The sequence below is a fragment of the Oscillibacter sp. MSJ-31 genome (assembly GCF_018918025.1).
In the GTDB taxonomy this organism is placed as follows: domain Bacteria; phylum Bacillota; class Clostridia; order Oscillospirales; family Oscillospiraceae; genus Hominicoprocola.
In genome coordinates this window covers 167,178-266,357 of the sequence record NZ_JAHLPT010000002.1, presented here as the reverse complement: position 1 = coordinate 266,357, position 99,180 = coordinate 167,178, and the positions used below count along the sequence as shown (strand labels likewise).

98 protein-coding genes, 9 tRNA genes and 1 pseudogene (1 of these 108 cut by a window edge) are annotated in these 99,180 nt (G+C 50.5%); 37 read left to right on the top strand and 71 right to left on the bottom strand.

Going from position 1 to position 99,180, the window contains the following annotated elements:
* From KQI17_RS03190 to KQI17_RS03145, 10 genes are all read left to right on the top strand, one after another.
* Window positions 1-1,074 (top strand): SPFH domain-containing protein (locus tag KQI17_RS03190; RefSeq protein WP_216494772.1); only part of this gene is annotated, 1,074 nt, incomplete at its 5' end.
* A gap of 8 nt (window positions 1,075-1,082) precedes the next feature.
* Window positions 1,083-1,586: a hypothetical protein gene (locus KQI17_RS03185; protein ID WP_216494771.1), complete on the top strand. Its 504-nt coding sequence runs from the start codon at window positions 1,083-1,085 to the stop codon at window positions 1,584-1,586.
* 3 nt (window positions 1,587-1,589) lie between these two features.
* Window positions 1,590-2,483 carry a DUF4428 domain-containing protein gene (locus tag KQI17_RS03180; RefSeq protein WP_216494770.1) on the top strand — a complete coding sequence of 298 codons (894 nt, stop codon included), beginning with the start codon at window positions 1,590-1,592 and terminating at the stop codon, window positions 2,481-2,483.
* 113 nt (window positions 2,484-2,596) lie between these two features.
* Window positions 2,597-3,253, top strand: coding sequence for a TM2 domain-containing protein (locus KQI17_RS03175; RefSeq protein WP_253285657.1), 657 nt, complete (start codon window positions 2,597-2,599; stop codon window positions 3,251-3,253).
* Between the two features lie 57 nt (window positions 3,254-3,310).
* Entirely contained in the window at window positions 3,311-5,056 is a 1,746-nt protein-coding gene (locus KQI17_RS03170; RefSeq protein WP_216494769.1) for a hypothetical protein, read from the top strand.
* Window positions 5,057-5,158: 102 nt separating this feature from the next.
* Entirely contained in the window at window positions 5,159-6,298 is a 1,140-nt protein-coding gene (locus KQI17_RS03165) for a hypothetical protein (protein WP_216494768.1), read from the top strand.
* Between the two features lie 16 nt (window positions 6,299-6,314).
* Entirely contained in the window at window positions 6,315-7,631 is a 1,317-nt protein-coding gene (locus tag KQI17_RS03160; RefSeq protein WP_216494767.1) for a TPM domain-containing protein, read from the top strand.
* Between the two features lie 14 nt (window positions 7,632-7,645).
* Entirely contained in the window at window positions 7,646-8,758 is a 1,113-nt protein-coding gene (locus tag KQI17_RS03155) for a hypothetical protein (protein WP_216494766.1), read from the top strand.
* 465 nt (window positions 8,759-9,223) lie between these two features.
* Entirely contained in the window at window positions 9,224-9,409 is a 186-nt protein-coding gene (locus KQI17_RS03150) for a hypothetical protein (protein ID WP_216494765.1), read from the top strand.
* The gene (locus KQI17_RS03145; protein WP_216494764.1) at window positions 9,396-11,060 is read left to right on the top strand and encodes a recombinase family protein; all 1,665 of its coding nucleotides are present in this window, start codon (window positions 9,396-9,398) and stop codon (window positions 11,058-11,060) included. The genes KQI17_RS03150 and KQI17_RS03145 overlap by 14 nt, the downstream gene beginning before the upstream one ends.
* On the opposite strand, the gene KQI17_RS03140 is transcribed toward KQI17_RS03145, so the two are convergent.
* The 4 genes from KQI17_RS03140 to KQI17_RS03125 all read right to left on the bottom strand — a co-directional run bounded on the left by KQI17_RS03140 (window position 10,978) and on the right by KQI17_RS03125 (window position 14,822).
* Window positions 10,978-11,223, bottom strand: coding sequence for a sporulation sigma factor SigK (locus tag KQI17_RS03140; protein ID WP_253285656.1), 246 nt, complete (start codon window positions 11,221-11,223; stop codon window positions 10,978-10,980). The two genes, KQI17_RS03145 and KQI17_RS03140, sit on opposite strands and share 83 nt — an antisense overlap.
* 180 nt (window positions 11,224-11,403) lie before the next feature.
* Window positions 11,404-12,288, bottom strand: coding sequence for an L-serine ammonia-lyase, iron-sulfur-dependent, subunit alpha (sdaAA, locus tag KQI17_RS03135; RefSeq protein WP_216494763.1), 885 nt, complete (start codon window positions 12,286-12,288; stop codon window positions 11,404-11,406).
* Window positions 12,257-12,955 (bottom strand): L-serine ammonia-lyase, iron-sulfur-dependent subunit beta, encoded by a 699-nt coding sequence (sdaAB, locus tag KQI17_RS03130; protein WP_216494762.1) that lies wholly within the window; start codon window positions 12,953-12,955, stop codon window positions 12,257-12,259. Before sdaAB ends, sdaAA begins: the two co-directional genes overlap by 32 nt.
* 67 nt (window positions 12,956-13,022) lie before the next feature.
* Window positions 13,023-14,822, bottom strand: a complete 1,800-nt coding sequence (locus tag KQI17_RS03125; RefSeq protein WP_371821941.1) for an aminopeptidase P family protein — start codon at window positions 14,820-14,822, stop codon at window positions 13,023-13,025.
* Between the two features lie 185 nt (window positions 14,823-15,007).
* On the opposite strand from KQI17_RS03125, the gene greA reads away from it, so the two are divergent.
* Both greA and lysS read left to right on the top strand, forming a co-directional pair.
* Window positions 15,008-15,484 carry a transcription elongation factor GreA gene (gene greA / locus KQI17_RS03120; RefSeq protein ID WP_022018141.1) on the top strand — a complete coding sequence of 159 codons (477 nt, stop codon included), beginning with the start codon at window positions 15,008-15,010 and terminating at the stop codon, window positions 15,482-15,484.
* A 31-nt stretch (window positions 15,485-15,515) separates the two neighbouring features.
* Window positions 15,516-17,015: a lysine--tRNA ligase gene (lysS, locus tag KQI17_RS03115; protein ID WP_216494761.1), complete on the top strand. Its 1,500-nt coding sequence runs from the start codon at window positions 15,516-15,518 to the stop codon at window positions 17,013-17,015.
* Window positions 17,016-17,064: 49 nt separating this feature from the next.
* On the opposite strand, the gene KQI17_RS03110 is transcribed toward lysS, so the two are convergent.
* The gene (locus tag KQI17_RS03110) at window positions 17,065-17,502 is read right to left on the bottom strand and encodes an Rrf2 family transcriptional regulator (protein ID WP_216494760.1); all 438 of its coding nucleotides are present in this window, start codon (window positions 17,500-17,502) and stop codon (window positions 17,065-17,067) included.
* Window positions 17,503-17,633: 131 nt separating this feature from the next.
* Here KQI17_RS03110 and KQI17_RS03105 point away from each other — a divergent pair, with 131 nt between their 5' ends.
* The 4 genes from KQI17_RS03105 (at window position 17,634) to KQI17_RS03090 (ending at window position 21,457) form a co-directional block, all read left to right on the top strand.
* Window positions 17,634-18,569 carry a LysR family transcriptional regulator gene (locus KQI17_RS03105; RefSeq protein WP_216494759.1) on the top strand — a complete coding sequence of 312 codons (936 nt, stop codon included), beginning with the start codon at window positions 17,634-17,636 and terminating at the stop codon, window positions 18,567-18,569.
* Window positions 18,570-18,879: 310 nt separating this feature from the next.
* Entirely contained in the window at window positions 18,880-19,728 is an 849-nt protein-coding gene (locus KQI17_RS03100) for a MetQ/NlpA family ABC transporter substrate-binding protein (protein ID WP_216494758.1), read from the top strand.
* 24 nt (window positions 19,729-19,752) lie between these two features.
* Window positions 19,753-20,760 carry a methionine ABC transporter ATP-binding protein gene (locus KQI17_RS03095; protein ID WP_216494757.1) on the top strand — a complete coding sequence of 336 codons (1,008 nt, stop codon included), beginning with the start codon at window positions 19,753-19,755 and terminating at the stop codon, window positions 20,758-20,760.
* 40 nt (window positions 20,761-20,800) lie between these two features.
* On the top strand, window positions 20,801-21,457 hold the full coding sequence (locus KQI17_RS03090) for a methionine ABC transporter permease (RefSeq protein ID WP_253285665.1): 657 nt from the start codon (window positions 20,801-20,803) through the stop codon (window positions 21,455-21,457).
* Window positions 21,458-21,536: 79 nt separating this feature from the next.
* On the opposite strand, the gene KQI17_RS03085 is transcribed toward KQI17_RS03090, so the two are convergent.
* From KQI17_RS03085 to KQI17_RS03075, 3 genes are all read right to left on the bottom strand, one after another.
* Complete coding sequence (locus tag KQI17_RS03085; protein ID WP_216494756.1) at window positions 21,537-23,135, bottom strand: CTP synthase; 1,599 nt, start codon at window positions 23,133-23,135, stop codon at window positions 21,537-21,539.
* 74 nt (window positions 23,136-23,209) lie between these two features.
* Entirely contained in the window at window positions 23,210-25,312 is a 2,103-nt protein-coding gene (locus KQI17_RS03080) for a glutamine synthetase III (RefSeq protein ID WP_216494755.1), read from the bottom strand.
* Between the two features lie 259 nt (window positions 25,313-25,571).
* Window positions 25,572-26,345 carry a formate/nitrite transporter family protein gene (locus KQI17_RS03075; RefSeq protein ID WP_022019283.1) on the bottom strand — a complete coding sequence of 258 codons (774 nt, stop codon included), beginning with the start codon at window positions 26,343-26,345 and terminating at the stop codon, window positions 25,572-25,574.
* 212 nt (window positions 26,346-26,557) lie between these two features.
* Here KQI17_RS03075 and KQI17_RS03070 point away from each other — a divergent pair.
* Window positions 26,558-26,645: transfer RNA gene (locus KQI17_RS03070), tRNA-Ser, on the top strand.
* Window positions 26,646-26,677: 32 nt separating this feature from the next.
* Window positions 26,678-26,771 (top strand) — tRNA-Ser (locus tag KQI17_RS03065).
* Window positions 26,772-26,913: 142 nt separating this feature from the next.
* Here the strand turns inward: KQI17_RS03065 and KQI17_RS13530 are convergent.
* The 5 genes and pseudogenes from KQI17_RS13530 to KQI17_RS03045 all read right to left on the bottom strand — a co-directional run bounded on the left by KQI17_RS13530 (window position 26,914) and on the right by KQI17_RS03045 (window position 28,674).
* Window positions 26,914-27,342: a CHAP domain-containing protein gene (locus tag KQI17_RS13530; RefSeq protein ID WP_253285667.1), complete on the bottom strand. Its 429-nt coding sequence runs from the start codon at window positions 27,340-27,342 to the stop codon at window positions 26,914-26,916.
* Between the two features lie 16 nt (window positions 27,343-27,358).
* Window positions 27,359-27,547, bottom strand: a pseudogene (locus tag KQI17_RS13525) (phage holin); the annotation flags it as partial.
* A 55-nt stretch (window positions 27,548-27,602) separates the two neighbouring features.
* A complete protein-coding gene (locus KQI17_RS03055) occupies window positions 27,603-27,833 on the bottom strand; it encodes a hypothetical protein (RefSeq protein ID WP_216494754.1) in 231 nt (76 codons plus the stop codon).
* Window positions 27,830-28,132: a hypothetical protein gene (locus tag KQI17_RS03050; protein ID WP_216494753.1), complete on the bottom strand. Its 303-nt coding sequence runs from the start codon at window positions 28,130-28,132 to the stop codon at window positions 27,830-27,832. The genes KQI17_RS03055 and KQI17_RS03050 overlap by 4 nt, the downstream gene beginning before the upstream one ends.
* Before the next feature lie 392 nt (window positions 28,133-28,524).
* Complete coding sequence (locus tag KQI17_RS03045; RefSeq protein ID WP_216494752.1) at window positions 28,525-28,674, bottom strand: hypothetical protein; 150 nt, start codon at window positions 28,672-28,674, stop codon at window positions 28,525-28,527.
* Window positions 28,675-28,794: 120 nt separating this feature from the next.
* Between KQI17_RS03045 and KQI17_RS03040 the strand changes: the two genes are divergently transcribed.
* The 3 genes from KQI17_RS03040 to KQI17_RS03030 all read left to right on the top strand — a co-directional run bounded on the left by KQI17_RS03040 (window position 28,795) and on the right by KQI17_RS03030 (window position 34,041).
* On the top strand, window positions 28,795-30,372 hold the full coding sequence (locus KQI17_RS03040; protein ID WP_216494751.1) for a site-specific integrase: 1,578 nt from the start codon (window positions 28,795-28,797) through the stop codon (window positions 30,370-30,372).
* Window positions 30,373-30,653: 281 nt separating this feature from the next.
* Complete coding sequence (locus KQI17_RS03035; RefSeq protein WP_216494750.1) at window positions 30,654-32,750, top strand: McrB family protein; 2,097 nt, start codon at window positions 30,654-30,656, stop codon at window positions 32,748-32,750.
* Window positions 32,725-34,041, top strand: coding sequence for a hypothetical protein (locus KQI17_RS03030; RefSeq protein WP_216494749.1), 1,317 nt, complete (start codon window positions 32,725-32,727; stop codon window positions 34,039-34,041). The genes KQI17_RS03035 and KQI17_RS03030 overlap by 26 nt, the downstream gene beginning before the upstream one ends.
* 445 nt (window positions 34,042-34,486) lie before the next feature.
* On the opposite strand, the gene KQI17_RS03025 is transcribed toward KQI17_RS03030, so the two are convergent.
* Window positions 34,487-35,302, bottom strand: a complete 816-nt coding sequence (locus tag KQI17_RS03025; RefSeq protein WP_216494748.1) for a helix-turn-helix domain-containing protein — start codon at window positions 35,300-35,302, stop codon at window positions 34,487-34,489.
* Entirely contained in the window at window positions 35,277-36,095 is an 819-nt protein-coding gene (locus KQI17_RS03020) for a hypothetical protein (RefSeq protein ID WP_216494747.1), read from the bottom strand. Before KQI17_RS03020 ends, KQI17_RS03025 begins: the two co-directional genes overlap by 26 nt.
* A 635-nt stretch (window positions 36,096-36,730) precedes the next feature.
* Between KQI17_RS03020 and KQI17_RS03015 the strand changes: the two genes are divergently transcribed.
* Window positions 36,731-36,913 carry a hypothetical protein gene (locus KQI17_RS03015; RefSeq protein ID WP_216494746.1) on the top strand — a complete coding sequence of 61 codons (183 nt, stop codon included), beginning with the start codon at window positions 36,731-36,733 and terminating at the stop codon, window positions 36,911-36,913.
* A 185-nt stretch (window positions 36,914-37,098) separates the two neighbouring features.
* On the opposite strand, the gene KQI17_RS03010 is transcribed toward KQI17_RS03015, so the two are convergent.
* The 19 genes from KQI17_RS03010 to KQI17_RS02920 form a co-directional block, all read right to left on the bottom strand.
* On the bottom strand, window positions 37,099-37,353 hold the full coding sequence (locus tag KQI17_RS03010) for a hypothetical protein (RefSeq protein ID WP_216494745.1): 255 nt from the start codon (window positions 37,351-37,353) through the stop codon (window positions 37,099-37,101).
* 140 nt (window positions 37,354-37,493) lie between these two features.
* Window positions 37,494-37,718, bottom strand: coding sequence for a hypothetical protein (locus tag KQI17_RS03005; protein ID WP_216494744.1), 225 nt, complete (start codon window positions 37,716-37,718; stop codon window positions 37,494-37,496).
* Window positions 37,719-37,746: 28 nt separating this feature from the next.
* Window positions 37,747-39,018, bottom strand: a complete 1,272-nt coding sequence (locus tag KQI17_RS03000) for a hypothetical protein (RefSeq protein WP_216494743.1) — start codon at window positions 39,016-39,018, stop codon at window positions 37,747-37,749.
* Between the two features lie 255 nt (window positions 39,019-39,273).
* On the bottom strand, window positions 39,274-39,591 hold the full coding sequence (locus KQI17_RS02995; protein ID WP_216494742.1) for a hypothetical protein: 318 nt from the start codon (window positions 39,589-39,591) through the stop codon (window positions 39,274-39,276).
* 134 nt (window positions 39,592-39,725) lie between these two features.
* The gene (locus KQI17_RS02990; RefSeq protein WP_216494741.1) at window positions 39,726-39,950 is read right to left on the bottom strand and encodes a hypothetical protein; all 225 of its coding nucleotides are present in this window, start codon (window positions 39,948-39,950) and stop codon (window positions 39,726-39,728) included.
* Window positions 39,943-40,104, bottom strand: a complete 162-nt coding sequence (locus tag KQI17_RS02985; RefSeq protein ID WP_216494740.1) for a hypothetical protein — start codon at window positions 40,102-40,104, stop codon at window positions 39,943-39,945. Before KQI17_RS02985 ends, KQI17_RS02990 begins: the two co-directional genes overlap by 8 nt.
* On the bottom strand, window positions 40,094-41,221 hold the full coding sequence (locus KQI17_RS02980) for a CHC2 zinc finger domain-containing protein (protein WP_216494739.1): 1,128 nt from the start codon (window positions 41,219-41,221) through the stop codon (window positions 40,094-40,096). The genes KQI17_RS02985 and KQI17_RS02980 overlap by 11 nt, the downstream gene beginning before the upstream one ends.
* 33 nt (window positions 41,222-41,254) lie before the next feature.
* On the bottom strand, window positions 41,255-42,043 hold the full coding sequence (locus KQI17_RS02975; protein ID WP_216494738.1) for a hypothetical protein: 789 nt from the start codon (window positions 42,041-42,043) through the stop codon (window positions 41,255-41,257).
* 58 nt (window positions 42,044-42,101) lie between these two features.
* The gene (locus KQI17_RS02970) at window positions 42,102-44,312 is read right to left on the bottom strand and encodes an ATP-dependent RecD-like DNA helicase (RefSeq protein WP_216494737.1); all 2,211 of its coding nucleotides are present in this window, start codon (window positions 44,310-44,312) and stop codon (window positions 42,102-42,104) included.
* Window positions 44,302-44,664: a DUF4406 domain-containing protein gene (locus KQI17_RS02965; RefSeq protein ID WP_216494736.1), complete on the bottom strand. Its 363-nt coding sequence runs from the start codon at window positions 44,662-44,664 to the stop codon at window positions 44,302-44,304. The genes KQI17_RS02970 and KQI17_RS02965 overlap by 11 nt, the downstream gene beginning before the upstream one ends.
* Window positions 44,665-44,679: 15 nt before the next feature.
* Window positions 44,680-45,714 (bottom strand): YqaJ viral recombinase family protein, encoded by a 1,035-nt coding sequence (locus tag KQI17_RS02960; RefSeq protein WP_216494735.1) that lies wholly within the window; start codon window positions 45,712-45,714, stop codon window positions 44,680-44,682.
* A gap of 193 nt (window positions 45,715-45,907) precedes the next feature.
* Window positions 45,908-46,345, bottom strand: coding sequence for a hypothetical protein (locus KQI17_RS02955; RefSeq protein WP_216494734.1), 438 nt, complete (start codon window positions 46,343-46,345; stop codon window positions 45,908-45,910).
* A 1-nt stretch (window position 46,346) separates the two neighbouring features.
* Window positions 46,347-47,102, bottom strand: a complete 756-nt coding sequence (locus KQI17_RS02950; protein ID WP_216494733.1) for an N-6 DNA methylase — start codon at window positions 47,100-47,102, stop codon at window positions 46,347-46,349.
* A 5-nt stretch (window positions 47,103-47,107) separates the two neighbouring features.
* Window positions 47,108-48,262 (bottom strand): transposase, encoded by a 1,155-nt coding sequence (locus KQI17_RS02945; protein ID WP_216494732.1) that lies wholly within the window; start codon window positions 48,260-48,262, stop codon window positions 47,108-47,110.
* A 371-nt stretch (window positions 48,263-48,633) separates the two neighbouring features.
* Window positions 48,634-49,743 (bottom strand): hypothetical protein, encoded by a 1,110-nt coding sequence (locus KQI17_RS02940; RefSeq protein ID WP_216494731.1) that lies wholly within the window; start codon window positions 49,741-49,743, stop codon window positions 48,634-48,636.
* A gap of 2 nt (window positions 49,744-49,745) precedes the next feature.
* Window positions 49,746-51,167: a hypothetical protein gene (locus KQI17_RS02935; protein WP_253285655.1), complete on the bottom strand. Its 1,422-nt coding sequence runs from the start codon at window positions 51,165-51,167 to the stop codon at window positions 49,746-49,748.
* Window positions 51,168-51,169: 2 nt separating this feature from the next.
* Window positions 51,170-51,460, bottom strand: a complete 291-nt coding sequence (locus tag KQI17_RS02930; RefSeq protein ID WP_216494729.1) for a hypothetical protein — start codon at window positions 51,458-51,460, stop codon at window positions 51,170-51,172.
* Between the two features lie 7 nt (window positions 51,461-51,467).
* A complete protein-coding gene (locus tag KQI17_RS02925; protein WP_371821942.1) occupies window positions 51,468-52,016 on the bottom strand; it encodes an ImmA/IrrE family metallo-endopeptidase in 549 nt (182 codons plus the stop codon).
* 96 nt (window positions 52,017-52,112) lie between these two features.
* Entirely contained in the window at window positions 52,113-52,553 is a 441-nt protein-coding gene (locus KQI17_RS02920) for a helix-turn-helix domain-containing protein (protein WP_216494728.1), read from the bottom strand.
* A 218-nt stretch (window positions 52,554-52,771) separates the two neighbouring features.
* On the opposite strand from KQI17_RS02920, the gene KQI17_RS02915 reads away from it, so the two are divergent.
* From KQI17_RS02915 to KQI17_RS02880, 8 genes are all read left to right on the top strand, one after another.
* Complete coding sequence (locus tag KQI17_RS02915; protein WP_216494727.1) at window positions 52,772-54,016, top strand: DNA polymerase IV; 1,245 nt, start codon at window positions 52,772-52,774, stop codon at window positions 54,014-54,016.
* A 16-nt stretch (window positions 54,017-54,032) separates the two neighbouring features.
* A complete protein-coding gene (locus KQI17_RS02910) occupies window positions 54,033-54,377 on the top strand; it encodes a hypothetical protein (RefSeq protein ID WP_216494726.1) in 345 nt (114 codons plus the stop codon).
* 25 nt (window positions 54,378-54,402) lie between these two features.
* Window positions 54,403-54,960 (top strand): hypothetical protein, encoded by a 558-nt coding sequence (locus KQI17_RS02905; RefSeq protein ID WP_216494725.1) that lies wholly within the window; start codon window positions 54,403-54,405, stop codon window positions 54,958-54,960.
* A 336-nt stretch (window positions 54,961-55,296) separates the two neighbouring features.
* Entirely contained in the window at window positions 55,297-55,695 is a 399-nt protein-coding gene (locus tag KQI17_RS02900; RefSeq protein ID WP_216494724.1) for a sigma factor-like helix-turn-helix DNA-binding protein, read from the top strand.
* Window positions 55,696-55,814: 119 nt separating this feature from the next.
* A complete protein-coding gene (locus KQI17_RS02895; RefSeq protein WP_216494723.1) occupies window positions 55,815-56,744 on the top strand; it encodes a ParM/StbA family protein in 930 nt (309 codons plus the stop codon).
* An 88-nt stretch (window positions 56,745-56,832) separates the two neighbouring features.
* Window positions 56,833-57,060, top strand: a complete 228-nt coding sequence (locus KQI17_RS02890; protein WP_216494722.1) for a hypothetical protein — start codon at window positions 56,833-56,835, stop codon at window positions 57,058-57,060.
* Between the two features lie 13 nt (window positions 57,061-57,073).
* Window positions 57,074-57,478 (top strand): hypothetical protein, encoded by a 405-nt coding sequence (locus tag KQI17_RS02885; protein WP_216494721.1) that lies wholly within the window; start codon window positions 57,074-57,076, stop codon window positions 57,476-57,478.
* 11 nt (window positions 57,479-57,489) lie between these two features.
* Window positions 57,490-57,816 (top strand): hypothetical protein, encoded by a 327-nt coding sequence (locus tag KQI17_RS02880; RefSeq protein WP_216494720.1) that lies wholly within the window; start codon window positions 57,490-57,492, stop codon window positions 57,814-57,816.
* Between the two features lie 70 nt (window positions 57,817-57,886).
* On the opposite strand, the gene KQI17_RS02875 is transcribed toward KQI17_RS02880, so the two are convergent.
* From KQI17_RS02875 to KQI17_RS02865, 3 genes are read right to left on the bottom strand one after another with little or no spacing between them, the layout of a single operon-like run.
* Complete coding sequence (locus tag KQI17_RS02875; RefSeq protein WP_216494719.1) at window positions 57,887-58,102, bottom strand: DUF4926 domain-containing protein; 216 nt, start codon at window positions 58,100-58,102, stop codon at window positions 57,887-57,889.
* Between the two features lie 31 nt (window positions 58,103-58,133).
* The gene (locus KQI17_RS02870; protein WP_216494718.1) at window positions 58,134-59,057 is read right to left on the bottom strand and encodes a WYL domain-containing protein; all 924 of its coding nucleotides are present in this window, start codon (window positions 59,055-59,057) and stop codon (window positions 58,134-58,136) included.
* A complete protein-coding gene (locus KQI17_RS02865; RefSeq protein ID WP_216494717.1) occupies window positions 59,047-60,291 on the bottom strand; it encodes a WYL domain-containing protein in 1,245 nt (414 codons plus the stop codon). Before KQI17_RS02865 ends, KQI17_RS02870 begins: the two co-directional genes overlap by 11 nt.
* A 1,071-nt stretch (window positions 60,292-61,362) precedes the next feature.
* On the opposite strand from KQI17_RS02865, the gene KQI17_RS02860 reads away from it, so the two are divergent.
* From KQI17_RS02860 to KQI17_RS02845, 4 genes are all read left to right on the top strand, one after another.
* Window positions 61,363-62,820 carry a DUF2828 family protein gene (locus tag KQI17_RS02860; protein WP_216494716.1) on the top strand — a complete coding sequence of 486 codons (1,458 nt, stop codon included), beginning with the start codon at window positions 61,363-61,365 and terminating at the stop codon, window positions 62,818-62,820.
* A gap of 120 nt (window positions 62,821-62,940) precedes the next feature.
* A complete protein-coding gene (locus tag KQI17_RS02855; protein WP_216494715.1) occupies window positions 62,941-64,143 on the top strand; it encodes an RtcB family protein in 1,203 nt (400 codons plus the stop codon).
* Between the two features lie 22 nt (window positions 64,144-64,165).
* The gene (locus tag KQI17_RS02850; RefSeq protein WP_216494714.1) at window positions 64,166-64,921 is read left to right on the top strand and encodes a nucleotidyltransferase domain-containing protein; all 756 of its coding nucleotides are present in this window, start codon (window positions 64,166-64,168) and stop codon (window positions 64,919-64,921) included.
* Between the two features lie 3 nt (window positions 64,922-64,924).
* Window positions 64,925-66,259, top strand: a complete 1,335-nt coding sequence (locus KQI17_RS02845; protein ID WP_253285653.1) for a CCA tRNA nucleotidyltransferase — start codon at window positions 64,925-64,927, stop codon at window positions 66,257-66,259.
* Window positions 66,260-66,335: 76 nt separating this feature from the next.
* On the opposite strand, the gene KQI17_RS02840 is transcribed toward KQI17_RS02845, so the two are convergent.
* The 9 genes from KQI17_RS02840 to KQI17_RS02800 form a co-directional block, all read right to left on the bottom strand.
* Complete coding sequence (locus KQI17_RS02840; protein WP_216494713.1) at window positions 66,336-66,647, bottom strand: DNA-binding transcriptional regulator; 312 nt, start codon at window positions 66,645-66,647, stop codon at window positions 66,336-66,338.
* Between the two features lie 167 nt (window positions 66,648-66,814).
* A tRNA-Tyr gene (locus KQI17_RS02835) sits at window positions 66,815-66,902 on the bottom strand.
* A gap of 94 nt (window positions 66,903-66,996) precedes the next feature.
* Window positions 66,997-67,072 (bottom strand) — tRNA-Gln (locus KQI17_RS02830).
* Window positions 67,073-67,076: 4 nt separating this feature from the next.
* Window positions 67,077-67,151: transfer RNA gene (locus KQI17_RS02825), tRNA-Trp, on the bottom strand.
* 9 nt (window positions 67,152-67,160) lie between these two features.
* Window positions 67,161-67,237, bottom strand: a tRNA-Glu gene (locus KQI17_RS02820).
* 3 nt (window positions 67,238-67,240) lie between these two features.
* A tRNA-Cys gene (locus KQI17_RS02815) sits at window positions 67,241-67,317 on the bottom strand.
* 1 nt (window position 67,318) lies between these two features.
* A tRNA-Gln gene (locus KQI17_RS02810) sits at window positions 67,319-67,392 on the bottom strand.
* A 6-nt stretch (window positions 67,393-67,398) separates the two neighbouring features.
* Window positions 67,399-67,475 (bottom strand) — tRNA-Glu (locus KQI17_RS02805).
* Window positions 67,476-67,502: 27 nt separating this feature from the next.
* A complete protein-coding gene (locus tag KQI17_RS02800; protein ID WP_216494712.1) occupies window positions 67,503-67,739 on the bottom strand; it encodes a helix-turn-helix transcriptional regulator in 237 nt (78 codons plus the stop codon).
* An 849-nt stretch (window positions 67,740-68,588) separates the two neighbouring features.
* Between KQI17_RS02800 and KQI17_RS02795 the strand changes: the two genes are divergently transcribed.
* Entirely contained in the window at window positions 68,589-69,287 is a 699-nt protein-coding gene (locus KQI17_RS02795) for a recombinase family protein (RefSeq protein ID WP_216494787.1), read from the top strand.
* Between the two features lie 43 nt (window positions 69,288-69,330).
* Here the strand turns inward: KQI17_RS02795 and KQI17_RS02790 are convergent, their stop codons facing one another.
* From KQI17_RS02790 to KQI17_RS02725, 14 genes are all read right to left on the bottom strand, one after another.
* The gene (locus tag KQI17_RS02790; RefSeq protein WP_216494711.1) at window positions 69,331-70,344 is read right to left on the bottom strand and encodes a hypothetical protein; all 1,014 of its coding nucleotides are present in this window, start codon (window positions 70,342-70,344) and stop codon (window positions 69,331-69,333) included.
* 62 nt (window positions 70,345-70,406) lie between these two features.
* Complete coding sequence (locus KQI17_RS02785) at window positions 70,407-70,796, bottom strand: (deoxy)nucleoside triphosphate pyrophosphohydrolase (protein ID WP_216494710.1); 390 nt, start codon at window positions 70,794-70,796, stop codon at window positions 70,407-70,409.
* 12 nt (window positions 70,797-70,808) lie between these two features.
* Window positions 70,809-73,952 (bottom strand): DEAD/DEAH box helicase, encoded by a 3,144-nt coding sequence (locus tag KQI17_RS02780; protein ID WP_216494709.1) that lies wholly within the window; start codon window positions 73,950-73,952, stop codon window positions 70,809-70,811.
* 87 nt (window positions 73,953-74,039) lie between these two features.
* Window positions 74,040-76,283, bottom strand: coding sequence for a DEAD/DEAH box helicase family protein (locus KQI17_RS02775; RefSeq protein ID WP_216494708.1), 2,244 nt, complete (start codon window positions 76,281-76,283; stop codon window positions 74,040-74,042).
* Between the two features lie 96 nt (window positions 76,284-76,379).
* Window positions 76,380-79,478, bottom strand: a complete 3,099-nt coding sequence (locus KQI17_RS02770) for a type I restriction endonuclease subunit R (protein WP_216494707.1) — start codon at window positions 79,476-79,478, stop codon at window positions 76,380-76,382.
* 2 nt (window positions 79,479-79,480) lie between these two features.
* Window positions 79,481-81,598 carry a DUF262 domain-containing protein gene (locus KQI17_RS02765; RefSeq protein ID WP_216494706.1) on the bottom strand — a complete coding sequence of 706 codons (2,118 nt, stop codon included), beginning with the start codon at window positions 81,596-81,598 and terminating at the stop codon, window positions 79,481-79,483.
* A gap of 37 nt (window positions 81,599-81,635) precedes the next feature.
* Window positions 81,636-82,553, bottom strand: a complete 918-nt coding sequence (locus tag KQI17_RS02760; RefSeq protein ID WP_216494705.1) for a DUF4238 domain-containing protein — start codon at window positions 82,551-82,553, stop codon at window positions 81,636-81,638.
* Window positions 82,546-83,820: a restriction endonuclease subunit S gene (locus KQI17_RS02755; RefSeq protein ID WP_216494704.1), complete on the bottom strand. Its 1,275-nt coding sequence runs from the start codon at window positions 83,818-83,820 to the stop codon at window positions 82,546-82,548. The genes KQI17_RS02760 and KQI17_RS02755 overlap by 8 nt, the downstream gene beginning before the upstream one ends.
* On the bottom strand, window positions 83,813-84,184 hold the full coding sequence (locus KQI17_RS02750; protein WP_216494703.1) for a hypothetical protein: 372 nt from the start codon (window positions 84,182-84,184) through the stop codon (window positions 83,813-83,815). Before KQI17_RS02750 ends, KQI17_RS02755 begins: the two co-directional genes overlap by 8 nt.
* A gap of 3 nt (window positions 84,185-84,187) precedes the next feature.
* The gene (locus KQI17_RS02745; RefSeq protein ID WP_216494702.1) at window positions 84,188-85,993 is read right to left on the bottom strand and encodes a class I SAM-dependent DNA methyltransferase; all 1,806 of its coding nucleotides are present in this window, start codon (window positions 85,991-85,993) and stop codon (window positions 84,188-84,190) included.
* A gap of 404 nt (window positions 85,994-86,397) precedes the next feature.
* Window positions 86,398-87,597 carry a hypothetical protein gene (locus KQI17_RS02740; protein ID WP_216494701.1) on the bottom strand — a complete coding sequence of 400 codons (1,200 nt, stop codon included), beginning with the start codon at window positions 87,595-87,597 and terminating at the stop codon, window positions 86,398-86,400.
* An 88-nt stretch (window positions 87,598-87,685) separates the two neighbouring features.
* On the bottom strand, window positions 87,686-88,492 hold the full coding sequence (locus tag KQI17_RS02735) for an ADP-ribosylglycohydrolase family protein (RefSeq protein ID WP_216494700.1): 807 nt from the start codon (window positions 88,490-88,492) through the stop codon (window positions 87,686-87,688).
* Window positions 88,493-88,521: 29 nt separating this feature from the next.
* The gene (locus KQI17_RS02730) at window positions 88,522-89,535 is read right to left on the bottom strand and encodes a hypothetical protein (protein ID WP_216494699.1); all 1,014 of its coding nucleotides are present in this window, start codon (window positions 89,533-89,535) and stop codon (window positions 88,522-88,524) included.
* Window positions 89,536-89,556: 21 nt separating this feature from the next.
* Window positions 89,557-90,735 (bottom strand): ComEC/Rec2 family competence protein, encoded by a 1,179-nt coding sequence (locus tag KQI17_RS02725; RefSeq protein WP_216494698.1) that lies wholly within the window; start codon window positions 90,733-90,735, stop codon window positions 89,557-89,559.
* Window positions 90,736-90,955: 220 nt separating this feature from the next.
* Here KQI17_RS02725 and KQI17_RS02720 point away from each other — a divergent pair, with 220 nt between their 5' ends.
* Together KQI17_RS02720 and KQI17_RS02715 are read left to right on the top strand one after the other, a co-directional pair.
* Window positions 90,956-91,288, top strand: coding sequence for a helix-turn-helix domain-containing protein (locus tag KQI17_RS02720; protein ID WP_216494697.1), 333 nt, complete (start codon window positions 90,956-90,958; stop codon window positions 91,286-91,288).
* Window positions 91,289-91,429: 141 nt separating this feature from the next.
* Window positions 91,430-92,092 (top strand): hypothetical protein, encoded by a 663-nt coding sequence (locus KQI17_RS02715; protein WP_216494696.1) that lies wholly within the window; start codon window positions 91,430-91,432, stop codon window positions 92,090-92,092.
* Between the two features lie 64 nt (window positions 92,093-92,156).
* Here KQI17_RS02715 and KQI17_RS02710 read toward each other — a convergent pair whose 3' ends face one another.
* From KQI17_RS02710 to KQI17_RS02660, 11 genes are all read right to left on the bottom strand, one after another.
* Window positions 92,157-92,612 carry a type II toxin-antitoxin system PemK/MazF family toxin gene (locus KQI17_RS02710; RefSeq protein WP_216494695.1) on the bottom strand — a complete coding sequence of 152 codons (456 nt, stop codon included), beginning with the start codon at window positions 92,610-92,612 and terminating at the stop codon, window positions 92,157-92,159.
* A gap of 69 nt (window positions 92,613-92,681) precedes the next feature.
* The gene (locus KQI17_RS02705; protein WP_216494694.1) at window positions 92,682-93,689 is read right to left on the bottom strand and encodes a hypothetical protein; all 1,008 of its coding nucleotides are present in this window, start codon (window positions 93,687-93,689) and stop codon (window positions 92,682-92,684) included.
* Window positions 93,690-93,691: 2 nt separating this feature from the next.
* On the bottom strand, window positions 93,692-94,174 hold the full coding sequence (locus KQI17_RS02700) for an RNA polymerase sigma factor (protein ID WP_216494693.1): 483 nt from the start codon (window positions 94,172-94,174) through the stop codon (window positions 93,692-93,694).
* A gap of 12 nt (window positions 94,175-94,186) precedes the next feature.
* Window positions 94,187-94,720, bottom strand: coding sequence for a hypothetical protein (locus KQI17_RS02695; RefSeq protein ID WP_216494692.1), 534 nt, complete (start codon window positions 94,718-94,720; stop codon window positions 94,187-94,189).
* A gap of 62 nt (window positions 94,721-94,782) precedes the next feature.
* Window positions 94,783-95,418: a hypothetical protein gene (locus KQI17_RS02690; RefSeq protein ID WP_216494691.1), complete on the bottom strand. Its 636-nt coding sequence runs from the start codon at window positions 95,416-95,418 to the stop codon at window positions 94,783-94,785.
* Between the two features lie 19 nt (window positions 95,419-95,437).
* Complete coding sequence (locus KQI17_RS02685) at window positions 95,438-95,923, bottom strand: hypothetical protein (RefSeq protein WP_216494690.1); 486 nt, start codon at window positions 95,921-95,923, stop codon at window positions 95,438-95,440.
* Window positions 95,924-95,938: 15 nt separating this feature from the next.
* The gene (locus KQI17_RS02680) at window positions 95,939-96,106 is read right to left on the bottom strand and encodes a hypothetical protein (RefSeq protein ID WP_216494689.1); all 168 of its coding nucleotides are present in this window, start codon (window positions 96,104-96,106) and stop codon (window positions 95,939-95,941) included.
* Window positions 96,103-96,441 carry a hypothetical protein gene (locus KQI17_RS02675; protein WP_216494688.1) on the bottom strand — a complete coding sequence of 113 codons (339 nt, stop codon included), beginning with the start codon at window positions 96,439-96,441 and terminating at the stop codon, window positions 96,103-96,105. The genes KQI17_RS02680 and KQI17_RS02675 overlap by 4 nt, the downstream gene beginning before the upstream one ends.
* Before the next feature lie 11 nt (window positions 96,442-96,452).
* Window positions 96,453-98,600 (bottom strand): nitric oxide reductase activation protein NorD, encoded by a 2,148-nt coding sequence (locus KQI17_RS02670; RefSeq protein WP_216494687.1) that lies wholly within the window; start codon window positions 98,598-98,600, stop codon window positions 96,453-96,455.
* A gap of 15 nt (window positions 98,601-98,615) precedes the next feature.
* Window positions 98,616-98,942: a hypothetical protein gene (locus tag KQI17_RS02665; RefSeq protein WP_216494686.1), complete on the bottom strand. Its 327-nt coding sequence runs from the start codon at window positions 98,940-98,942 to the stop codon at window positions 98,616-98,618.
* Window positions 98,943-98,966: 24 nt separating this feature from the next.
* Window positions 98,967-99,180, bottom strand: partial view of an AAA family ATPase gene (locus tag KQI17_RS02660; protein WP_216494685.1) — the final stretch only. The gene runs 1,601 nt beyond the window's last position; 214 of the gene's 1,815 nt are visible here — the last part of the coding sequence; its start codon lies off the right edge, out of view — the gene reads right to left on this strand; the stop codon is at window positions 98,967-98,969.

The following is a 99,180-nucleotide window of genomic DNA, read 5'->3' as shown; positions in this document are numbered from 1 at the left end:
GTTTTCCGCAACATCGGCAAGCGTTTCACCTTCGGCGGCGAAGCGCCCAAGGACCAGCGCGTTTACTACTTCAACACGAAGGAGCTCGTCGGCAACAAGTACGGCACGGCGTCTCCCGTCCCGTTCCGCGTCGTGGATCAGCGCGCGGCGATCGACATCGACGTGGGCATCCGCTGCTTCGGCGAGTACAGCTATCATATCGCCAACCCACTCCTGTTCTACACGAATGTCTGCGGCAACGTGAGCGAGGACTATGACCGCTCGAATCTCGACAGCCAGCTCAAGACCGAGCTGCTCACCGCGCTCCAGCCCGCGTTCGCGAAGATCAGCGAAATGGGCATCCGCTACTCCGCGCTGCCCGGCCACACGGTCGAGCTGGCGGACGCGCTCAACGAGGCGCTGAGCGCCAAGTGGCGCGACCTGCGCGGCATCGAGGTCGTCTCCTTCGGCGTTTCCTCCGTCACGGCGAACGAGGAAGACGAGAAGATGATCAAGGAGATGCAGCGCAACGCGGCGTTTATGGACCCGACCCGCGCAGCGGCGCACCTTGCGGGCGCGACCGGCGACGCGATGAAGACGGCGGCGGGCAACCCGAACGGCGCGGTCGGCGCGTTCATGGGCATGGGCATGGCAGGCGGCATGGCAGGCGCGCAGATGGGCACCCTCTATCAGCAGGGCGCGCAGCAGCAGGCGGCGCAGGCGGCGGCAGGCTGGACCTGCGCGTGCGGACAGACGGGCAACACAGGCAAGTTCTGCGCGAACTGCGGCAGCAAGAAGCCTGAGCCCAAGCCCGCGGGCGACAGCTGGAAATGTGCCTGCGGTGCCACCGCCACCGGCAAGTTCTGCCCTGAGTGCGGCAGCCCCAAGCCCGCTGTCGCGGACGATGGATGGACGTGCGCCTGCGGCGCGGTGAACAAGGGCAAGTTCTGCTCTGTGTGCGGCGCGAAAAAGCCCGCCGGCGTCCCCCAGTATAAATGTGACAAGTGCGGTTGGGAGCCTGCCGACCCCCAGCATCCCCCCAAGTTCTGCCCCGAGTGCGGTGATCCCTTTGACGATGGGGACATCGTTGGATGAAGCGCCGGATGATCTGGATCCTTCTGGCGGGGATACTCGTGGGTTTAGCCCTTTCCGGGTTATATAAGCACTTTGTCACAGATCAGATCATGGACGGGGGCGACGGCATGGAAAATCCGGATGCCGCGTTCCTGCTGGACGGCGACCACACCTATGCGGACAATTCCGCCCTCTGGCCCGTGCTGGAGGGAGCGTGGGAAAGCGCGGATGGCCGCTGGCAGGCCGACATCGGCGAAGAGAGCGGCATCGTTCTCCGCGCGGACGGCGAGACCGTTCTGACATCCCCACTGCATTTTACCTATCTCCGGCCGGGCAAGGTCGTCTGGACGGAGCTGGAAGTGGAGGAGCGCGAGCTTGTGACGCCGGACGGTGCTTCACTTGGCAGGATCAAGGAATTTGGCTATGAGGCAGCGGACGGCGAGGGCAGCGGAATGCTGGAGCTGACGCTGGAACGGCCGGACGAGAGCGAAGAAACGGTGACATTCCAAAAAATACAGGAACAGGAGCAATAGATTATGGGCTTATTTGATAAAAAGTACTGCGACATCTGCGGCGAGAAGATCGGCCTTCTCGGCAACCGCAAGTTAGAGGACGGCAATCTCTGCAAGGACTGCGCGAAAAAGCTTTCGCCGTGGTTCAGCGACCGCCGCCGCTCCACGGTGGAGGACATCAAAGGGCAGCTTGCTTACCGGGAAGAGAACCGGGGCAGAGCCGCCCAGTTCCGCATCACCCGCACCTACGGCGAGAGTTGGAAGGTGCTGATAGACGAGGAGCATCGGTGGTTTACCGTTACCCGCGCCCGGGATTTGGCGGAGGCCAATCCGGATATTCTGGACTTTGACGCAATCACCGGCTGCCGCGTGGATATTGATGAGGACCGCAGGGAGCAGATGCGGGAGGATTCGGATGGCAAGGACGTGAGCTACGTTCCGCCCCGCTACGAGTATTCCTACGATTTTGACGTGATTATCTCGGTGCGGCACCCCTATTTCGATGAAATGCGGTTCCGGCTGAATGACAGCTCTGTGTACTATGAGCCGGCTGCCATGCAGCAGCGCCCCATGATGGGACAGATGGGTCAAATGCAGCGGCCCATGCCCGGCCGGCCCCAGAATATGCAGCGGCCCATGATGGGTCAGCCCATGGGCATGAACCGAATGGCCAACGAAGTCAACCCGGAAAATTGTATGGAGTACCGCAAGTATCGTCAGATGGGCGACGAGATCTGCCAAGCGCTCGATGAGGCGCGCAGCGGCGGCAAGCAGCCTGCCGGCGCTGCACCGGAAGAGAACATCATCATGCGCGAAGCTGCGCAGGACATTCCTGCGGCAGGCCCCTGGACGTGTCCCGCCTGCGGCGGCGCCAACACGGGCAGATTCTGCGAATACTGCGGTTCTCCCCGCCCCTGACAGCTGCCCGCGCGGCATGAATGCTGCTGCGGCAGAAATGACACAACCACATGAGAGAAACCTGCAAGGGATCAACAATATATAAAATATAAAAGTTTTAGGAGGAAACGATTATGGCTAACCTGACCGAAAATTTGAAGGACTCTATGACCGCAACCTTCCCCCGCGAATTCGATATCCCCAACGCAATGACGATCCAGGAGATCTATGACAAGCTGAACGCCCGCGCTACGGCGTTCCAGATGCCGTTTTCCGTCAAGGGCGGTATTCCCGGCGAGCGCGTCGTCTTTGAAAAGGAACCGAACCTTGATGTTACCATCTGGCTCCACGTCAAGGACGGTACGCACATCAAGATCACGCCGGTCACGCAGGATAGCAGCGCCAAGATCAACGGCATCGACGTTGGCAAGAACAGCGTGATGCGCAAGGGCGTCAAGGGCGTTGCCAGCAGACCGCTGCTGCAGGGCCAGTACATCGACGGTGTGACCGACACCATCAAGAAGATTCTTGCCGACGAGACGGTTCCCGATTATGTAGCGCCTGCGGTAATGCCCGGCGCAGATAAGCCTCTAAACTGGCTGACGCTCCTGCTGCTGTGCATCTTTGTCGGCGGCGCGGGCATCCACCGCTTCTATGCGGGCAAGATCGGCACGGGCATTCTCTATCTCTTCACCGGCGGCCTCTTCGGTATCGGCTGGCTCATCGACCTCGTCAAGATCGCCACCGGGAAATTCACGGATAAGAACGGCAATGTCGTTCAAAAGGCATAATGCCGCCGCTGCAAGCGCAGATCACGGCACCACAGGATCGATGATAAGGAGTTCACTATGAAAAAAATCATTTCTCTTGCACTGGCATTGGTGCTGGTGCTCTCCCTTACCGCCTGCGGCGGTAAGGACGGCGGGAAATCCGCCGACCCCAACCTCGGCAAATACATCGGCACAGAGTTCTCCAGCGACGGCGACACCTGGTATTCCTTAGCCGACCTCTATGACAGCGAGAGCTACATCGAGCTCAAGAGCGGCGGCAAGGGCGTGTTCTGCCTCGGCGGCGAGGCGACCGACATCAAATGGACGCTCGAGAGCGACGGTTCTTTGACGCTCGAGCGCGACGGTCTGGAAAGCAAATGCGTTTTGCAGGACGGCTGCATCAAACTCGGTGATCTCTGGGGCAACGAGGTCTACATCCTCTACGAGAAGGAAGGCGCCTCCTCATCGCCGGAAAAGACCGGCGATGATCTGCTCGACTGGTGGAACGGCGACTGGTACGGCTGGTGGAAGATGACCGGCTGCTCGGGCTATTACGAAGCCATGGAGGGCGACTGGTGGGATATCTGCGGCAATATTGACATCGGCGCAGACAAGACCGGCGTCGTCCGCCTCTGGGATGAGGACTACTCGCGAGACAGCCTCATGGCCAAAGTAAACGTCACCCTGAGCACCGCCGGTACCGGCGAGCACGGCACGATGACCTCCGAGGACGGCCAGTTCACGGATATCGCTATCGAGCACGCGGACTGGATCGTTGACCCCGGCCTGGCGGATTGGGATGATCTCATCTGCATCGACGGCTACTACGAAAACGGCGAGGATGAGTTCTACTACGAGATCTATCTGCGCCCGTGGGGAATCTACTGGGATGACGCGGATGAGGATTCTCGCCCCAAGTCCTACGACGACTGGTATCTGCCCCTCATCAAGGCGGGCAAATCCATGCCGGACGCCATCGGCGCGGACGCCCCGGCAAGCAGCGGCGATACGAAGACCACAACGCCGGGTACCGATTCGAACGCGCCCAGCGGCACCGGCCTTGTGAGCGAGGAAGCGGTGCAGAAGGGCTACGTGTGGATGAACGAGGTCAATAACAATGTTTTTGACACCACCTACGAAGACCTCGTCGACTACTTCGGCGTGGAGGGTGAGTTCGTCAAGGAAGAGTACAGCGACCACATGAAGCAGAACTACCGCTACTATAAGTGGATCTCGAAGGACAATTCCAGCCACTACGTCTACGTCAACTTCGCCGAGGAGGCGCCGGGCGTTTATAAGATCAGTGCCTTCAACACCAGCGGTTTCTCCGGCAAGGAGGCCATCGAGAAGTATCTTGATACCGTGAAGGCTGAGGCGGCTGAGGCGGATAAGGCCGCCACCGCAAACACCAAGATGAAGGACTTCGCCGTAACCGTCACGCAGTTCGCGCACGATGATGTCGCGGTCAAGATCACGACGAAGATCCCCGAGTCCGGCTGGTCGTATGACGAGGGAAAGAAATGCCTTGTGGAAAACGACGATCCCACAGCCTTCGGCGCGGGCGCCATCAGATTCGAGGTAAGAGCCAATGTGGAGGACTTCGACTACTACAAGGACAGCTTTAAAGATTATCAGGAGATCGCTGACCGTGAGATCAGCGGCATCACCTTCAAGGGCCGCACCTACAAGTACATTGGCTACGACTGGATCGAGTACGTCGCGCAGATCGACGATGGGCGCGCGCTGTCCATCGGACTGACGAAATTGGACTGCGTCCCCGGCACGATGCCCGACGTCATCCTCAGCGGCATGACGATCAAGTAAGGTCATCAGCATATTTTGCCTGACCACAGCGTATCAAACGGCGCCCGCCCGCAGCGCGGGCGGGCGCTTCCTTGTGAGAAAAAGAAAGAGGTGGAACCATCTATGCCAGCACAGGTAACCAACTATCAATGCCCCGGCTGCACCGGCCCGCTGCACTTCGTAGGCGCTTCCGGTAAGCTGGAGTGCGAATACTGCGGCGCGAGTTACGACGTTGCGGAGATCGAGGCGCTCTACGCGGAGAAAGAAGAGAAGGCCGCGGCGGCGCAGCAGGCGGCTGAAGAAAAGGCCGCGGAGCAGAAGAAAGCGTCCGCCGACGGCGGCGATTGGGATACCTCCGGCTTCAGCGACGACTGGGGCGAGGAGGGCGCGCACATGAAGGCGTACAGCTGTCCCAGCTGCGGCGCGGAGCTCATCTGCGACGAGAGCACGGCGGCAACATCCTGCCCCTATTGCGGCAACCCCACGGTGGTGCCGGGGCAGTTTTCCGGAGAGCTGAAGCCGGACTTCATCCTCCCCTTCAAGCTCAGCCGGGAGGACGCCATCAAGGCGCTCAGAGAGCACTACAAGGGGAAGATTCTTCTGCCTAAGACCTTTACCAACGAAAACCACGTGCAGGAGATCCGCGGCGTTTACGTCCCCTTCTGGATGTTTGACGGCAAGGCGATGGGCGACGCCCGTTATCAGGCAACCCGCTCCCGCACCTACACCTCCGGGGATTATGAAATCACGGAGACAAGACATTTTGACGTTTACCGCGCCGGCAGAGTGACTTTTGAAAAGGTTCCGGTGGATGCGTCCAGTAAAATGCCGGACGATCACATGGATTCCATCGAACCCTACGATTATAAGGGCTTGAAAAGTTTTTCCACAGCCTACCTTCCCGGCTTTCTTGCCGACAAGTACGATGTGAGCGTGGAGGAGAGCCGCGAGCGTGCGGATCAGCGCTGCGAGGGCACGCTGGACGCCGCGCTGCGCGGCAGCGTGAAGGGCTACGATACCTGCACCCGTCTGACCGGCAGCACGGATCTGGCGCGGGGCAAGGTACATTACGCCCTCATGCCCGTGTGGATGCTCAATACCAAGTGGCAGGGGAAGGACTTCCTCTTTGCCATGAACGGGCAGACCGGAAAGCTGGTCGGCGACCTGCCGGTCAGCTGGGGAAAATTCTGGGGCATGTTTGCCGGCATTGCGGCGCTCCTTTCAATCGTCGGCTCCATCGGAGTCACGCTGCTGATGCTGTAACAAGGGGGGGACGGACATGAAAAAAAGAATGACAGCTTTGCTGACCACGCTTTTGCTGGCGCTGGCTTTGTGCGTCCCCGCCATGGCGGCGGTGGAGTACGGTGCGATCTACGATGAGACCGAGGAGCTCGGCTCCGTGGAACTGACCTATCAGGGGGAGCAGACGCTCCCGCAGCTTACGGAAGCGCTCGGCATTGACCTGCGGGTGGATGCCTTCACCGACGAGGGCGTGGAGGACAGCAGTGTCTCGGATATCGCGGTATATGTCTATGAGAATTCCGGCTACGGCTGCGGCGAGAAAAGGGACGGCGTTTCGCTGACGCTGCTGCTGCGCGGCACGGAGGACGGCGCTTACACGCTCTCGGAGACGGATTGGTGCGTGTACACCCTTCTTGATGCGGCGCGAGGCAGCGCACAGGAACTGTCCGACGTTGTGCGCGACGCGGTGTCGCCCTACATGGTCCAGCGCGCATGGAATGGCGAGGACATGACCATGAGCGCCACTGCGCTCTCACAGGCGGTGGACGCGATGGCGGAGAGCGTGGAGAACTACCTCCAGGCAGACGCCTCGCCGGACGTCACCGGCGGTGATGCCGAGGCGCAGACGCCGGAGCAGACCGGCGCCGATATGAACTATATCTTCGATCTCAGCGACCAGCTTTCCTTCGAGGAGTGGGCGGAACTGGAAGCACGGGCTTCGGACATTTCCCAGCGCCACGGCTGCGGTGTCTATGTTGCTTTTGTGGATGACTTCACAGAGTACGGCGGCGGGAACGATGTTTACAAGACCACCTACCAGCTCTATCACGCCAATGAGCTGGGCATGGGCGAGAACCGGGACGGCATTATCATCCTGCTGAGCATGGACGAGCGCGACTACGCCATGTTCGTCTACGGCAAAAACGCGGAGTATGCGTTCAATAAGTACGGTCAGGAGCAGCTGGAGGATGCCTTCCTCGGCTATTTCGGAGACAACGACTGGTACGGCGGTGCTTCCCATTATCTGGATACCTGCGATGAGTATCTGACTCTCGCGGAAGAGGGAGATCCCGTGCGGAAGAATCCCCTTCCGATGTACCTCATTGTTGTGGCGGCCTCCTGCGCGATCTCCGGCTTTATCTGCATCATGCTCAAGTGGAAGATGCAGACCGTCCATAAGAAGGTAGAGGCCAACGAGTATGTCGCCGCGGGCGGCCTGACGCTGACAAAGCAGTACGACCGCTACACCCACACCACCGAAACACGGCGCAAGATACGCGATGACTCTGACAGCGGCGGTAGTACCAGCAGCTGCAGCGGTGGAGGCGGCAGTGGCCGCAGCGGATCGTTTTAAGAAGGAGGCGGACGATGAAGCATTTGTTCCTGCGCAGGTTCCTTCCGGCGCTTCTCTGCCTGGTATTTGCGCTGAGCCTGACTGCCTGCGGCGGAGAGACCGAGCGGCCCGAGACAGAAGGCGGCAGCGACATGACAGGGGCGCTTTCCGGCGGCAAGGGCAATGTGTCTGAACCAAAGGACGATCCAGACGATCCAGAGAAAGCGGAGGCGGGACTTGTCCTGCTGCGGGCGTGTATGGTAGAGGATGACCAGCTGGCCGGCGCGGTGGCCTACCTCGGTCAGCGCGAGCCAAACGACAGATCGTCGATGACGGACTGGCTGCTCGAAAACAGCGGTGATCTTGTTTCCGAGCTGCCGTTTCTGCTGGAGATCCCGGCGGAGCGCGTACTCGGCGGAGAGAGCGGCAAGCTCTACTGCATCGTCCCCCGGGACGAGAGCACCAGTCTCGCTGTAAATCATGTGACCTGGGAGTCGCAGGGCAACGGAGTGTGGCCGGTGGCGGACGAGGTCCTCTATCGGGAAGAATACGCGCAGCCTGTGCTGGTATTCGTGAATTATGAGGAGTGGCCAGATGAGCCGGACACGGAGGTCAACCTTGTGACCAACAACGGCCTGGAGGTGAAATGGTATCCGCTGACCGATGAGTCCGGCTGCCCCGTCGTGCCCACCGGTGTGAACTACGCCCCCATGCTGATGGATTTTGGAATCTTTGGTGCTATCACAGGCCTTGACTATCCCGAGGATTGGGAGCCGGCGGGCGACGACTGGTGGCTGCCGCCTACGGATATGGGCCTGGCAGACACCACCTGGGTCTGTGATGACTGGCTGATGAGCCTGCACTACGGCGATTGCGACCCTGACTATGCCGGGATCGCCGAGCTCTACCACCGCTTTGAAGACAATACAGAGCTGACACGGGTCTTTTCCGGCGTGTGGCGCATGGAGGATGACTGCCTGCGGCTGGATCTCTCCGCCGGCGTCGGCAGCTCCCTCAGCGGCAGTTTCCCGATCCTCATCTCCCCCTCCGGCGAGGAGATGCATTTCCAGCGTTCGCGCAGCGGCGAAGGGGTGCCCTTCCTGCCGGACGATATGGACTCCATTGATCTGACACGGAGCTATGGCTGAGTCCCCTTTCATTTTTCTGAACACTCGCAGTTTGCCCCACATCTATTCTATCGAGAGACGCTGAAACAAAAATGCTCGTAAGGCAGTGTGAAGTGATCCTCCGGGCATAACGCACAAGCAAAGCACCGAAAGGCGCGGCGGCATGGCCGCCGCGCCTTTTCCCAGTTTGGAGAAAAATCGGCGGCAGGAAAACCGTCCCGCCTGGGCATTCAGGAACCGGACGCGGGCTTGGACGCCTGCTGATGAAATGTGGTCCCTACTCACCACCCAACAGGATCAACGAGAAGTAAGGCGGCGATGAGCGTCGGAAATCATGCTCATCACCGCCTTGTTTCATAGTATATATTGCCGTGTAGATTGGAGAATTTCTGTTGAAAATGAAACACAAGGAAGAATATCTGCGATGACCGTCCATCATTTTTTCGGCTCATATCCCATAGCATATAAGGAAGGGGGGCTAAGACAGTGACGGAGGTTGATCGCGAGATTGCTTTGGCGTTATTAAAACAACTATGGAAGCGGGAGTTGATTTCGGAAGAAACGTATGTTTCTGCCAGCAGCTCCCGTTTTTTTGACAAACGGCAATTTACATCTGATACTGAAACCGTCAACAAAATAACTGAGGAGGTCAGTACGGATGGTAACAATTAGATGGCTTCGAGAGCAGATTCGGCAGGGAAAAACCATTTACGATCTGCCGCTCCGGGTTACGTTCTATGCGCGTGTTTCTACGGAAAAGGTGGAGCAGCAGGGTAGTTTGGAAAACCAGATTCAATACTACACAGAGTTCATTCAAAAGAACCCGAATTGGACGTATGTTCCTGGCTACATTGATGAAGGTATTTCTGGAACGAGCACTTATAAGCGTGACAGTTTTCTGCGCATGATCGAGGATGCCAAACGAGGGATGTTTGACTTCATTATCACAAAAGAAATATCCCGTTTTTCCCGCAACACACTGGACAGTATCCAATATACACAAGAGCTGCTGGACAACAATGTGGGTGTACTGTTCCAAAATGATAATATCAACACACTGGACAGCGATAGTGAGTTTCGGCTGATCGTCATGGCTGGTGTGGCACAGGACGAAGTTCGAAAACTATCCGAGCGGTTAAAATTTGGCTTTCGGCAGTCTATCAAGAACGGCCATGTTTTGGGAAATAATCGCTTATGGGGTTACGATAAGAAAGATTGCAAGCTGACAATCATCCCGGAGCAGGCGGAAGCGGTCAAGCTGATTTTTCAGCTTTATGCCACCGGAAACTATGGCCTGCGCAAGCTGTCACAGGAGTTGACTCGCCGTGGATACACAAGCCTTTTGGGAAACAAATTCAATTCCGTCACCATCGGCCATATTCTGCAAAACCCAAAGTACAAGGGGTGGTACTGTGGTAATAAGACACAATCCTTGGATTATCGGAAGAAAAAAACGGCATTTCTTGATGAAAGTGAGTGGGTAACATACCCAGATCCCAATATCCCGGCGATTGTCTCAGAAGAACTCTGGAATCAGGCAAATGAGATATTTAAGAAACGCAGCGCCAGAACGAAAGCCTATGGCGTAGGCTATCAGAGTAGGTATCCATACAGCGGGAAAATCATTTGCGGAAAGCATGGAACCGCCTTTCATCGGCAGAGCTTCAAAACCATGGAGGGGCACACAGAATACTGGCAGTGCAGGATGTACCGTGAGCATGGAAAAGCTGGATGCGATTTGCCGACCCTCCGGACAAAGGAGCTGGACGCAATTTTGGCAGACCAATTCCAAAAGCTGGTGAAAAATCAAAAGCAGATTGTCCGACTTGTGATGGACAGCGTTTCCAGCGCTCAGCAGAAGCGTGATTACTCCGGACAACTCACCCAGTTAAACACACAGATCAGCCAACTGGAGGAAAAAAAGGATAAACTGCTGGAGCTTAGTATCGCCAACGCAATCACAATTCAGGAATTCAAAAAGCGCAACAACCGCTTCAACGAGCAGATTGCGGATATGCAGGAGCAGATGATTTCTTTACAAAAGCTGGAGGAAAATGGCTCAGCTGCGAGTGTTGACTTGTCCGCAATCGAAAAAGCGCTTTGGCAGGAGCTTTCCTTTCAGGATACCATCTCGACGGAGGTTGTTGCGGCGATCCTCGACCATGTGGTGGTCTGCGAGGGCAGCACGAAACAGCGAATTGATCTGGAACTCTATTTAAGGCTGGGGCAGACCGCTTCAGTCACTTTTTCGCGAGAGAGATTTGCATTTTGGAACACATCTTCTTCACGATGTGCGCCACAAGACGCAGGTTGTGCTCGATGAGCACGTTGCGCGTCTCAAGGTCGCCCGCAGCGAAGCGTTCGAGATACTCCTTTTCCTCGGCGGCGGAGAGCGGGCGCGGGAATGAGCCGGGATTGCCGGCAAGGCGCAGGGAGAAAAACAGGCTGTTGCACAAAAGCCAAACGGCGGCGGAAAGCATATACATCAACTCCTCCCCTCACCCTATGTCGGGGCAGGAAGTCCCTATGCGTATGCTTTGCGCCGCCGTCCGTTGCTCTCTTTTCCGATTATTTCCTGCGCGTATGGCGAATGACAAAAAATGTGATGACCCAGACCGTAAAGCCGACGAGCAGATATTGCATGGCAGCGTTCTCCTTTTTGCGGTTCATTGCTTTTCGCGTTTGGCCGTCAGCTCGCGCTTGAGCCGCTCGCCGGTCGGCGTGGCGGCAAGGCCGCCGAGCGCCGTTTCGCGGAACTCGACCGGCATACGCCGCCCGACCTCGCCCATCGCGTCGATGACCTCATCGACGGGGATGCGGCTCTCGATGCCCGCGAGCGCCATATCCGCCGCGCTCACGGCGTTGACCGCGCCGATGACATTGCGCTTGACGCAGGGCACCTCGACCAGTCCCGCGACGGGGTCGCAGACAAGACCCATGAGATTCTTGAGCGCCATCGCCACCGCGTGACCGATCTGCTCGCCCTCGCCGCCGCGCAGGGCAACCAGCGCGCCCGCCGCCATGGCGGACGCCGTGCCGATCTCCGCCTGACAGCCGCCGGACGCGCCCGCGATGCTCGCCTTGTAGGCGATGATCGAGCCGATGCCTGCGGCGACGTAGAGCGCCTCGAGCAGCTGGTGCTGCGTCAGCTCCTCATATTTGCACAGCGGCAGCAGCACCGCCGGCAGCACGCCGCAGGCGCCCGCCGTGGGAGCCGCGACGATGCGGCGCATACAGGCGTTGGACTCCGCCATGGAAAGCGCCTCGGCGATGACCTCGCTGACGTAGCCACCGGTCATGGCGCAGCCACGGAAGGTGTACTGGCGCATCTTCATGCCGTCGCCGCCGACCAGTCCGCTCACCGAGCGTTTGCGGCCCGTGTAGCTGTCCGCCGCGTCCTGCATGGCCTGCCAGGTCGTGAGCATCTTCGCCATGCTCGCCTCGCGGCTGACCTGCCGCTCGTCCATGTCGTCGGCAAGGACGACCTCCCAGAACTCCTGCCCGTTCCGCGCCATGCGCTCAAAGATTTCGCTCATCGAAGCCAGAGCCATCCTCGTCGTCCTCCTTATCGTAGTATGTCACGCCCAGAATACCGGGCAGCTCGGAGATGAACTCCACCTGCTTTGGCTTGATGTGCTGGTCGGTCTCGATGACCATGAGCGCGTCGCCGCCGCGCTTGTGGCGGTGGACGCTCATATTCGCCACGTTCACGCGCAGCTGGTTCAAAATGCTCGTCACCGCGGCGACGGAGCCGAACTCGTCCTGGTTGCGCACGACGAGCGTGTTGCTCTCGCCGGTGAAGTTGACCTCGATGCCGTCGAGTTTGTTGACCATGATGCGTCCGCCGCCGAGCGAGCTTGCCTGCACGGTCAGCGCGCGGCCGCCTTTGCCCGTCAGCTCCAGCACAGCGGTGTTCGGGTGCGCATCGCGCAGGTCGATCTCGTCGATGGTATAGCGCAGCCCCGCCTTCTTCGCCTCCTCAAAGGCGTTGGGGATGCGCAGATCGTCCGGCTTCATGCCGAGCAGTCCCGCGACGAGCGCACGGTCGGTGCCGTGGCCCTTTCCCGTTTCAGCAAACGAGCCGTAAAGGTGGAGCTTCGCGTCCGCGACCTCCTCACCGAGCAGGGTGCGCGCCATCGCGCCGACGCGGGCTGCGCCCGCCGTGTGCGAGCTGGACGGCCCGACCATCACGGGGCCTAAAATATCAAAAATGTCCATACCGTTTTTCTCCTTTTCGGTAATGGTAGTCTGTGCCATTATAGCAGACACGGCGCAGATTGCAAGCTCACTTCCCGAGGGGCGCGGTCACGCCAAGCAGCCACGCGCGGGTCTCTGCGTCGAGATGCGGCGCGAGCGCTTCGTAAACACGCGCGTGGTAGGCGTTGAGCTGCGCGAGCTCGCGGTCGCTCAGGAGCGACGGGTCGATGGTATCGCGGTCGAAGGGCGCAAGCGTCAGCGGCTCGAGCGAAAGGAAGCGCCCGTAGGCGTTGGTCTCCGCCTCGCACACGAGCAGAAGATTTTCCAGCCGCACGCCGAATTTTCCCGCAAGGTACAGCCCCGGCTCGTCCGAGAAGATCATACCCGGCTCCAGCGCGGTGTGCCGCGCGTTGGAGGCGATGCTCCAATGGATGCGCTGCGGTCCCTCGTGGACGCTGAGCAGATAGCCGACGCCGTGGCCGGTGCCGTGGTTGTAGTCCAATCCCTCGTCCCAGAGCGGGCCGCGGGCGAGAATGTCAAGGTTCTCCCCCGTCACGCCCGCGCGGAAGCGCGCGGCGGCGAGAGCGAGGTGTCCGCGCAGGACGAGCGTGCAGGCACGCTTCTCCTCCCCAGCGACCGGGCCGAGCGCGACGGTGCGCGTCACGTCGGTCGTGCCGGTGCGGTAATGACCGCCGGTGTCGGCGAGGAGCAGGCCGTGCGCTTCGAGGGGCACATCGGTCTCCTCCGTCGCCTCGTAGTGGACGATGGCGCCGTGGGGGCCATAGGCGAGAATGGGGTCGAAGCTCGGTTCAAGATAGTCCGCGCTTTCGCGGCGGTATTCCTCCAATTTCGCGGCGGCGGAAAGCTCGGTGGCTCCCTCCCGCACGGCGTCACACTTGAGCCAGCGGAGAAAGCGCGTGAGCGCGATGCCGTCGGCAAGGTGCGCGCGGCGGAGGTTCTCCTGCTCCACGGCATTCTTGACCGCCTTCATGGGCACAATGGGACTGGGTCGGTCGAGCGTCTCCGCGCCGTCCGGCACGCTCTGCGTCAGGCGATAGTTCGCCGTCGCGCCGTCGAGCAGCACGCGCGTGCCGCGCGGCAGCGCACGGACAAGGCCGTAGATGCTTTCATAGTCCGCAAGGCGCACGCCGTCGGCGGCGAGCGACGCTTTCACTTCCTCGCCGACCGCGCCCGCGCGGGCGCAGAACACGGCATCCTCCTTTGTCAGCAGCAGAAAGCCGAGGAACACCGGCGTGCAGGCCACGTCGTTCCCGCGCAGATCCAGCAGCCACGCAAGCTCGTCGAGCGCCGTGACAACGAAGGCGTCCGCGCCCTCGTCCGCCATCGCCGCGCGCACGCGCGCGAGCTTGTCCGCGCGCGCTTCGCCCGCGTATTCGATCCCCAGCTCCCACACCGGCGCGGCGGAGAGCGGCGGTCGGTCGGGCCAGAGTGCGCCGACAAGGTCTTCGTCCCCTGCAAAGCGGATATGCTTTGTGCGCAGCTTATTCCCGAGCCGCCGCGCAAGCGCGGTGTTGACCGTGCGGGCATCGAAGCCGAGCAGGCTCCCGTCCTCCAGCTCCGCGAGCAGGAAGCGCTCGAGCGTCGGGACGTCCGGCTCGCCGGAGCGCATCAGCTCGATGCCGCTGCCGGCCAGCTGGCTCTCCGCCTGCAAAAAGTAGCGCCCGTCCGTCCAGAGGAGAGCGCGGCTCGGCAGGATGAGCAGCGTCCCCGCGCTGCCGGTGAAGCCGGAGAGGTATTCGCGCGCCTTGAAGTAGTCGCCGACATACTCCGAGGCGTGAAAATCATCGGTCAGGACAAGGTGGGCGGCAAGTCCGCGCTGCGCCATCGCGCGGCGCAGCGCCGTGAGCTTTTCTGCGGTGGTCATCATGGTTTCCTCCTGCTGTGCTGTCATTATTGTTCTGCCTTTATAGTATACCGCGGCGCGGGATTTGTAAAGCCGAGCCTTGACAAGCGGCGGGGCAGCGTCTATAATATTTTTACTTATAATGTGTTGGTATGCGCCGCCGTCGGTCCCGAAGGACGCCGAAGGGCGGCGCATAGAAAGGAAACGACATGAAAAAAGAGTACAAAATGAGCGCTGCCCGTCAGCAGGAGCTGCAGGACGAGCTGACCTACCTCAAGACCGTGCGCGAAAAGGAAGTGGCGGAGCTGATCAAAGAGGCCCGCGGCTTCGGCGACCTGAGTGAAAACAGCGAGTACGACGAGGCGAAGAACGAGCAGGGCAAGCTCTACTCCCGCATCGCGGAGCTGGAGGACATTCTGCTTCATGTCGTCATCATCGACGAGAGCGAGGGCGCGTCCAACGCCGTGAGCATCGGCTGCACCGTCACCGTCGTGGACCTCAAGACCGGCCGCGAGATGCCGCCCTACAAGGTCGTGGGCAGCCAGGAGGCTGATCCCATGCACCGCGCCATCAGCGAGGAATCCCCCTTCGGCAAGGCCCTCATGGGCGCGAAGGAGGGCGACGAGATCAGCGTCGAGGCCCCCGTCGGCATCATTCATTACCGTGTGGAAAAGATCGAGCGATAAGGCTCGAGGACGATCATAAGGAGAAAACGTTATGGCAGAGAACAATCAGGCAAACGCTCCCGCGCAGGAGCAGGACCTTTCCGAGATCCTCAAGGTCCGCCGCGAAAAGCTGGCGGCGCTGCGCGCCGAGGGACGCGATCCCTTCCAGCAGACGCGCTTTGACGTCAGCCACCACGCGCAGGACATCAAGGACCATTTTGACGAGCTTGAGGGCACCGAGGTCACCGTCGGCGGCCGACTGATGAGCAAGCGCGGCATGGGCAAGGTCAGCTTCTGCGACTTACAGGACAAGTCCGGCCGCATCCAGATCTACGCCCGCAAGGACGAGATGGACGAGGCGGAATACAACCGCTTCAAGAAGTACGACATCGGCGACATCGTCGGCGTGCGCGGTGAGGTGTTCCGCACCCAGCGCGGCGAGATGAGCGTCCGCGCCAAGGAGATCACGCTGCTCTCGAAGTCTCTGCGGCCGCTGCCCGAAAAATTCCACGGTCTGCAGGACAAGGAGCTGCGCTACCGTCAGCGTTACGTCGACCTCATCGTCAATCCCGAGAGCAAGCGGAATTTTGAGATCCGCTCGAAATTTGTGGCGTTCCTGCGCCGCTACCTCGACGACCTCGGCTTCATGGAGGTCGAGACGCCCGTGCTCAGCCCCATCGCGGGCGGCGCGAACGCGCGGCCGTTCATCACGCATCACAATACGCTCGACATTGATATGTATATGCGCATCGCCACCGAGCTGCATCTCAAGCGCCTGATCGTCGGCGGTCTGGAGCGCGTGTACGAGGTCGGCCGCATTTTCCGCAACGAGGGCATGGACACCAAGCACAACCCCGAGTTCACCACCTGCGAGCTCTACCAGGCGTTCACGAACCTTGACGGCATGATGGACATTCTGGAGGGCATTCTCGCGGGCGCCGCGAAGGAAATCCTCGGCACCTATCAGCTCCAGTGGCTCGGCCACGATATTGACCTCACCCCGTCGTGGAAGCGCGTCACGATGGCCGACGCCGTCAAGGAAGTGACCGGCGCGGACTTCATGGCGATCGAGGGCGACAACGACGCCGCCGTCGCGCTCGCCAAGAGCGTCGGCGTTGATATGGACGGTGTGGACAAGACCTGGGGCAACGCCCTCTACGAGACCTTCGACCAGAAGGTCGAGGAGACGCTCATCCAGCCGACGTTCATCACCATGTATCCCGTCGAGGTCAGCCCGCTTGCCAAGCGCAGCCCGTCCGACCCGCACCTGACCGAGCGCTACGAGATGTTCGTGTGCGGCTGCGAGATGGGCAACGCCTTCACCGAGCTCAACGACCCGATGGATCAGTATGAGCGCTTCAAGGCGCAGGTCGAAAAGCGCGCCAACGGCGACGACGAGGCGGAGATGATGGACGAGGACTACGTTATGGCTCTCGAATACGGTCTGCCCCCGACGGGCGGTCTGGGCTTCGGCATCGACCGCTGCGCGATGATGCTCTGCGGCACGGATTCCATCCGCGATGTGATCCTGTTCCCGACCATGCGCCCGTAACGGCTTGACTATAAAGTAGGCGGCTGCCGATGGCAGCCGCCTACTTTTTTCAGATCACATAGTCGTCGCCGCTGTGCTCGCGCTGGCGGTCGATCAGATCCTGCAGCGTGACGCCCGCGAGATAATCCTCGATCACACGGTCCAGGCCCTGCCAGAGCGGGAGAGTCGGGCAATTCGCGCTGCGCGGGCAGGTGTTGACCTCGCAGTCCAGACAGGCCACGGGGGCAAGACTTCCCTCGGTCAGGCGCAGAATGTCCCGCGCGGTGTAGTCCTCCGGCCGGCGGGCCAGCCGGTAGCCGCCCTGATAGCCGCGGTTCGTGAGCAGGAAGCCGGCGCGGCTGAGCGTCGGAACGATCTGCTCGAGGTATTTTTTGGAGATATCCTGCCGTTGGGCAACGTCCTTGAGCGATACGCAGCCGTCTCCCTGATGCTCCGCAAGGTCGAGCATCAGGCGCAGCGCGTAGCGTCCCTTGGTCGAGATACGCATAGGCTCACCTTCCGTTTTTTATCTATAATACCATATACTTTGTAGGAATTCAAGCGCAGCGCCCGCCGCGCTTGAATTTTGTCCGCCCGTATGCTATACTTTCTTCATTCTGTACACGGAGGAATACGCCCATGACGCTCCAACAGCTCCACTATGCCATCGTCATTTCCGAGACCGGCTCGATGAACAAGGCGGCGGAACGGCTCTACATCGCCCAGCCCTCGCTCACCGGCGCGATGCAGGAGCTGGAGCGTGAGCTCGGCATCACCATCTTCCACCGTAGCGGACGCGGCGTGACGCTGACGAACGACGGGCAGGAGTTCATCGACTATGCCCGTCAGGTCTACCACCAGTATGAGACGCTGGCGGAGAAATACGCGCATCCCAACGAGCTGAAAAAGAAGTTCGGCGTGACGACGCAGCACTATTCCTTCGCGGTCAAGGCTTTCGTGGAGATGGCCAAGAGCTTCGATACCGCCAAATACGATTTCGCCATCCGCGAGAGCAAGACGCGCGAGGTCATCGACGACGTCGCAAGCCTGCGCAGCGAGATCGGCATCCTCTACCTCAGCGACTTCAACCGCAACGTCATCACGAAGATCCTCCGCGCGAACGACATCGAGTTCCACGAGCTGATGGACTGCAAGTCCTATGTCTTTCTGTGGAAAAACCACCCGCTCGCCGACCGCGCAGAGATCCACGGCGAGGAGCTGAGCGATTACCCCTTCCTCTCCTTTGAGCAGGGCGGCAACGACTCCTTCTACTTTTCCGAGGAGCTGTCGTCCATGAACGACTACTCTCAGACCGTCAAGGTCAACGACCGCGCTACGATGGTCAACCTGATGGTCGGGCTCTACGGCTACACGCTCTGCTCGGGCATCGTGTGCGAGGAGCTCAACGGCGGGGACTACCGCGTCATTCCCCTTTCGGACGACAGCCCCATCAACGGCGTGATGAAGGTCGGCTATATCGTGAAGAAAAACCAGATCCTCAGCAGCGTCGGCAAACTGTATATCGAGAAAATACAGGAATTTCTTCACGCGGCACAGGGTGGTTTGTCCAACTGACACCCTCCTGTTTTGTTCATATCGTCAATATATGTCTCGACATTATGCCATTGAAGTATATGAAACGCACTATGCTATAGTTTGCACCTATAACTCATTATCCTTATAGCGTATTGGACAAATGGCGAAGCATCGTGTATAACTAACAGCGTCCCAAGCAAAGGAGGTCAAACACGATGCTCAAGCTGTTGAAAGAGCGAATGTGTCCGCACGGTTCGTGTTCCCGCATGAGCGGTCGAATGTGACCGCGGATCGTCGCATCAAAAATCATTCAAATAATATCAAAATCAAGAAAAGGAAGAATAAAATTATGAAAAAGCTCATTTCTCTTGCCCTCGCGGCAGTTCTCGCCCTCGGTATTCTCTCCGGCTGCGGCAAAAAGGCCGACGCCGCCATTCAGATCGCAGTCCCCAACGACACCACCAACGAAGCCCGCGCCCTGCTGCTGCTCGAAGCCAACGGCATCATCAAGCTCAAGGACGGCGCCGGCATCACCGCCACCAAGAACGACATCGCCGAGAATCCTCACAACGTCGAGATCGTTGAGACCGAAGCCGCGCAGATCCCCAACATCCTCAAGGATGTGGACTACGCCGTCATCAACTCCAACTACGCCATCAACGCCGGGCTGAATCCTGTCAAGGATTCTCTGGTCATTGAAGGCTCCGCCTCCGCTTACGCCAACATCCTCGCTGTCAAGGAAGGCAACGAGTCCAGCGACAAGGTCAAGGCTCTGGTCGCCGCGCTCGAGAGCCAGCAGGTCGCCGATTACATCGCCGAGAAGTATGACGGTGCGGTCGTGAGCACCGTCGAGAATCCGGGCGACGGCTACGACGCCAGCGTTGACTACGCCGCGCTCGCGGGTCAGACCATCTCCGTCGCCGCATCCCCCACGCCCCACGCCGAGATCCTCGAGGTCGCCAAGGAGATCCTTGCCGAAAAGGACATCACCCTCGACATTCAGACCTACAACGACTACGTTGTGCCCAACACCGTCGTGGAGGACGGCACCGTGGACGCCAACTACTTCCAGCACACCCCCTATCTTGATGACTTCAACAAGGAAAACGGCACACACATCGTCTCCGTCGCTGCCATTCACGTCGAGCCCATGGGTCTCTACGGCGGCAAGCAGACCACGCTGGACGCCCTGAAGTAAGATAAAAGAAAGGAGGAGAATTCCTTGATCGAACTCAAGCACGTCAGCAAAGTCTTTGAGACCGCCGGTGGGCGGGTGGAAGCCCTCAAGGATATCTCCCTGACCATTCCGGACGGTGACGTTTACGGCATCATCGGCATGAGCGGCGCCGGCAAGAGCACGCTGGTGCGCTGCATCAATATGCTCGAGCGCCCCACCTCCGGCGAGGTCATCGTCAACGGAAAACGTTTGGATACCATGTCGCCCGCGCAGCTCCGTGCTGCGCGGCGCGACATTACCATGATCTTCCAGCGCTTCAATCTGCTCATGCAGCGGAACTGCATGGATAATGTCTGCTTCCCAATGGAGCTTGCCGGAGTCAGCCGCCGTGAGGCGGCTTCTCGCGCGCAGGAGCTTCTGGAGACGGTCGGCCTGCCCGACAAGGCGAAGGCCTATCCCGCGCAGCTCTCCGGCGGTCAGCAGCAGCGCGTCGCCATTGCCCGCGCGCTGGCGACGAACCCCAAGGTCCTGCTGTGCGACGAAGCGACCAGCGCGCTCGACCCCAAGACGACGCGCCAGATCCTTGAGCTGATTGGCGACATCAACAAAAAGCTCGGCATCACGGTCGTCATCATCACGCACCAGATGAGCGTGGTGAAGAGCGTGTGCAACCATGTCGCCATTCTGGACGACGGCGAGGTGGTGGAGGACGGTCTCGTTTCCACCGTCTTCTCCGCGCCGAAATCCGCCGCCGCGCGCCATCTTGTTTTCCCCGGCGGCGCGGACGTCACGGTGTCCGATCCCACGCAGGAGCGCCGCATCCGCCTCATCTTCCGCAGCGCAAAGACTACCTCGATCCCGCTGGTGGCCCGCCTCGCGACGGAGGAGAACATCGCGGCCAACGTCATTTCCGCCAGCACGCAGAAGCTCTCGGAGGAGATCTACGGCAGTATGCTGCTCGGCGTCCCCGCGGCGCAGTTTGACCGTGCGTGGGAATTTCTGAGCGGGATCGAAAATCTTCAGGTCGAGGAGGCGAGCGTCGGTGTACAGTAATCTTTTCTCTCCCGAGTCCATCGAGGAGCTGACCGCAGCGCTGCAAACGCAGTTCCTCTCCGCCATCTGGGAAACCTTCTATGTTACGCTCCTCTCCACGGCCTTCGCCATCGTGATCGGTCTGCCGCTGGGCGTGCTGCTCGTGGTGGGCGAAAGGGACGGCGTACTGCCGCTCCCCCGCTGGCTGATGAGCGTGCTGAACGTTCTTATCAACCTGCTGCGCTCTATTCCGTTCCTGATTTTGATGATCATGGTCTTTCCGCTCTCGCGCCTCATCATCGGCACGACCGTCGGCACGACCGCGACCATCGTTCCGCTTGTCGTCGCGGCCTTTCCGTTCGTCGCGCGTCTCGTCGAGAGCAGCCTGCGTGAGCTGGACCCCAACATCATCGAGGCCGCGCAGAGCATGGGCGCGACGCCCATGCAGATCATCTGCAAGGTGATGATCCCCGAAAGCATCCCCTCCCTGCTGCAGAACTTCACCATCGCGCTCACGACCATCCTCGGCTATTCGGCCATGAGCGGCATCATCGGCGGCGGCGGCCTCGGCAAGATCGCCATTGACTACGGCTACTACCGCTACAAATATCTCGTGATGTACGCGGCGGTCATCCTGCTCATTCTGCTCGTGCAGCTCTTCCAGAGCGTCGGCACGAAGCTCGCCGCCAAGTGCGACAAGCGTCTGAAAAACCGCTGAATACAGCAAAAGAGAACCGCGCGGCGGTTCTCTTTTTTCATGCAGGGGGCGGAGCCATACGGCTCCGCCCCCTTCACTATTATTTGCCCGCCTTGCGCAGCGCCGCGGCGACAAAGCCGGTGAAGAGTGGGTGCGGACGGTCGGGACGGCTCTTGAATTCGGGGTGGAACTGGCAGCCGACGTACCAATCCTGCTCGCTCAGCTCGGCGATCTCAACGAGCGAGCCGTCCGGCGAGGTGCCGGAGAAGGTCATGCCCGCGCGCTCAAGCTCCTCGCGGAAGAGGTTATTGAACTCGTAGCGGTGACGGTGGCGCTCGGAGATCTCGCGTGTGCCGTAGGCGGCATACGCCTTCGTGCCCTCGCCGAGCACGCAGGGGTATTTGCCGAGACGCATCGTGCCGCCCTTGGCGGTCACGCCGATCTGGTCGGGCAGCAGCGCGATGACCGGGTGCGCAGTGAGGGAGGAGAACTCCGCGCTGTGCGCGTCGGCCCAGCCGACGGCGTGGCGCGCAAACTCGATGACGGCGATCTGCATACCGAGGCAGATGCCGAGATAGGGCACGCCGTTCTCGCGCGCGTACTGCGCGGCGAGGATCATGCCCTCGATGCCGCGGTCGCCGAAGCCGCCGGGCACCAGCACGCCCGCGCAGCCGCCGAGAACGGAGGCGACATTCTCCGCCGTCAGCGTTTCGGAATCGACCCATTGGATCGTCACCTGTGCGTCGCAGGCCGTGCCCGCGTGGAAGAGCGACTCAACGACGCTCAGATAAGCGTCGTGCAGGCCGGTATACTTGCCGACGAGCGCGATGGTCACCTGTTTGTGCGCGTGCTTGATCTTCTCGACGAGCGCCGTCCATGCCTTCATATCCGGCTCGCCGCAGTCAAAGCCGAGCTTGCGGCAGACCTCGCGGCAGAGGCCGGCGTCCTCAAGCAGCAGCGGCACCTCATAGAGTGTGGAGGCCGTGACGTTCGGGATCACGCACTCCGGCTCAACGTTGCAGAACAGCGCGATTTTGTGGCGCACATCGTCGGTCAACGGGCTGTCCGTGCGGCAGACGAGGATATCCGGCTGGATGCCGAGGGAGAGCAGCTCCTTGACGGAATGCTGCGTGGGCTTGCTCTTGAGCTCGCCGCTGCCGGGGATGGAGACGATGAGCGGAACGTGGATAAAGAGGACGTTTCCTCTCCCTTTTTCCGCCGCGACCTGCCGGATCGCTTCAAGGAACGGCTGGCTCTCGATATCGCCCACCGTGCCGCCGATCTCCGTGATGCACACGTCGGTCTCGCCGTCGTCCATGGCGTAGACGCGGCTTTTGATCTCGTCGGTGACGTGCGGAATGATCTGCACCGTGCCGCCGAGGTAGCCGCCCTGCCGCTCGCGGTTGAGGACGCTCCAGTAGACCTTGCCGGAGGAGACGGAAGCGTTCGCGTTCAGCGCCTCATCCACGAAGCGCTCGTAGTGGCCGAGGTCCAGGTCGGTCTCCGCGCCGTCGTCGGTGACGAAGACCTCGCCGTGCTGGTAGGGACTCATCGTGCCGGGGTCCACATTGAGATAGGGGTCGAATTTCTGGTTCTTCACGCGCAGCCCGCACTGCTTCAACAGGCGGCCGAGCGACGCCGCGCAGATGCCCTTGCCGAGGCCGGACACCACGCCGCCGGTGACAAAAATGTACTTCATGTTCTCCTCCACAACACAAATAAATTGGAAAAATCATTTCAAAAGGAACGCTCAGAAAGCGTTCCTTTTGGGGATCAAACGGAGAAAAGCAGATCGTAGAAGGTCGGATACGGCCAGTACTTGCCGGCGGTCAGCGTCTCGAGACGGTCGACAGTATCGCGCACCGCGTCCATATCAGCGGCAACAACGTCGTGGTAATAGCGCATCTCCTCTTCGCCGGAGGCGCCGACGGGCGCAGTCTCCAGCGCGGTCTTGAGCGTCACGGTCTGCTCGAGCAGCTTGTCGTTGAGGATGCCGATGGAGTTGGCCAGCGACTTCTCGACGTGGCAGGGCAGCTCGGGTGCGGCCTCGTGCTTGCGCAGCATCGTCTCGCAGAGCTTGCTCTCATACTCGGAGGCGGCGTTGAGGATCTCATGCTGGACCATATCGACCATGGTGGCCGCTTCGATGTGGATGACCTTGCGGTACTTCTCCATGTGGATCTCGTGGCGGGAGAGCATTTCCTCCTTCGTGTAAACGCCGTGCTTCATCATCAGTTCGACGTTCTTGGGCAGAACATAGGTCGGCAGGGCGTCGGCGGTGCTGCGCAGATTCGCAAGGCCGCGGCGCGCGGCCTCCTCGACCCACGCCTCCTCATAGCCGTTGCCGTTAAAGATGATGCGGCCATGCTCGATGAACGCCTTGCGCACAAGGTCGTGCAGCGCCTTGTTGAAGTCCGGCGCCTCCTTGAGCACCGCGTAGAACTGGCTGAGCTCCTCCGCCATGATGGTGTTGAGCACCGTGACGGGGCCGGCGATGGACTGGCTGGAGCCGGGCATACGGAACTCGAACTTGTTGCCGGTGAAAGCCACGGGCGAGGTACGGTTGCGGTCGGTGGTGTCCTGCGGGATGGAGGGCAGCACGTCCACGCCGATGCGCAGCGTCTTGCGCTCGGTCTCGGTATAGTCGCTCTCACCGACGATGGCGTCGATGATGCTCTGCAGCTCGGAGCCGAGGAAGACGGAGATGATGGCCGGCGGCGCTTCCTGCGCGCCGAGACGGTGATCGTTGCCCGCGAAGGCGACGGAGCAGCGCAGCAGCTCCTGATACTCGTCCACGCCCTTGACGAAGGCGGCGAGGAAAAGCAGGAACACGGCGTTCTGGCTGGGCGTTTTGCCGGGGGAGAACAGATTCTCGCCCGTGTCGGTCGAGAGCGACCAGTTGACGTGCTTACCGGAGCCGTTGACGCCGGCAAAGGGCTTTTCATGCAGCAGGCAGACGAGACCGTGGCGCTCGGCGACCTTCTTCATCGTCTCCATGACGAGCTGGTTCTGATCGTTGGCGGTGTTGGCGTCGCAGTAGATGGGAGCCATCTCGTGCTGACCGGGGGCGACCTCGTTGTGCTTGGTCTTGGAGAGCACGCCGAGCTTCCACAGCTCCTCGTCCAACTCCTTCATAAAGGCCGCCACGCGCGGGCGGATGACGCCGAAGTAGTGGTCGTCCAGCTCCTGGCCCTTGGGCGGCTTGCTGCCGAAGAGGGCGCGGCCGCACAGTCGCAGGTCCTCACGCTTGAGGTACAGCTCGCGGTCAATGAGGAAATACTCCTGCTCGGGGCCGACCTGCGGCGTGACCTTACTGACGTCCTTCTGGCTGTCGAAAAGATGCAGCAGCTTCACCGCTTCGCGGTTGACCGCCTCGTTCGAGCGCAGCAGCGGGGTCTTCTTGTCCAGCGCCGCGCCGCCGTAGGAGCAGAACACCGTCGGGATGCAAAGGCTGCCGTCCTTGATGAAGGCAAAGGCGGTGGGGTCCCATGCGCTGTAGCCGCGCGCCTCAAAGGTCGCGCGCAGACCGCCGGAGGGGAAGCTCGAGGCGTCGGGCTCGCCGCACACCAGCTCCTTGCCTGAGAAATCCATGATGATCTTGCCGCCGCCGATGGGGTTGATAAAGCTGTCGTGCTTTTCGGCGGTGATGCCGGTCAAGGGCTGGAACCAATGGGTAAAATGCGTCGCGCCATGCTCCAGCGCCCAGGTCTTCATGGCCTCGGCGATATCGTTCGCGGCGGTCAGTGGCAGCGGCTTGCCGCTTTTCAGGCAGTCGCGCCAGACTTCCATCGCCTGATGCGGAACATACTGCTCCATCGTTCCCTCATTAAAGGACATCGAACCAAACAGCTCGGGAATACGATCTTTTTCACTCATCGTTACGAACCTCCTTATTCGTTTTTTATTTACAAAAAATATGGATAGATTCTACCTCTGCAAGTTTCCGACGTCAAGACTTCATATTGTTCAAGCTTTTTCCAATATCCGGGCAATGTGTTGGCGCTGTCCACAAAATTGCTGCAAGAGAAAAAATTTCTCTTGCATTGCATAGGGCGCCGTGCTATGATAAACATGGACTCGCCTTTGGGGTGTGTCTTTTTTCGTTTTCTGCGCAAACTATTTCAGGGGCGGCGCATCATTCTTTGAGATAAGCGAAGCGGTAGCCCACTCCGAGCGCCGCGCCGCCGACAAGATTCCCGAGCGTCACCGCCGCGAGGTTTTCAAGACAGCCGGCAAGCGTCAGCGTCGTTTCCATGCCGTACTCCGCCGCGGCAAACGCACCGGCGGGCAGGTAGTACAGGTTCGCGATGCAGTGCTCATAGCCGCAGAGGACAAAGAGCAGGATGGGAAAAAAGAGCGCGATGACCTTCCCCTCCGCGCGTTTGGAGGCTGCCGCCATCCACACCGCGAGGCAAACCAGAAAATTGCACAGGACCCCGCGCAGGAAAGCGTCTCCAAATCCGAGCGCCGCCTTGCTCTCCGCGATGGAAACCATCGAGCGCGCCAGACCATCGCCGAAAAGCGAGGCCGTGTGGCTGTAGACCGCCAGCGCGGCCACCGCCGCGCCGCCCACGGCATTGCCGAGGTAGACAGTCAGCCAGTTACGCAGCAGCTGTGCGGGCGTGATGCGGCGCTCCAGCAGGGCCATCACCATCAGGCAGTTGCCGGTGAAAAGCTCGCTGCCCGCGAGGATCACCATGGAAAGTCCCGCCGGAAACACGCAGGCCGAAAGGAGCTTTGCAAGCGAGCCGCTCTCCACCGTCACGGCGGCCGCCGTCGCACCGACGCCTGCGAGCGCGATGTAGGCTCCCGCCAATATGGCGAGCAGGAGCATCTTTCCAAGGGGCAGCCGCGCCTTGCTCTCGCCGGCGGCGAGCAGGCTCCGGGCGATCTCGGGAGGGGTGAGCATGGGCAGGTCTCCTTTCCTCTTTCATGCGGACACAATATTGATATATTGTATCGAAAAACGTCGGAACGGTCAAGCGCTGCCGAAAAGTTCTTTTCACGCGAAAGGTTTTTCTAATTTACGGCAAACATTTCGCGCTTTCTCCTTGACAAGTACCCCCACAATATGCTAAGATAACACTTGCGTTTGAGAGTGAGCCGGCTCCTCACAAGCATGGAGAGATGGCTGAGCGGTTGAAAGCACCGGTCTTGAAAACCGGCGATGTGAAAGCATCCGTGGGTTCGAATCCCACTCTCTCCGCCAAATGGAACATCGGCTGAAGAATTTCGACATTTGCGGAAGTACCCAAGTGGCCGAAGGGGCTCCCCTGCTAAGGGAGTAGGGTGTGTAAAAAGCGCCGCGGAGGTTCAAATCCTCTCTTCCGCGCCAAGAAAAACCTTGAAACTACTGTAGTTTCAAGGTTTTTTCATTTTCCCAGCACCCAAAATTTTGTCTCAGAAGATAGGGGCGAAGCGGAAACTTTTGTGATGTTTCGGAATGCTTTGGAACAGTTTTGTTGTCAAAAATGTTGTCATGGATAAGGCTGTGCCCACGCTGGACACAGCCTTTTGAAATTTGCCCGAATCGGGCAAATTATTTCATCGTTGCCAGCTTGCGGATCAGGTCGCTGCCGTACTTGTACGCCGCGAGGTAGTCCATCGTCTTGTCCTCCAACCCCCGCCCGCTTTTGGAGCTGTGCGCGATAGTCCGTGTACTTTGGGCGGTACGCGCCGAGCACGAGCGACATCTTTCGCTTGCGGCGATACACGCCGTCGCCGTTTGACTGGCTGCCGGTGTTGCCGTTGGAGGTATTGCCCTCGATGGCGGTGACATACTGCCCGCTGACGCTCTCGCAGATTCCGCAGTGGTCGGTCTTGTACGCCGTGCCGGGCAAGTCGTAGATCAGCACGTCGCCGGGCCGGTAGCCCTTGGTGACCCACTGCCCGTGTGCCTGCGCCATTGGCTTTGTTGTAGCTCGCGGTGCTGATGCCGATGAGCGCGCCCACGAAGGCCACCACGGCGTTGATGGTGGTCGCGACCTCCTGCGCGTAGGGCCAGCCCCAAACGCCCGCCAGCGCGCTGTAGAGCACGGAGAGCGCGGGCAGGGCGATGAGGCACAGCCACTTCAAAATGCCGTAGACCTTGTCGTTGAATTGCAGTTTCATTTCATTCATCCTTTCCTTTGATCTTGATATTGGCGAGCAGGGCAAGCTCTGCCGTCTACGCGGCGAACCACGCGACGGTCAGGCTGTCCGGCACAATTTTGTCGTTGGCGGTGAGCACGAGGCTCACGATGCAGTACCATGTCAGGTTAAAGATGGCTGCCAAGACGTACCGGTCGCGCTTGCGTACGCCCTCGAGCCAGTGCGCGAGGATCGCCAGCGCGGAGGCCACAACGACAACCGCGCACAGCACGCAGACCGCGATGAGGAACACCTGCCACCACGTCACGAAATCACCTCCCACTCGTCGATCTCCGACTTGATGCGGTCGATAAAACTGTTGCCGCCGAGGGCCTTGTACCCGCGGTAGAGATAGAGAAAATCCTCCAGCTCGTACTGTCGGATGGTGCGGCCCTCCCTGCGGCGGTAGTAGGTGTGCAGCATGTCATGCCGGAGCTGGCACTTGAGCGCGTCGGTCAGCTTGTCCAGCCCCAGCAGCTTGTTGCGGATGGGCTTAATGAGCATCGCCAGCGCGGCCAGAATGACCGTGATCTCCGAGCAGGTCGATGCAACGGTCGATAGGTTCATAGGCATTCTCTCTTTCCGGCGGCAAAAAAGCCGCCCTGTCGTTCTTGACAAAGCGGCTTCGGCGTGATATATTCAAGGTCAGCAGGAACGGCTCACTTTGGACGGTGCAGGTCGCTCCCCCATACAAGTTTAGAGCTTGAAGGAAAGCCGCTGCCGTTTAGGTGACGGTTATTTCTTTATGTACCCAAGGATACCGAAGATAACCGTAGCGAGGAGCAATAGAAGCGTCAATACTTCCATCGTCGTCATGCGGTCACCCCCTTGAGGGGGAACAACCTGTTTCACGCTCTTACTGGCACGCTCATCATACCACGCGCGCCGCGCCTTGTCAATTTGCCGCCCTCGAGCGGCTTTTGTTATTTCAGGGCCGGCCGGAGCTGCCCTGGCCTTGCTCACTTGTTCATCTCCGCGAGCTTCGCTGCAATATCGTCCGGGATGCGGCACTTCTCCTTCTTGACGCAGTAGCCGTTCTCATCGTAGGTGAGCTTGTACTGCGGCAGGACATAGATCTCCGTGCCGGCGCGCTCAAGATCACGGCGCATGACCGGCTGCTTGATGCTGTTCCTGATGCCCGCGCTCTCGCTCAGGCCCGAGGGGGTATCGGTGACTTCGATGGGTCTGCCGTCGGATGCGATTCTCTTGCTCGGGAAGGAGTTGAGACCTTGGCAAAGAAACGGAAAAGCGGAACCGGCACCGTAAGACAGCGCGGCGACGGCCGGTGGGAGGGCCGTGTTGTCATCGGCTATGATGACAATGGCCTTCCCAAGACGAAGAATGTTCTCGCCAAAACAAAGCGGGAATGTCAGGAGAAACTAAAAACACTTACCGAAAGCATGGTGGGGCGAAATGACCGAAAGGTCAAACCGGATATGCTGTTCGGAGACTGGCTATGCTACTGGTATGAAACCCACAGCAAGCCGACGCTCCGCGCCTCCACGCAGAACAACTACGAAAATGTCATTTACAACCATGTCCTGCCGGAGATCGGAAAAACCCCACTGAACAAATTGTCGCAGAATGATTTGCAGCAGTTCTACGGGCGGCTGAAAAAGAATGGCCGCAAGCGTCTGACGGAGCAATACGGCGCGGGACTTTCCGACCGCATGGTGCGGATGTGCCACGCGGTCTGCCGCTCCGCCTTGGAACGGGCCGTGCGGGATGACTTGCTCCGTACAAACCCAGCCATCGGCTGCAAGCTGCCGCCGAAAAAGGCAAAGGAGATGCAGGTGCTGGATCGGGAGGAATTGCAGAAATTTCTCATTCAGGCGCAGGCGGACGGGTACTACGAGCTGTTCCTGCTGGATCTCTGCACCGGTCTGCGGCGGGGTGAATTGATAGCACTTCAATGGGAGGATCTGAACTTTGAAACCGGTGTGCTGACCGTCAACAAACAGGCGTACACGGTAAACGGCGAATTGCAGATCATCCCGCCCAAAACCAAGGCATCTGTCCGAAAGCTGGTGCTGCCGCCTGCGGTGCTGGCCGTGCTGCGGGAATACCGCAAAAAGGTGGACTCCCGCTGGATTTTTCCGTCCCCGGTGAAGGCGGATCGACCGATCACGCCCGGCGTGGCGCGCAGGCGGCTTCAGACGATACTGGAGCGGGCAGACTGCAAGCGTGTCAGATTCCATGATCTGCGACATACCTTCGCAACGCTGGCACTGGAAAATGGCATGGATGTGAAAACCCTCTCCGCTATGCTGGGCCATGTGTCTGCGGTGACAACGCTGGACATCTACACCCACATCACCGGCGATATGCAGCGGGCAGCCGCCGCCAGCATCGACCGGAGCATCGGCAAGATGGAGCCGCAGGAAGAAGCGGAGCCGGAGCAGAAAGGCATCGTGGACTTCCAGCCCTATGTGGGGAAGAAAAGGAAACCGGGCACCGGCTGCGTCAGCGAACTCAATGACCACCTGTTTGAGGGGCGCTATTCTCCCATATGGCCGGACGGGACACAGCATTCCCGCAACGTCTACGCCCATACCCGCGAGGACTGCGAGGAAAAGCTCAAGGCGCTGATCACGGAGATGAACGAGGAACGCAAAAATCTCAAGGAGCAGCTTGCGGGCATCGCCCCGCCGGAAAAGCTAACAAAGAAGCAGCGCAAGCTGTGGGACTATATGCGTCTCCACCCGGAGGTCACGGAGTTCTCCACTCTCGCCAATCGAACCGGCCTGGCACGAAATACGGTGAAGAAGCATTATGAGGTGGTGGCGGCAATGCTGGGGAGAAAATAGAAGTCACGGAAGTGAAAAAACAGAGGCAAGGATTCCTATCAATCCTTGCCTCTGTTTTTCCCTGTTTTGGTATAGATGAAATGTGTAAAAAACTAAGATAATTCTGCGACAGTATTGCGTATGCATAATGCGGATTCTTGTCTTTTGCTAAAATCGATGGTACTATGATATTGATAATTGCGTACGGCCTCACGAAAGAAAACGACCACATCATCCAGCAGGCATTTGCCGAACGCTTCTACCGTGAGCCATAAGTGAACTTGAAATATCGGAGGTGCAGCATGGCTATACCGAAGCTGAAGAAGCAGAATATTATCGACGCCCTGAAATTCATCGACGAGAACGGGGTTCCCGAACATAATACGAGCGTAAAATATGTTCTTGTGTCTGAGAATGGAAAAAAATACCCGCCGAAGTATGTGATGGCCGTTGCTGACCATTTGGCGAATGGTACGGATATTTCAACAGAAGCATTTACCAGTGCCGATGCAAAGAACTATCTGGAAAGCCGGGGCTTCACTATTGAAACAAAACCGCAGGAAAAGTTCGAGTTGTCTATTACTGCTGAGAGTGTAAAGTCAACAGATGAACGCTTTACCATGGAAGATCTGAACCTTGGGGATAACTATAAGCCGCTGAATGCTTATTTCGAGAAGGCAAATGGGGATATCATCAAGCGTGCATACAACAAAGGCGAAAAAAGAAATTCTAATCAGACTATGCCGCGTATTGCCTGCCAGATATTTGAGAAGCAGCTTGCCGCATTATCCGTTGAGGACAAGGAGAGCTTTCCCGTTTGCAAATACAGCCCTAATAGTGACATGATTAGAGGTATTTATACGAGTGTCGATGAGTACAAGAAGCACCGCAACTCGTTAGAGTACTTGACCTACAGCTATGATAACGGCCGCCAGTTTGTTATTTATAGCTGGAATATATTCTCTACGATTATCTTCGTTCAGGAATGTTTGAAGCGTTTCGGTGAACCGGGAGATCAGTTCATTTTGACATACCGCGAAAAAGATGAGAAGGAAACCGCAGCGGCAGAAACGGAAGCTGCTGTTCAGGAAGAGCTTGTTCAACAGTTCAAGGGATACCGAAATCCGTTTTCTTCTATGCTGATTGAATCAAAAAATCTGATTTTCAGAGGTGCGCCCGGTACCGGAAAATCTTATCTTGCTAAAGAAATCGCTGCGGACATCATCAGCAATGGGTACTTTGACGATTACACACTTCTTACTGACGAGCAGAAGAAACAGGTTGAGTTCGTTCAGTTCCATCCGAGTTATGACTACTCTGATTTTGTTGAAGGACTAAGACCGAAAATCAATGATGATGGGACAATGGGCTTTGAATTGCAGGATGGCATTTTCAAGAAGTTTGTTGCCCGTGCCAGAAAGAACTATGAGGACTCCCAAAAATCCAGAGAAACCGTAGAAAAGGAAGTCACGGTTCAAGAATCCATGACAGAGTTTTTCTCCGGCGTTGAGTTTGGCGTTGACACATTTAAAACGATCAATGGAAATGAATTTACCATTACCGGCGTGGATGACGGGCATATCCATATTTCCATTCCCGGTAACGCATCTGTCAACAGGCTTGCTCTGAATCTGGATGAAGTTAGAAAGATGCTGGAATCCGGGCAGAAGTTTGAAAAAATAAAGGATATCACGTCCTTTTTCGGAAAGACGTTTGCTACACAAGGATACTCCTATGACTTTGCTATCTATAAAGCAATCAAAGCGAAGAAAAGTACAGTTTCAAAAGCAAAGGCAAAACAGGAGGAACTGAAAAAATACATATTCATTATAGATGAAATCAACCGCGGCGAGATTTCAAAGATTTTCGGTGAACTGTTCTTTGCGATAGATCCCGGTTATCGCGGCAAAGCCGGAGAAATCTCCACGCAATATTCTAATCTGCACTCTGACCCCGGCGAAAAGTTCTATATTCCTGAAAATGTCTATATCATCGGCACCATGAACGATATCGACCGCTCTGTGGACAGCTTTGATTTTGCCATGCGTCGTCGCTTCCGTTTTGTAGAACTCAGAGCGGATGAGCGTCTTGAAATGCTTGCCTCGCTGGAAAACGAGGAATTAGAGGCTGAAGCAATCAGAAGGATGGCTGCGCTCAATAAGGCAATCGCAGAGGTTGAGGATCTGAATGAAAATTATCAGATCGGAGCGTCTTACTTCCTAAAGTTGAAAACACTTGATTTTGACCAGCTTTGGACGGATTACTTGCAGCCGCTCCTGCAGGAGTACATTCAGGGAATGTACGATGAGGAAGGGATTATGAATCGGTTCGCGAGGGCATACGGTTATAAGAAACCCGCCAGAGGTGATGAGAATGAAGCTGCTCAGGATCAAGGATAACTCTCAGCAGAAAAAGGATGCCTTTTCTCAAGTAGCGAGGCTGACAGGCAAAATTGCAGATAAAACGTTGGAACAGCTTGAGCGTGAAGGCGTGTTCGTATTTCCTGAAACCGTAAAAGATGCAGAGGATATTACGCAAGATCAGATGATCCTCCAAAGCGTCAATGACACCTATCGCTCCGGCAATGTGATGGGCTTTCTTGGCTACGGTGATGAGCGGCTTGTGATCGCATCCCGTTTTTGCGGAGAGGGTGAGGATTACTTTTTCCAGTATCTTTTAGACAAAGTTCTGGACTTTCCCAATATAGTAGATTTGGATTCCGACGCCAATCAAGATAATCGGCTGTTCAATTTTCTGCTGTTTCTGTTTCCGTATTACCTCAAAGCAGCGATGCGGAAGGGCTTGTTCAAGAAGTATATTCGTCGTAGGTATAATGACGGAAATGTAAAAGGCACCATTGATGTTGCAAGGCATATAGAGAAGAACACCCCATTTGTAGGAAATGTTGCATACAGCCAGAGAGAATTTTCCTACGATAACAGCCTGATGGAACTGGTGCGGCATACCATAGAGTTCATCAAAAGAAAGTCTTACGGAAATAATCTTCTTATCAAAGTGAAAGACGAGGTAAAACTCGTTATAGATGCGACTTCAGAATATGAGCTGTGTGACAGGCAGAAGATCATTGAGCAAAACAAAAAGAATGCTGTCCGACACGCTTATTTCAGAGAGTATCTCGCATTGCAACGTTTGTGCCTCTTAATTCTCCGACATCAGAAACACCAAATCGGGACAGGGGCGAGACAGATATATGGCATCCTGTTCGATGGAGCATGGTTATGGGAGGAATACATCAATTCGCTGATAGAAGATGTGTTTTATCACCCAATGAATAAAGGTGGCAAAGGCGCGCAGAGATTGTTTGCTGGAAATGTGGGATTGATCTATCCTGATTTCATCAGCCGGAACAGCGAAATGAGAATTATTGCCGACGCCAAGTATAAGCCGATTGATAACATTGGCAATCGAGATTATTTACAGGTGCTTGCCTATATGTTCCGTTTTGATGCAAAGGCTGGCTACTATCTCTATCCGGAAGCGGAAGGGTCTGACGATTTGAAATTGTGGTTGAATCGTGGTTCGACCTATGAGAAAAATGTCGTGCCGCATGATGACATCAGCATTACCAAGCATGGTCTGAAAATTCCCGTGGATGTGCTAAATTACGCTGAATTTTCCGCAAGAATGAAAACCTGCGAACAAGAATTCAAAAGTGCGCTAATATTTTAACTGTTCAAAGAGGTGCGTACTTAAATAAGAAAACAGCCCCTGAAATCGAATGATTTCAGGGGCTGTGGTCCGAGATGGGAGACTCGAACTCCCGACATCTTGCTCCCAAAGGCTTAAAGTGCTGTTTTTGTTGCAAAAAATTACGTTTTTGGTAGTAAATAGGTACTAAAGAAGTATTTATGGTTATATCTAAACAGGTGGTGTTTATCTGCTTTGAGTCCAGTTGTGGTCAAAATTGTGGTATAAAACACAGACTCCCCACGACCAATTCAGGTCGTGGGGAACCGTTTTTCTAATGATATTATAGCAAAAGCTAAGATGGTTGTCAATCTTGATCAGTACAATGAATATTCATGGTATACAACTCAAGTTTCATAATACCCAAAAATCTTTTATACCCCTTTATACCCTTTTCGAAAGGGGTATAAAGGGGTATAACGCATGATCACTGCCAATTCCGTTTCAGGATCTCACTTTTGAGGTACAACGTACTCTTTTCCGAGGATTTGATCGGATGGAGCTTTCCGCGTTTTGTTAGGTCAATGATGTTCTGCCGGGAGCAGCCCAAGATCTCCGCCGCTTCCGCTGCGTTGATGACTCTGTGGGCGGCAAAGTTTCGGAAATCAGCCGCCGTCAGAGGAACACTTTTGCCAATTCGATAGAGCATCGTATCCGAAACGGTCATGTTCACATCCCACGTAACGCCGTATCCGCCCGTCTGCATCTGCACATGCTGAAAATAGTCCGGCTTCTTGAGAAGGATCTGAAACGCCTTCGTCTTTTCAAAGTGCTTCTGCAAATCGCACTTCTTCACCGCGCCATCCCGGAAAAACACCAGCAGGCAATGATCCTCCAGCGGCAGCACATCTTCAATTCTCTTGGAGAAGCGCTTCGTAATTTCTTCCGGAAGCTCCTTCTCATCAATGGGAACGAGGTAGTAATCGTCCTGCGCGCATCGCCCCATTGCCAGCATCAATAACTCATACTCATCGTATTCCTTCAGATGATTGTCGCGCAAAATCTCGCCAATGTTCTGGCGGTCGGTCGGAACGATCCGCTGCTGAACCCAGATTTTGCTCCAATAGGAATTGACTGTGGTTTCTCCGCGCTTCACAAAGGAGTCCAGCAGCAGCGGTGTCTCCCATGCGTCTGCGTTCTCCGGCAGCTCAATGTAGAACCGCTTTTCCTGCTCGTAGTACAGGAGGTACGCCAGATCCTTCTGCTCCTGTGCTGATTCATCTCGAATGGCAAAAATCTTCATACGCGCACCACCTTTTCCAAATCATTTCCCATATCTTGTCCTGAAGCGTCTGCGAAAGCACGCCGTCCAGCCCTTCCATCAGTATCCGCCTGTCGCTCTCGTGCAGCGGCGTCAGCTTTGGCATTTTATCCTTCGGAATGATACGCAGGTTATCCCATGTGGACTTTGAGCCGATAAAGTTGTTGCAGGGCTTGTCGGCCATCACATCGAATGCAGCCGCCGCAGCATCATCCGGGCAGCTGCAAAGCAGAGAGAGGCCGTGGTCAAACAGGGGAGCCAGACGAATCGTCTTCTTTCGGCTGTTGCGCAGCACCTCAATATTGGCACCGTGGCGATCCCGGTTCAGGATCAGATAGTCTACGATCAGCATCTGATAAACATAGTCTTCCCATCCCATACGGATGCAGAAATCCAAAGCGGACTCATCCGGTAGCGCTTCCAACTCTTTGTAGGCATCCAAAGCGGTCTTGGATTCGCTCTTTGCCTTGAAATCCTCCGAGGCGCAGAGATAAACCTCATGGGTTCTGCCATCCACTGAAACATCCGCATGGATCAGCTGATAGGACAGATGAGGAATCCCCAGTATGGTCAGCAGCCGGTCAACGATCAGCTCGTTCACGCACTCATGCCCAATGACCCCACGTGCCTTATCGAAGTTTGAGAGCTTGTAATAGGTCTTCTTTCCGCCGAGTTCGGAGTATGCTTTCAGAAAAGAACCGGCAGTTCCGGAAGAATTGCGATAGACTGACCAAGAAAGATAGGTCAGATCCTGTTTTTCCTTCGTCATTTGCATAAGCGCTTCACCTCGCTGCCATTGTATAATACCACTTGTCATACGTCAAGTTGTTTTTTGCAATAAACTTGTCATACGACAAGTTTGCTTCCGCTTTTGGCTCTGCACAGGCCGCAACTTGTTTATAGCATATCGGATAAACAAGTTGCGATTCAATATTTCACGGCACAGAAAAAGGCAGCCTCCGGTTGGCTTCAACCGGAGGCTGTATGAGTTCTTGTTGTATCGTTCTGGTGCAAGAGATTCCAAGGTAAGTACACTAACAACCGTTCCTCTGCACTGTATATTTGTTTGCAATCTGTTTCGCATTTGCGAACCTTTTTCTGCGGTTTCTTTCAAATTAGATCTGTGCGGTTTATGAATCTCGTGTAGAGCCTTCACGTCTGACCTAATCGTTTACTTTAATAGTGATTTCGTATGTCATATTACGACCAAAGTCAACAGCATAAAGGGCGAGGAGCTTTCCAAATCGCTGTGTACGGGCGGGAACCGTACTTGTCCTTCCGTCAAATTACGTTTCTTCTTGTGCTCACACTGTTCTTTCACTCCAGCTAAATCTGTGCTACACTGTCAGGAAATCAGCGAAGGAGGGTATATAAATTGAAACAGAAAACGCAATGTGAAGGAGAGTATCTATGGAGGTACTTATGATTTTACCAAAATCACAGCAGGCGCAGAGGGAACTTGGGCAGGAGCTGGCAAAGTTCCAGTCCGAGCAGGTACTGAAGCGTATCCGGAAGCTACCTTGTTCCACGGGGCAGAAGCTGAAACTGGTGGATGCTGCCCTAGAACATCTAAGAAATTCAGAAATAATGTGATTTAGAGTGTCCCTTCTGAAAAAACCAGTTTTGTCTCAGCTTGTCTGCTCGAAGATTACGCACTATATCCGAGCAGGAATATAAATTGAGGCTCCACATAGAGTGGAGCCTTTTTTAATTGCAAATCAGCATGAGCGCTTTTGCGGTGATTATGGACTTTATAAGGCGAAACCGATCTAACTCCGTTACGCATTGATCATTCTGGTAGTTCGCACGAGGGAGCGAGTCAATATCGACTCCATCTCATAATTGCCCCTGAAGCAGGGGAGGAAAAAGACCAGTGCCTTCTGGACACTATGGAGGTCTTTTTTCGTGAGGTGACCATCATTCAGATGTGCCTGCAATTCGTTGTACTCAGCGGCAACTTCAGGTGAAGATGCCCCGATGAGATACTGGTCAATTAGTCCCTGCAAAACAGCCATTTCGTCAAGCTCAAACACCAGAAATCCTTTCTCCGCTTACCTGTAAACACAACATATAGAAGGGTAACATATTGCTTGTCTTACTTCAATCGGCGTTGGATACAAAAAAGAACGGGGAAATTCGGCGCGTATCCCTCTTGACAAAAGGAGTTCCTTGATTACTCGTCCTGTACGGATTCAAACTGAGTCAAATCGCAATATCCCTTTGCGGCCAGCTCTTCAATAAATGAATCAGCATTGGCTTTTACAACTTTGGAAACAACATAGCAGGTCTCGCTGCTGGTGTAGAGGAAAAGCTGGTTGCTTTCCGGATCATAGACGGCTTCTTCAACTTCAAGGGCAATGCGCGTTTGATCCTGCCCATCTCTTAATAATGCTCGCATTTGACGTCCTCCATCCGTTTTGAATTGCTTATTTTTGTGAAGATATCACCTTGCAATATGCATGACGGTCTAATTTCAAATACTTGGCAAGACGCATGTATTGCAGCATATGCCATTGCCCAAATGCACGAGGGAAAAGATAGCTAACGTGTTGGGTGATCCTCTTAAGTTCCTCTGGTACCTCAGCGCTAAAGACGCAAGTGCCTTTATAGCCCCTTCCATTGCGCACGTCTTCCGCATCAAAAAACGCTTCGCCTGCATTCTTATAGATCTGCCGGAGCATGTCGAAGACATCATCGCGAGTATAAATTGGGCAAGACAAAAACAGCGGATTTTCCGAGAATTCTTGAAAAGAAACAAACGAATCGCAGCTATCTTCTGCGTGATAAGTATTATGGGTGGCAGAAAGTAGATCCATCTTTTCCCGAAATGTCTTTGGCTTCAGTTTGAATAACACGTTGTATTCGCCCTGCTCCAGAACCAATGTGTTGAGGATGTCTTGGCAGGAAACATCATAGAGTTCTTCTGGCGTTATGTCATCAGCCAGAGCGCCGGTTTCCCATTGCACTTTGTCGAGTACATCCAAGAGGTTGAGTCTTAAAAGTAAAATCTTCTTGAGGTTTTCTCTTTCAAAAAGGTGCCAATCGTAGCATAGGCACTCTTTGCCGTCCTGAGTTATGCCGACAAATTCTTGATAATCTGCAAGGCCCTTCCCAGCGGGGAGAATGACCATGCCAGATACTTCCAACTGGTCGCTGTTTTGCCAGCCGAGCAATGCCATATGCCGATGCTGCCTCGCATAATGCCGTTCAATGACTTTGCGGGCAAGGGGAATCACGCGTGAGGTCATCCGATACTCGAAAGTCATTTCAGAGGAAGCCTTCCACACGTACTCATCCCGCAGCGAAAAACCATCTCTGCGCAGGGCAGATCTGCAGTGTGGGCAATTTCTTTCGGGCAGATCCAATCCGACAACTGCCTGTGATTCTTCGTGATAATAGCCGCAGTTGGGACAGTAATAGTGTGCCGGCATAGGATTCAGTTCGTGGTCACCTAATAGATAGATCAGGATCGAATTGGTTATCGTCCCTGCAAGATATAATTTCCCGCAGGTTCGCTTGGCTGCATCGCTAAGTTCCTTAAACAGCAGAAAATCGTCATGGCAATCCGGCTTTTCTGACAAGTAATCGATTTCCCGTTCAAACCGTTGGGATACCTCATTCGGGATGCCTGCCGGATACAGTTCGCGCAGTGCGTCTTCACAGCAAGTCCTTAGATTATACAAAGGCTGATCTTTCATGTAAGTCCTCCCCTTTGATTAAAATTGATTTATGTTGATATATTTTAGTGCCTTTACATTACGAGGAAAATGATCCAAAGAGCAAAGCCGAAAACGGTCAATAGGATTCCAAGCTCTTTTGTGCTTGAATTTGGGGGCACCAGGAGGTAAAGTCCAACGAGAGGCATAGCAAAAATCAATAACAGTATCTGAACCAAACAACCGAGCGTTTCGACTTCTCCATTCCTACGATATCTACCAGCCATAATAGTTACCTCAACCTTCTATCAAATCCTCGATTTCTTCAATCTTTTCGTCGAGCAACTCGCGCTGTTCCTCCCACTCTTCATATGCTTCACTGTCGGGGTCATCGGGTTCTTCGCTATCGAGAATGTCGCGCTGTATGCGAAGATCATCCCATCGGTCTGCCAGCTCATCAGGAGACAAGCTTTCATAATCCTCATCTTCTTCAATAGACACGGAGATTTCAGCATCTGTATCTATCTCGGAAATTGCAGATAGAATTGCGCCGAGAGCAATTGCACGCTCACTTTCACTCACTATTCCGTCATGGTTAAAATCAAATAAACTCATCATTTCGCTCCTCTCTAAGATGTAGTTTAGTTTTACTATACACAGCATAATTGAAACCGAGTCCCATAAACCGGACAAGATGGTTTGGAGTCAAAAATAGCGAGGTGGAAGCACATAGCTTCCACCTCGCTTGATCACTCATTCACTGAGTTAAGAGTAAAAGATTTTTTTCCAGAAAAGCGATCTCTCAGAAAGTTGGTTTGATGCTCGATTTCTCCGAGAATCTTTTCAACTTCTTCATCGGTGTAGTCGTAAGAAAAACGAGATGCACAGTTACCCAGTTTATAGAAGTCGTTGATGAGAACTTCCATACGCTTTTCAGCAACTCGCACGAAGCGATCATGTTTTGTTTCATCCATTGTTCTGATTCCCCTCTACTTCAATATCGAGCGTAAAGAGAGGGACGATATCAAGATCGTAGTTCCCATCCTCTGCGCATGAGAGCCCTTGTGCCTCCAGCAATCGCCGCTGAGCTGTCGGGGTCAGATCAGAAAAGTAAAAATCAATCGACATATTGTTCCTCCATGGATTTTTTGTTCAGGCGGTTTTTCTTGATCATGAGCAATAGATCATCAATTCCTTTGCTGCGGGGATCCCAGGCGACCGGAGTCATATCAAAGCCAGCATCGCATCCTGTTTCCAGAACGCGATTTCTAGCTGCCCGAACATTCTCATTTACAGTGGCATCCATATCAAAGGCAACTTTAATCCTGTAGATCCCAAGTTCATGAAGTTCTGTCAGAGCTCTTTGAAACTGATTGATATTTCCGACCCCCGTTAGCCCGACAAAGGCTCTGGGGCAACCCAATTCACAAGAAAGGCAGTATGCGATATCTGACTTCATGACGCCTTCTGTAAGATAGACGGCATCAGTTTCTTGCGTGACACCAACAAAATGCGGACAGCATGTGGCAGACGTGCCGCAGTAGCGATCCACGCTTGTCAGATTGTTGAACTTTGACTTGTGAACCTTGTCAAGCCGGATCTGAATAGCCTCGATTTGTCCGCGACTGTTTCGATCCGGAAGCATGATCCCTGAGCCTCTAATATCCAATTTCCAACGGCTTGTGTCACGGTCACAGTAGAAACCAGGAACCCCTTGCAGCTCGCACCCTCGCTCAAGTAATTGCGTCACAATTTTGGGTGCTCTGACTGCCGGCGTTGTCTTATAACCAAGCCGGTTAATGTCATCATTGGAGAGTCCCCGCAGAAGCAGGGACTCTCGATGTGCGGCACCCAGCGAGAGCAGGGAAAGAAGGTTACTGTAGGTGTTGTCTCGTACCTCGATTGAAGCTATGGGCAATTCCGGTGCTACAACCTCGGCAATGCGCTTCGGGAATGCTTCCCGAGTTGAATCAACGCCAGAGTTGAAAATGCGGCATAGCTCGTCGTAGGCTGTATTCATGGTGACATCATGCATCAGTGAGTAAAGATGGAGAACACCGCCACCACGCCCACAACGATTGCAACGAAAGACGTTCTTGCTTATTTTTACATTCAGGTGAGCCTTCTTGTCATCGCAAAACGGACATTTGCAGTGCAACTGCGTGCCGGTGTTTCGCACCACTTTGATGCCTACAAGATTGATGACATCTTCAATGGAACACGGCAAATTGCCTGCTGAACCCATTTTACTTCACCTCCATTCGGTAAGAATGCCTATTTAGCTGGCTTTAGTGGTTGCGGCATTCATCAGTAGAATGGCACCTGCTTTCAGAGCCAGGTTTTTGCCGGCATAGTACTTCACATACCATTCAAGATCTCGGGGGTTGCTCATGACGATCTGCCCCAGAGAAGTGCCGGCATAGCGACCGACATCGACGATCACATTCTTGGCGTCGTCTAAAGTCATAGTATTGAGGAGCTCGTCCAAAGAGAGAGGCTTGTTCTGTTTCGAAGGTACAGACGTTGGCGTGGGTACCGGCGTAGCAGGAGCCTGGGGCGATGCAGTGGATGTAACCTGATGCATGACATGAGCGCCACTATCAGGAGTTGCGTCCTGTGCATCTTCCATCGCGGCCATATCAATGGGAGCATCGGCAATGATGTCCCCAAGCAAATCTGTGCTGCCACAAAACTGTGTCCCGTATCCTGCGGCGGCAAGCACGCGGCCCAAAGCTGCTGTTTCGGCAATCTCCAGATAGCGATCGCCGAACTTCTCGCTTGTCAGGAAGCGTTGAGCACAGGAACGGGCTACATACTGATCTGCAGGATCAGACTTATCATCATAGAGCTTGCAGCAAACGACGGCCGACTTCTCATCGACATGGATGATTTCAGTGTCGATCTTACCGTTTGGCTTGTGTAGCCGGAACCAGAGCAGTCGATATTTTACATCCAGATATAAACTCAGGCTGCCGTCTTCATTTGGCAAGCGCCGAGTAAAGTCCGCAGGATTAAACCCATCTACAGAATTGATTGTAGGCATGTTCTTCATAATAGATTCCGTCATAAAAATAATCCTCCTTGTCTTTCCGGGGCAAGGCAATTACAGCCTTGCCCCGGTTTATTCATACTGCTCGCCGTTGAGTTTCGCGCTCATAATAAGCTATGATCCGATCGGCGAGAACGGTATTTCTTTTGTCAACATCGCACTTGTGAATAGCCGTAAAAACAGCTTGCCTTTGCCCGATGATGACGACCTTGCTTTTTGCACGGGAAATTGCCGTGTATAGCAAATTTCGACGTAGCATAACATAGTGCTCTTTCAATAGCGGTATGATCACAGTTGGGAACTCCGCACCTTGCGATTTGTGGATGGAAATGCAGTAAGAAAGATCCACATATTCCATATCATCACCGGTGTAGAGAAGCTCACGCCCATCAACCAGAGTAATCTCAATTTGTGGTTCGCCGTCTTCATCAACCCGAATTGCGTCTATGACGCCAACATCACCGTTGGAGGCTGCCTCGCTGTTTCTCGTTTGGATGATACGATCACCTTCACGGAAAACCTTGGTTCCACACTTGATTTCGTTAACGCCGGCACGCTTGGGGTTAATCATTTCGCGGATGGCCTGATTGAGATTGTCTGCACAAACAGCACCTCTCCGCCTGAATGGGGAAAGAATCTGGACATTCTCCAAACCGTGCCGATCCACCTCTTCGAAAAAACACTTCATGACTTGCCCCGCTGCATCATCACCATCAATTGCGTCCTGCATGATGAAGTCATCTCCATACTGCAGGTGAGTGTCATTGTGATTGACGGCATACGCATTCAACGCAATACGGCTATTGCTTGCTTGACGGAAAACCGTATCCAACATGGCTGTTGGAACCATTTGGCTGCGGATCATCTCGCGCAGTACATTGCCGGGCCCAACAGCAGGTAACTGGTCAGGGTCGCCGACAAATAGGAGCTTTACACCTGGTTTCAATCGCTCAAATAGCGCGTAGGCCAACCGCATATCGACCATGGAACACTCATCAACAACGACAAAATCCGCAGATAAGAAGTCTGGGTTCTTTTCCTCAATATCCTCGTCACATTGGATGCCCATGGCAGAATGCAATGTGGATGCTGGGAAGCCGGTCTGCTCACTCATGCGCCGGCTTGCCTTGCCGGTTGGCGCAGTAAGGAGAATTTCGTGCTTTGGGAATAAACGGTGGTAGATATCCAGAATCACTCGAAGTGTCGAGGTCTTACCCACGCCGGGGCCGCCAGTCATAATTGCAATCGGTGCTTCTAAGCAGAGTTCAACAGCACTGCGTTGCGAAGGAGCCAACTGATAGGGCATTTGGGCCTCAGATTTTACAATCTCAGCTCGAATGTCAGGTATCGTAGGCGTGTTGTTGTTCAGAAGCATGGACACAATTCTCTTGGCTGCCTTGACTTCACATTTTCGTTCAAAAGTCAGGTAGATCCGACCTTTCTCGTTATAAATGGAATTGTGCTGAACTTCGGAGTTCAGCGCATACTCTATATCGCTCATAGGAACTACAGCAGGATCAAAATCCTTATTCAGTAACTCGTAGCACTTACTGAGCAATTCATCCTTTGGCAGATACAAGTGCCCACTGGACCTTGCTTCCTCAAGGCAATAGTGGATTGCGCCAGAATAGCGTAGAGGATTACGAAGACTCACTTTTGTCTTGCGAGCGATCGCATCGACCGTTAGGAATCCGAAACCTCGAATTCTGCATAGTTGGAAAGGATCCCTCTTAACTATTTCATAGCTGGTCTTTCCGAACTCCTCGTGAATCTTCGCAATCTTTTTCATCGTGACGCCATAGGGAGCCAGATAAGCTGTAAGATCACGCAATTCATGGGTCTCCTGATAGCTTCTCTTGATCTTCTCCAGCTTTGCTTTTGCGATACCTTTGACGGAAAGAAGTGCCTCAGGATTGTTCTCAAGGATATCCATTGTACTGGTGCCAAAGCGAGCGACGATAGCCTTTGCGGTCCCCGGCCCAATGCCTTTGATGCAGCCAGAGCTGAGATATGCGATTAGGCCGGCGTTATCCTGCGGCGCGATGGTTTCAAAATGATCCACAGCAAGCTGCAGACCATACTTTGAAGGTTGCCAGGTTCCTTGTAGTTCCACATCAACGGTATTAGTTGCCGGGAGATGATATCCAACAGCTGTGATGTGAATCTTATTGTCATGGTGGAATTTGCTTCGGGCTGCATCCGGCACGGTCACATCTTGAGTTTGATAGCAAAAGACGCAATACCCGTTTGATGACTGAAAGATGGTTTTCTCAAATTTACAAAGCATGCTTCATCCCTCCCACACTCATAGACTCGACAATTGCAGGCCGATAGAATACAGGAATACCGAGCTTTGTTGCGTGGTCAATCTCACCCTGCATTCCAGATGAGATTGCAGAACCAAATACAACCACTCGTGCGCACATAGTCAGAAGCTTCATGTCAAATTCCAACGCCAATGCACGTTGCTCTGCAATTCTATCGTCCAGTAAATACGGGAGATAGGCGTGAGGAGCAACAGCGCGGTCGCCAAATTCCTCTTCAGCTTTGACAGCGTAGGTGCAAGCTTTTGCTGCATTGGCCAGCATCTCAGCCCGCGAAGGGGCTGAGAGTGGCGAACACACATAGGTAAGAGGCATAAGAGAGGTCTCCTTTCATAGATCTTGTTTCTTGATCTTGAAGACACGACTCTCTGTTGTCTCTACAAAATCATCATAGATATCCGGATATTGGGCTTTCAAAGCATTGAGCTTTTCCTTAGAAATCCCTTCACGGTACTGCGGATTATAAGTGATTGTGACGCGCTGGCTATTGCCCTGACAAACGGCGGCGCAAGCGTTGCCGAGTTGCTCCGCAAAGGGAACATAAGCCACCTTGATTTGTTCTTCCAGCTTTCTCGCCTGAGACTCAAGGATGCTTTTTTGAGCCCTGAGATCAGCAATCTGAAGTAGTGAGGGAAGGTACGAAGAATCAATCTCAACGGTAGGCAAAGCGCAGTCTGCGGGGCCGTAATAGCGGCGCAGAGCATCGAGAACCATGTCGGGCTTCTCAGTGAATTCAGGTTCCACACGAGCCAGAACGTTATTGTTCCAGAAGTCCTGCAGGAGGAGAATGTTGTTCTCTTCCTCGTCCAAATCTCGCTCAATCTTTCGCCATACAAAGTCTTTCTCATTATTGGAAAAGAGACAGGCAATGTAGGCTACGTCGATATTCATTACGCTCATGTAGTGCCTGACCTGAAGCTCATAGTGACGAGGAACAGCGCCGTTGGCCCACTTGCACATGGTATCGAAATGAGCGGTTTTGCATTCTAAGATGGCTGTGCTGCCATCGGGAAGGTGAATGAAGCGATCTACATCTGCGAGCATGAAGGGAAATAACGGATGCTGGTACATGGTCTGATCGCGGTAGACACTGAACCCTGTCTTCTTTGCGAAGATCTGGGCGACAACGTCTTCCAGTAAATGCCCGATTTGGAACATGATCGACTTGTCTTCATCCGGAACGACAGGTTCGACGCCAATCTTGTCATAGTACAGCTCTCGCTTCGTTCGATAAGGAGAAAGGCCAAGGGCGGAAGCAACATCACTGCCACCAATTCCCTTGCGCCGATAGGCAAGCCACTCATCTTCGGTCAGGTGTTCAGTCTGAACAAACACATTAGGGGTGTAATTCAAATCCAAAGCCATTACTCACATCTCCTCTATCTCAATATCTTCGTCAACCATGACGGACTCACTCACATAGTCACCATCTGGCAGCGGACAGTCAGGGCCAAGTGCATACGCAATGGCCTCGTCCCTGGAGTCTGCTGCGACGGTTATATGGCCGTATTCTTGCCATACTAACGGAATTCTGAAAGTCGGCATAAGTTCGTTACCCTCAGTAATCGCATTTTGTGCACCAGCTCGGATTGTTGAGCAACACTGCTGCACGAGAAGCAGCAATGTCACAAACATCGAGACTCTCAATATCCTTGCTGGTGACAATGATGGCAGAAGCAATGATGTACCGGAGCTTTTCATGCCCACATTCAAGGATGATGACAGCATCATCCTCGGCAATATGCTGCTGAAGAGCCTCTAGAAACTCGTCATAGCCATAATCGCAGTCATCGTCTGCCGTCTCAGGGCTTTCAGGCTCATAGCCGCTGATTCCGTCATAGCAACCAAAGCCGAACTGGATATTGCCCGCAGTATCTTTTTCTTCCCATACTTCCAGCTCGCAGCCACCGTACACTCGGCTCATGAACTTGCGGAATGCCTCCGGATCTTTGACTCTAAAATAATTCGTTCGAGTAGCACACTCATAGTTGGCCATATCAATACTCCTTTGTCATCAGATTTTGTTGAGCGAATAGACGCCGTAGTTCCCAGATGTCTCTGAAGTACATTGGCGTATACCAGACATTAGATTCATCCTTCGGAATGAGTCCATTCTTGTCATAGCACAGTGCCGGATTCTTGATGGAATCGTCGATAACCACATACCCGGCACACCCCATGAGACTTAGCTGTATGTAACACATACAGCCTGCCAAAAAATCAATGTCTTGGGCAACGAACAGCACCGAAGTTTGATAGTTGATGCTTTTACGCCGGCACTCGTTTGCGAAGGCAATTAGGAGTGCACCGGCACCACAGGCGGGATCATTGACAGAGCACCATCCCTTTTTTGCAAAAGCGTCATTTGAGTCGGTACTCAGCATTATGGCAGCCATCATCTGACAGATGTGATAGGGCGTGAAAAACTGCCCTTTCCACTCATTTGATAGTCCCAACGCCATGAAGAGTTCTCCGAGAAGATCTTGTTCCGGATTCCGTTCAATCTCTTCGATCGCTTCCTTGAGCATTTGTGCGAAAACGCCTAATTCAGACTCGGAATACTTCTTCGCCCGATCCAGATATAGCTGTTCACGTTGCTCGCGGTGAAGAGTGTTGACGGCATTTGCAATGCTTACCGCTGACATGATAATGAAATCCTGCCATAGCTCCCATTTACTGTACTTTCCTTGGATGCTCTCTAAGAGTTGGATGATGGCTCTTTGGCAGCTTGTGTGGATCGATTTTTTTGCCATGGTCATCACCACTTGAAGTCGCCGGGGCGATCATACTCATGCCAGTTGATATTCAACGCGCGAGCGACAATCTCCTCCAACTGGGCAATGCGGCCGGTGTTGGCACCTTCGCACTGAGCCATGAAGACAACATCGCTCATGGCGAGATAGACTTCATAGGCCGTGCAAGGCTTATCTCCGCCTTGCGCGAGAAACAGATCTGAAGCTTCGTAGCTGATTTTCTTCGGCGCTCCAATGCGTTTGAGAACGCCCAACATCGTAGTGTACGGATACTGGAGTTCAATCTGCAGAAGCTTTACCTGCCGATCGATGGCTTCCTTAAAACGCGCATAGAGCAGATCAAGCTGTTCCTCAAAGTAATCGAGATCCACACCGCTGCGATGCTCAGTTTTAATGGGATAGCCCAAGGGAATGATCTTGTTTGTGCTGCCAACTAGGAGAATTGGGTAGAGATTGGCTCCACTGACACCAACATCAGAGGTCATGAACCGCACGCCTGGTTTGATGGCCATACGGCTATTGAGCCCCTTTGCAGTTAATTCTCTGCGATAGGTATCCAGCAGCTGATCAGACTGACCATCTAAGCTCCAGATTGCCAGAGCAAGCGAGTGATCAAAGCTGGCAGTCAGAAAGCGGCATCCAGGGTACTCCGTATCCAGATAGTCCTTTACTTTTTGGAAGAGTGGCAACATCTCCAGAATGGCGTAATCCTTAGGATCGCCGCCATGTACTGCAGATACTTTCTCGTCGGCAATCTTGATGAGACTGTCGCCGGAGGCCACATCCAGACAGTAGTTCAGGATCTGGGTGAATACTGCGGTAGAAACCTTATTCAGAGCGTGACCGGAGATTCGGGCTCGCTCCAGAATAGTCTTCAATGCGCAGGATCTTACGGGGTAGTCTTCTCCATGAACCTTGAGCATAATGCTGGTATTTTCCATCGTGTCAGCCAGAATCTCTGCTTTCCCGTTATGCTCATAAAGCTGCATGTACAGGTTACCAAACTGGCTGTCCTTTTCGACGGACTCAAACTGGAGACTTTTGGAGGGGGCTACCATCCATCGGCTGTTTTCCTTGCGTTCTTTTAGAAAACACAGGAAATCATCTGGTTCTTTAAATGTGCAATTGAAATCGTCTGCGAAGATTTTGCTTTCCGTCATTTTGTTTTTCCACCTTTCAAAAAATGATATTTTCAAATCCGAATCCGGAATTTGAACAAAAAAAGAGCACCTTGACTTGAACTACTCAAATCAAAGCGCTTAATTAGGGAGGCAGGGATCTGCCGGTATAAACCTGAGGGGGCGTTGCCACATCAGGATTACTACTTAGAAATCTCCCGTAGGAGAATTTGCTTCTAATAAATACACGGTCAGCTTATCATCTTTGAAAGTGTGCTTCTATGACACCCAAAACTACACAAGTGGGTGCATGATATGATCAATTGACTTCAATGCTTTTTTCTAACGGTACAAGAATTAACGCGGAGAGTAGAAGAAATATATCCTACTCTCCGCATTGGTGTTGCATTCAATTAGTATGCTCTGAGTTTGTATCGATGCCTGAGGGCCCGTTTTACCATGCTGATGTCACCAACATCAAATTCCTTTTTTGTCATACCAACGGATTCTAGGAACTTCTTGTTATGTCGAAGGGACTTGGCAAGGAGCTTGGTTTCCTTTTCATCGAGGGGGATGCAGTAGAGGAGATTTGCGAGAGAAATGACCATGCTCTTTTGCCGTTTGTAATACCCGCGAATCAGGGCATCTTCTGCGTCGCAGACGTTATCAAAATCTTCTTCCGTAAACTTTGGCTGAAGGCCCAGAATTGGATTAACAAGAAGTGCAGTGGAAGCCTCCATGAGGTTAACAACCGCACCGAGCGAATATTGTTGAGCTTCTGTCATTTCCTCGTAATTGGTGCCAAATGTGAGGATCTTTCTGGTAGCAGAAGATATTATTGATGCCTCCATCCTAACTCGTTCGCTGCGCTCACTTAGTTCAACAATGGCGAGCTCGTAAGATTTGGTGTCCCGGTTGCTGATCAGGGTGAATATATTATCCAGTAATTCCTTGTCGCTTTTGGTTTTGAAAAGCATTAACCCACTTGCAACAATGGATAGACCGGCAATTGCCCAGCCAACGGGACCGGCAAGTGCTAAGAACGCATTACCGGCAGCCATACCGCCACCGCCGGCAGCGAGAGCGCCACCGCCTAACCAAGCCAATGCTGCATTTGTGGCTGCAGCGCCGCTCAATGCAGAGATGGCTGTTCCGGTAGAGGCAACACCAAACGTAGTTGCAATACCCATGGCTGCGGTAGGGCCAAGGGCGGCAACGGCAACGCCGGCACCTACACCAGCAGCACCTTGCCCTGCAGATTTCATTTCCGCCTTTTTGTATTCCAGTTCGATGTTCTCCGCCTGTTGCTTCCAGCTTATTCTAATCGCTTTTAGATTTTCATATTTGAGCTGTTCTTCTTCAGGCACATTGCGAATTCGATCAAGCGTAGCTTGCATGTCATTTAGAGCAATGTATAAGGAATTGGTGCAGAGACCCAGCTCGTCGATTTTTTCATTGACCTTCTTGACCGCTGCTTCTGCGTGCTCCTGCGCCAACTCAAGCTTTGATAATTTCTTTACCATGATTATCGTCTCCTGAAGTAATTGTCGATATCTGCCTTAGACTTCAATATCTTACTTTCGGGAACATCACGCAGCTCCGCTAACGATACAGATTTTTCAAAAGCCTTAGCATACGCGTCGCTGTTTTCAAAGGCATCAATAAATGTTAAGAGGGTTGCGTCATTGTATTTATAAGAGAGAATTTTGAGACCCTCTAAGTAATTGGTGACGATCACTTTTTCCTTTGCGGCAAAATCGGCTGCGCTTTTTGCACGGCCATACGATATGAATCGTGCCGCCTCACCATACAAGGAAATAGCTAATCGGCCAACTCCTACGATATTGAGACATAAGAAGAATTCAACAGCATTGAAGGCTCCTGCTCCTTCAATGAAGGCTTGACCTGTTGCGGCTCCTACGTCAACTAAACAGAATGTCCCATGTGCTACGGTCAGCATTCGTTTGACTGAGGGGTTTGAAAAGGGTTCGCAAGTCTTCCACATAAGAGCGAAGGAACGTTCCGGTTTAGGCGTTTCAAGGTAGTATTTGAACAGACGCCTGGTTGCATAGATGAAGCGAACAAGCAATTCATTTATGAAGACAGGGATAGCCTGTGCGGTCTGGAATCGCGAATCGTATCCTTGCTTAAAGATATTCAGAGCCAGTTCATTCATCGCCATATCCGCATCCGTCACAGTGAGTTTTAACGATGCTTTCATGGCGATCATGTCGTTAGTCCAAGTCCATAGTGGGGAAGGAATTCCCATCCCGCGTTTCCCGCCTTTGGCGCTTGATTGAGAGCCGGAAACATCCGACATGAGATGGCCAAACCAGTTAACAAAGCCACAGAACAGCTTGGCGGGAGGATTATTCCCATGCAGCTTCCACGCTTCGTCTGCTTTCTCCAGTCTAATTAGCTCCCCGTCTGTTACAAAATGAGAAGTATTGTCGAACTGGTCCAGAATGGAAAAGAAGAGACCCAATAGGCTTGGATTATGAGCAAGTGATTTGAAGTGGTGATTCTTTGCGGTTAGATCAAAAATGAGGCTGCCGGCATCTCCGAGACCTGTCTGGTCATAAGGAACATCAAAACGACTTTCCAAAAAGCGCAGTGCTGATTCTAAACTGTCGAAAGATTTGGCGTTAGGATGGCAAAATCTGGCAAAATCCTTCGTCCGGTCTTCAAACCACTTGTCAGTAATATCGCCGAAAGGAGATTCGCCGGGTTTACCAATCAAAAATATGTCAAGTACGCCGCATAATGCTCCGGAACTTGCGGCTAGAATATAATCCAGCTTATCACAATATGGCTTTAGTTCTTTGATGGAATCGATAGTCTCATTCAGAGTAGTGAGTTTAGCGTTAGCCTGCCTTAATGCACCGTTTATGGATGTTGCAAACTCATAGCCATTATCATCAACGCCGAGATTCAGTAAAACTTCCATACTCATACCTCAATTGGAACTCGTCGTTCCACAAACCAGCGGCCGATGATATTGCCAGAAAGATTTGTGGATCGTTCAAAGAACAAATAAGTTTCTATGCCATTGACAAGAATAGTATATCGATCGCCCTGGCCACCGGCTTTTGCTGCGTAGCTGGGGCGAATGTCTTTTACACGATCAATCTGATAATGGCATCCATCTTCCCACGTGATTGATCGCGGGTGCATTTCGCCGTCGATCGTGTGCTCAACTTCAACGGCGACATAGGCTTTATAAGCAATTCCCGGTAACATAAGTACATCAACTCAAGGGTTTGCTGAGATTGCGCCGCAGGAAATTGCTTTGAGCAATATAAGGTGCGTTGATTTCCACGCCCTGCCGCTGCAGAATCCGCAGCTTGAAGTCAAGCAACTCCGGAGGTACCTGCAGATAGTTTGCGGCATGGAAGAAATCTTCTCCTTCTTCCAAGGCGGCGATAACCTCAGCGTCTTCCAGAAGAAACTCTGCGGCAAAGATGTTGGCTTCATATTCCATGCGGCCGGTGTTGTCAAAATAAGCGAAGTCATGGAAAGCACTTAGCGTAGAACTACTATGAAGCGAGGCGTGACCTAACTCGTGCACGAGGATAATTCGCTGGATTTCTTCAGGTAAATCACTGTTAAGCATGATAAGTTTGCAGCGGGAATTCACCATAAAGAAACCTTTGCAAGACAGAGGGTTTTTGCCCATTGGCCGTGCCATGACTTGGATGTTCATTGCCTTACAGATTTCATACGGATTGTCTGTCTGGTATTTAATTTTCAAACGATTTGCTTCTTGTTTAATTAAAGTCGCCAGCAAATCACTCACCTCTTTCAAGACAGGTTGATCCTATTGTGCAGCCTAAGAATAACAGAGAAGGAGTACCATAAACCGTACAACAGGTGGAATTCTTCAATGTAATGATCAATCCTTCTTGAAATCCTTTCGCGTAAACAACTCACTTGCACGCTTCTTGTTGGTAATGTACGCTTCAGTGATGGCCTGGAAGAAGAGATCCTTGTCTTCCTCAGGAACTTCGCCACCTGCAAATAGAGCCTGTGTCTCAACCAAAAGACGATTAATGTCATCAGCGCCTTTCTTACCGTAGGTTTCTCGGGCACTCTCAACATAGGGTGCTGCCTCAAGGCCATAGGAGGGGTCTTCGATTTCGTCATTGGCCAAATAGACTTCAGAAACGCCCAAAACTTCAGCGAGCTTGTGGAGATTGAGACCGCGAGGCATAACCCCTTGCTTTTCGTATTTCGTAATGGTTCGGAGGCTGACGCCAATTTTATCAGCCAATTCCTGCTGCTTCAGATTAAGGCGAATACGGCCTTCTCTGATCTTCTCTGCAGTCGTTTTCATAGTGTGCCTCTTTCTGCAGCTCAGCGCCTAACTTTTCAAAAGTTCTATTGACAAGTGTGGTGCTGACCTGCTATTTTAGTTTTAGAACTTAATAGAACTTGATGGAACGAATGGGAACTTTTGAAATCATTATATTTCCAAAACTGGAACTTGTCAATAGAACTTTAAGGAACTGATGGGAACTTTTCTGAAATTCTATGACAGGAGGCAGAAGGCGTATGGGTGATCGAGTTGTCCTGCACAGTGACCTCAACAACTGCTATGCCAGCATTGAGTGTATGTTGCATCCGGAGCTGCGAGGGAAATACATAGCAGTATGCGGGAGTACAGAGGAGCGGCATGGGATCGTTCTTGCAAAAAACCAATTGGCGAAAAGGTGTGGGGTCAAAACCGGCGATGTGATCTGGGAAGCAAAGCAAAAATGCCCGCAGCTCACAATTGTCCAGCCGCATATGGATCAGTACATTAAGTTTTCAAAGCTGGTCAGATCCATCTATCTTCGCTACTCACCGGAGGTTGAGGCATTCGGCATTGATGAAAGCTGGATTGAGCTTACCGGATCGCCGATCTTGAAGTCAAAAACACCATGCGAAGTGGCCCATGAGATTCGCGAGACTGTAAAGAATGAAACGGGGTTGACCGTTTCAATTGGCGTCAGTTTCAATAAGATCTTTGCAAAGCTCGGATCTGATATGCGGAAACCGGATGCGGTAACTGAAATTACTGCAGATTCCTTTCGCAGTCAGATCTGGCCACTGCCGGCATCAGATCTCCTGTATGTTGGAAGAGCTACCACAGAGAAGCTGAGACGCTATGGAGTTAATACGATTGGAGATATTGCAGGATGTGAGCGAGATTTCTTATCCAGAATCCTTGGAGTCAATGGAGACAAGCTCTGGCTTTATGCCAATGGGTTGGACAATTCGCGGGTGATGCCGTGTGATTATGAGCCGCCTATTAAGAGCATCGGACATGGAATTACCTGTACGGAAGATCTTTTGAATCAAGAAGAAGTATTCCACGTACTGCAGGAGTTAGCTCAGGAAGTCGGGCAGAAACTCCGTAAGAAAAATCTCTCAGCAAAAGGGGTACGAATTGCCGTAAGGGATAATTCCCTTGCACATTGGGGGTATCAGTGCAAGCTGGACATTCCAACGCAAAGTTATACCGCCATTGCTAGGGCTGGTTATGACCTCTTTTGCAGGAGATATGCATGGAATAGCAATATCCGATCTCTGACCATCAGCGCAATTGACCTCGTGCCGGCAAATGCTCCGGTACAGTTGGATCTTTGGTCAGACTATGCGAAAGATGATCGTCGCATTGCGATTGAACGCACCGTCGATGAAATCCGCCGGCGCTTTGGACTAAAGTCGATTAACTTTGCATCGCTCACAACCGGACTGAAAATTCCAACGCATCGGGAAATTGAGTACAAAATGCCATCAATCATGTATCACTAATAGGAGGCGAATTACATTGCTACCCGAAATGAGTATAAATGTTGCTCACTGGCTCAGCATCCATAATGACCATGTTCATATCAGCGGCTTTGAAGGAATTGATGAAAGGAAATGCTTTTGTATTGTCGCTAAGGGATGCCGATATTTAGAATACGGTATTTCCAACGGCAGCATTTTGCTTTGCTGCGGAGATGTGGAAGTAGAAGATGGAGACCTCGTAATGGTGCAAGAGAAAAAACGTCTTGCTATTTATCAGTACCGCACTGATCTGGCAATAAAAGCTGATGGAGAGAAGCGCATTCTCCATGACGCATCTGCGATTCATTCGAAAATCCTGTGCTCTTTCAATTTCTATCACTGAAGGAACTGGGTGGAAAGGAGTACCAATGAGTAAATTTCAGAATTATCTCGAAAAACTTGACATCACCAGCACGATTACAAAAGAAGATATTGAGAAAACGATGGCGCTTCTGAATCTTTACGTACCGACTCTTCGCCGTGCCGGGCATAACATCTATGAGATGGAAGAAGAGTGCTTTGAGAACCGTAGGCAGTCTGTGTCGGACTTTATCAATTTGGCCATCGACTATGATCGGGATACCGACCGAAAACGCATTGCGGATCGTCTATCTGAGATGGGCCACTCCATGCAACTGCTGGAAGTGATGGAAGAGGCGCTGCTGTTGGTAAAGGCAGATCCCCACCATGGCGGCATTTACTTTGATATTTTGCGTACAAGGTATTTCGATGCGTATTGCAAAACGAATGAGGATGCCTTCCTATCTCTTGGAATCTCGTCATCTACATATTATCGGCACATAAAGGCAGCTATCAAAATCTACGCCGCCAATCTCTGGTGCGTAGTAATCCCCGATTTGATTATCACGGAGCAGAGATTGACTGCGGAAGAGAGTAAAAGTGAGAGTAAAGTGAGAGTCTCTTGATAGATAAGGGTAAGTATATGTGAAAGAGCGTTTGATAGATAATCGGGATATAGAATGGAGATGAGCGAAATTGTAACATAGAGGATGACCCTCTATAATAGGTTATGCTGGAGCACGTATTGCCTCTCGGACATCGTCCGAGGGGCTTTTTTTATACCCGCTCCTGCCAATACCGGGAGCTTATAAGCCGAGTGCCTGCTTTTGCAGGTGCCCGGCTTTTTTGCTGCCCGAATTTGGAGCATGACCGATGAAGCAGCATAACAGCCGGGCCCGAAGCCCGCCCTCCGAATCGTTCTGAAAACTCACACACGATTTGAATGATTTGGAGGAAAATATATGAAAACCATTAAGGTGAAAGACTATTACGGAAATTACCTGAACATCCCTGTCGATGACAAGTTTTATGATGAATGGAAGGATATGGAGCGCGAAGAAAATCGGCTGTATAAGCGCGAGCGTTATCACTGTTTTCCTGTTGATCCTGACACCTTTGACGATCTGGCAGTCAGCACCGGCGCTGATGACTTGATTGAGGATCTGATTCGTACCGAGGAGAATCACCGCTTGTATGCGGCGATTTCCAAGCTGACTCCTATTCAGCGTCGCCGCGTTTTGATGTTCATGGATAACATGTCCTATACGGATATTGCCAGAGTTGAGAAACGTGACCTCAAGGTAGTGATGCGTTCACTCGCGAAATCCTTTGACCATTTGCGCCGACTGATGGGTGAATAAGTGAATACCTGAGTACCTGCGAATTATTTGCAGGTACTCAGGACATACTAAATAATTTGTTGTTCATTGAGAACGCTGTGCGTAAAAGGTAATAGAAAAATAAAGGGGAGGATTTTTGTATGATTATCTCTGTTGACCATGGAAACAAAAGCATTAAGACGCCCAACCTGTTATTCACATCCGGGCTGATTGTTTCGGACAATCAGTCGGGCATCAAAAGCGACTCTATCTACTGGGAGGGGAAATACTACACGCTAACTGAAAGGCGTATTTCTTACATGCGAGATAAAACGGAAGATGAGAGGTTTTTTGTCCTCACTCTGTTCGCGATTGCCTATGAGCTGGAGCGTAAAGGGATCCGCGAGGCGGAAGATCCGATTGATATTACATTGCTGGTTGGCTTACCGCCTGCACATTATGGTCAGCTCCACGGCCGGTTTGAACAGTACTTCTTTCGCAAAAGAGAAGTTATTGATTTTCTGTTCAATGACCGATGCTATTCCATTCGGTTTAATCGGGTTGTCAGTTATAGTCAGGCTTTGGCTGCTGCGGTGACGCGTTTTGGCGATTTGAAGAACCATGCTGTGTCCTACATTATCGATGTCGGTGGATTTACAGTTGACGTTCTGAAGTTGCGGCATGGCCGGCCGGATCTTGAGGTGATGGAGAGTTTTGAGCAGGGAGTAATCACGCTCTATAACTCTATTATCAGTCAGTGCAATTCACAGTTTGATCGATTGCTGGAGGACAGCGATATCGATGAAGTGATTCGAGGTGAACCGACAATCCTGCCCGGTGAGATTCAAATGCTGATTCGCACAGCCGCCAATCAATTCTTAAATGAGTTCTACAACTTCCTCCGCGAACGCGGCATTGATGTGAAGAGCAGCAAGTGTGTCTTTGCCGGTGGCGGATCAATTCTGCTGCGAAATCTGATTGAGCGTAGTGGAAAGGTTGGGTATCCCATTTTCATCGACAATATCCACGCCAACGCCATTGGGTACGAGATCCTCTACCGAAGCGAGGTGAGCGTAAATGCCGGCAAGTAATTACAAACCCAGAGTAGTTTTGCAATTCAACGAATATGATTTTCGGCATCGGAAGGTGCTGGAAATTCTGCGCTCAAACAAGCGCCACATGACAGATCTTGTTGTCAATGCTGTTCTCCATTTCATTAGTTGTCCTGAGGCGGAGAGCGAGTTTAGCAAAGAGCACATCCGGAATATCGTAAGGGAAGTAATTGCAGAAATGCAGGCGGATGGTTCTTTGGGCTTACTGCATACTGACCATAGCAATTCCAGAGCGCAAGTGTCTCCTGAAGATGCGTTTGAATTGGGAGATATGATGGCTGCGTTTAGAAAGTGAGGGGGCGTAACATATGTACTCCGGGAAAACCATCGATAGTCGTTCGGGGCTCCCTAAAGATATTGATTACGAGCTGCTTCGATTTCAGACGCATACCGGCCGTGCATTTCTTCTTAGCGATCGGGGGTTTGAAAAGAAATATGGATATCGGCATGGCGTTGAGACGCCAGTGGGCGATATTGAAGAAAACCTTTGGTGCGCACTCATGAAGGAACTGATTGAGAAGAATAACGATACGGCGCTATACGCGGCACTTTTGGATTGGTTTGGGGATTGTCCGATTGCAGGTCGGACAAAGAAAGAACGAGAGTTCTATGTACTCCAGTGCTTTTCAAATCAACTCTTTGATAACGAAGAGTGGGTTGATTATGCCCAATTCAACCAGAAGTATCGTCCCGAGATTCTAGCTGAGAAATGAAGAGGGGGAGAATGATGTTGATTTCAAGAGAACTTTTCCTAAGTACGCTTGATAAGATTCGCAGACAGGATGCCCGGATAGAGGACTTTGAGGATGCGTTGCAGAAACTGTGCGATATTCGGCCGGCATTTGATCAGGGTAATCTGTATCTTGAGGCACTGCTGGAATTGCTGCAGTATACCACGAACGATAAGTCCGATGTGATTGGTTGGTGGCTATATGAAGCTCCGAAGGATGATCCGACTATATCTTGGATCGAAGATGGTGTAGAGATCAGCAGGACATTGTCTTCCCCGGATGCGCTATACGACTATCTTTGTGCAGCAGAAAATGTATGAGAGAAGGACAAGACCTGGGCATTTTGCTCGGGCCTTGTCCTTTTAGCAATATAAGATGTTCAATAAAGAGTTACAATTGCAGTGCGGTTTCAACTTTTTGTAGTTGGGCGGGAAGATAATCCTTAAAAAGGGTCTCTTCAATCGTGTTACCCTCTTCATCAAAGAATTCTACGGTGTAAGCCTCATGATTGCCATGAACATCGACGATCGTACCCTCTGTTCCCGCCTTGATTCCGATGTCAGGATCATCGGCCTTCAGGGTTACAATATCAAGAAGTTTCAGCATAGCGGCCTCCTCATCGGTTGTTAGGCACTGGTTAGCATTCATCCTGCGAGGATATGCACATGATCTGCTTTTGAATCCGCTGCCTTATCAACTGCTTGAATTCAGCAGGAGCTGCAACTTCAAGAATTGGACCGAAGGACAGCACACGGATCAACAGTTCTGTTTCATCATCTTTATCGTATCGGAGCTTGATCTCATAAAGCTGCTCGTCCAGTTTCTGCGTCTCCTTCTCAAAATGAGAGAAGTGCAACAGGACGCGCTCCAAACCATTACGCTCGTCATGGAGGAGTAAGGTAAGTTCTTTCAGATGTCCTTTCGGAACGGTCACAGACGCAGGATCATATTCTTCCAACAGTTCACAGGATCGGATACGGGCCATGTTGACTGTATTCATCCGTCGCATCCCTGTCACTAAAATCCGGAATTTATCGTCCTTTTCGGAATACTCTAGGCGGTACGGATTACAGACAAAGGAATGCCGGGCTCCGGTGTGTCCGTGGAACCGGATTCGCATCTTTCGATTCTCATGAATTGCACGCAATACCATGCGAAAGCAATGAACATAATCGGGATCGGAATAGGGGTCTCCATCTGCATACTGGTCAAACCGGACGAAGGTATCCTGGGTATATAACGGCTCCACATCCTCAAGGCCGCTCGTGTCTGGATCGAATAAAGCGATCCTCGGATCTAAGAGAAGTGCCTTCAGCCATCGCTTTTGTAGAGTGGTTAAAGGCATTGTCGGCTTTTCTTGCAGCACGGTATGATAGTCGCTGTCCAGTAATGGCCATGCCCCGGACTGCAAGGCGGCAGGAATGGACAGTACACTTTCTGCAAACGCTTTTTCCTGCACGATAGCAGTCAGTTTGCCAGTTGTCAGTGTATTTTCCGCAGCCTCGGACAATACAGCGGCAACGACATTGAAGTAGCTGCCGTAGATCTCACTAAACAGCATCTGTCTCACCCCCATAAATGGCTTCCATGTGCCTGAGATCCTCATAGAAGGTTTTAACAACAAATTTGTTGCTGCATTGAAGGTCTACTATGCGACCGATGAAGGTTCGAATCCACGGCAGCATCTCCGAAGCGTCATAAACATCGGCGATAAAACGGCAGGTCTGATCGTCCAAGAGCTCTATGCGGCCGTGGCGCTTTTCGCGATCCAGTCGATGAAGAATAAATTCCTCACCAGGGTCGAATTGGATCGTCATCTCAATGTGATCCAGATTATAGTCTGGGCCAGTCGAAACACCCCAGAGATGCTCATCGAATTTCTGCTGAAAACCAAGATACTTTTCGTATTGTTTTTCTACATTCCCGAGAGAGACCTTTTTAATGGCATCTATGCGGAAGAAACCCATCTGTCTGCCACGATAGTGATAGCCCAGAAGGTACTGCCGTCCGGATTGTGTACTGATATAGATCTTTAAGGGGCAGACAGTTCGTTGATAATCTCTGCCGCTGCGGAGGCTGCATACGGATAGTTCAACGGCGCAGCGTTCGTCGATCGCCAGCAGCAGATCACAGAGCACATCGCTATCGAGTGCGTACAGAATATAATGGTGCTTGAAGCGGAAGGTGTCCTCTGTGTGTTTCAGCTTATCCAAAAGGAAGGAACCTACGACTCCAAGAGGATCTGCTTCTGAATAATAGGCAAGCGCATCCGCCCAGGACTCTAAGTCGATTGCAATATTGTCAGTCCTCCGGTAGATAACTTCACGCCCGATTTTCTCCGACTGCAATAAACCGATATCTTCATATTCCTTGAGCTTCTTCCGCACAGTGGACTCATCCAAGGAAAAGCTCTCGTCAAAGCGAGAGAGGTAGTCATCGGTGATCCGATCAACAATCTCCTTAGAAGATAGCGCACTGCCATCCGCAAGAATGTCCAGAACATAGAAGTGGAGCGTAATGTCCTTATCCGTGAAGCTCTTCGCTTTGAATGCCTTATAAAGCGGATTGCAGGGAATTCTCCGGCTATCCATAGAGAGAAATACTTTCTTTCCGGATGGCTCTTGATGAAAAGACATGTAGTCGCCTAGCCAGCTTTCAATTCTGCGCCGTTCGTTGTCATAGCTACGAGCGCTTTTCATCCCATACTCTTCACGGCTTTTGAAACCGTAGACATAGAACTCGCGCATATAGTTCCGAATCCGTTCAAAGCTTTTAACCAACTCGCTGTATGCCATGCAATCCACCTGCCCTTCATTGTATATACCCATATTAGGGGATGCCGTGTCCCAAAAACCGGACAGCTCCCAAGACGAAAACCTCAGGAGCTGATGGTATGAGAGATCAACCGACGGTTACCACAACGTCCTTGCCGCTAAAAGCTACGCCGCACTTGTAGATTGTATGGATGCCCTTGCTGCGCAATTTTTACAAACATAAAGTCCGCCATTTGCTTGCATCCTTGAGATGATCTATTGATTCTATTATGTCTAACATTCGGAAGAATGTCTACTTATTTCGGAAATATATCAAATTACAAAAGGCAAATTTCCGAAGCAAGGCAGGATTCCCTTTTAGTCTGTGACTACTGTGCCGTGAAAGGCACGTCTGATATGAGTTCGCAACTTTTTTTCCGTGATTTTTCCTGATCTAGAAGATATCCTTAGGTCAAGAAAAGCGCAGACAGCAACACTACGAAGCATATGACTTTTAATCATAGAGGCTACCTCCGATGAGCCTTCCGGCAAAGTTGGAACAGAAATGCGCTTTGTAAAAAGACGCCGACAGCAATACTTACTCTATCGACATTAGCTCACTTAGGAGCATCCGGCCTTGCGCCGGACTGCAAAAGGGTGAAAGCCCCTTTATGTTTGGTAAAAAAATGGCGTCTTGTGAAATGCATCGAAAGCAGTGCAGTAGACTTTGAACGCCAGGCCTTGTAGCTAAAACCGCTCATGCTTCTGCAATGCAAAATCGAAGCATTTTCCAAAATAAAAGGCACCAACAGCAATTGAACGAATAGCTAAGATGGTTATAGCAGACGGTTTGAGGCCGTCGTTCGTGGGTTCGATTCCCACTTCACATGGTGCCTTGTTTTGCAGAGAAAGATGCCAACAGCAACACAACATGTATCCGACAGTAATTGTAACTCTCTTGTGACCATGATGGCATCTTGTGAAAGGCCCGTACAGCAAAAAGCACTCTTGTCAGGGAAGTTTTGACCACGGCGTTACTACGCTGAAATTTGCAGTTCCTCTTGGAACCGGGCCTTGTCTTATTATACTGCAATCGTGTTAGGAGGGATCATTATGCTGCAGTATCTGAAGAATGAAGCGAATCTGACCCATACGGAAAATGGAGCGGTTACATATCTGTCCACTCAATCGGAATGTCTGGATCTGTTCGCAACCATCGGTGCGCTCCGTAGGGAGAGTGACGAGGAGATCACAAATCGATTCCTTCGCGCATATGCGGAAAATGCCGACCTTGCTATGAAAATGCTGTTTTTCGCGAGAGATATCCGTGGCGGCATTGGCGAACGCCGGGTCTTCCGTACCATTATCAAGTGGCTTGCGGCCAATGAGCCGCAGTCGCTGGAAAAGAACCTTTCCTATATTGCTGAGTATGGCCGTTATGATGATCTCCTGTCCCTGATGGGAACCTCCTGCGAGAATAAGGTTCTCTCTCTCATCAAAATGCAGTTGGAAAGCGACTGTGCAGCATTGGAGGCAGGGGATACGGTATCTTTGCTGGCTAAGTGGCTGCCATCGGTCAATGCCTCCAATGAGGATACGATCCGACAGGCGAAGCGCATTGCTCGTGCGCTCAATATGAACGACGCACAATATCGTAAAACGCTCAGTGCACTGCGAGCAAAGATCAGCATCATCGAAAACAAGCTTCGTGTGAAGGACTACACGTTCGATTACGCCAAGCAGCCATCCAAGGCAATGTTCAAATATCGCAAGGCATTTATGCGCAATGATGGCGAACGATACGCTGCCTTTATGGAGCGAGTTTCAGAGGGCGCTGAGCAGATCCATACCGCCACACTGACGCCTTACGAGATCATCACGCCAATTTTCAAAAGAGACTTTAGAGCGGAAGAACGGAAGGCGATCGACGTCACATGGAATGCGCAGGAGGATTTCACCGGCGGTGAAAATGCTCTGGTCGTGATCGATGGTTCCGGTTCCATGTACGGTGGAGCAGATCCTATCCCGGCCACGGTAGCGCTCTCTTTGGGCATTTATTATGCTGAGCGTAACACGGGAGCATTTCATAACCATTTCATCACCTTCTCGGAGAATCCGCGTTTGGTGGAAATCAAGGGAACTGACATTTTTGAAAAGGTGCGGTACTGCCACCAGTTCAATGAAGTAGCCAACACGAATATCCAGCGGGTGTTCGAGCTTGTTTTGAATGCTGCGGTGAAGAACCGTGTCCCGCAGGAAGAGATGCCCTCAAAGATCTTCATCATCTCGGATATGGAGTTTGATTATTGTGCAGAGGATTGCTCGCTGAGCAATTTTGAGTATGCAAAGAAGCTTTTCAACGAGCAGGGTTATCAGCTGCCGGATCTGGTTTTCTGGAATGTTGATAGCCGCAACCGGCAGCAGCCTGTAGAGATCAATGATCAGGGCGTTGCGCTGGTATCCGGCTGCAATTCCCGTATCTTCTCCATGCTGAAGAGCGGCATCCTGTCTCCCTACGCTGTGATGATGGATGTTCTGGGCTCGGAGCGATATGCACCCATCGTGGCGTGAGTACACTGTTGCAGGAGGCGGTAGCTAACAGGCTATTGCCTCCTTTTTTGCAACCAAGAGAGTTGTTGCAATTAACGGGGACTATCCGTAAAATAGGAAGTAAGACGAAAGGAAACTACTATGGTAACGATAGAAGGCTTATATAATACTGCACTTTGTTATACCCTGGAGTTGGAAGATGTGGCTCGCACTCAGATTCAGTCCGTCTGCGATCAGAAAGAATTTGCTGGCTGCAAGATTCGAATTATGCCCGATGTCCACGCAGGCAAGGGCTGCACGATTGGTACAACGATGACCATTCAGGATAAGATCGTTCCGGGCATGGTCGGCGTCGATATTGGATGCGGTATGGAGACCGTGGAGTTAGCTGAACGAGATATTGATTTTGACCGTTTGGATGCGCTGATCCGCAAAGAGATTCCTTACGGCCGCGAGGTGAGAGATTCCGCTCATGCTTTGAATCATGAGATCGACTTAGCGCAGCTGCGCTGCGCAGACCGGGTCAACCTCAACCGTGCAATGCGTAGTATTGGAACGCTTGGCGGCGGTAACCATTTCATCGAAGTGGATCGTTCGGAAGACGGGCGGCTGTTTTTAGTTGTCCACTCCGGCAGCAGACATCTGGGTACCGAAGTTGCCGGTTTCTATCAAGACGAAGGCCGGCGTGCTTTGTGGGGCGGTGCACAGTATCAGGTAGCGATGATCATTGAGCAATTGAAAAGAGAGGGCCGATTCAAGGAGATCCAGAAGACGATCAAGGCACTCAAAAAAGAGCATGAACTGAGCATCCCGAAGGACTTAGCTTATGTCGAGGGCAAGCTGTTTGATGATTATATCCATGACATGAAGCTGACGCAGAGATTTGCAGTGCTCAATCGAAAGGCAATGGTAGATGTGATCCTAACCGGTTTGGGACTTACTCCCGTCGATGTATTTACCACCATCCACAACTATATTGATACGGACGCTATGATTCTGCGTAAAGGCGCTGTTTCTGCCCGAATGGGCGAAAAGCTGCTGATCCCGATCAATATGCGAGATGGAAGCCTGATTTGCATTGGCAAGGGAAACGCGGAGTGGAACTGCTCCGCTCCGCATGGTGCCGGGCGACTGATGAGCCGCCGCACAGCATTCAACGCTCTCTCCATGGAGGAGTTTCAGAAGGAGATGGAAGGGGTATACACGACCTGCGTGCTGCCGGAGACGCTGGATGAATCCCCAATGGCTTATAAGAGTATGGACGAAATCGTAAGTCAGATAGAACCGACTGCTGAGATCGTTCAGAGGATTCGTCCTGTTTACAACTTTAAGGCGGCAGATTAAAACAGAAAGGCGGTGTTTCACCGTGGAAGCATTGATCAAAGAAAAACTACTGGAAATTGAGCAGCGTGAGAACTGCCGCATTCTGCTTGCGGTGGAGTCTGGAAGCCGTGCATGGGGCTTTGCCTCACCGGACAGCGACTATGATGTGCGATTCATTTATGTGCGCGACAAGGATAGCTATCTCAAACTGAATCGTTCACGCGATGTGATCGAGCTGCCAATCAACGATGTATTAGACATCAACGGTTGGGATGTCGATAAAACTCTGAAGCTGCTCCACAACTCCAACCCGACGGTATTTGAATGGTTTTCTTCTCCCATCATCTACAAGACCACGCCGTTTGCTGAACAGTTCAAGCCGATCATGCAACACTATTTCTCTTCCAAAAGTGGACTGTGGCACTATTTGCACATGGCAGAAGGCAACTATCGAGAATATCTCAAAGTTGATTTGGTCAAAGCGAAGAAGTACTTTTATGTGCTTCGGCCGATCCTGGCTTGCCGCTGGATCCTTGAGACGGAAACACCGCCTCCGATGAAATTTGAGGAGTTGATGGAGAGCCAGCTCCCTGCGTATCTCAAGGACACAGTCAGAGACCTGCTCGACCTCAAGATGAACTCTCCTGAGGTTAAGATGATCCCAAGAATCGATATTCTCAATGAGTATCTGGAAATGAGCATTACCGAGGTGAAGTCGCAAATTGAGCAATATCCCCGCGAAGTTGTGAAGGAGTGGGATGAACTGAACCGTCTTTTCCTCAGTGTATTGGAGTGCTGAACCATGATGAAATTGCCACCACAAGTAAATACTGTGTTCTTACTGCTCGATGCAGCCGGATATGAGGCATTCCTTGTCGGAGGCGCTGTGCGGGACTATGTTCGAGACGGTAGCCCCGCCAAGGACTGGGACATTACCACAAACGCGCTGCCGGAACAAGTTGAAGCTGTGTTTTCTGACTACCATCTTATCGAAACCGGTCTGAAGCATGGAACCGTCACAGTGGTGATCGACCATGAGCCTATTGAGATCACAACGTATCGCATTGATGGGGACTATTCGGATCATCGCCACCCTGATTCCGTCAGTTTTACGCGTAGTTTGAAGGATGACCTGGAGCGCAGGGACTTCACCATGAATGCATTGGCGTATAGTCCCAAAGACGGTGTTGTGGATCTGGTGGGAGGAAAGGCGGATATTGAGAATGGCATTGTTCGCTGCGTGGGAGATCCTGACCGCCGTTTTCAGGAGGATGGACTTCGTATGCTGCGAGCGCTACGCTTTTCGTCTGTCTATGGAATGGAAATTGATGAGGCAACGGCTTCCGCAATTCATCGCAATAAGAACCTGCTCAGAGACATTGCCGCTGAACGCATTCAGACGGAACTTACGAAAATGCTTTGCGGCCCCGGCATTGCGGCGATCTTAAGGGAATTTGCGGATGTGATCGCTGTGGCTATTCCGGAGATCCGGCCAATGTTCGGGTTTGAGCAAAGGAATCCGCATCATAATAAGGACATCTGGAATCATACGATCCTTGTGGTCGATAGTATTACTCCTGCGCCGGTACTGCGTTGGGCGGCATTACTGCATGATATTGGAAAGCCTTCCTGCTTTTCGATTGGAGCGGATGGCGTTGGACACTTCTTCGGACACGCTGAAAAGAGTACTGCCTTCGCCGAAGCGATTCTCTCCCGCCTGCGTTTTGATAATGCCGGAAGAGAACGCATCCTTCGTCTGATTCGGTATCATGATATGCCAATCACAGCAGATCGAAAGCTCATCAAGCGTCTTTTAAGCAAGCATGGAGAAGAAGCGGCCAGACAGCTAATTGAACTGCATCGGGCAGATACACTCGGCCTGTCCGAAAGCTACCATTCCCGCGTTGATATTTTTAAGGAAGCAAATGCCGTGATGGATGAGCTCTTACGGGAAGACAGTAGCTGCTTTACCCTCAGAGATCTTGCTATCAATGGAAATGATGTAATGGCGATGGGTTTCAAGGGGAAACAGATCGGTCTGGCTTTACAGTCCTGCCTGGATGCCGTTTTGGAAGAAAGAATACCGAATGAACGAGGGCCACTGCTGTCATATGCTCAAGAGCATAACGCGGATTAGAAAGCTCATATAAAAGCGCCGAAGGGCCATCACGTTATACGTGATGGCCCTTTATCATATACATTCTATGTCACTGTTATCTGATTACTATGCCTGCTTTCTGTGGAAAAAGCGGGTCTGCCTTAGTCAAAGAAAGCAATCGACACGCTGATCCTTCCGGGTGGTTTCGACCAGACTCCCACGCTTCCACTGTCTTGATTGAAACACCCATGTATTCAGCAAAGGATCTCTGCGTGAGGCCTGTGCTGTTCCTTATACGCTTAATTTCATCAGCCTTATATTTTTCAACTGGGGTAATGGATAGTTTCGTTACTTTTGCAGGAAGTTCTCCCTTTTCGTATGCAATTGCTTCTTCCAAACCTAACTTGATTTTATCAAAGGCGCTCATCTCAAATCTCCTTTCTATGATTTTCATTTAATTGCAGCCTACACCTCTATTCAACTATATGTTACCCTATTAAATAGGGCGCGTCAAGCTCTTTTATATCGTTTCGACCATTGTAGCATTTCATCTTAGAAAGCAAAAGGGACACCCTTCTCAGAGCATCCCCTTATTGGTGGGTCAGGTTGGAATTGAACCAACGATGTTTCTCTTGTCACGGTTTTACAGACCGCTGCGATCGCCATCTATGCGCACTGACCCATATGGCGGAGAGCGCAGAACTCGAATCTGACACCGTGCGGTGCGATCCGCTTAGCGGGCGGTCCCCAGACCTTCTGGGTTCACTCTCCAAATATGGCTGGGGTGGCTGGACTTGAACCAACAAATGCCGGTGTCAGAGACCGGTGCCTTGACCATTTGGCGACACCCCAATATTGGCAGGGGTAGGGCGACTCGAACACCCACGGGCGGTTTTGGAGACCGCTGCTCTTCCAGTTAAACTATACCCCTGTATGATGATGGTGATGCCTGCGGGACTCGAACCCAGCATTACAAGCTTGAGAGGCTTGCGTCCTAACCAATTAGACGAAGGCACCAGATGGAGATACGGGTCGGATTCGAACCGACGAATAACAGTTTTGCAAGCTGCTCTCTTAAACCTCTTGAGTACCGTATCATGGCTGGGATAGTTGGATTTGAACCACGGTGCCGGCGTCAAAGGCCGGTGCCTTAGCCGCTTGGCCATATCCCAGTATTTTGGAGATCCGCGCCGGACTCGAACCGGTCATTGCAGCCGTGAAAGGGCTGTGTCCTTACCATTTAGACGAGCGGACCATGGGCGGGAAGCTGAACTTCCCGCATTTAGGCAACTGCGTTGTCCGTAATGAGAATATCATCAATTCGTACTTGCAGCAGAGCTGCGAGAACGATTAGATTGTCTACCGTCGGCAGCGCAGTCCCATTCTGCCATTTGTAAATGGCTTGTGGGGAATTGAAGCCGAACACAGCTTGCAGATCGTGTACGGTAAGACCTGCCGCTTTGCGCAGCCGAACGATGTTCGCACCGGTGCGCGCTAAGTTGATTGTCGGAAAACCCACCTCAGGCACCTCCTTTCTCTGAATGGTTGGCGTCCGTGGACGCAAAAAAGCCGCTTGTCTGAATCAAGACAAGCGGCTTCAATCGTTCAGGGAAGGAGTTCCCGGCAGATTTCTCAACCAGGCTAACAGGTACTCATTCCAATCATGTTCTTCTGCTTATCTTGATATGGGCGTGCTTCGCAGCGACTATATTCCTCGCACTGGAAGATAGCCTGCCATTCGCTCATATAGAAGATAGCGGAAGAAATGTTCTTCATGGTACGGTGTCCTTTCTGTAAAGTAGTTGTTCTTGGTTTCTAAGGGTACTATAGCACATATTTCCGGGTTTGTCATTCAACTTGTAGTTAAAAATCATTAGTATTCTGTCGGCACATTCAAGAGCATAAATCATTGTTGCTTCAATGAAAATTTCTATCCGGCTAAGAATCCTACATGGGGAAACGATGTTGTCCAATACTCTCCATGACCGTATATAGTCATAGAGAGGCGGGAGCCTGTGAGGATCATATGAAGATCTCTGTTATGAAGCTCATTTCTCTCGCCTAGGAGCAAATTGTCAAGAAATACTTCAAGATCCTAGAATTCTTCCTTCATCAAGGCAATCATAGTGGGACCGCTCGGATTGAGCAGTCCCACCGCACAGTGAGTTATGAAAGAGCCGGAGAATCGGACTGCCTACACGGAGCTTTCAATCATTGAGTCCGATCAACTGATGGAATTGGATAAAAGTAGTATCAAAATAACCGGTGTTCAAAATAGTATCAATCTTTTGGTTGGAAACGGCTGCAACGGCCGGTTCTAACAATCGCATTTTGAACGATGGTTTATATCAATACTGAGGAGGCAGCAATGAAATATGGTTATTGTCGGATCTCGAAGCCAAAACAGGTGATCGAGCGCCAGATCCGGAACATCAAGGCAGAGTATCCTGATGCGGTCATCATTCAGGAGATCTTTACACGAACGCGAATGGATCGCAAGGAGTGGTTGAGACTCATGAAGATCATTAAGTCTGGTGACTGGATCATTTTTGATAGTGTCTCTCGAATGAGTGGAAACGCTGAGGAGGGGTTTGCCGAGTATGAGCGACTTTATAACATGGGAGTCGTTCTGGTTTTCCTGAAAGAGCCCCACATCAATACTGAGACTTATAAAAAGGCGCTGGAGAACAATGTTCAGCTCACTGGCAGCAATGTGGATTTCATTCTGGAGGGCGTCAACAAGTACCTCATGGCTCTGGCCAAGGAACAAATCAAGTTGGCCTTTGAACAATCTGAGAAAGAAGTGGAGGATCTGCATCAGCGCACCAAGGAAGGCCTTGTCACTGCAAAACTGGCAGGGAAGCAAATCGGCCGCAGGCGAGGAAGTGAGATCGTCACCAAGAAGAGCTTAGAGAAGAAGCAGATTATCCTCAAGCACTCCAGGGACTTCAATGGCAGCCTTAACGATGCTGAGGTCATGGTGCTCACTGGCCTTGCAAGGAATACCTATTATAAGTACAAGCGGGAGCTTAGGAGGGGACCGATTGATGATAACTCGAAGCAGTAAATAGTAGTGGCGCGCCATACGGACAGAATGGCAGGCTTATAATCTAGCGGCAGAGGGCTCCGTTTGGTTGAGAAAGAGAATTAGCATCAATTTTGGTGATGGAGCAGAAAGTGTCGAAGAATTCCTTGGTGAGAGCTTCCTCTTCTGTGCCAATCTTGATTTTGACTATGTCCCGAAGTATTTGGGCAGCCTGTTCATCAGTAATATACCGGTGCAGGCCAGAGTTCCATGCAGGTATTTCGGGCTGTTTTCCATTTGCGTGGTATTTCCAAAAAGGAAGCTGGTGTGCTTGCTCCGATGTTAGTTGAATCTTAAATTTAGACTTCGTGGAGACATATCCTTCATCCAAATCATCGCCATCGTATGTCTGGTCTACAAGGAAGACTGCAAATATGAATCGGTCTTCTTCAGCTGAATATGGTTCTCGAGATGTCAGAATGCAAAGGCTATTGGTTTGAACACTATTCAAATGCATTGGCTGCCCCTTTCGGTCTCCATGTTGAATGATGCCAGCCATAGCCTTCCATTTTTTCAGCATCTGGCTTTCATAGCAAATTAACTCGCCACTATCAACCATGTTAACCAGGTCCTCGCGGGAAATCTCCCCGTTCAAAAACTGAAGGCAGGCGCAATCATCGGAACAACACCATGTCTTTTGCTCAACTTTGATGTTGTTATAGATTATAGCATCACTACAAACACCGTTGAAACCGATGCCATTTTTTTCAATGCCACCATCGCAGAAGTTGCACTTGAATGCGATGTTCGGTTTTGCATCGCGCTTGCGTTCTTGCACCTTGTTGATACTGAAGTCTGTTGGTGTCGAAAGTCTCGCAGATAGCGCTGCCTTTTTTTGCTCATCAATAGTGGATAATTCAATCGCCATTTCCTCGGCGTCATTAGGGTTTATAAATGCCAAAAACTGCTTAAAGGCATCTGGATAAATGAATTTTACATCCTTAGTCTTGAACTGGACGAGCATCGTGTTGCCGTCCAGTTTTGCTATCGTCCCGATACCCATGGACTTATGTATTACGTCTTTTCCTATGACATTCATGATGTTCCTCCACTGCAGTATGCCAAATCTAAGAAGTCCTCTGCAGTTGTTTAGAATAGCTGTTATAGCAGGGTATTTTCAATTTTTGCAATTAAGCTTAGATCGGCAGGCAACCAAACCACAGTTCTTAGAGATGACTTTGTAAGCCAACGTGCGTCAGTTGCCTCCAGCAGGTCGAGGTTGCCAGAAACTAACTGACACCAGAAACAATCCATTGAAAGGTGAAATGTCGGGTAATCATATTCGATTGTGTCAATCAGTTCTCCCACGAGAATCTCGGAAGCTAACTCTTCCCGAATTTCTCGCTTTAATGCCTCTTGTGGGGTTTCTTCTGGTTCGATTTTTCCGCCGGGGAATTCCCATTGTCCTTTGTATTCACCATAGCCTCTGGCTGTTGCAAAGACCGCATTGCCTTCGCGAATAACTGCTGCCGCGACTCGAATTGTTTTCATATATTGCCTTTCTTAACCAACAACCAATTTATTTGTCTTACGAAGATACTTAGCGGGGATTGATTGATCTAGATGCCAAGTGATATTCATTGGCTTGCTGCCGGAATGCTTCACATAGGTTGCCGTACCAAGGTAGGTATATGGTGCAGCACCAATACTATCTTGCTTAAACTCTCGCACGAATAGTGCAATCTTGCTCCCAGCTTTTCGGTGATTGATATAGCGTTTACCTGTACTGGATGTTTCGGATGTCGTGCTTTGACTTTGCCAGTGGAACAAGCTTTCGTTGATGGAATAGTCATTGTACATTGTTGTTGGCGAATAGTCTTTATCAGACTTGTTGAGTGTAATAAAGAACACATCCACTTGCTTATCAGGGAGCCACTTTACACCTTCTCGGACATTACTTGGAGTCATGTAATCCATTGCGATTAGGATCTGGTCTCTCGTATAGGTACAATGCAAATCCAAAGGACAGTCAAATCCGAGGTTCACCGGCATATCGATAAAATCAATGCGCTCTAAATTGAGTTCCAGAAGATCTTTCAGTTCCTGCATCATAATTGGACTATTGGCAAGTAATTGCATGTTGGCTTTCGTCTCAGCAGAACCCCAGTTCGCTGCCTTTTGAAATAGTGTGATGTAGAACATTTGCATCATACGCTTCTCTGGATCCGAGAGTCCCTCGACGCTCTCGCAGGAAATATTTGATAAAGTCTCCAGTAGAAACTTGATCCAACGACGGGAGTCGATCGCAACCAATTTGCTAAATGCCTTCGTCAAAATGGCCTCAGCAGGCTCGTTGAAATCAGTTTCAACGCCAGCATCTACACAAAGACGAGAGAAAGAAAAATTCCCGTAGATCGACCGCGGATCCAGATGATAGTAATTTACAAAATTCTTCAGAGAAAGATCGAGCCCACTATCTTCGGTAAAGGTTTCGATACGTGCAACAAGACCTGCTCGGTCGCCAAAAGTTCTACGGATGTTTGCTAGGATAACTTCGGAAGCCTTCTTTTCGAGTTGAATGTAGCAACCTTTGGGCAACGATACAAAGCCTTTCTTGACTTCGTATTGCATGCTGTGATTATTGTGTGACAGAAGCGCTGCGAACTTTTCTTCAAAATTGTATTTTTTGTTTGCTTGGCCAATGAAGTCCAGTACTGTCAGGCACTCTTTTCCTTCAGAAAGACGTAAACCGCGTCCGAGCTGCTGAAGGAAAATAGTCAAAGATTCTGTCGGACGGAGGAAAAGAATGGTATCTACTTCAGGAATATCAATACCCTCATTGTACAGATCTACAACAAAAATAAACTTAATCTCGCCTGATGCCAAGCGACTCCTTGCATCACTTCTTTCGGCATCATCGGATAATCCAGTAAGTGACATGCAGGGTATGCCTTTTGAAAGGAAATACTCTTCCATGAATTTTGCGTGTTCTACCGATACACAGAAGCCAAGACCATGGACATTATTCATATCCGTAACATACCGATACAACGAGTTTACGATGTGACCAGCACGTTTTTCAGCAACTGCTCGGTTTAAGGAGAAGATATTACTTAGCTCATTTTTATCATATCCTCCGCGAGTCCACCGCACAGAGGATAGATCCACATCATCCGAAACACCAAAGTATTGGAATGGGCAGAGCAGCTTTCGTTCAATCGCTTCCGGAAGGCGGATTTCTGCCGCTATTCGCCCGTTAAAGTAGTCCAGAACATTTTTTCCATCCATTCGTTCTGGAGTTGCAGTCAAACCAAGCAGAATCCTAGGCTTAAAGTGGTTAAGAAGCCCCTGGTATGTAGGCGCAGCTGCATGGTGGAATTCATCTACAACAATAAAGTCGTAATAGTCCGCTGGAAGGAAATCAAATAGCCTTTGCGAGGACAATGTCTGTACAGAAATGAATAGATGGTCTAAGCTATCTGGCTTAAATTTTCCTACAAAGAGTTCTCCAAAATTCGGGTCTTTTAGAACGGCTCGAAAAACACTTTGACTTTGTTTCAGAATTTCCTCTCGGTGAACTACAAATAGCAGCCGAGGCTTTCCGTTATTAGATGTTTTGCAAAAGTGCCTATAATCAAACGCGGAAATCAAAGTCTTTCCAGTGCCGGTTGCGGCGACAACAAGATTCCGATAATAGCCTCTAACTTCACGCTCTGCTTGCAAACGATCTAAGATCTCTTGCTGATAGGGGTAAGGTTGAATATCAAATACGAACTGCATTTCGCTTGTGGGGTTCGCATTGCTATTCCTCAATAAAGCACATTCTAGCCTCTCCTTGCAGCCATCCTCATAGATTTCAAAACCAGGAGTGTTCCAATAGCTGTCGAAGGTTGCCTCCATCTTCTGAATGGTAGGGAGCATGTCCTTTGTCGTTAGCTTTACGTTCCACTCAAGACCGCTGGACATGGCAGGATTAGACAGGTTAGAAGAGCCTACATATGCTGTAGTAAATCCGGTTTCACGATAAAACATATATGCCTTTGCGTGGAGTCTAGTTCGCTTGGTATCGTAAGATATTCTGATTTCTGTATTGGGGAGCTTTTGTAGCTCTTCCACTGCCCTTACATCGGTTGCACCCATGTATGTTGTTGTGATAACACGAAGCTTGCCACCACGATCAACAAATCTGTGAAGGTCGTTAATGATGAGTCGGAGACCGCTCCACTTTACAAAGGAAACCAGCATATCAATTCGATCCGATGTAGCAATCTCTTTTTTTAGCTCAGCGAACATCTGCGGTTCGTGAATTGCTCCTGTGAATAGGCTGCTTTGAGCAATCGACGTCTCCGGGCGCGGAAGATCCTTAGCCTTTTTCTGACCGATACGCACCATAGGATCAGCACCTGACAAAATGGCTAAAAGCTGCTCGCCATCATCAGATACAGTGAGATTTTGAATATCCTCTTCGGCAGTTTCCTGTGAAATCAGTCCTACGATTTTATTAACCAATTCCAATTGGGCAGAGATATCGTCGCCGGCGATTCGGTCAAGCCCCTTGCGAACAACCTCTGATAAATACTGAGTTAGAACAGAAGCTGCCTCAGCTGAATCAATTTTCTCAATATGCTTTTCAGCATCGGAAAGGCTAGCTAGTTCTCTCTTTATTTCATTATTTACTACTTGTTCGTAAAGGCCTTGATTAAGCATGACATGAATCTCCTCAATATGTTATATGCCAATAACTTAAAGCTACGATAGCCATCTACACAAATAGAGAATGGCGGATAATATAGATCAAATATCTTCACCAAAATAACGACCTAATGCCGCATCGGAAAAGCTATTCAACTTTTTGATATCATCTTGAGTGAGCTTCTTAAAAATTTGGCGGTCAATTTGAATAGTCCCCAAGTATTTGGCGTGATGCATGAATCCCATATCTTCAAGACGTTTGAAGGGCATATTTAAGATAAGGCGTTCAACATCTTTTTCGGTGTAGCCACCTTTTGTAAAGATACATGCCTTCTTTTCTGCTGGAAGTCCACGCTCGATACGGTTTTCATAATAAGCAGTAAACGACTCAACCACATCCGACAGTCGAGAATCACCATCTCGGCTCATGTGCTCTAAGAAAGCTCGTATGAAAACTGGCTTATAAGAATAACTCATGATCATAGTTTGAGCCATATCCATGAACATGTCCTTCATAGTTGCTGGTGTGATCAACTTCCAGCCAAATTGCTTAGCGAATTCAGCGGGGCGCTCCTGGTTGAAGTAATAGAACTTTCTGTGCTCACTAAAAGGAACGACAAGATCAGGTGTAATTTTCCCCTCACGAATGTAGCGATCTATCGTTTCGCTTTGAGCACTGACTCGGCGAGTTAGCTCCATCTGGGAGAGCATATCTTTTGCTTGATCTTGCCAATTGAATAGATCGATAAGCTCATAGTCCAGGGCATGAACGGGGTAATCAATCAGTACATCGGGCTTCTCACCCTTTGAAAACATATCATTATCCCATTTGATATCGGCGTACTTTCCGAGAACGAGCCCACCTTCTCGATAGCCAGCGATGTTGAATAGCCGATGCATGGAATAGGGGCAGTTGAACATATTTGCGTTATCGACAAAGTCAAAGACCATCAAGAAATCTTTACCATCGCAACGGCGCATTCCTCTGCCAAGTTGCTGCATATAGATTGTCTTAGACATAGTGGGGCGTGCCATGAAAAGAACTTCGGTATGAGGGCTGTCCCATCCTTCATTGAGGAGGTCACATGCGCAGAGCACAGGGATCTTTCCTTGCTCATAGTCCTTCAGGATGGCGTTGCGCTTTGTCGGAGATGTACTTCCAGACACGCTTTGTGCATTGATACCATTGGCGCGGAATAATGCAGCAACTTCGTCTGCATGGGAGACGGAAGTGCAAAATACAACGGTAGATTTATCTTTGACATACTGAAGATATGTGTCAACGATTAGCTGGTTTCTTCCGGGAACCATGATTTTGCTTTCCAGATCAAGGTTGTTGTATTTGAACCCATTATATCTGACATCGCGGAGATCGATATTTGTCTTGATTCGAATACACCGAACAGGGGAGAGGATTCCTTTCTCAACCGCATCTTGAATATCGAGCTTGTGAGCAACATTCTGGAAAATATCAAGAATATCCTCACCATCTGCGCGTTCTGGTGTTGCTGTTAGACCAAGGGTAAAGCTGGGGTTAAAGAAACTCAAAATCTTTTTGTAGCTGTTAGCTGCCCCGTGGTGGCACTCATCCACAATGATGTACCCGAAATCATCGGGGTTGAACTTCTGGAGATTGTCAGCAATGCCCTGGACAGATCCGCAGATAACATAGGATTCCGTATCATGAGAATCGTCCACATATCGCCCGGCGGAAACTTCTGGCCATATTTTGCGGAATTGCTCGTATGCCTGAGTGACGAGTTCTTTGGTATGTGCTAAAAACAATACGCGCTTTCCAACAGCCTTGGCATCTGAAACTGCAGTGACTGTCTTACCAGTTCCGGTTGCCTCATACAGCAGCGCGATCGCTTTGCCCTCAGCTCTCATCTGGGATAGACTTGCCAAAGCATCTTCCTGATGTTCTTTTAATGCGAAGGTCGCTCCGGCTGGTATTGATGCGGTGTCGTCAATATATGAGAACTTTGGAGAGTAGCCCAAAAATGTGACAAGCTCATCTTTAATCCGCTCGGGCGTTTTATCGATTTGCCTTGATGTCCAGCGATATATTTTCCAGCCTTCGAACACAATGCTATTTTGCTTGAGCAGATCGTCGTGATATTTATCTTCAGATATTTTCGAAGGTTCATGCCAGGTGTTCCCATCGACCTCAATGGCAATGCGGCCTTCGCTACTGTTCATTGCAAAATCGATAGTCCGGTGGCCACCATAAATATCAAGAAATGGGTACTGCAGATAAACATACTGTGCTTTTTCGGGGCCGAAGACATCACAGAAGAGCTGGAGAAATTTCTCCTCAGATCCGCTGTTTCCTATATTAGAAGCCATCTTTGTTTGCAATGATATACACCTCGCTTGTTTTTCTTCCTTTGTGCCTGCAGTTAATATGTTTCTCGTTGAGCCGTGCTGCACTTTAATTGCTGTTTAATCTCGCCTAAGTGCTTTGTAAAGCTCCGCAGCCATTGCATCCTGAACCTTTTGGTAGAAGTCCGGGTCGTTAAATAGCTTAGTAAAGGACTCGTTGTTATCAAGAAAACACTGAGTTACGATGTCCTTAAATTTGTCAGGAAACAGAGAGTGAACAAACATTTCTGTGCTGTTATCCTTAGCGTATTTCTTGAATTTCTTGACCTCAGAGTCCTTCATGAACATTTGATAGATACCTTCGATAATAACACGATCACCGTCAGTAAAATCCCCACTGAATCGTTCATTTACTTTGTCGATAATGCTCTGCAGTGTGTCTTTTTTCTTGTCTGGAACCTTCAGTTCTATGCTGTGACTGGGTGTGAAAACCGGCGGTTTCTCATCGAGAACAATAGTGCCTTTGAATGTTTCGGTGAGATTGGCATACTCCAACTTAATTTTATCTTCGATATCTATAAATTCTTCTCCGCCAATTCGCGGAAGGAGTTTAATTAGGTGAAGATTATATTGGTATTCGTTAAAAAGGTCTTTGTCGTGGAGTCGAACAAGTTGCGTCACATACGCATAAGATCTGCAGAACTTTTTGATGTAGTCGCGGGCGGCAAAACGATCGTCTTCAGATAGCTCGTTATACCGAGCAATTACTGGTCGGAATAGGCTTGCCAGTCTCCCAAGAGCTGCGGCATCTCGACTTCTCTCGGCATGTGTGGCCATGAATTTGATGAGTGTTTCGATATCTTCGTAATTGTAGAGCATGAAGTCGCGAATTCTATTGCGGAGATCGTAGACACTATTGATATCAAAGCTCCCTTCTAAAACAGTGGCCTCGTAGTAGGGAAGAAAGGCGTTCTTGATGTCCTCTTCGGTATTTTCGAAGTCAAGCACAAAAGTGCTGTTTTTGCCGCGAGCTGTGCGATTAAGACGAGACAGCGTCTGTACAGCTGTGACATCTCGCAGCTTTTTATCCACATACATTGTGTGGAGTAAAGGCTCATCAAAGCCGGTCTGATATTTATTTGCTACGACTAAGATGTTGTATTGACTACTATGGAAGGCCTTTCGGAATTTCTTATCAGTTGTTATGTACTTGCCATTTTCGTCGGTATTCATTGAGGCTTCAGTGAAAGGCTTTTCAGAGGGATAGTCCTCAAGGGTAACTTCACCAGAGAAAGCAATCATTACATCAGTGCCGACACAGTCCGCCTGATGGTCAGTAATATAACGTTTAATTGCAAGGTAGTATCGAACAGCGTTTGCTCGGCTATCTGCAACAACCATGGCTTTTCCTTTGCCACCGATTTGATATCGGCAATTTTCGAGGAAATTTGTCATGATCATGTCGGTCTTTTGCGCAATGGTATAACCGTGCTGCTTATAGTACCGGAACAAAGCACGAGATGCTTTTCCCTCGATAAGCTCAGGATTATCTTCGGATACACGGATCAACTTGAATGCTTCCTTGATCGTTGTGTAGTTGGCAAGAACATCCAAAATATATCCTTCCTCAATAGCTTGACGCATGGAGTATACGTGGAAGGGGGCTTTAATAGGTTCGCCATCGGCGTTTGCCCCAATAATCGTGCCAAAGGTTTCTAACGTCTGACCCTTGGGTGTTGCAGTGAAGGCAAAGAACGATTGGTTTTCATGCTTGCCCTGCCCGATGACCGCATTGATGTACTCGTCAGTCAGATCGACTTCTTCCTCTTCAACCCCTGCTTCATCGGCATATTCTTTGACTGCTACACCGATATCAATCAGACTGCGGCGGAGTGCTTTTGCACTCTCACCATTTTGGCCTTGATGCGCCTCATCAATAATGATTGCAAATCTCCTACCACGGAACTTTTCCATGTCTTTGCGAGCAAAAAGAAATTTCTGAATTGTGCATATAATAATGCGCTTTTTATCATTGATAGCTTCTGCAAGACTACGAGAGTTTTTCTTGTCATCAATTGCCTCCACAAGGCCAACCTGATGCTCGAAGCCGTTAATGGTATCCTGTAATTGGCTATCCAGAACAACACGGTTAGTGACAACAATAACGGAGTCAAATAGGCCTTGGTTATCCTTGTTATGAGCGGAGGCTAGTCGATATGCAATCCAAGCGATGGAATTGGATTTTCCAGAGCCGGCAGAATGCTGAATTAGATAATTGTGCCCAACGCCGTTTTCTTTAACGTCGGCCATTATCTTCCGTACTACGTCGTATTGATGATATCTGGGGAAAATCATCTTTTCTTTTGTGACAGTTTTACTGACACCATTCTTGATAATTTCTTCTTTCTCCTTTGCCAAGGAGATGAAACGATGGATTAGATCCATAAGACTATCCCGCTGCAGAACTTCTTCCCATAGATAACTGGTGGCATGGCCGTTAGGATTATAGGGGTTTCCAGCACCGCCCGTCACACCTGCACCATTGGATCCTTGATTAAAAGGAAGAAAGTGAGTGGAACCGTCAGCAAGCTGAGTCGTCATCCATACTTCATATAGATCAACAGCAAAATAGACGAGAAAACGGTGGTTTAGACGGAATGCGAATTCCTTTGAGCTGCGGTCAGTCTTGAATTGATTGATGGCGCAGACATAGTCCTGCCCGGTGAGTTGGTTCTTTAGCTCTAATGCAACAACAGGGATTCCATTTACAGAAAGCACCATATCAATCGTGTTGGAATTCGCAGTTGAATAGCGGAACTGCCGAGTGCAGCCAAGAATATTTGCTTCGTAGCGTTCTGTTGCAAGCGGGTTCAGGTCTGACTCGGGTTGAAAATAGCAGACTTTTAGTTTACACCCCATATCCTCAATTCCATTACGAAGGACATGAAGGAGTCCTTGGTTGGATATGGTAGTTTCTAAGCGATGGTAGAGTTTGTCTGGAGCATTATCGCCATAGTATTTGATATATCTTGCCCATTCCTTCGGTTGGGTTTTGGCGATGAACTCGCAGAGAACATCCATGTAGATGCACTTTGCAACATCGTGCTGCCGGTTATGTACCCAGGTTCCATCTTCTGCTTGCCCATTGAATTGCTCATATCCATGAGAAATAAGATATTGCTCAATCTCAAATTCAAATCGCTTTTCGGAAGTGTCCATGATCAGACCTCCTCATCATTCCTTTTTGAAGATCTAGCGCTATAAACAAAGTCCTCTTCAAGATCAAGGTTGTAACATCTTAGAAGCTCTCTGATGAAGCAGATACAATCGTAGGCAGAGTAGCCTGTACTGATATAGATTCCACTACCTTTTCTGAATTCATGGGCTCCTTTGACCGCATTTTCATCATAAGAGAAGACGGGGTTCTGCCAGCCATTAAAGACTTCGTTATTTTTAGCCATACGCTCGATGATGCGACTATCATAGTCATAAAGATTAACCGCAACAGAACGCACCATGCCGGCGAAGCTATCTACATTTACACGCTCACCAAGGAGTTCATAGTAGTTGACTAATTTGTAAGTTGCATTTCTGGGGTCAGCAACTTTGTATTCATGATAGCGAGGATCGCTGAAGTCAATTTTGGTTTCTGGCGCGACGATAGGGAAAAGGCTCAAGATTATATTAGAGAGGCGAGCTGCACGAGCCTGTATTTTCGATTCATTCCACACATCTTGATCAAGAACATCCTTGTAGAGAATTGTGAAGTGAGTGGGAGTATCTGGCGTCTGAAGCTTTTCCTTTTTCTCATCAAAGGGTTTATCGCCAAGCTCGGCATTATATGCCGTCAGAGTCAGATTACCAAGGGTATGAAGATATCTGTCATGGACATATTCCCAATTGTTACCGAGCATTGTCTGCCAATTCTTTGAGAGATTCTTGTTCTGAGGCATAATGTGCTCGATAGTCGGTGCGCTTGTTTCAACCTTTTCCTTGCCCTGGTTTTCGATTGCCACAAGCAGGAATTTACAGAGGGCGTTTTTCCGATAAAGGTTCCTTTCTTTCAAAGCAAGAACGAAATCGTCATCAGTAGGAATCGCATCCTTCGAAGTTAATTGCAATAGGAAAGAAACGATTGCATCATAGTAGTACAATTTGTTCTCTTCACGGTTGAAGACGCGCGAATACAGAGTTTTATATAAACCGCGCAGGGAGTTAGATCCGACTTCGCAGATGAGTCTGCGGATACTGTAATTCAATAGCAAGTGCAGAACTTTTGCAAGCTCAGGCTTGTCGATTTTGTCAGCTTCATAATCGTCAAAGACATGGAAAAGGAACAGGTAAACCGTGGTCTGATTCAACTTGCGTAGGCCATCCAAGGCACAGTTGATCTCACTACCCAAATCCTCGTAGCCATAGCAAAAGATGTGGTACTGTTCTGCATAATGCTTGAGCTCGCTGAGCATGGATTCGTTGGTATAGTGATTGGAATGGAACAGACTTTTGAAGTTTTCGTATGCATCTTTCTCCCGAGCGAAGCCATCAATCTTCATATTGAGATAGTCGAGGAAGAATGCAGACATCTGTTCCTTAGACAGCATTTGCTCAATTTGAAGCCAATAGTCTTCGTATAGCCTGTCCTGATCTACTTCAGTCATCAGGACAAAGTTGCGTATCTTATCAGCAAGACTCAGAGGGACGCCGGTAGAGTTGATGCGCTCGAATATCTCCTGTTCCTTACCTTTCTCTTCTTCCTCAAGCTTTATCGTGGCGCAGGTCAGATGCTCAATGCCATCATAGATCCTCTCGATGCTGAGATCGGGGTTATCTACAAGTGCTTTCCTGATTAACTTGCAAAACAGATCATAGTTCTGATAAATCCCGCTGGATTTGTCCATTTTATCCGCATGGTTTTCCATCAGGAGCATGAGCTGTTGGTTGTCGCTTTTGATTGGCTTGAGTTTCAGCTTACTGGAGTCATCGATATTGTACTTCTTGAACTTATCCTGATTGAACATCAGGGAGAGTAAAATATCCTTATCTTTGTCGGTTTCAGCAACGTCAATTAAGGCTTTGAGAAGGATATAGATGGTGGTTAGTCTTTGCTGTCCATCGATAATAACATAGTAGTCGATCTTGTTTTCGGTCTTGAGCAGTTCATAGACAACTGAGCCGGTAAAGTGGTAACGATCAAGCTTGTGCGCTTGCAAGATGTCTTCAAACAGCTTTTCGCACTGTTCGGCAGACCACTCGTAATTCCGTTGGTAGACAGGAATTGAGTATTGTCTCAAATTTTTGTCAATGAAGTCATTGATGAAACTGCCTTTATCAATCTTCATGTCAAAACCTCACTCTTTTTACGCCAGAATAGCGGACTTAATTGCGCTTTTTGATTTTGTCAAACAGGGGTTGCGGAATGAACGAATGGTGATATGACTGTTCAACAATTCTTGCGTTCCTGGTTACAACATAATTGCTTTCGTTAAGTAGCTTCTTTCGCCCATCAAGATCATCGAAGGCAAGCCGAAAAAATCCTGCCTTCGGATAGTTTGCAATTGCGATTGTAGGAGTTAGTGGGTAAAAGATGCAGGTGGTAGGGGTACCAAGTCCATTTCGGAATACGCCGACTTCCTTTCGGCCTATTCCTTCAACCAAAACTGGATTATCACTGGTGACGAATGGGAGATTGCTGCGCTGCATATTAACCAGTACAACCCAGAGCCGCTCTTGAAGCAGGCGGCAGTATTTATCAAAATTTTCGGGGGAAAAGGCAAGATTAAACAACTGCTCTTTTTGCCACTGTGCATCCAAATTTAGATTCTTAATTATCTCACCATATTGACTTTTTAACTCCGTTGGTAAGATGGAAAGAGCCTCTTCTTTTACTTGGCGTTCAACCTCTGGATAGATGCCTTTTACATATTCGACCGCGCTGGGAATGCGCATGATTTGTGCGATGATTACTTTGGAAAGAACCTCTTTTGCATGCTTGGTTAAGACAACTTCGTTATTACGGGATAGGGTGGCTGCTGCAATAATGCTGTCCATCTCTGCGCCACATAAGGAATCGATTTCAGAGGCGAAAAAATGCTCCCAGTATTTTGGATCATCTTTATCACGCACATCATAGAAGTTCCTGATATAGCCAACATTAGAAGTTGATTCGGAGAAGAAATGCAGGGATCGATTTGAACAAAAGCGTACACCAATGATGTTTTTTCCATCGACCTCTGACGCGAAACGATCCAGATATCGTTTAGGGACGATGTGTTGATTAACAAAAGCCTTAGCCATTGACAACTTCTTTCTTGCCCGTCACATACTCATAAATGAGGGACTTTTTGTACTGTTCCAGCTTTTCGATTTTGGCTTGTTTGATGGCAATAAGGCGTTCGATTTTGGCGCATTTGGCGTCGAGATAGTTTGCAATTTGAACTTGCTCACCTAAGGTAGGAACACATAGCGAAACTTTGACAAAGTTACTGTATCGTAAGTCCTGACCATCTCTGATGTAATTACAAGTCCTCTGCAACGCTGTAATATACATCGTAGACTTAAACAACCACTTGTAGTAGTAAGGGTGCAGCTCTTTCCTCGCTCGCAAAACAATATAATGCCACGTCGCACAGCCAGTTACTTCACTCATTTCGAGACCGCCCTGAAAGCTTCGCAAGCTGATAACAAAATCAAAAGGTTCAATGTGTTTCCAGTTTTCTAATCCTTTATCTGCAAGGACAATGCGAGCATTTTCTCTGCGCATATACTCTTCCTGAGAAATCATGCCGTACTTTTGGCTTGCAGTTAATTGAACGTCATTATCTCTTCGGCGTTCATCGGAATTTGCAAAAAGAAATTTTGATGGCATAATAGACCAATGCGCTGGAATCTCTCCAATCCACTCCACTCCGCTGTCTTTCATGGGTGCAGTAGGGTCAAGCCCCTTGGTAACGACCTCAGTAATCAGGGACTGCTTATAGGCTTTTAGCTTCTTAATTTGGGCTTCTTGATTGGCAATGAGAGAATCCACTTTTTCGGTTTGATGCTCGATTGCCTCAACGATAAGCATTTGTTCATGCTCGGGCGGAAACGGAATCATCAATGTTCCTATATCAAAAGCATTCAAAGCACTTCGCACACCATTACCGCCAAGACTGTTAAAGACGCAATTGTAATACATGCTCAACAAGTAGTAGTAAATATACTTGTTGAACTGGTTTTTGTTTTTTGCTTGAAAACGAATATATGCAGGAGACACTAAACCGGTGTAAGGGGATAAACCAACGCGGCTGGTGCTAATGTTCTGAAGGTCAATCATTTTAAAGATGAAATCATTTTCACGAAGTATTTGATAACCATCAAAAGCTTTGGGTTGAAGCCCCTCAGAATCGTCTTTAGGACGCTTAATTACACCACCGAGTGTAAGTGCTAATCTTTCATACTCTGTCGAAGATTCGCCGGCAATTTCTTTAGTTGGTTTGTATTTATCCTTGAATCTAATCATATTCCATGGTGCCGGAATATCTTCTATCCACTCGACTCCACTGTATTTCATCTCACGCATTCTGCGTACCACCTTTCATATTGCGGTAACCAATAAACCCAATAATTCCGAGCGCAAGCAAACCGCCGAGTGCTATGAGAACTGCAATCCAATGAGCTGCACAGAATTGCCAAACTCGAATTGTACCGTATGCGATGGTCCACATAATTAAAAACGCAATGAGTCGAATTAGCCAATGGAAGAAGCTGCCGCCGATACTAGTTGAAATATCGCCCGCGTCATACATATTGCCGACAACTCTGAAGGCAATAACATGTGCGAGTTCTCCAAGAGCAAACAGAATCAGCCACTCTTTCCAAGCAGCGATAGGCAGTCCAAGGGGATCGGTAAGTTTATCGAATATAAAACTGAAAAGTTCTCTCACTTTTTACTCCTTATGGAACAATTCATTCATGAGTACCGTTTCTTCGGCCTCAAACTCAATGATTTCTGCGAAAATCTCGTCAGATGGTGTGGGTGGAACGAATTTATAGAACAATCGGGTAAAGGGCACCTCATAGCCGATCTTGTCCTTGGTGTGGTCAATGTAAGCTAAAGGATTATAGGGCAGCACATTTTTCTCCATATAGGCATCAATGTCCTCTGAAAGCGGGATGATCTCCGTGTCGGATGCGCCCCTGACCGGCTGCTTCTTGCCCTTTTTCAGGACAGGCTTGCCGCTGCCATCCGTCAGAGTAGTCTCTACCGTCACCTTGGTGAAGCCAAAGAAACGGTTGTTAAACACCTTGGATTCCACCACAAGGTCATTCTCCTGATAGGTTTCGTCCGTAAAGCCCTCGTATGCACGGAGAATGAGGTCGATGCAGGCATCGTCCAGGTCAACACGCTTGGAGCCGATGTTTTTACGGCGCTTCACAAAGCACTTGGAAGCGTCGATGAGCTGCACCTTTCCGCAGCGATTCATGGGTTTGCCCTTGGCCAGCACCCAGATGTATGTCGAAATACCAGTGTTATAAAAAAGATCAGTGGGGAGTTGGATGATTGCTTCTACAAGGTCACCTTCAATAACATATCTGCGAATCTCAGATGCACCGGAGCCGGCATCACCGGTAAATAGGGAGGAACCATTCTGGATGATTGCCATTCTGCCGGATCTTTCTTTCAGCTTCTTCACACCGTTGAGCATGAAAAGCATCTGGCCGTCGGAAATAGCCGGCAGACCGGGACCGAAGCGTCCGTCAAAACCGCGCTTCGCTTCACTCTCAACAGAGAGTTTTTCACGTTTCCAATCGATACCAAAAGGTGGATTGGAAATAATATAGTCGAACTCATAACCCTCAAATTGATCTCCAGGGGTTTTACTGTCGAAATCTTTTTGTAAGAGAGTATCGCCGAATTTCATACCGGAAGAGTTGCCGCCCTTAATGAGCATGTCCGCCTTAGCGATAGCGTAGGTTTCTGGATTGAACTCTTGACCGAAACAAGTCAAAGCGGCATCGGGACTGATGTCCTGTAAACGTTCAGTTAGGCAGCCTAGCATCTGAGAAGTGCCCATAGCCATATCGTAAGCGGTTTTGGTGCAGCCCTCAGCCACAATCGCTGCCTTCTCGGGAGCTACTAACAACTCTGTCATCAGATAGATGATATCGCGGCTGGTAAAGTGCGCTCCTGCTTGCTCATCATAAGATTCGGAGAATTTCCGGATGAGTTCCTCGAAGATATAACCCATATCTGCAGAGGTGATCTTGTCCGGAGACATATCGCCTTTTGCCGAGTTGAACTCTTGCAGGGTCACGAACAGGACGCCACCCTTGACCATCAGTTTGACGGTATTGGTGAAATCGAAGTTGTCGATAATATCCTTAACATTAGAAGAGAAGCCCTGAAGATATGCCTCAAAGTTGATTTCAATATTGTCAGGGTCAGCAATCAGTTTTGCAAAGTCGTAGTTGCTGGTATTGTAGAAGTCGTAGTGGGAAACGCGGCACAGAATACCATCGCGAGCAACGCCTTCTACATGCTGTGAATCCAACTTCTTTGCCATCTCTACAACAGCATCTTTAGTGGGTTTTAGAGCGTCATCGAAACGCTTCAAAACCGTCATGGGGAGAATAACCTTGCCATACTCATGTGGCTTAAAAAGCCCCACCAAATGGGTGGCAATTTCCCAGATTAGATTAGCTTTCGCCTGAATATTTGCATTTGTTTGCTTTTGCAGATCGCTTATAGACATCGTGAACTCCTCCGATTGTTGTTTTCCTGCTTAGATGATTTGACTCATTCTTTGGAAGAAACATCCTTTGAACGAATGTACTTCCCACTTTTAATCCTAGCATCAGAAGGCTTCTGCGCATCAATTGGAATAGCCCAACAATATCCCAAACGCTCTACGCCGGGAATCCTCCCGGTGCTGCAGAGAGTCTGAATTCTTCTTGTGGACAGATTCCATTTTTTTGACGCTTCGGTAATGGTCATATAATTCATCGTATCACCCCGTCTAAACGCAAAGAGGTCCTGCTTGTGGCAGAACCCCTCTCTGGCTGCCATAGCTGCAGCATGAATATGATTGATGCTCCTATTTTACACCATCATGCGAATAATATCAACCAGAACTGCTTTGTTTCGACAAATGGGTGCTTACCCGAGACCTTTACGCGAGCATTCAGCGCAAATACCGCGATTGGGACCATCGCTACCGCCATAAGTTGCCATTTCTGCGTCACGCTTGATTTTGCCACAGGTTTTGCATTGGATCCAACGCCGGCCATACTTATCCATGGTCCAAGCGTCTGAAAGGAGATCAAATGAAGCGACAATATCTTGGTATGCAAGATTCAACTCTTCTTCAGTTGGTGCTGGTGGCTTCTGAGGTGCAGCGGCAATTATTGGCTTTTCGATGGGAGCAGTATTCCGCTGGGCCTTCTGAGCTTCAATCATGGCTAACCTGCGCTGCAAAGAAGCCTCATTAGCAAGGCGCATTTTTTCAATTTCAGCTTTGCGGTCTGCTTCACTACGTTTGAAATCAGCCTTGTGGCGGATACCCGATTCGGCGGTGCAGAGACAGGCCGGGGGTGTGGCAAGGTTATATCCGCAATAAGCACAGTCCTCTTGTTGGGCATAGTATTTCCCTTCGTGGAAGCTCTTTGATAAGGGACAGAAACATCCATGCCCGTGTATCTTTGGCGTTGTCGCAACGCTGCGAAAGCGCTCTTTCCACTGTTCCTCAAGCCTACTGAATATCCATCGTGCTTGAGAGCTGGATTTAATGACGTCAGCAAGTTGTTCTGGAGAGAAATTGTCATCATCAACTCTTGGCATTTGATACATCAGAGTTGAGTACCCGCCAATCTTTGCTTCTACGGACAATCCTTCTATATCAGAGTCATCGTAATAGTTGCCGAAATTCAGAATGATCCGCAGCAGATTGCCACCAGCCGCAACTCGAAGCATCGGTGGATATGCGAGTTCTTTGCACTCGTAGAAAACCTCGTCGATTGCAATAGAACGAGCTGCTTGAAGAGTTTCAGCTTCTCCCCATGTAGGGAAACGAAGAGTAATAGCAGGTAACCGGATTGATTTTAATTCTTGCAGAACACTGGAAAATCCGAGGTAAACGGCTACCTCGCCGGCGTACATGCACTCATAGTTTGACACATGAGCGAAGTGATGCCTTCGCTGCGTACCCTTACGAGCCTCAAATGATTCTCCACACAGGGCGCATTTGCAATTACACTTCGCTCCGCTTAGCACTCGGGAGATGTGCCGCAGCGCGCCGGTATCCTTGTCTACACCGAAGTAAATATGGCTGGCTGAGCGTTTCTTGATATCCTTTGCCATGCTGTCACCTCCACCATTTCATAATTACAGATAGGTGCTTCATCCAAATCTTGAAAGAACGGCCTGTCTAGTGAACAGTATATCCCTCTTACTTTTTGTTTCCTAAACAAGCTTCAAATCGGATCAAAATTTCCTTTAGATCTTCGGGCAGGCGTGTCATACATTCCTGTTTGAGGTTATCAGGAACACCATAAAAGCCTTCTGCAATACTGCCTGCAATAGCGGCAAGCGTATCACAATCGCCGCCAAGAGAGATTACTGTGCGAATGACATCCTCAAAGTCAGTTCCTTCTAGAAAAGCGGTTATTGCTTCTGGTACGGATTTCTGACAGCTCTCAACATGGTGATATGTTGGCCGGATCTCGTCACAGGTTCGGTTTAGGTCATAATCAAAGTTATCCACGATGTAGGTTTTAATTTCTTCTTTTGTGTGCCTGGTTCTTGCCAGGTAAATGGCGGAGGCGGTAGCTTCCGCCCCCTTAATTCCTTCTGGGTGATTGTGCGTCACCTCGGCGGAAAGACGGGCTGCATGACGAACTGAAGCGAGATCATCAAATAACCACGCGACAGAGGATACTCGCATAGCAGAACCGTTTCCGAAACTATTATAAGGGGCGTGGCCGTTTAAGAAGAGCCACATTCCAAAATGCGTTCCGTAGCCCGCGTCAGGATAGCGCTTGCCAATTTCGCGCATTGCCTTTTCCAAGTTCTTTCGAATCGTTTCATCATCTGCATTGATGGGGCTTTCCATGAAACCTTGGGCGACCGCTAAAGTCATAACGGTGTCGTCTGTGAATTGGGATCGGGCAGAAAAGAGGGGAAAGCTCTTACTTTTATTGCCCATATCAAACTCATAGGGGCTGCCAATGATGTCACCAAGAATTGCTCCGTACATAGTTTCCCTCCGTTCTAATTGACTGTGCGTTAATCGTCACATTTGTCCAGCCAGCTCTTAACCATTTCATCGTTTGTAAGGTCATAGGCAATGGACAAGAAATACTTGCCGGCGTGCTTGTTGCCGTTTTCTACTGCCTGCTTACCAAGCGAAAATGCGATATTGAGAACCTTTTGATTAGCTCCCATGGGAAAACCGTGCTGTTCGGCAATTGCACGAAGCTCTTCCGGCGTGGGCAGCTTCGCTTTTCCTTCTGTGATTTGGTGTATGTAGTACATTTCAGATTGGGCAATGTTGGACTCTTCAAACAACGTGCTCATTTGCAGACATCCCATTGCTTCATTATACATCTCTTTTTCTACAAAGAAAAATGCGATGTTCCTATAACAGCGAGCGACATCCTGCGGCTTAAATGCAAAACGGAATGCCTCCTTGCTGAGACGGAAAAAGGTATCCAGATCACCAAGCGATTTATAGGTTTCGATGTACTCAAAATTGATCTCGGAATCGACGGGGTTCCAATGCAGCGCTTCTTTCAGCACAGCTTGTGCTTCCTCAAGCCGGTTCAGCTCAAAGAGGGTGTTTCCGTAAAGGTAGAATGCACGAGTCCAAGTCGGATTTGCAGGTCGCAGGTCTCGCTGCGGCTCATAAAGGTACCGGTATAGGACTTCTTCGAATGTTTCATTGAAGGTGTGGTATTCAGTTACCTTGTCATCCTTCAATATGCGCAGGTCGCGGATTTTTTCAACGACGCCCTCTAAGATCTTCAATGCAACGTCGTACTTCTTCTTGTAGATGTTGAATTGCGCTTCTTCCAGTGCGGCCTCAAAACCCATGTCATTTTTCTTGAGAATATCAGTAAGAGGCTGCTTCTTGTCATCGGGTAGAACTTGAAAAATCAGACGTCCACAAGCTCTGCTGATCTCAGTACTCATCTCATGATCCTTATATCGTCTGGTTTGTTCTTGCAAATAGGGAACGTCATGCGCTGGATCTCCTGTCAGTTCGGAGGTGATCTCTCTCATAATGCTGTCAAAATCCATCAGTCAGACTCCTTTCAGTTATTACGGTTTGCAGTTGCCACATGGGCTGTAGCCTTTTTCAAGTGCTTCCTCGCGGGAATGCAGCTGCACGCGATTCTTCTCAGCTGGGAGATTCTTGCAGCTTGGCAGGTGATACTTCTTGGAGTTGGTATTGCCTATATACGCACCACTGGCGCTTACGTTGGCCGGTACCGATGTAGTTGGCGCAGTGGGATTTGTTTGGATATCCTCGTTTTTCTCAGTTGAGAAAGATACCGTTCTACCATCACTCGTGCAGACCACAGTGCCCTGAAGATCGGTGCGATAGACCTGCACATCAGCATCTCGCAGCCGACTCAGCGTAGCTTCCGTGGGGTGACCGTAGGAATTGCCTTTCCCGACCTGAATCACAGCGTATTGCGGCATGATCGCTCGGAGAAATGGATAACTGGTACTGCTTTCGCTACCATGATGTCCAACCTTCAAGACAGTGGAAGATAGGTCAAATCCGGCATTCAAAATATCAGCTTCAGCGGTGCGCTCGGCATCGCCGGTGAAGAGGAATGACGTTTGCCCGTAGGTTACCTTCAATACAATGGATGTGTCATTTGCGTTGTCATATGGTTTCTGAGGCCCAAGAATCTGGACAGAGGCACTGCCCAACATAAAGGAGTCTCCGGCAATCGGTGTTGTGATTTCGATCCCTTGGTTACCCAGATATTTCAAAAGACTCTGAAATGTCTTAGAGTCGTACTGCGTGACAGGGCAAAGTGCTTTTTCAACGGTTGCATAGTTCAAAGCACCGGACAATCCCCCGATGTGATCTGAGTGTGCGTGGGTAGCTACTAAATACTCCAGATGATCAATACCATGGGCCTTGAGGTAGACGTACACTTTGCTGGATTCAGATGCTTCGCCGCCGTCAATGATCATGGCCTTCCCGTCGCAGAGGATCAAGGAACAATCTCCTTGCCCGACGTCAATAAAGTGTACTTCAAATGTTGAACCAACCGGAATATCATGATGCTCGGTTTGCTCCTCATCGGAAGGCGGATCCTCGGAGCCGTGCGATTGATCTGGCAATGATTCTGTAGGGATGGATTCAATTGTGCTGCCAGGCACATTATTCTTAGTTGCGGAGACATTGGGATTCGCCCAATATACGCTGCATAAGAAAAGGATCAATGCCATAATCAGCGGAAGCAATGTTCTCTTTTTCAATGTAATACTCCTTTTACCGTGTGACACTATAACTATTTCAGCTTATGGCCATAGTTTATGGCATCACCTGTACGATAAACAGGACAACTCAATGTGAGGTCTATATCGTAAAGTGATTGCCCTTGTATGGCTAAATAGGTGCTATGACCATAGTAGCACATTCTGCTGAGAATGGAATCAGGTTATACTGAGTGCAGATTATAACAGGAAGGTTATCTGCATGACTATTGACAACAAGTTGTCTGGCTCACGCATCCGTGCAATACGGAAACATCGCGGCATGACGGCAAGCGAACTGGCTGAGAAAATAGGAATCAGCGAGGTTTCCTTGTTACACATTGAGTGTGGATCCAGAGGCCCCAGCTATCAGACAATTTACAATATTGCTGAAGCGCTGGATGCTTCCATTGACTTCCTTTCGGGTCGAGTAGACAAACCGATGGAGTACATTCCTACGCCGGAAATTGAGGAACATGGAATGACTGAGAAGCAGGCAGGCCTGATGAAAGAGATAGCAAAAGCAGTAGCGCCTATCATTAAGAAGAATACCTAAATGCATCAAGCAGGATTTTGATAACTCAAAATCCTGCTTTTTCTTTTTGCATCCCCTGATTTCGACAGAATTCTCGTGTCGGATTAAGTACAATGTACCTGAAAGGGCAAAGCACAAAACCACGTAATAAGGAGGATGGCTATGAATACGAAAATGATTTTGGAAGAACTTCAAAGGAATGTTTTTGCACCGTACTTTGAAGCAGCACTTGAAAAGGCCTATGAGGAGGATGTCGCAAGCGGGTTACTCAAAGCTGTGGAGGATGCCTATTCGGATGCGGATGCGTATTGTGTACATCACCTGACCGATGAGCAAAGAACATTGCTGACTGAGGTGGAGAATCTCTATCGGGAGAATCGCGCCTATGCAGACCGCTATAGCTTTATCTGCGGCATTATGTGTGCCTTCGAGCAGTTATTTGTTCACGGTGATCGGCAGCAGTATGACTTCGATTCCAGCGTACAGAAAGGAATTTGTACGATGCCCGGAATGGAGCGGCATTGCGAGTTTTATAAGCGTAATTCCAGCATTCTGGAAAAGAGCGATGCCCTCATGGAAACGTTGGAACCTGAAGCTTGTGAACATATCGTGTCTGTACTATGCGCGTGGGATCAACGAATTCACAGCAATATACTTCATTCCTTTTATCTCGGCTATCGCGCCGGATTAGCAATGATGGATGAAGTTCGCCCCATGCTTTCTCATCAGTTGACTGCAAAGAAGCTGCTTCTCGAATATGATTTGGGTTTGACTTTGCCATATGAGTTCCGCGAGCAGAATCGATCAGAGGCTGCTGCGAGCTAACTTGGGATTTGAGGCATAAAAAAAGAGCGTGGCACACTCTCAGTTGAGTGTGCCACGCTTGTGCTTATTGATCCAAGGTGAGGTTACATTTCTTTTGAAGGAAGCTTTCCAGAAACCGCATTGCAATTATAGCGAGCGCGGCTTCGTCTGCTTGCGTAAATGTATTTCTCATAGCTGCCTGTTGTGTAAAAGGGTGGAGATCGAGCGAGCACATCAGTGCTGCATCGATCTGCGCCAGCTCTTCATCGGTCAGATGGCCTTTGAAGTCACCCAAGCGACTCACATCGACTGAGGAGATCTGCTCGCACAGCGCAATTGAGCGTCGGCCGGCACTCTCAATTCGCACATGTGTCGGCATGGGTTTCTTATGCTGACAGGTCAAATACACAACTTCGACCACAGGACTGTGTTCATTACACAGGGAATTGGAAACAATGATAGCCGGACGACCGGATCGCTGCTCGGAGCCGACGGTCTCGCTCTGGTTAACATAGAAAATATCCCCACGATTGATACTCATATATTCGCATCCTCTCATATAGATGCCCGGAGTCAGTGAATTTCAATGACTCCGGGCTTTGAAATAGAATTAGATATGACAGTCAACTGCGACGATGAAATCGTCGTCCTGTACCTCATTCATCAGCGTCTGCAACTCATCATTCCAGGCGCGCTCGGGCTTATCATTGCAGGAGATTCCGAACCAGCCCATATCTCCGGAGGCATTCCAGTCGCCGTTACGATCAATGAAGGCATAGGCATGGACTTGATATTGATCAGTGTCCGAGGTGCCCTTACGAGCCTTATACTCATCCAGGGTTTCACCCTTGATATAGATCATATTGCACCATCCTGAAATACCGTCTTCCGTGACTCTTGCAAAGAAGTCGATGTCTTTAGCGTCCTTTGCTTCAAATGCCTTGATATAGCGCTGGTAATTCTGCTCCGCGATCTCCATTGCGATCTTCTTCATGAGCTCCCAACAGATATCTTTCTTCCGCGCAGCATCTGCATACTTGTATCCGGCGGGCGCATCAGCCTGATTTTCTTTACAGGATAAGATGCAATCCTTGAGGTCATTCTTGACCAGCAGACCGCCGGGAAAGCGGCCACCAATCTGCCACCAATCCCACTTTGCGTTGGGGTTACAAGTGTAGCCCCAACGACCGTCTGCACTCTTTACATATCCACAGTAGTCCTCGCAATATGCATCAAAGTCAGGATACATCAGCTTAGCGGGATACTCGGGGATCAGCTCAAGTGCCTTGGAATCGTCCGTTACCAGTTTCTCCTTGAAACTGTGATTTGGACCGTATTCATAGAAAGTATCTTCGACAAGGATAAAGCGATCCCGAATGACCTGATCATCGAGAGAGTGAATGCTGCCATCAGGGAAGCGCACTGCTCTCATGGTGTCCGTTTCATAGCTGGAACGCGCATCTTCCGTCCGATCATTGAACTCGCAGAATTCGGCTTCTTCCGCCTGCTCATCGTAGGGGGCAAGAATGGAAGAGACATGGCCTTCGAGATTGGTGATATCGATGGGGTGGGAATGCTCTGACTGAGGAACCGTAACAAAAACAGAAAAGTGACTCATAATCAATACTCCTTCAATTTATTTATCTTTTTTCGAATTCGTGTAAAGCGCTTTTCAATCGCTTTGAGCTGTACTCCGCAAATGCTTGCAATTTCACGGTTGCTATAACCGGCATCTCGGAGTTTAATTGCTTCGCTTTGCTTGTAGGTCAGATCCTTTTCGATCTGGTCCCAGATTTCTTGATCGAGTGGTGGTTCCGCAGGTGGCGGCTTGTCCACCCAGAACTCCTGCTCGGCCATTGCCTGCCTTTCCAATGCCTTGTAATAGCTGGCGAGTTCCGAACGCAAGTGGTACCAAACTACGGTTGAAAATGCGTATCGCTGAAGGTTCTCATCCGTGGTATATCGGACAACCGCTTTGAGATACCTCAAGGCGAGTAAATCATAGAAGTTGCTGTCAAGAGAGTACCTACGCATGAAGGCGATAATCAAGCCGTGATGCTTAGAGGCAAAGTCCTGCTGCTCCGGAGTAAGCGGGGGTGACATTCAGATCACCTCCTATGCCGGTGCAGGTAAGACCGCCTTGATTCCGACTAAGTCGGCAAAACTCTCGCGGTCAATTGGCTTAAACTGCCTTTCGCGAATGAAAAAGTACATACGCACTGCCAGCACAAGGCATTCAACAAGATCAATATAGAAGGTGGCCAGCTGCTTGAAGTCATAGCTCGCCTGGAACCGATCAAGTGACGCCTGATAGTCTGCATAGTATGGATTGCGATTGTCGAAATACGGAGAAGATCCGTCTTCATCATGTGGGAGCTTTCCAAGCGTATCTTCAGAAAACCATGGTGTTGTATAGCCAATGACGATTGCGAAAATCTGCTCCTCACTCTGATGACACATGAAATCGGGAAGCGCATCCAGCAATGCCAGTGTGCGACGGAGAATACTCACTCGGTACTGGAGCTCTATAAATAGCCAGTGATACCGATCGTACTGACGATCGAACCCTTTTGCTATTGCGAGAGATAAGCGGGACTCATAGTGCTTTTTCAGACGCAACAACAGATCTACCCCAAAGTAAAAATCCATTATTTCACCCCCTAGTAAGGGAATGAGGGAGTACCGAAGTACTCCCTCATTGATATGATGATTCAGTTCTGCTGCGGCTCCATCAGTTTCATCGCATCGCGAATGCGTTTGGGAGCCATAGTGAGTTCCCAAGCATTGATGTACCGAACAGTCTGCTGCATAAGGCGGAAGAAGTCATAGTCATTGATATTGACAAAGACGCTCCGCTCCATCTGATAGCTGCCTTTCTTCATGTGGATGCCGCCGGTCTGTGTGCTTTCCTTTATTGCACGCCCGTTTTCCACCAAGACACACCAAGGATAATTCCTGGGTTTGCCATCTTTACCAACGGACGCACGCTTAATGGAAACCTTTGTGACCATGCTTTTACCCTGCTGATCCGGATTCCCGAAGATCTTTTCCTCGTAGAAGTCAAATAACTCAACGCCCAAAGACACGCGACTCAATGCATAGACGAAGAAATCGGGAGACAGGTTTGCAGTTACGCGAACCGTACTAGCTCCGGTGCCTTTGGAGTAGTCCTGCAGCACCACGCCAATGCAGGAGCGCTGCCTGCTGTTGTCTCCGACTTTCTCACCCTGAGCATGAATATGGGCATAGAACTCAACAGGTGCGGGCTTGAGCTTGTCATTGAATTCGCAGAGCTTTTTATTGGTCATATACAACGCAATTTGCGTTTGAACGCGGTTATCTTCCATTTTTGATTCTCCTTCCTCATTACCAGTGATAGTCAATAATACCGCCGATATAGTACTCTTGAGAGAGATCGGCTGAGCGAAGCCACTGATCCATGGTGCACAGTCCGTCACCTTCCCAGTCATAGACGTAGAAGCCGAACTTGTCATTGTAGGCGGACGTCAACGCATAGACCTTACCATTGAGATCAGTGTTAGAAGTCAATCCGGCAAAGTCATCAAGCGAACAGTTCATTAGAGCAGCGACTGCATTTAGAAACTTCTCATGCTTTGCCTTGAAGTAATCTTCTTTCGTCTGCTGCTTGAAGGTGATCTTTTCACCGTCGCGATGGCAGTTCCCATCAAATCGGCCAATGAACCAATCAAGCTCGCCTTCGCGCTGAGCATCAGGAATATCGACACCATAATCTGCGATGACTTCGAAAAACCAGTCCGGCAGATCAGATAATGAAGCACGCTCCTCAAGGGGAATAAGGGCGGAACCGATTTCAAAAACTCGACTGTGCATAGCTTTCATCCTCCATTATTCGTCAATGAGATCATAACCCTTATGGCAGAAACCGGTCACATCGGAAAGGTAATCTGTGATTTCGTCCTCATCGTCCATGCCGGCGGGAATCTCAATCTCGGTAGGTAAGAGTTCTCCGTCTGCGTCGTGGTCTACATCCCATTTGATATTGATTGCTCTCATTCGTTATTTGCCTCCATTTTGTAGTACGCACCATAGATTTCAGACTCGTTCTGTCGCATCGCGCAATGCGTATTCTGGCATTCGTCTGTCAGATAGCAAGGAATCTCATTGCAATAGAACGGATGGCAGTGATAGCCAATCTGCTCCTGAATGATTTTCTGCGCGGAATCAACAACTTTGCCAATGAGCGACATATCCCATTCGGGAACGGTAGGATCATCCTCCATCGTGCCTTCAGGGTTATTTGCCGTTAGTGCGATAATCAGTTGATATGCAGCATTATCGATTGCATCATTACGATCACAAAGATACTCTTCAAAAGCGTCAAACATCATCGAATCCCTCCTCATCGCGGCAGATTACGAGCGATCAGATTCGTCAGCATGATCGGAAGCTCGCTGAGATCTGTGATGTCTAGAAAACCAGAACCATAGATCCGCTCGATATTCTCTCGATCGTCACCAATCGCAGCAGCGAAGATCTGAACACCTTTACGGCTATACTCCAGTTTGATGCCACGGAGATCTGCTTCCGCTGCAGTTCCGGAGTATCCACTGTCGTTTGGCTGCCCGTCGCAAATGATGATGAGCATCTTTACTTCAGAGGGGTACCGGCACAACTTCTCTGCGGCAAATCGAAGCGCAGCGCCATCACGATTACAGCAACGAGCGCTGAGATCCATCAGGCGGTAACGATCATTTCGATCCACAGAGTCGAAGTCAGCATAGGAGTATAAATCAACATGGCCACAACTGGCGGTGTGCCCAGTGATCATAATGGGGATGCCTAACTTCTCGCAGAAGTCATGCACAACAATAGCTGTGGCTCTGGCGCGCGTGATGCGATCACTGCCACCCATGCTGCCGGACTCATCAATAAGGAGCCCTACTGCAAGGTTGATTGGTTCAGTCGGGAGGCGGGTGTTACAGAAGATCCTTCCATCATTGCGATGGAAGGCGTGCTGATTTAGACGCTTGCCGACCAGCAACCCGGTTTGCTTACCGCCTTGCCGCTTATCCCGCAATACTGCACCGACACTTCGCTGAAGACGCTTTGAAAGCAATAGAAGATCGGGAGCAACGCTGTTGTAGCCGTCGATCATCTCCTGATCGACTTGAGACATACGATTCACCGTCACGTGGATGTTGCGATGTGCGTTCCCATATGAGATGGTGTCAGCTTCACGTTGCAGTTCCTCAGATAGCTCTTCTTCCATGTCCTTGTTGACTTTTGTTTCAGCCATGCTTTCTAAGACGCGTTCAATATCCGCTGCTGCATGGGCGTAACCGTTGCCTGCATATTCGGAATTGTGGTCGATACCGCCATCGCCGACACTCTCAATGCCGGAAGTTAGATGAGCGGCAATTCTTGCCGTCTCTTCCGCAAGAACACGTTCCAATTGGAGGCGCAACTCCTGCGAATGATCCTTATCCGGAGTGAACGATTGATTCGACGGAACAGCAGATACCTGCGTGGTGAAATTGGGAGGTGCTTTCGGTAGTTGGTTATCCAGCTCTTCCTGAGCAGCTTGCGGGCCGTCATTTGGAATTGCTATATTACCAGCTTGGCCGGGCGCAGAACTGGGTGAGTTACTGGCTGTCTGCTGCTGGTTCTGAGCCTCCTGTTTTTTATCGCGTAGCGCGTCAAAGCAGCGTTGCATGATAGGCCAGAGATCAATCATAATTCGATTGGAGGCCTCACAGCGTGACCGGGCATCTTCGTCCATCAGGCAATCATCCACGATGGGGATGAAGTCCATAACCAGATCGAGCAGCTCGCCTGAATATCTGGAGAGGTTATTCACCTCGCCGGAATTGACGTACTGAACGAGAAGGTTCAGTACGATCGTATGGTCATAGAACTTCTTATTGATCATCGTCTGGATGTCAGGTGCTTTTTCTGCAATACGCAGGTTATTCAGTGCGATCCCTCGGGCGGGGCTGCCTGGGAATTCATAGGAATACCGAGCATCTACATAGCCATCTTCCAAGATGTTGCTTAGGAACTTAGCTGTGCTGGATATCACCATTTTGGGGATATCGTCGTTGGAATCCTTCATCGCATCCAGAATCTCCTGCGCATAAAGCTTTTGTTGACTATCAAGGCCTTTTGGCATATTCGGGTAGAATCGACCATGCTCCAACTTCTTGTGGAATGCCTGCCAGATCCGATTATCCGTGAATAGGTTATGACCATTTTCATGAGCATTCAGCCCTTCAATGCTGAGGGATCGAAGCCAACGAGACGGCATACTCCATGTGATCTCATTACAGGCGTTGATAAAGACGCCATTGAAATCCGTGAATGCCAGAGTATCGTCATTGTGGTCAGCCACCACGGTTACTTTCAGGGGACGCCGATAGCGTTTTGTGGCCGCTTCCGTGATGTCGGTCAAGTAGGCTTGATATGCCTTCGAGGAGAAGAACTCTTCGTCAGTAATCTTGCTTTTTACATCAAGGATCCGTTTTCGAATCTCCCTGTGAGAAGTTCGCATGCACGAAGCCTCCTCTCACGCTGGGACGCAGGGAATAGGAGCGATGCAATCACTCACAAGCCCTTCTAACTCTTTCGTCAGATTCTCTAAGCTCATCTGCGGATAGAACCACAGAAGACGCTGCTCGTCATCGATGGTGATGATCAGAGGAATCTTGATGCTCTGTGGATGCGACACGGTAGCTACATCAACGTGGGTGTCGGTATTGCTGAAAAAGACACGCAACGCCTCTGCAATGTATGCCGCAGCGTCCTGTTCACTCGCATCCTCTGCGAGCGGCGTGCAGCAGGAAAGTGCTACTGCCAGACCGAAACGAAGATATTGATTCACATTCATTTTCATGTTCATAATCCTCTCAATTCATGTTTAGTAAGCGCGCAGATACTGTTTCTCCAAGCAGGTGGTAATTAAGTCAGCACGGTTGTCGGGATCCGCAGAAGCGGATGCGATAACTGTTGACAGGGCAGATTCATACGGATCCTTCGTGATCATCGTGGATAGAACCCATGCCTTCAACTCACGCATTCCGCAGCTACCGTCCGTGATCATTGTCTGATGGCAGCGTTCCGCAATGTCGCGA

Coding starts and splice junctions, on each gene's coding strand:
- KQI17_RS03185 (WP_216494771.1), top strand. CDS start 1,083: ATGATCTGGATCCTTCTGGCGGGGATACTCGTGGGTTTAGCCCTTTCC.
- KQI17_RS03180 (WP_216494770.1), top strand. CDS start 1,590: ATGGGCTTATTTGATAAAAAGTACTGCGACATCTGCGGCGAGAAGATC.
- KQI17_RS03175 (WP_253285657.1), top strand. CDS start 2,597: ATGGCTAACCTGACCGAAAATTTGAAGGACTCTATGACCGCAACCTTC.
- KQI17_RS03170 (WP_216494769.1), top strand. CDS start 3,311: ATGAAAAAAATCATTTCTCTTGCACTGGCATTGGTGCTGGTGCTCTCC.
- KQI17_RS03165 (WP_216494768.1), top strand. CDS start 5,159: ATGCCAGCACAGGTAACCAACTATCAATGCCCCGGCTGCACCGGCCCG.
- KQI17_RS03160 (WP_216494767.1), top strand. CDS start 6,315: ATGAAAAAAAGAATGACAGCTTTGCTGACCACGCTTTTGCTGGCGCTG.
- KQI17_RS03155 (WP_216494766.1), top strand. CDS start 7,646: ATGAAGCATTTGTTCCTGCGCAGGTTCCTTCCGGCGCTTCTCTGCCTG.
- KQI17_RS03145 (WP_216494764.1), top strand. CDS start 9,396: ATGGTAACAATTAGATGGCTTCGAGAGCAGATTCGGCAGGGAAAAACC.
- KQI17_RS03140 (WP_253285656.1), bottom strand. CDS start 11,223: ATGTATATGCTTTCCGCCGCCGTTTGGCTTTTGTGCAACAGCCTGTTT.
- sdaAA (WP_216494763.1), bottom strand. CDS start 12,288: ATGGCTCTGGCTTCGATGAGCGAAATCTTTGAGCGCATGGCGCGGAAC.
- sdaAB (WP_216494762.1), bottom strand. CDS start 12,955: ATGGACATTTTTGATATTTTAGGCCCCGTGATGGTCGGGCCGTCCAGC.
- KQI17_RS03125 (WP_371821941.1), bottom strand. CDS start 14,822: ATGATGACCACCGCAGAAAAGCTCACGGCGCTGCGCCGCGCGATGGCG.
- greA (WP_022018141.1), top strand. CDS start 15,008: ATGAAAAAAGAGTACAAAATGAGCGCTGCCCGTCAGCAGGAGCTGCAG.
- lysS (WP_216494761.1), top strand. CDS start 15,516: ATGGCAGAGAACAATCAGGCAAACGCTCCCGCGCAGGAGCAGGACCTT.
- KQI17_RS03110 (WP_216494760.1), bottom strand. CDS start 17,502: ATGCGTATCTCGACCAAGGGACGCTACGCGCTGCGCCTGATGCTCGAC.
- KQI17_RS03105 (WP_216494759.1), top strand. CDS start 17,634: ATGACGCTCCAACAGCTCCACTATGCCATCGTCATTTCCGAGACCGGC.
- KQI17_RS03100 (WP_216494758.1), top strand. CDS start 18,880: ATGAAAAAGCTCATTTCTCTTGCCCTCGCGGCAGTTCTCGCCCTCGGT.
- KQI17_RS03085 (WP_216494756.1), bottom strand. CDS start 23,135: ATGAAGTACATTTTTGTCACCGGCGGCGTGGTGTCCGGCCTCGGCAAG.
- KQI17_RS03080 (WP_216494755.1), bottom strand. CDS start 25,312: ATGAGTGAAAAAGATCGTATTCCCGAGCTGTTTGGTTCGATGTCCTTT.
- KQI17_RS03075 (WP_022019283.1), bottom strand. CDS start 26,345: ATGCTCACCCCTCCCGAGATCGCCCGGAGCCTGCTCGCCGCCGGCGAG.
- KQI17_RS13530 (WP_253285667.1), bottom strand. CDS start 27,342: ATGGCGCAGGCACACGGGCAGTGGGTCACCAAGGGCTACCGGCCCGGC.
- KQI17_RS03050 (WP_216494753.1), bottom strand. CDS start 28,132: ATGAACCTATCGACCGTTGCATCGACCTGCTCGGAGATCACGGTCATT.
- KQI17_RS03045 (WP_216494752.1), bottom strand. CDS start 28,674: ATGCGCCGTGATCTTGAGCGCGCCGGCACGGAGATCTATGTCCTGCCG.
- KQI17_RS03035 (WP_216494750.1), top strand. CDS start 30,654: ATGGCTATACCGAAGCTGAAGAAGCAGAATATTATCGACGCCCTGAAA.
- KQI17_RS03030 (WP_216494749.1), top strand. CDS start 32,725: ATGAAGCTGCTCAGGATCAAGGATAACTCTCAGCAGAAAAAGGATGCC.
- KQI17_RS03025 (WP_216494748.1), bottom strand. CDS start 35,302: ATGAAGATTTTTGCCATTCGAGATGAATCAGCACAGGAGCAGAAGGAT.
- KQI17_RS03020 (WP_216494747.1), bottom strand. CDS start 36,095: ATGCAAATGACGAAGGAAAAACAGGATCTGACCTATCTTTCTTGGTCA.
- KQI17_RS03015 (WP_216494746.1), top strand. CDS start 36,731: ATGGAGGTACTTATGATTTTACCAAAATCACAGCAGGCGCAGAGGGAA.
- KQI17_RS03005 (WP_216494744.1), bottom strand. CDS start 37,718: ATGCGAGCATTATTAAGAGATGGGCAGGATCAAACGCGCATTGCCCTT.
- KQI17_RS03000 (WP_216494743.1), bottom strand. CDS start 39,018: ATGAAAGATCAGCCTTTGTATAATCTAAGGACTTGCTGTGAAGACGCA.
- KQI17_RS02995 (WP_216494742.1), bottom strand. CDS start 39,591: ATGAGTTTATTTGATTTTAACCATGACGGAATAGTGAGTGAAAGTGAG.
- KQI17_RS02990 (WP_216494741.1), bottom strand. CDS start 39,950: ATGGATGAAACAAAACATGATCGCTTCGTGCGAGTTGCTGAAAAGCGT.
- KQI17_RS02985 (WP_216494740.1), bottom strand. CDS start 40,104: ATGTCGATTGATTTTTACTTTTCTGATCTGACCCCGACAGCTCAGCGG.
- KQI17_RS02980 (WP_216494739.1), bottom strand. CDS start 41,221: ATGGGTTCAGCAGGCAATTTGCCGTGTTCCATTGAAGATGTCATCAAT.
- KQI17_RS02975 (WP_216494738.1), bottom strand. CDS start 42,043: ATGACGGAATCTATTATGAAGAACATGCCTACAATCAATTCTGTAGAT.
- KQI17_RS02970 (WP_216494737.1), bottom strand. CDS start 44,312: ATGCTTTGTAAATTTGAGAAAACCATCTTTCAGTCATCAAACGGGTAT.
- KQI17_RS02965 (WP_216494736.1), bottom strand. CDS start 44,664: ATGCCTCTTACCTATGTGTGTTCGCCACTCTCAGCCCCTTCGCGGGCT.
- KQI17_RS02960 (WP_216494735.1), bottom strand. CDS start 45,714: ATGGCTTTGGATTTGAATTACACCCCTAATGTGTTTGTTCAGACTGAA.
- KQI17_RS02955 (WP_216494734.1), bottom strand. CDS start 46,345: ATGGCCAACTATGAGTGTGCTACTCGAACGAATTATTTTAGAGTCAAA.
- KQI17_RS02950 (WP_216494733.1), bottom strand. CDS start 47,102: ATGGCAAAAAAATCGATCCACACAAGCTGCCAAAGAGCCATCATCCAA.
- KQI17_RS02945 (WP_216494732.1), bottom strand. CDS start 48,262: ATGACGGAAAGCAAAATCTTCGCAGACGATTTCAATTGCACATTTAAA.
- KQI17_RS02940 (WP_216494731.1), bottom strand. CDS start 49,743: ATGGTAAAGAAATTATCAAAGCTTGAGTTGGCGCAGGAGCACGCAGAA.
- KQI17_RS02935 (WP_253285655.1), bottom strand. CDS start 51,167: ATGGAAGTTTTACTGAATCTCGGCGTTGATGATAATGGCTATGAGTTT.
- KQI17_RS02930 (WP_216494729.1), bottom strand. CDS start 51,460: ATGTTACCGGGAATTGCTTATAAAGCCTATGTCGCCGTTGAAGTTGAG.
- KQI17_RS02920 (WP_216494728.1), bottom strand. CDS start 52,553: ATGAAAACGACTGCAGAGAAGATCAGAGAAGGCCGTATTCGCCTTAAT.
- KQI17_RS02915 (WP_216494727.1), top strand. CDS start 52,772: ATGGGTGATCGAGTTGTCCTGCACAGTGACCTCAACAACTGCTATGCC.
- KQI17_RS02905 (WP_216494725.1), top strand. CDS start 54,403: ATGAGTAAATTTCAGAATTATCTCGAAAAACTTGACATCACCAGCACG.
- KQI17_RS02900 (WP_216494724.1), top strand. CDS start 55,297: ATGAAAACCATTAAGGTGAAAGACTATTACGGAAATTACCTGAACATC.
- KQI17_RS02895 (WP_216494723.1), top strand. CDS start 55,815: ATGATTATCTCTGTTGACCATGGAAACAAAAGCATTAAGACGCCCAAC.
- KQI17_RS02890 (WP_216494722.1), top strand. CDS start 56,833: ATGACAGATCTTGTTGTCAATGCTGTTCTCCATTTCATTAGTTGTCCT.
- KQI17_RS02885 (WP_216494721.1), top strand. CDS start 57,074: ATGTACTCCGGGAAAACCATCGATAGTCGTTCGGGGCTCCCTAAAGAT.
- KQI17_RS02880 (WP_216494720.1), top strand. CDS start 57,490: ATGATGTTGATTTCAAGAGAACTTTTCCTAAGTACGCTTGATAAGATT.
- KQI17_RS02875 (WP_216494719.1), bottom strand. CDS start 58,102: ATGCTGAAACTTCTTGATATTGTAACCCTGAAGGCCGATGATCCTGAC.
- KQI17_RS02870 (WP_216494718.1), bottom strand. CDS start 59,057: ATGCTGTTTAGTGAGATCTACGGCAGCTACTTCAATGTCGTTGCCGCT.
- KQI17_RS02865 (WP_216494717.1), bottom strand. CDS start 60,291: ATGGCATACAGCGAGTTGGTTAAAAGCTTTGAACGGATTCGGAACTAT.
- KQI17_RS02860 (WP_216494716.1), top strand. CDS start 61,363: ATGCTGCAGTATCTGAAGAATGAAGCGAATCTGACCCATACGGAAAAT.
- KQI17_RS02855 (WP_216494715.1), top strand. CDS start 62,941: ATGGTAACGATAGAAGGCTTATATAATACTGCACTTTGTTATACCCTG.
- KQI17_RS02845 (WP_253285653.1), top strand. CDS start 64,925: ATGATGAAATTGCCACCACAAGTAAATACTGTGTTCTTACTGCTCGAT.
- KQI17_RS02840 (WP_216494713.1), bottom strand. CDS start 66,647: ATGAGCGCCTTTGATAAAATCAAGTTAGGTTTGGAAGAAGCAATTGCA.
- KQI17_RS02795 (WP_216494787.1), top strand. CDS start 68,589: ATGAAATATGGTTATTGTCGGATCTCGAAGCCAAAACAGGTGATCGAG.
- KQI17_RS02790 (WP_216494711.1), bottom strand. CDS start 70,344: ATGAATGTCATAGGAAAAGACGTAATACATAAGTCCATGGGTATCGGG.
- KQI17_RS02785 (WP_216494710.1), bottom strand. CDS start 70,796: ATGAAAACAATTCGAGTCGCGGCAGCAGTTATTCGCGAAGGCAATGCG.
- KQI17_RS02780 (WP_216494709.1), bottom strand. CDS start 73,952: ATGCTTAATCAAGGCCTTTACGAACAAGTAGTAAATAATGAAATAAAG.
- KQI17_RS02775 (WP_216494708.1), bottom strand. CDS start 76,283: ATGGCTTCTAATATAGGAAACAGCGGATCTGAGGAGAAATTTCTCCAG.
- KQI17_RS02770 (WP_216494707.1), bottom strand. CDS start 79,478: ATGGACACTTCCGAAAAGCGATTTGAATTTGAGATTGAGCAATATCTT.
- KQI17_RS02765 (WP_216494706.1), bottom strand. CDS start 81,598: ATGAAGATTGATAAAGGCAGTTTCATCAATGACTTCATTGACAAAAAT.
- KQI17_RS02760 (WP_216494705.1), bottom strand. CDS start 82,553: ATGGCTAAGGCTTTTGTTAATCAACACATCGTCCCTAAACGATATCTG.
- KQI17_RS02755 (WP_216494704.1), bottom strand. CDS start 83,820: ATGCGTGAGATGAAATACAGTGGAGTCGAGTGGATAGAAGATATTCCG.
- KQI17_RS02745 (WP_216494702.1), bottom strand. CDS start 85,993: ATGTCTATAAGCGATCTGCAAAAGCAAACAAATGCAAATATTCAGGCG.
- KQI17_RS02740 (WP_216494701.1), bottom strand. CDS start 87,597: ATGGCAAAGGATATCAAGAAACGCTCAGCCAGCCATATTTACTTCGGT.
- KQI17_RS02735 (WP_216494700.1), bottom strand. CDS start 88,492: ATGTACGGAGCAATTCTTGGTGACATCATTGGCAGCCCCTATGAGTTT.
- KQI17_RS02730 (WP_216494699.1), bottom strand. CDS start 89,535: ATGGATTTTGACAGCATTATGAGAGAGATCACCTCCGAACTGACAGGA.
- KQI17_RS02720 (WP_216494697.1), top strand. CDS start 90,956: ATGACTATTGACAACAAGTTGTCTGGCTCACGCATCCGTGCAATACGG.
- KQI17_RS02715 (WP_216494696.1), top strand. CDS start 91,430: ATGAATACGAAAATGATTTTGGAAGAACTTCAAAGGAATGTTTTTGCA.
- KQI17_RS02710 (WP_216494695.1), bottom strand. CDS start 92,612: ATGAGTATCAATCGTGGGGATATTTTCTATGTTAACCAGAGCGAGACC.
- KQI17_RS02705 (WP_216494694.1), bottom strand. CDS start 93,689: ATGAGTCACTTTTCTGTTTTTGTTACGGTTCCTCAGTCAGAGCATTCC.
- KQI17_RS02700 (WP_216494693.1), bottom strand. CDS start 94,174: ATGTCACCCCCGCTTACTCCGGAGCAGCAGGACTTTGCCTCTAAGCAT.
- KQI17_RS02695 (WP_216494692.1), bottom strand. CDS start 94,720: ATGGATTTTTACTTTGGGGTAGATCTGTTGTTGCGTCTGAAAAAGCAC.
- KQI17_RS02690 (WP_216494691.1), bottom strand. CDS start 95,418: ATGGAAGATAACCGCGTTCAAACGCAAATTGCGTTGTATATGACCAAT.
- KQI17_RS02685 (WP_216494690.1), bottom strand. CDS start 95,923: ATGCACAGTCGAGTTTTTGAAATCGGTTCCGCCCTTATTCCCCTTGAG.
- KQI17_RS02680 (WP_216494689.1), bottom strand. CDS start 96,106: ATGAGAGCAATCAATATCAAATGGGATGTAGACCACGACGCAGACGGA.
- KQI17_RS02675 (WP_216494688.1), bottom strand. CDS start 96,441: ATGATGTTTGACGCTTTTGAAGAGTATCTTTGTGATCGTAATGATGCA.
- KQI17_RS02670 (WP_216494687.1), bottom strand. CDS start 98,600: ATGCGAACTTCTCACAGGGAGATTCGAAAACGGATCCTTGATGTAAAA.
- KQI17_RS02665 (WP_216494686.1), bottom strand. CDS start 98,942: ATGAAAATGAATGTGAATCAATATCTTCGTTTCGGTCTGGCAGTAGCA.